Below are 115,343 nucleotides of genomic sequence, written 5' to 3'. Positions count from 1 at the left end.
TGGATCCCAGTCGTTTCCTGCGGTTGGTTAGGGCGCAGCTGCAAGATGGCTGTCTGACTGGTCCGATTGATCCCGATAGTCCGAAAGGCCCGTCTGCTATGGTGGTCTCCCTCTGCTCCATAAGGATCATAAGGCGAATCCTGATAGTGACTGCTCAAGACATACTTGACATCTTCGATCGTGATCTTGCGGTAAGGCTTGCGGCACCAAGGAATGAAGAAACTCCTTGGATCTTGCTCCACCTCTGGATTGAGAAAACGCTGGATATCCCAAGCACGCGGTGTATTGTAATGGCGATCCTTGTCCTTCTGGCTGCCAAAAGCATAACGTGGATTGAAGCCCTCATCTGAGTAATTCAGATTGAGGTGGTTTTCCTCGATAAAACTTTTAAGATTTGGATGACAGAGGAAGTGCTCTGGATTGTCAAATTCAAAATAATCACTGCCCAGCTGATTTGGATTGGTCACATAGGCATCGTCCGGCACGCGCCGCGCCATCCAATGGTGACCGCCAATGGTTTCCAGCCACCAGATTTCGTTGACATCTGAGATTGCAATTCCATTGGACTCATAAGTGCCGTATTCCTCTAAGATTTTCCCTAAGCGTAGAACCCCTTCACGAGCCGTTTTGATATAAGGAAGAACCAGCGTAAGGATATCTTCCTCGCTGATACCTGACTCTACCAAAGGATCAGCCCCCAGCACGCGGCTGTTGGTCGTAATTGTTTCCGTCGCGCTGACAGCAACATTGTAGCTGTTAATTCCAGCTGCTCCCCAAATCCCATCTTTGGGAACTGCGTCTGGCACTGCCGTATAGCGGACTGGATTGTCCGGCAAATCCATCTCAAAAGATGTCAAAACTGACTGATAATGACGGGGCTGGTCTTGTGGCTCCACTACGACAAATTTCTTGGGCGTAAAGACCCCATTTTGTGAATCCTCTGTACGAGCCACAATGGTTGAACCGTCGTAACTGGCCTTCTTGCCTACCAAAATAGTCGTGCAGGAATCTGATGCATGCTTTATTCTCATTATTTTCCCTCCGGTACTCTTTATGCTACTTACATTATAGCAAAAAGCAGGCCCTCATAAAAGAACCTGCTGTTATCTCTACGCTGAAACTTCCAATGCCCTATTCGATTTTCAAGACATAGGTATGCTCTTTGTAAAGCTCATCAATCTCAAAATGCTCTAAATCTTCTTTCCTTGAGACAATATAATGCCCTTCTCTTTGATAATAGCCTAAAGAATTTCCTGACTTGTCTGTCAGGCAGATTGTCTGCTGCTTAGTATCAACACTGAAAGAAAACGGTGTTTGATCTTTGGGGCGCCCGACCACTAAATAATCTTGACAAATCAGCTTGCCGCCCCACTTCTGATAGAGGTGATTTGCCTGCTCTCCGTCTCTGGTAAAGATGATCAAGGCCTCAACTTTCTTTTCATGCAGCTGCTCCCAAGCAGTTTGAAAGAGTTGACTGGCTATCCCTTGATTCTGAAAATCAGGATGGACAGCCAGATTAGCGAAATAAGCTATCTTTTTTCCTGGATAATATGGATAAGAATGACTTGCTTCTTCGGTGTAAATCCCAATATCTAGAAGCCCCACAACCTGATCATCTTCCACTGCTATGAGCTCAACCGAATCTTGGTAAGGTTCTTCAGTAAACTCATCCTTGCTGCGGCTCATATCATCAAAGAAAGGCGAAAAGAGATAACTCAAAGCCTTTGTATAAACCCAACTTTTCTCATAAGTCGAGTCATAGGTTTGTATTTTCATTTCTGGCCTCTTACTTAAAGATTACAATCGTCGCACCGCTACCACCGGCATTTTGCGGAGCATAGCCAAAGGACTTGACGTGCTTGTTGCGGCGGAGGTATTTAGTCACTCCTTCACGGATGACACCGGTCCCGATACCGTGGATAATATCCACCTGAGCCATGTTATTGAGGAGGGCCTGATCGATAAATTCATCTAGCTCTTTCATAGCTTCTTCATAACGCTTACCTCGTAAATCCAGTCTAGCTCTTGGTCCAGCAGTATTAGCTCGCTTGACCACATTGACCTGCTTGCGCTTAGGTTGCTGTTCCTTTTCAGCCTTGAGGAGATTAAATTCCTGCTCCTCTAGAGTCATCTTGATGAGACCTACCTGAGCTTCCCAGCGGCCATCTTTGAGCTGCTTGACCAAGGTTCCCCGCTGACCATAGCTGGTGACTAGGATATCATCTCCCACCTTGGGCGCCCGATTTTTCTTGGCCTGTTTGAGTACCTTATTCTTTGATAAATCAACTGTTTCTGGTGCCAACTTTTTGAGTTGAGCCTTGGCTTCAATAATCTCATGCGGTTTGAGACTGGACTTAGCATGAAGATTTTTAAGAATGCTCTCACTCTCTGACAAGGCCAAATCAACGATTTCCTGAGCTTCCAATCGTGCCTTATTGAGTTCGGTTTCTTTTTCTCGGTTAAACTCATTGTAAAGTTTTTTGAGGGCTCGATTAAATTTGAGATTTTCCTGCTCCACCTCGCGGATATTATCCAAGCGCTTGCGACTTTCCAGCGTCTGCTCTTCCAAGCGCTCAATAATCCGATTGACATCGCTGTCTGTGTTGGTCTGCTCTTGGGCATGGCTAACGATAACCTCCGACAAGCCTAACCGGCGAGCAATTTCAAAGGCATTGGAGCGGCCAGGCACTCCCTGCATAAAGCGATAAGTCGGTCGCAAACTATCAGTATCAAATTCCATGCTAGCATTTTCCACCCAGTCCGTCTCAATCCCATAGGCTTTGAGCTCAGGATAGTGGGTCGTCGCCATGGTTTTAATCTGCCTTAGCCGCAAATCTTCCAAGATAGCAATAGCCAGAGCTGCACCCTCCTGCGGGTCAGTCCCAGCTCCCAGCTCATCTAGCAGAACCAGACTCTCGCTATTAACTTGCTCCAAAATAGAGACGATATTGGTCATGTGACTGGAGAAAGTCGACAGGCTCTGCTCAATGGACTGCTCATCCCCAATGTCTGCAAAAATCTGACTGAAAATCCCGACGCGACTCCCCTTGTCCGCCAAAATTGGCAGACCTGATTGGGCCATGATCTGAGCCAGACCCAAGGTCTTCAACATGATGGTCTTACCACCAGTATTTGGTCCAGTAATGACAATCTCTGTCAAATCAGGTCCGAAATGCAGGTCATTAGCTACTGCATTTTCAATCAGGGGATGACGAACCTGTAGTAACTGAATGGCTTGTGTATCGGATATGGCTGGTACTACCGCTCCTCGTTCTCGCATAAAGGCTAACTTGGCCATCACCAAGTCAAGATGGCCGATGATCCAAGCATTGTTGGCGATTTCAGCTGCATGAGGGCGAATCATAGCAGATAGTTCTTGCAAAATTCGCAAGAGTTCGTAGCGCTCGTCCGCCTTGTAGTTGGAAATTTCCTCATTGAGATTGACCACTGCCCTTGGCTCGATATAAATTGTCGTTCCACTGGCAGAAATGTCATGCACCACTCCTGGAATCCGATTCCGATAGGTGTTTTTAACCGGCAGCACATTGCGACCATTCCGGCTGGCTACCACCTGGTCTGCTAGCATATCTCCCTTGTTCTTGAGAATTTCTTGCAAGAGATCTCGTACCTTGCTTTCATTCTCTTGGATCTTGCGACGAATTCTCCCCAGTTCTTCACTAGCAAAACTTTCAATAAAGCCCCCGTCGTTGACAGCTAACAGGCTCTCTTGAATAGCAGGGAAATCGACTAGATTTTCAAAAACACGGTTCAATTCTTGAAGTCGAACATTTTCTAAATCATTATAAAAAGTAACCAAGTCATGCGAAACGCGCAAAACCTTTTTTAAAACAAGCAATTCCTCGATATTCAGATCACCATCAAGCTCCAAACGCTTGCTAATAGCAGTGATATCCTTGGTTGCTGCCAAATGAAAATGCGGATCTTCTACTAAAATCTGCTCCATATCTGCAACTTCTAAAAAGGCTCTCTCAATTGCCTCTTTTTTTGTGGTCGGCTGTAAAACTTGTAATTCCAACTTTCCCTGCTCCGTTTGCAAAAAGCCTTGGAACAAGTCTTTTATTTTATTAAATTCTAAGGTTTCTAATATTTTTGTATTCATGATCTTATCTTTTTCTAGTGAAAAAGAACCCAGCTAGTAGGCCAACTGAGTCCTTTTATCCAATCATCTTGGTAACCCAAAAATACTTCAGGAGGCTAGATGTGATTGGGGTATGGTTAATAATAAAGCTTGCTAAACCACTGTGATTTAAGCGATCTTGAATAAAAGCTAGTGGTACAGTAGCGAAAATCGTTAGGAACATTTCAATGGCAAATAAGGAAATGAGAACAGCAATTACACCGCTTGCAACATTATACCAACGAGAATCCGTATTCCCTTTAGGTACTAAATGGATAAAAATCCCGATGAAGCGACCAATCGCATAAACAAAGGTGTAAATGATGAAAAAAGCTAGGCCAGCGTAGAAGACTTTATCTAAATGAAAGAGCTGATTGTTAGGAAAATAATACGTTGTAGCTCCTTCTATCGCACTTGAATAAGGGACCCACAAACTTAAAAAGCGGGCTAAACCTTGGTAAGATTGACTAGCGATAAAAAAGGCTACAATAGCTGATAGTAAATAATAAGCCTGAAGAACAATCCCTCTAGAGTAGCCAATATAGAAACTCCATGCCAAAATCAGTAAAATTAGTAGTGAAATAATCATAAAGGCCCCTCTGTTTGTAAAGATTTTTCTTTTATTTCAGTTAGGGCTTTTCGACGCAAGCTTTCTAATTCTCTTTCCTTGTCATCAAATTCAATTTCACGATTTAACTGAGTTGACAGACTATTAATAGCAAGCAAAATAGCCAAGGTTTCATCATCCGCTTGGGGCATTCTTTCCTTGATTGCTTGGTATTTTTCTGTCGCGACCTTTTCGACTTCCTCCATAAACAGATTATCAAACCCTGTTGTTAAAGTCATGGTCTTCTTTCCAAAAGTAAACTTATATCGATTCAAATTTGCCATAAAATCACCTCGTTATATTATACCAAATATCAAGCTTTTTGTCAGGTCGGGGCTTACCCCTCTATCCTGCTTTTCTAAAATATGCTTGAAGATAAAAAGTCCGTCAATCTTTTTTTCAACTTTACTCTTTTTTATGTTAAAATAGAAGGCATGGGACAATTCACCTTAACACCGAGTGAGCGGGAGATTCAAGCATTTCTTAAGCAATATAAAAAATATCTCAGCTCTAGTAAAAATCCTTATATCCGTTATTTTTTCCGTTTGGAGCAAGCAACAGCCAGCGTCTATACTTCTGGTAAATTACTCCTTCAGGGAGAAGAGGCAGATAAATATGCTCTTTTTTTCAAAGAGACAGCAGATCTCACTCAACCTCCTCAGAAAATCACCTACCAAGCTATGATAGGAACGGATGAGGTTGGTAATGGTTCCTATTTTGGTGGTTTAGCTGTTGTGGCTTCATTTGTCACTAAAGAACAGGAGGATTTCCTCAGAAAATTAGGAGTTGGAGATTCTAAAACCCTGACGGATCAAAAAATTCGCCAGTTAGCCCCTATCTTAAAAGAAAAAATTAACCACCAAGCCCTGCTCTTGTCACCCAAGAAGTACAACCAAGTCATCGCTTCGGGTTACAATGCTGTCTCAGTCAAGGTTGCTCTTCACAATCAAGCCATCTATCTCTTGCTAGAAAAAGGAATAAAACCTGATCAAATCGTAATTGATGCCTTCACTAGCAGCACCAATTACCAGCGTTATGTCAAGCAAGAGCGAAATCAGGTTGGTCAGGCGATTCATTTAGAAGAAAAAGCTGAAGGAAAATACTTAGCTGTGGCTGTCAGTTCCATTATAGCCCGCGACCTTTTCTTGGAGAATCTAGAGATTCTGAGCCAGGAATTAGGCTACCAATTACCAAGCGGAGCAGGAGCTAAAAGTGATCAAGTGGCCAGTCAGATTTTGAAGGCTTATGGTATGGCCGGTCTTGAAACAAGTGCTAAACTACATTTTAAAAATACTCAAAAAGCAAAACAATTACTAGAAAGGTAAGTTATGTCTGGTTTTAGAAAATTTATGAAAGAATGGGGATTTTTCATCCTCTTCATGGCTACTTTGCTCCTCTCCCGCCTCTTCCTCTGGTCCCCATTTTTGGTAAGTGGCCACTCAATGGACCCGACCCTTGCAGATGGAGAGTATCTACTCGAAGTCCGCTATCTACCCATCGACCGTTTTGATATCGTTGTTGCTAAAGAAACCGATGAAAATGGGAACGAGAAACGGATTGTCAAACGAGTGATTGGTATGCCTGGTGATACCATCAAATATGAAAACGACCAACTCTATATCAATGGTAAGAAAACTGATGAGCCTTACTTAAAGGAATACGTTTCTAAATTTAAAAAAGACAAATTACAGTCGACTTATTCTTACCGAAAGATGTTCCAGCAAATCGCTGAACAAGCCAACTCTTTCACTCAGGACTCTCTAGGTAACTCAACATTCACTGTCGAAGTTCCTAAGGGACACTATTTCCTTCTAGGAGACGACCGACTCGTATCACGAGATAGCCGGGAAGTTGGAAACTTCAAGGCCAGTCAAATTGAAGGAGAAGCGAAATTACGCTTCTGGCCACTCAATAAGATTGGTATCTTCTAAGCACCATTTGTTAAACAAATAAGAAGCAAGAAATAAAAAAGGCAGGACAGCAGATTTCATTGGCTTGTCTGCCTTTTTTTCTAGGATGAGATATATGGAATTCTATTTTTCAGGAACCGTCGAACGCATTATATTTGAAAATCCCAACAATTTCTTTCGAATTTTGTTACTGGATATCGAGGACACAGATGCAGAATTTGATGATTTTGAGATTATCGTGACCGGAACCATGGCCGATATCATGGAAGGACAAGATTACACTTTTTGGGGAACTCTTGTCCAGCATCCCAAATACGGGGAACAGCTAAAAGTAACTCGCTACGAAAGAGCAAAGCCAACTAGTAAGGGCCTGGTCAAGTATTTTGCTAGCGATCATTTTAAAGGGATCGGTGTTAAGACCGCCCAAAAGATAGTAGACCTCTATGGCGATAATACGATTGATCAGATCTTGGCCGATCCTGGCCGGCTCGTAACTATTAATGGCCTTTCTTCAGCCAATCGGGAAGCCTTCGTCAGCAAACTGAGACAAAATTACGGCACAGAGATGTTGCTCTCTAAACTCGCTGAATATGGCATTCCTAATAAATTAGCCTTGCAGATTCAAGATACCTATAAAGAAGAAACGCTGGAAATTGTCCAAAAATATCCTTATCAACTGGTTGAAGACATTCAAGGTATTGGTTTCAAAATAGCTGACCAGTTGGCCCAGCAACTTGGTATTGAAAGCGATGCTCCAGAGCGTTTCCGGGCTGGTCTTGTTCATACCCTTTTCAGCCAATCTATGGAGACAGGTGATACTTATATAGAAGCACGTGACTTGCTATCCCACACCATTGATTTGCTGGAGAATGCCCGTCAGGTTGAACTTGATCCTTCCTTGGTAGCGGATGAATTGGCCCACCTTATCGAAGAAGATAAGATCCAAAACGTTGAGACAAAAATCTTTGAAAACAGTCTTTATTTCGCCGAGGAAGGTATCCGTAGCAATCTGATTCGGATTCTAGAAAAAGGCAAACAAGAAACCTTTGATGCCCCAAAACTCGAAAGTATCATCGAACAAGTCGAGCAAGATTTAGGAATCTGCTATGACCATATTCAAAAGAAGGCCATCTGCGATGCCATTAATCATAAGGTGTTTATTCTGACGGGTGGGCCAGGAACTGGTAAAACAACTGTTATCAACGGCATCATTGCTACTTATGCTGCTCTTCACAAACTAGATTTAGCTAAGAAACAGGAATTACCTATTCTGCTTGCTGCTCCGACTGGACGAGCTGCCCGACGAATGAATGAATTGACTGGACTGCCCAGCGCTACTATTCACCGGCATTTGGGCATGACTGGAGATGACGATACCAGTCATTTAGATGACTATTTGGATGCTGATTTCATCATTGTAGACGAGTTCTCTATGGTCGATACTTGGCTGGCCAATCAACTGCTCAGCAATATTTCTTCCAACAGTAAAATCCTCATTGTGGGGGATGCTGACCAGCTTCCGTCTGTCAGTCCCGGTCAGGTTCTGGCCGATCTTTTAAAAATACCTCTCCTACCTCAAACTAAACTAACAAAAATCTACCGGCAAGGAGAAGATTCAACAATCGTTACCCTGGCCAGTCAAATCCAGCAAGGACTTCTGCCGGCTGATTTTACTGAAAAAAAGGCAGATCGATCCTATTTTGAAGCAACTAGTGAATATATCCCTGATATGATTAAGAAAATCGTAGCCGCTGCCATTCGTAGTGGCATCCCTGCCCAGGACGTCCAAGTCCTGGCTCCTATGTACCGAGGACCCGCAGGAATCGACCAGATCAACCAACTCATGCAAGATTTAATAAATCCATCAGAAAAAGACCAACTGGTCTTTGAAGCGCCAGACTGCCAATACCGGCAAGGGGACAAGGTCATTCATCTGGTCAACGATGCTGAAAGCAATGTCTTTAACGGCGATCTGGGCTATATCACCGACCTCTTGCCTGGCAAATACACCGACTCTAAGCAAGATGAACTTACCATCAACTTCGATGGAAATGAAATCGTCTATCAACGTAGCGAGTGGTACAAGATCCGCCTAGCCTATGCCATGAGTATCCACAAATCTCAGGGCAGCGAGTTTCCCGTGGTCATCCTACCTATCACCCGTAGTAGCCACCGCATGCTCCAGCGCAATCTGGTCTACACAGCCATTACCCGGGCCAAGAGCAAGCTGATCCTGCTTGGGGAAAAAGCAGCCTTTGACTATGCTGCAAAAAACACCGGTACCGCCCGCAAAACCTATCTGGTCGAGCGTTTTGCTGACCTAGAAGCCCCACAGGAACTTAGCTACACTCCTGTGGATAGGTTGGAAAAAGCTGTGGAAAACTATGTCTTGACAGAAGAAAATTTCCTGAAAATTGACCCCCTAATCGGCCTGACCGAGGAAGATATCCACAGTATATTCAGCACATAAATAAAAAGGCTGGGACAGAATTAAATTTTTTAGTTCTGTCCTATCGCCTTTTTTTATGTCTTATTTTTCCGGCTAAAGAGCTGCAGGAGCTCGTCAGTAAAGATATCCAGACCGACCGAGGTCATCATAAACTGCAGAAAATGGAAACGTTCTGGCAGTTTTTCGGGCTCACTTTCAAAAGCGGTCCCATGCATCCAGAAGTTCACCAGCAGCAGAAAAACTTCTGCAGCCTCTTCCGGATACTGGGTCTGAAGGGAGCCATCTGCCATCCCTTTTTTGATAATGTCACTGACCACAGGGGCGCCTATCCGCAGATTGTCCCGCATCATGGTCAAAATAAAGCCCGCGTCCTTCTCATACTCACCCACAATGCCGTCCGTAGCCCGGGCTGTCTGACTTTCCAGATTAGACTTGAGGATGGTCTGCAGCTGCTCTCTGCCAGTCAGATTTTCCGTAGCCTTGAGCCACTGCTTCATCTCTTCTTCCATCAACTCCTGCCGGCTCCTCATCACCGCCACGACAATCTCATTTTTTGACTTGAAATGATGGTAGATAGCCCCCTTGGAGATGCCCGCCGTCTGGGCGATGTCCTGCATACTGGTCTTTTCGGACCCCTTTTGGATAAAGAGCTGGGTTGCTGTATTTAAAATTTTTTCTCTCATGGCCTGGGATTTGTCTTTTCGCTGCGCCATTCTGTTCCCCTTTGTTTCTAATATAGCTTTATTCTACCAAAAAAGCCGGAGAAATACAAAATCATAAAAATATCTTTAAGCCTTGTCTTGCTGATCCCTTTGATACCAAAGATAGATACTGTAAGCCGCCATCAAGATATAGCCTAGGAAAAAGAGGGGATTTTCCGTTCCCTTGCCTACAAAGATGGCTTCGCCAATAGTATTAATGAGCCCATGAAAGAGGACACAATAGAGGACAGACTGACTGACCTTGTAAAGAGCTGCCAGCCAGAAACGGCTGAGCAGGCAACCGGCTGTAAAGAGCAGAAGAGAGGTCCCCGCCTGACTGGTGCCGGGCATAAAGAAGAGGGGCAGATGCCAGACAGCCCAGATTAACCCAGTTGCTACAGTTGCCAAAGGGAAGGGCAGGATCTTCTCCAGACTTGGCTGCAGGAAGCCCTGCCAGCCAATCTCTTCATTGCCGCCTATCAGAAAAGTCGTCATGAGAAAAAGCAGAGCAATCCTGAGGGGGCTAAAACCAGGCAGGAGCGGGCTCCAAAAGACTATGGAAAGGGTATAAAGAATTGTCAAAATCAAGAGATGGACCCAAGTCCTTTTTCGGGCCAATCCGATAGAAGCCAAGAGCTCCTTGAACGATTTTCCTAAGACCAGTTTGGCTCCAATGGCCGGGCCAAAAACACCAGCGATGGTTAGGAGCTGGGAAATAATAGGAATCCTCAGGAAAGCCGAAGCCAGCCAGGCAGACCAGCTGATACCAAAGGTCCAGGCCAGAAAGGGCAGGATATGCCTTGTCTCTGGCTCTACATGTGTTTGTGTGTTCATATGATTACTCCTTTTTCTTTGACAGAAGAGCGATTGCCAAGATTTTTAGCTTGCATCTTTCTGAACTCCTTTCCGATTGCCCTTCCAATACCACCAGCCGACCAGCAGGGCGGTCATGACCAGATTAGCAACCTGGAAGCTGAGATACCTTCCGCCATTTGTAGCACTGCCGACAATCGTCGCCTGAGCAAAGTTAATGCAGCCGTGAAAGACCATGCAGGCAAAGACAGAGGCCGTCTGCTTGTAGAGAGCCGCCTGACAGAAACAGAGCAAGATACCAAAGGAGAGATAGAAGGGCAAAGAAATCTGACTTTGACTCGTTCCCGGAATCAGCCAGAGGGGCAGATGCCAGGCCACCCAGACCAGAGCCGTGATGACAGTTGCCAGAGGGAAGGAGAATTTTTTCTCCAGAGCCGGCTGCAGGAGGCCCCTCCAGCCCAGCTCTTCGTTCCCGCCTCCAGCAAACGTGACAAAGGTCCAGCCCAAAGGAAACATCAGAACGGCATTGAGCGGCGGTAATACAGGATTGGCGATAAAAAGGGTCAAAACCCGAACCAGACAGAAGGCCAGCATATAAATCCACCAGCCCTTAGCATGAGAAAAGATAAAGTCCAGCATCTTCTTTGGATGAGAAATTTTGAGGCTGATAAAAGTTCCCAAGGCCGGTCCGAAGCCCCCGATGAAATTGAGAGCAAGGCCCAAAGGCTCAGCCCCGCTGGTCAGCTTCAGGGCGGTTAAAATATACTGAAGCAGCCAGGCTCCCCAGGTAATGCCAAAAGTCCAGGCCAGAAAGGGCAGGATATGCCTTGTCTCTGGCTCTACATGTGTTTGTTTGTTCATACGATAACTCCTTATCAAATGTAGAATAGTGAAAAGTCATCCGAAAACTGGACAAAGGCATCCTTTACTCTCAGTCTTTCAAATGATTGCCTGTTTTGAAACGCAGATTTTTTAAATCCGACCATTCGGTTTGTTTTGTTATAAAAAATAAAGACCTGCGCCAAATAGAAAACGTAGTCTTTTAGTCCTTGCCTAAAATAAAAAGCAAAGATAGACTAAATAATGCTAAAAGTTATGTCAGCACCGTTTAGCTACTGCCTGCTGCTTTTAGTTTCTAAGTTGTCCTGACTCTGATGCTTAAAACAGGTCATCTCTCTGCTACTTGCTCCTTTCTTTATTTTGCAATCGCCGGATATGCCAGAGATTGGAGGCAAGGCTCAGACCGCCTACTGCCATAATACCCAGTCCTCGCCATGGGCTAAAGACAGAAGTCAGCAAGCCACCAGCAAGGACAGCATATCCAGCTTTGACTCCCCACTTAGAATAGCGTATGCCATTCTCACCCTGTGACATCTTTTTCAGCTTTTCTGCATGCTGCTGCAAAAACTCTTTCTGACCTTCCAGCTGCCGATCCATCTCCTGATTCAACTTGAGGATGTGCTCGCTTGTTTTTTCTACTACAGATTTCTTCATTTCTGCTCCTTTCTTTTTAAAAACCGACCAGGCGGTTTTTTATTTTATAGACTCAGTATAACAGACACAGAAAACTTTGTCCAGTATTTTTTCAAAAAAGATTATTTTTAGTTAATGAAAATTATCAGCCAACTTAGAAACTCGTCACAAGCAACTCTCTCATGCTAAAAACTATATCTAAAAAAGCCCGGTAACGAACCAAGCCTTTATCTTTATTCAAACCCCGTCACTGTCAGCCCTAGCAGACGAATACCTCGTGGTTGTTCTTCCAAGCTATCGTAAATCTCATGAGCCGTTCGCTCGATTTGCTCCTTGTCTTGAGTAGCTAGATTCAAACTTTTCCTTTTAGTCAAGGTGGAGAAATCGGCATAACGGATTTTCAGAACGATGGTTCGTCCTTTCTTATCATGCTTAGTCAGGCTATTTTCTACCTTCTGTGTCAGCAGGGTCAGCTCTTTCTTGATATCCTCCTCACTATAGAGCAGTTTGGCATAGGTCCGCTCCTTCCCAATCGACTTACGGATGCGATTGGACTTGACTGGACTATTACTGATGCCACGCGCTTTACGATAGAGATCAAAACCAAAGCGGCCAAACTTATCAATCAAGGTCATTTCTGGTATCTTGAGCAGATCTCCACCAGTATAAACTCCCATTTCATGTAGTTTCTCAACACTCTTCTTACCAACCCCATGAAACTTAGCAATATCCATTGGCGCTAGAAAGGCCTCTGCTTCCTCAGGCAGAATAACAGTCAGACCATGAGGCTTCTCATAGTCACTGGCAATCTTGGCCAGAAACTTATTATAAGAAACGCCTGCCGAAGCCGTCAGTTGCAGCTCATTCCAGATATCGTGCTGAATCAACTTGGCTATTTTGACTGCGGATTTAATCCCCAGCTTGTTTTCCGTTACATCCAGATAAGCCTCGTCGATACTCATTGGCTCAATCAAGTCCGTATAGCGTTTGAAAATCTCTCGGATCTGCAAGCCGACCGCCTGATATTTTTCGTAATTCCCAGAGATAAAAATCCCCTGCGGGCAACGCTCATAGGCTTCCTTGGAGCTCATAGCCGAATGAACTCCGAACTTTCTGGCCTCATAATTACAGGTGGAGACGACACCACGACCGCCAGTCAAGCGTGGGTCGCTGCCGATGATGACCGGATGCCCCTTGAGCTTAGGATTATCCCTGACTTCGACAGCAGCAAAAAAGGCATCCATGTCAATATGGATGATTTTTCTTGATGTGTCGTTAATTAAGGGGAATATCAACATTCTGGTCGCCTCTTATTCTTGTCTTCCAATTCTAGTATAACCTTTTTCTCATTTTTGCCCAACTATTTGCTAAGAAATTTCTCTCATCCGTCTATATAGTACACTTTTCGGATTTTCAGACAACTGTATTATAAAAGAAAAGGCTTACAAATCCCGAAAACACTTTGTGTAAACGATTACTATGTGTTATACTTTAACTATACAAATGTAACAGATACTTGTTACTAGAAAGAAAAAGAGGAATTTAACATGGTTGTTAAAACTGTTGTCGAAGCACAAGATATTTTTGACAAGGCTTGGGAAGGCTTCAAAGGTGAAGATTGGAAAGAAAAAGCAAGTATTTCACGCTTTGTTCAAGCTAACTACACTCCTTACGATGGAGATGAAAGCTTCTTAGCAGGTCCAACTGAACGCTCTCTTCATATTAAAAAGATTATTGAAGAAACAAAGGCTCACTATGAAGCAACTCGTTTCCCAATGGACACTCGCCCAGCATCTATTGCAGGTATCCCAGCTGGCTACATCGACAAAGATAACGAGCTAATCTATGGTATCCAAAACGACGAACTCTTCAAATTGAACTTCATGCCAAAAGGTGGTATCCGTATGGCTGAAACAACTTTGAAGGAAAATGGTTATGAGCCAGATCCAGCTGTTCACGAAATCTTTACTAAGTACGTGACAACAGTTAACGATGGTATCTTCCGTGCTTACACTTCAAACATTCGTCGTGCTCGCCACGCTCACACAGTTACTGGTCTTCCAGATGCTTACTCTCGTGGACGTATCATCGGGGTTTATGCCCGTCTTGCTCTTTACGGTGCTGACTACTTGATGGCTGAAAAAGTAAACGACTGGAATGCTTTGACAGAAATCGATGAAGAAACTATTCGCCTTCGCGAAGAAGTCAACATGCAATACCAAGCACTTGCTGAAGTTGTTAAATTAGGTGACCTTTACGGAGTTGATGTTCGTCGTCCTGCCTTCGATACTAAAGAAGCTATCCAATGGACAAACATTGCCTTCATGGCAGTCTGTCGTGTCATCAACGGTGCTGCAACTTCTCTTGGACGTGTGCCAATCGTTCTTGATGTCTTTGCAGAACGCGACCTTGCTCGTGGTACTTACACTGAAAGCGAAATCCAAGAATTTATCGATGACTTCGTTTTGAAACTTCGTACTGTTAAATTTGCTCGTACAAAAGCTTACGACCAACTTTATTCTGGTGACCCAACCTTCATCACAACTTCTATGGCAGGTATGGGTAACGATGGTCGTCACCGTGTTACTAAGATGGACTACCGTTTCTTGAACACTCTTGACAACATCGGTAACTCTCCAGAGCCAAATTTGACAGTTCTTTGGACTGACAAATTACCTTACAACTTCCGTCGCTACTGTATGCATATGAGCCACAAACACTCTTCAATCCAATACGAAGGTGTGACAACAATGGCGAAAGATGGATATGGCGAAATGAGCTGTATTTCATGTTGTGTATCTCCACTTGACCCAGAAAATGAAGAACAACGCCACAACATCCAGTACTTCGGTGCTCGTGTAAACGTTCTGAAAGCTCTTCTTACTGGTCTCAACGGTGGTTACGACGACGTGCATAAAGACTACAAAGTATTTGACATCGATCCTATCCGTGACGAAGTTCTTGAATTCGAATCAGTTAAAGCAAACTTTGAAAAATCACTTGACTGGTTGACTGACACTTACGTAGATGCTTTGAACATCATCCACTACATGACTGATAAGTATAACTACGAAGCTGTTCAAATGGCCTTCTTGCCTACTCACCAACGTGCGAACATGGGATTCGGTATCTGTGGATTTGCTAACACTGTTGATACATTGTCAGCTATCAAGTACGCTACAGTTAAACCAATCCGTGACGAAAATGGATACATCTACGATTACGAAACAATCGGTGAATATCCACGTTGGGGTGAAGATGATCCTCGTTCAAATGAATTGGCTGAATGGTTGGTTGAAGCTTACACAACTCGTTTGCGTAGCCACAAACTTTACAAGAACGCTGAAGCAACAGTATCACTCTTGACAATCACATCTAACGTTGCTTACTCTAAACAAACTGGTAACTCACCAGTCCATAAAGGAGTATACCTCAACGAAGACGGTACTGTGAACTTGTCTAAACTCGAGTTCTTCTCACCAGGTGCTAACCCATCTAACAAAGCAAAAGGTGGTTGGTTGCAAAACTTGAACTCACTTGCTAGCTTGGACTTCAGTTACGCAGCTGACGGTATCTCATTGACAACTCAAGTATCACCTCGTGCGCTTGGTAAAACTCATGACGAACAAGTAGACAACTTGGTAACAATCCTTGATGGTTACTTTGAAAATGGTGGACAACACGTTAACTTGAACGTTATGGACTTGAAGGACGTTTACGACAAGATTATGTCTGGTGAAGACGTTATCGTTCGTATTTCTGGTTACTGTGTAAATACTAAGTACCTCACTCCAGAGCAAAAAACTGAATTGACTCAACGTGTATTCCACGAAGTTCTTTCAATGGATGATGCTTTGAGCTAATAAGTCATTAAATTAAACTATAAAGGAAGATTGGTTTATTTCCAGTCTTCTTTTTTGATTTTACATGGAATTTTTATGAAGAAGCTTCTGAATTTTGCTATAATAGAAGAAAGTTTAGAAACACTTGGAAAGAGATTATGGAAGAGTCAAAAGAATTTAATCTAGCTGTAGATGTCATCATGCTAGCCGGCACCCTCTTATTGCAAAGCGGATCCGAAATCTACCGAGTTGAAGATACCATGATTCGGATCGCTCATTCGCAGGGGATTATTGATTGCAATGCTCTAGCTATGCCAGTTGCGATTTTCTTCTCAGTCGAGAATACGAATTTCTCTCGTATGAAACGTATCGTGCATTCAAATTACAATATTGAGAAGGTATGTGATGTCAACCAAGTATCCCGTCAGTTGACCAGTGGTCAGTTAACCTTGCAAGAGGCTTACGATAAACTCTTGCTGCTCAAAAACAAACGTCTGCCTTACAACAAGAAACAATTGACCATTGCAGCTACGCTCAGTGCCCCATTTTTTTCCATCATGTTTGGAGGAAATTTTTACGATGCACTTGGCGCTGCTGTGGCAACATTCTTTGGCTTTACCTTTTCACTGTACGCTGAGAAGTATGTACGAATTCCTTTTGTTACAGCCTTTGCAGGTGCCTTTGTTTTTGGTTTGTTAGCACAGGCCTGGGCCCGCTACTCTGGTTTTAACTCAACTGCAGACTTGATTATAGCAGGCTCTGTCATGCCTTTTGTCCCTGGGATTGCCCTGACTAATGCGGTCCGTGACATCATGACCAATCACATTAACTCGGGAATGAGTAAACTTTTTGAATCTCTTCTCATTACCCTAGCTCTTGGTGCGGGTACTTCCGTTGCCCTTGTATTAATGAAATAAAACTATGACAATACTAACTTTTTTCCTCCAAGCTCTTGCAAGTTTGTTGGCTATTATCACTTTTCTTATCGTTTTAAATGTCCAGCGCAGAATGCTAATTCCAGCTGGTCTACTAGGGATGTCTATCTGGCTTCTTTATTTGCTTTTAAAAGGCCCGACCAATGTTATCGTAGCCACCTTTGTAGCTGCTATCGTCGGATCTTGCTGTAGCCAAATTATGAGTGTTATTTATAAAACTCCTGCAGTTGTATTCATCCTGTCAATTCTGGCCCCCTTAGTCCCTGGCTACCTCTCCTATCGAACAACCGCATTCTTTGTAACTGGCGATTATAGTAAGGCCATGGTTAATGCCACCTTAGTAGTCATCTTGGCCCTCGTTATTTCGATTGGGATGGCCAGTGGTACAGTTGCGTTAAAACTTTTTAAGTATATTCAAAAAAGAAAGCACGTCCACTATTGAGTTGACTATAAAGTCTAAACAATTTTGATGCTTCTGATTAAATCTTAGTAAAAATAGGTTTTTCACTAAGATGTTTTAAGTTCCCTGTCTTTGTTCGACGGGGCTTTTTTATCAGTTTTATTTTGAATTATGGTAAAATAGATGTTGAAATACTCTTGATAATCATATCAAGATATGAGGTTTTAATATGAAAATAGGAATCGATAAAATTGGTTTTGCAACCTCCAATTATGTCTTGAAATTAAACGATTTAGCAGCTGCCCGTGCTACCGATCCAGAAAAACTAAGCAAGGGACTCCTGCTTAAAGAACTCAGCATTGCTCCTCTGACTGAAGATATTATCACCTTAGGAGCTGCAGCTGCAGATCCCATTTTGACAAGTGAAGACAAAGAGAAGATTGACATGGTCATTGTTGCTACGGAGTCAAGCATTGATCAGAGCAAGGCAGCGGCCGTTTTTATTCATGGCCTTTTGGCGATCCAGCCCTTTGCCCGGAGTTTTGAGATTAAAGAAGCCTGTTATGGTGCTACTGCTGCACTTGACTACGCCAAACTCCATATTGAAAAATATCCAGATAGCAAGGTCCTCGTTATTGCCAGTGATATTGCCAAATATGGTATTAATACTCCTGGTGAACCAACTCAGGGAGCGGGAGCTATTGCAATGTTGATAAGCAAGGATCCTCGTATCTTAATTTTTAATGAAGATAATGTCGCTCAAACTCGTGACGTTATGGATTTTTGGCGCCCAAATTACTCGACAACTCCTTATGTAAATGGACTTTACTCTACCCAACAATACTTGGATTGTTTGAAAACAACCTGGTATGAGTACCAAAAGCGCCACAAGCTTTCTCTCAAAGATTTTGCTGCCTACTGCTTCCATCTTCCTTATCCAAAACTGGCTCTTAAGGGTCTCAATAAAATCATGGATAAAAGCCTTCCTCAAGAGCAGCAAGATCAGCTTAAGGAAAATTTTGAAAAGTCAATCCTCTACAGCCAAAAAGTCGGAAATATTTACACAGGTTCTCTTTTCCTAGGCCTTTTGTCCCTCTTAGAAAACTCAGATAAACTTAAGGCCGGTGACAAGATTGCTCTCTTTAGTTATGGTAGTGGTGCTGTAGCAGAAATTTTCAGCGCTTCCTTAGTTCCAGGCTATGAAAAACAGCTGTCACGGACACGTCTGGAGGAATTAGACCAGCGTCAAGCTCTTTCTGTTGAAGAATACGAGCATATCTTTTTTGCAGAAGCCGAGCTGGATGCGGAGGGCAATGCCAGCTTCTCTGGCTATGAGGAACAAAGCTTTGCTCTGGCGGAAATTGCAGAGCATCAGCGTAAGTACATTAAAGTTGAGAAATCATCATGAAAATAAACTGGACTGGATTTTCCAAAAAAACTCCTGCTGAACGGCTACAGATGCTGAAAGAAAAGGAACTTTTACAAGATGAACATTGGCAGCTGCTAAACAGTCAGCAGACTTTGCCTTTGGAAACAGCCAACCAGATGAGTGAAAATGTGCTGGCAACTCTAGCCCTACCCTACTCTCTGGTGCCAGACTTTCTGGTGGATGGTAAGACCTATCAAGTTCCATTTGTGACAGAAGAGCCATCTGTGGTAGCAGCGGCTAGCTTTGCCGCTAAGATTATCAAACGTTCAGGCGGATTTGAAACTGAAGTTCACAAACGCCAGATGATTGGGCAAATCGCCCTCTATCAGGTTGATAATGCAGACCAAGCCATCAAAGGTGTTCTCAGGAAAAAGAAAGAGTTGCTGGAGCAGGCCAACCAAGCCTATCCATCGATTGTGGCTCGTGGTGGTGGTGCTAGAGATCTTTGGCTGGAACAAAAGGAAGACTTCCTCATTTTTTATCTATCTGTGGATACGCAGGAAGCTATGGGAGCCAATATGCTCAACACCATGCTAGAGGCTCTCACTCTCCCTCTGGAAGAGCTGACTGGTGGTAAAAGTCTGATGGCTATCCTGTCAAACTATGCAACAGATAGCCTCGTAACAGTCCGCTGTGTCATCGACTATCGCTTTCTCAGCCGGGATAAGGCTGAGGCGGAACTTCTTGCGGATAAGATGCAGCTGGCTAGCAAGCTAGCCCAGGTCGACCCTTACCGAGCAGCTACCCACAATAAAGGCATCTTTAATGGTATTGATGCTTTGGTGATAGCTACTGGAAATGACTGGAGGGCTATAGAAGCTGGCGTTCATGCCTATGCCAGCCGAGAAGGAAGCTACCGCGGTCTCTCTACTTGGACTGCGGACCCAGACAAACGCCAGCTTCATGGCCAGATGACCCTGCCCATGCCCATTGCAACTAAGGGAGGCTCCATCGGCCTCAATCCCGCAGTGGCAGCTAGCTTTGACTTGCTGGGGCAGCCTCAGGCTAAGGAATTGGCATCCCTCATCGTATCGGTTGGATTGGCGCAAAATTTCGCTGCCCTCAAAGCCCTGGTCAGCACTGGCATCCAAGCCGGACACATGAAATTGCAAGCCAAATCTTTAGCATTGCAAGCTGGAGCCCAGGACGAAGAAATTGCTGCTGTAGTCCGTCGCTTAACAGCCAAGAAGACTTTCAACTTAGCTGCTGCTCAGGAAATCCTAGCTGACTTACGAAAACAGGACAAGTAAAAAGGCCATTGATGGCCTTTTTTGTATGTCTTTATGCTATTTAATCTGTTCCTGAGCTTCTTTCAGTCGCCCATAGAGTAGATAGGGTACATTCTTTAGTTCTTGCAAGTTTCGGCAGGACAGGGCACACATGATGAGGCGCAAATCCGATTTCCAGCCTTCTACAATATCAATAACCTCTTCCACTGAGTGATTCTCTACCAAGTCCAGCATGGTACGAGAGAGGCCAACCGCCTTGGCTCCTAAGACAAGGGCTTTGATCATATCCAAAGGATGGCGGACACCTCCACTAGCCAAAAGTTCGACCTCATAGCGAAGTGGCTGAAGAGCTAGCAGGCTCTGCAGAGTAGATTGCCCCCAATCATTAAGGTAGTCACGATTACCACCCCGCTGATTTTCAATATAGGCAAAGCTAGTACCGCCACGGCCAGAAATATCAAAAGTCTGAATCCCCAAGGAGCGCGCTTCTTCAACAGTAGAGCGATCCATGCCAAAGCCAACTTCTTTAAGAATTAGGGGAAGATCCAGCCGCTGACTATAATCTGTCAAGTGCTGGCGCCAAGAACGAAACTCCCGCTCGCCCTCCGGCATCAGCAATTCCTGCATGAGATTGACATGAACCTGCAAAAATAGGGGCTGCAAATCAGCTACTGCTTGCTGGGCAGCTTGATAAGGCTTGTCCAAGCCGATATTAGTTGCTAGTAATAAATTAGGCCGACCAGCTGCCACCCGATAGGAAGGATCAGAAGGTTTTTTCAAGGCTGCGCTGTAAGAGCCAGTTACAAAAAGAAGGCCGCAACTTTCAGCTACTTGAGCCAGTTTCTCATTGATTTGACCGCCCTTTTGGCTGCCGCCAGTCATGGCATTAATGTAAAAGGGAAACTCCCAGTCACGGCCAGCAAAGTGAGTAGATAGGTCAATCTCCGCCAAATCGTACTTGGGCAAAGAGCGGTGAACCAGTTCCATTTCATCAAAACTGTTGTAACTCGGACGCTGCTCTAAAGCATATTTGATATGGTCATCCTTACGATTCTGGCTCATCATGGTCCATCCTTTCTCTATATAATAGCTCAATGCCAGCTGCTTGCCAGGCTTGAATCAGTTGGTTGCTAGATGCGGCATCAAAGCTGAGAGCAATCCCGCAGTCGCCACCACCGGCACCGCTGCTCTTAGCCACACAGTTCAGTCCCTCTGCCGCTTCTTTTAAGACTTTCAGCCTGTCTGTATAAATAGCCGGGCTGAGCCTTTCTAATAGCTGGCTAGCCTTTTCCATACTAGACTTAATAGCAAGCTTATCTCCTGCTAGTAAAGCCCTCTCCAAAGCATCAACCTGTGTCCTACTGCCTGTCAAAAAGGACTCTGAAATAGCTGACTTAACCTGATTGACCAAGTCCTTAGAAATTGCCGGCTGCTTGGTCCAGCCAACTAGAAAATCCATGGCTAAGCAAGGCTTAATACTGCGAATTTCAAAACCCCAATCCTCTGCTAGTAATTGCTGTAAATCAACTTTGTCCATGCGCTTGCGGACCAGCTCTCTATTAAAAGACCGGTAGTAAATCAAATCTTCATAAGCAATGCAGGCTAGATCTCCCATGGAGCCATTGTCTCCGTGCTTGAGGAGAACGTAAGAAGCCAGCTTAAAGAGTAGCTCTGGCTCTAAGTTCAGCTCATAAAGGGCTGCCATGGCCTTGAGAGTCAGAATAACCACACTACCACTGGAGCCAATCCCGAACTTCTTGCCGTCTCTTTCCATCTTGCCACTAATCTTCAGTGAAAAAGGCTGAAGTTGGTAGCCTAAGGTCAGCAAATAAGTGTTCATAGCCCCTACCGTCTCCTGAATCAAGGCATAATCAGGGTCTGGCTCTAGGCTAGCGCTGTGTTCAAACATATCTGATGTCAAATGATAGTCAGGCGCTACCTGGATTTCTCCAGTCATATAGATAGGGATGTCCTTGATAATGGCCGGCTGACCAGCCGTCAGCACTGCATATTCACCTGCCAGATAGAGCTTGCCGCAGGTTTGGACTCTTGCATTAGCTTTCATCTGACAGGTCCTTTGTTTTGGAGACGATAAGCCGGTAGTCCTTCTCAAGTATAGCAGCCAGATGGTCTAGGTCTTCCTCCAAGCAGAGGACCTTGACATTTGGCCCCGCGTCCATGGTAAAGTAGCAACGCTCGCCCTGCTCCCGCAGCTTTCTAACAGCATCCATAGCCTGATAAGACTCCTCTGTCAGATAAGAAAACGGCGGATAAGCTTTTTCTGTCGTAGCATGCATCCGAAGAGCATTTTCTTCTGTCAGCTGACCAACCTTAGCAAACTCATTGTCCCGTAAATAAGCTAGCATAGCCTGATAATCCAAGGCAGACTGGGCAATCCAATCTGGGAAAATGGTGGAAGTTTTAGCACAGAGCTCCATACCGTCACGGCTGGAAATGGGCTTTTTCTCATCGTGCAGAACCAACATAATCATGGCTAGCTTCAAATCCGTCTTGACTGGATAGATGGCTCCACTGTCCTTATCCCAGGCCGCTAGCGGACCAAAGAAAGACCGAGCTGACGACCCAGAAGCAAACTTGGCCAATTGAGCCAGCTCCTGTATCTGATAGCCTGTCTGAAAATAAACATTGCAGGCCTTGACTAGGGCTGACAAACCACTAGAGCTGGAAGACAGACCCGCCGCTGTTGGCATATTATTGCTGGTATCAACACGGACAAAACCATCTTCTGGAGAGCGGAAACGATCAATTATCTTACTGATTTTGGCATGTTCTGCCGGACTTTGCAGCTGACCGTCAATATAAAACTCATCTCCAGTCGCTGAATCTGGCAAAGGAGTCAGCTGAGTCTCGGTATACATATTTTCCAGTGTCAGGGAAATACTACTGGTAGACGGAATCATCTTTTCTGCATCTTTCTTGCCCCAATATTTAACAATTGCAATATTGGCATAGGATTTGACACTTACAGGCTTTCGATCCATGTGTTAATGGCCCCTTTCTCTCTCAATACGGTGGCTAAGACATCCGCCTGATTTCTTTCTCCTACAAGAGCAATGACACAGCCACCCAGACCGCCACCGCTCATCTTAGCTCCCAAAGCTCCATTTTCAAGAGCTGTTTCAACTAGTTCATCAGCTTTCTGGCAAGACACTCCTATCTTGGCTAACTTCTCATGAGCCTTGGTCATAGCTTGTCCCATCGTCATCAGGTCCTTGATAGAAATGGCCTTCTCAAGGATTTTTGTTAAATTCCCCAATTCCTGCAACAAAGGCAGAGCCTTTTGACCCTGACTTTCTACAGCACGGATGGCTTCGCGAGTATGACCGTGAATACCTGTATCTGCAATTACTAAAAAGGCATCTAGATCCAGCTTAATTTCACTGAAACCGAAATTGCGGATGAATTTGATAGCTACATCACTGAGGCAGGTCTTAGCATCAAGGCCGCTGGGATTCATATGGGCAATCATCTCTGCCCGATTGGCTAGAATCTCTAGGGTTTGGTCATCCAGCTCTTCTTCAAAGTAGTCAAAAACAGCCCGAATAGCTGCAATACTAACCGCAGCCGATGAACCCATCCCTCTCTTTTCAGGAACCATAGACTCCACCTGACAGCGTATCTTAGCACCTTGCTGGCCTAAATGTTCTAGACAGGCAAAAACAGCCATAGACAGCGTATCCTCAGCATAAAGAGTCCAGGGACGTTCAGACGAAAAGACCCGGCAGGTTACTTCGATATGGTTGAGTGGCAAGGAAATAGCTGGATATCCATAGACTACCGAATGCTCCCCCATCAAAATAATTTTACTGTGTGCCTTTCCGACACCAATTTCTTTTGTCATGATCTTTCCCTATATTTATTTCTTTAACTATTATTTTAATATACTTTGAAAAAAAAAGCGATTTTTACGAGAAAAATCTTTAGGATTCAAGGAACATGAGAAAACTCCGAGCATAGAAGTCGGAGTATCTTATAGTTCCGTTTTTATCAGATTCATCAGCTGGTTGCGATCTAAGATCCACTGAGCCCGCTCGTCTTTTTCATAGGTCCGGTTGGACAAGAAAATGACTGCCTTTTGCTCCTTGCGATTATACATGATAAAGGTTCCCGTGTAGCCAGTGTGATCCAGCCAGTCGTCCTCCAGATTCCAGGCTAGGCTACGTCTTTTGCCAGGCTCCTTGGAAAAATTCTGGGTCAGATTGGCCGCAAAGTCATCCTGCAGATAATGCTCTAGAAATATTTCCAAATCCCTGAGAGTTGAAAATAAGCCAGCACTACCAGCATGGATGCCTAGAACACGCGCCTTGGGATCATGAACCTGACCATCCTTGACACCGCGAACGGTCGGCACAGCTCCTGGAACTGGCCCAAAACCTGTCTCAGCCAAGCCCCAAGGCTGGAAAATCTGATCTTGAAAAATCTGGTCCAAGGCTTGACCATAGATTTCTTCCAACATGAAGCCCAAGAGCAAAAAATTCACATCCGTATAGCGAAAGGTCTTATCTTCAAGCACTGTCAAATGATTGAGTGCTTCTTTCAACTCGAGAGCTGTCAATTGGTCACGATTGGGAATAAAGGGATCAAGCCCTGACGTGTGAGTCAAGAGTTGGCGCACAGTCACATCTTCTCGATGAAAGTCCGGATAATAGTGTTGCAAGGGCAAATCCAGATCCAGCTTTTCCTGCTCATATAAAAAGGCTGCTAGAGTCCCCACTCCGACCACCTTGCTGACGCTAGCCAGATCATAGACCAAGCCCGCTTGAGTGACTTTTCTTTCTTGCGGATCAGCCAAACCAAAGTAGAATTCCTGCCACTGGCCAGCTTGATATAGGGCTAGGCTAGCCCCAGGATAGATTTCCTGATGAATCTGCTCTTGAATTTTCTCAAAAATTTTTTGCTTTGTCATGCTTGTTCAAACCACAAGTCAATCTGACTATCATCTGTCGCTAAAAGAAACTTTTTAGACTTAGGAACGAACAAATCACGTCCTTCAAGAAGCTCAGCCAATTGATCTACATCAAAACGTTCCAGAGAAAACTTAATCATAGACAAGTCCCAAGTTGCTGCATTTGCAGCCAATAAATCTTGGCCTTCTTCCTCTTTAAACTCAATTGGTAGCGTATCGCCAAAAGGTTGATAATAAGTTTGAGCTACTGATTTATTTGGAACATTGAGAATCACTTTTTCAATATAAAATTGTGTTAAGCCAGTGAACTCAGCCTGTGTCTCAAATACTGGAGTCTTTTCTAGAGCACGGAGTGTTTGAGAATCATCCTCAGCATGAACTAAGAAAGTATCTCCCTCTGGGGAAACAGCCTTGAAAGCATAGCCTTTCTCACCTTGGTAGACCTGTAAAACAGGATGTGCTTGTCCTAACAAAGCTTCAATTTCTTTTGGCTCTTCGACCTTTATAGTGATCTGAGCTAGTTTTTTAGGGCCAACAACCTTACGAGAACGTGCACCTGGCGATTCTTCAATCACTAATCTTTCGCTCTTTGTCTGATCTCCCAAACTGACACCTGGGCCTTCTTCCAACAGATTTTTCATCCCTAATGTCTGACAATAAAATTCTAAGTTTAAACGACGATTGTTCGTTTTTAGTACTGGTACAGCCTTAATCGTTTGATGATTTCGTGTCATAAATTCCTCCAAGTCTCTTCTATTTTAGAGGATTTTCTCCTATTTGACAAATAATTATATAAAAATTTTCAAAAAACAAACACAAGCTGAAACAAAAAGTAGCAGGTCATTCCCTGCTACTTGTAAATCAACAATAAACATTGTGGGCGACAACCAAACCATTGGCAGACTCAAATTCATACTGCAGGTAATTTTGGTAAGTTCCAGGCGCTATGATCCCTCTTACATTCAAAATAGCAGTCCCAGCCTGACCAACAATCGAGTCCGCCAGCAAACAACAATTGGTCGAAAGAATAAAATAGCTTTTAAAACGGCTACTCTTGAATTTATAAAGCTCCGCCCCTAGCTCATGCTTTAATTTATAAGCATAGGTGGGACTACCATTAAGCTCCTGATCACTTGGTTCCCATGGATCTAGCAAGTCATCGATTTCCCTCAGACGCTTTTCAACGGCCTCTCTTTCCTGATCAGTTAAGGCCAGAGAATAGCCAAATAAGGTCTTTTTACTCTCTTTTTTACACAAATCGATATAAGCATCTTTATCCACTTTAAATAGTACCCCGTCACCAATAGTACCAAATAATTTCTGGGAAAAAGGATCATAACTGCCGTAGGAAATTACCTTCCCCTTATAGCAAATATCAACATGACCAATCGCTCCAAATAGGTTTTCCTTAGAAGTATGAACAAGAACCTCTAAATCAGCCTGCTGCTCTCCTTTGAGGACCCGATAAACGCTTGATAATTCCTGCTCCTTCGTCCCGCGTAGAAAATGGTTGAAGCGTTCTAGTTGTTCAAAGGGAATAAAGGCCGCTATGATGACAGGCAGGTTGACCCGAAAATGTCTGCGTAAATCTTTTCTTTCCTTATCAAGGTCAAAGAAAAGTCCATCTCTCATATTGGAAATTCCCAACAAAATCAAATAAATACCTAAAAATAAAAATTGTAGACGGCCATCTGTAGCTGGCGAAAAAATGGTTGTTAGAGCAATCAAACCTTGAAGAATCGCATCAAATAAATAACGAAAACCTCCTTTAGCCCGATCACAACGGTAGAGGTAATAAGTAATGGCATAAACCACAGCTGTCGCCAACTGATAAAGTCCTAAAATAATAATGACAACATTTACTGAAAGGTTACCAAGTTCATTCAAGCCTGCTAAAAACAAGCCAAAGATGATTCGTAGAATCTCAGATGTCAGTGGAATATCTTTCTTACCAGCAAAAAAGTAGAGGATACTATTAAACAAGCCTACTAGAAAAAAATAGAGGCTGAGCAAGTCCAAAGCCAGCTTTGTAAACCCTGCTCCATTTATGATAACAATCATTCCCAGTAGAATGGCTAAGAGACCGAAAAGCAAGGTACGCCGTCCACTTAATCGATCCATTTTAAATGGGACAATCTTCATTCTCTTCCCTCCAGACTATACCTGTATTCTTCCTTACTATGAAAAGATAAGAAGGCAAAAATATATACCAAAATCACTTCTTTCCCTCTGTCTTCAAGTCAGCTAAGTCTTCTAAAAAAAAGGGCTTGCGCCCTTTTAATTATCCATAGATAAATTTGTACAACATAACAGCGGTGATACCTGCAAGGATTGGTGCCACGACTGGTACCCAAGAATACCACCATTTTGAATCACCCTTGTGCTCTCCAAGAACAGACTTAGGCAAGATTTCATGAAGAATACGAGGTCCCAAGTCACGAGCTGGGTTCAATCCAGGACCAGTAGGTCCACCAAGTGAAGTAACCAAAGCCATCACAAGGAAACCAAGTGCCAAGTGTGAAACAGCCAAACCACTAAAAATGTAGTGACCAACTTGTGCTTTACCTTGGATAGAAGAAGTATCTATACCCTGAGTAGCTGCATATTTAATAATCTCAGCTCCAAAGAAGTTCTTTGTCATTGCAATAGCAGCAAAGAAAAGAACAAAGGAACCAACAAACTCATTTACAAAACCATTGATAGTTGCTACTTTGCGAGACTCAGGTGTTCCATGATCGATGCTTGAAATCGTTGAGAAACTTCCCAATATTGCATTTGGATTTGTTGTTTGCAAGTAGTAAGGACGGTGAGTCGCAACCACAAGGGCTTGACCGAAGATAGCTCCCAAAATCTGAGCTGCAATGTAAGGAGCAACATGTCCCCATTCAAAGTAGCCGCTGACAGCCAACCCCAAAGTAAAGGCCGGATTAATATGGTTTCCTGACACATTTCCAAACATCAAAGCAGGAATCATAACACCCATTCCGTAACCAACTGCGATTACCAACCAACCGCTTTGATGACCTTTAGTGCCTTTCAATTCAACGTTAGCTACAGCACCGTTTCCTAAAATAATCAAAATGGCCGTACCCAGAAATTCTGTGACGTATTTCGCCATCCATGTAACATCCATGTGTTCAATCTCCTTATAAAATTTTTAGACAAACTTTATTGTATCAGTTATAATGGAGAATGTAAAGGTCAATTTTATATAAATACAAAAAAGGAGTAGTCTCATGCGTTACAACCAGTATAGTTACACAAAAGCAAGTGAAGAAGTTATGCTGGACGAATTGGCTCGTTTAGGATTCACTATCCAAACAACTAATTCTCCTAAGGAAAACCTTCATCACTTTCTTCAAAAAATTCTCTTTCGCTATCAGGACGTCAACTATGTCCTCTCTAGCTGGGTAGCCGACCGACAAACAGATCTGTTAACCTTCTTCCAATCCGACCAGCAACTGACTGAAGAGATCTTCTATACCGTAGCCCTACAGGTCTTAGGTTTTGTTCCCTTCGTGGACTTTGACGATGTAACAGCCTTCTGCAAGGATATTCATTTCCCAATCACTTATGGAAATATCCTCGAAAATCTTTATCAACTGCTCAATACTAGAACCAAGTTAGGGAATATTCTAATTGACCAGCTTGTCAGTGAGGGATTCATTCCAGAAAGCAATGACTACCACTTCTTCAACGGCAAAAGTCTAGCAACCTTCAGTAGCCATGAGGCCATTCGCGAAGTCGTTTATGTTGAATCCCGTGTGGACACAGATGGAAATGGCAAGCCGGATTTAGTCAAGGTTAGTATCATCCGCCCTTCTTATGAAGGACAAATTCCTGCAGTCATGACTGCCAGTCCCTACCATCAAGGTACCAACGATAAAGCTAGTGATAAGGCTCTGCACAACATGAATGTAGACTTAGCCTGCAAGAACCCTAGAACAATTACTGTTCAAGAATCTAGCATTCAAACAGTAGAACCCCAAGGACAGGCAACTTTAGTTGAGACAGCTGAAGAAAAGCTGGGCCATATTGGCAGTTACACCCTCAATGATTACCTACTTCCTCGTGGCTTTGCCAATCTCTACGTATCTGGTGTTGGAACCAAGGATTCAGAAGGGATGATGACCAGTGGAGATTATCAGCAGATTGAAGCCTACAAAAATGTCATCGACTGGCTCAACGGTCGCTGTCGCGCCTTCACAGATCACAGTCGCCAAAGAGAAATCAAGGCAACTTGGTCTAATGGAAAAGTTGCCACAACTGGAATTTCTTACCTAGGAACCATGTCAAATGGTTTAGCAACAACGGGGGTAGACGGGTTAGAAGTCATCATTGCTGAGGCTGGTATTTCTTCCTGGTATAACTACTACCGTGAAAACGGACTTGTCACTAGCCCTGGTGGTTATCCAGGCGAAGATTTTGAATCACTAACTGAGCTGACCTATTCACGCAATCTCCTAGCTGGCGAATACCTACGTCACAATCAAGCTTACCAAGCCTACCTTGACCAGCAAAGAAAGGACTTGGAACGAGAAACTGGTGACTACAATCAATTTTGGCACGACCGCAACTACTTGATCCATGCAGATAAGGTCAAGACTGAAGTTGTCTTCACTCATGGCTCTCAAGACTGGAATGTCAAACCTCTCCACGTCTATAATATGTTCCATGCTCTGCCAGCTCATATCAAAAAGCACCTCTTCTTCCATAACGGTGCTCATGTTTATATCAACAACTGGCAGTCCATTGACTTTCGTGAAAGCATGAACGCTCTTTTATCCAAAAAATTACTAGGGCATTCATCCGACTTTGACTTGCCACCCGTCATCTGGCAGGACAACAGCCAGGCGCAAAACTGGATGAGCCTAGATGATTTTGGAAATCAAGAAGACTACTCTCATTTCCATCTTGGTAAAGGCTCTCAAGAAATCCAAAATCGTTATTCAGACGAAGACTACAATCGCTTTGCCAAGAGTTATCAAGTTTTCAAAAATGAGCTATTTGAAGGCAAAACCCAGCAGATCACCCTTGATTGGACGCTGGAACAAGATCTCTTTATCAATGGACCTGCCAAGCTCAATCTCCACCTCAAATCTAGCACCAACAAAGGTCTCATCTCCGCCCAGCTTTTGGACTATGGACCTGCCAAACGCCTAACCCCAATCCCAAGCCCCTTGGAACCAAGAGTGATGGATAACGGGCGCTACTATATGCTGGACAATCTGATGGAGCTTCCTTTTACGGACACTCCACACCGCGTCATCACAAAGGGCTTCCTCAACCTGCAAAATAGGACTGATCTCTTAACTGTTGAAGAAGTAGTCCCTAATCAATGGATGGAACTATCCTTTGAACTGCAACCAACAATCTACAAACTGAAAAAGGGTGACCAACTGCGTCTCGTCCTCTACACTACTGATTTTGAGCACACTGTCCGCGATAAGACAGACTACCATCTAAGTGTTGATATGGAGCATTCTAGCTTAAGTCTGCCTCACAAGAAATCTTGATAAATAAAAAAATAAAAGCACATTTTGTGCTTTTATTTTTCTCGGATATAATTTTTTGCGTACTTGTCGTAGTTTGGTTTTTCCTTACGATTCATTGCCAAAATCATGGTTCCTTCGAGATAGTTATCCTCTGAAGTTGGCTGTAAGAGAACAGCGATATTTTTGTCTGCATCAGGGAAAATAATTGAATATTTCTTCCCTTCCATTTCAATCACGATATATTGAACATTATTTTTAAATCCAACCTCTACCTGCTTATACTCTGCTTCTTGTCCATTCACACTGACCTTCTTGTCAGTAAAGGTTACAGTAGTATACTCATGGTTAGAATCCTGAACATTCCACTTGCCTTTAAGGTTTTGTTTGCTGTTGCATCCAGCTAAAATAAAGAGAGGAATCAAAAGACTAAGCAACAAAAGGCTCCATTTGTGTTTTTTCATTAAGAGATTTCTCCTATATCTAAATTTTTAAATATTCTATCATAATCTCAACTTTTTCGTCAACATTGCTTTGAAATGATTCTCTAAATGTTGAAGCAGATTCTTGCCACTTTTTTAAAAAATGATATAATTTGAAGAGTGTAGATTACCAAATGTTAATCCTCAAATAGGAAAGGAATTATAAAAATCTTATGATGAACATGCAATCAATGATGAAGCAAGCGCAAAAGCTTCAAAAGCAAATGGAACAAAGCCAAGCAGAATTGGCAGCTACTGAGTTTGTAGGCAAATCTGCTCAAGACTTAGTGACAGCAACTTTGACTGGCGATAAGAAAGTTGTAAAAATCGACTTCCAAACTGCTGTTGTTGATCCAGAGGATCTTGAAACCTTGTCTGATATGACTGTCCAAGCGCTTAACCATGCACTAGAGCAAATCGACGAAGCAACCAAAAAGAAAATGGGTGCCTTTGCAGGTAAACTGCCGTTTTAATCACAAAACCCTCACTCTGATTAGAGAGTGAGGGTTTTCTCTTAGCTTCCTGGAAAGTTTAAAAGGTCAGCTGCTTTATTTTCTAATAAGGTCGAATATTTAGGATTGTCCTTCAGCTCTTTAATCGAGCTTTGAATGTATTCAACATCGTCTGTGATAATCCCATCCACCCCTAGTCTAAAGGACTTGGCTACGGCATCTTCTGTATTAATGGTCCAAGTATAGAGTAGTTTATCTGAACTCCATAGCTTATTGACAAAGTTTTCATCTAGGGTCGAATATTCCATGGTATAGCCAGATGCCTTGGTTCGAGGGAAAATGGTGTTATAAGGTAAAATGAAGAAGGCCGGTATATCCTTATCATAATCCAGCACCTTATCAATCACTTGATAATCTAGCGACTGCATTTGATGCCCATATATTTTGATGTTAGCTGCATATTTCTTCAAGAATCGCTCCATCATATCTGAAGAGTCAAGTTTGCTTGTTTTAATTTCAATCAAAAGGCGCTGTCCCAGCTGATTGGCTCTTTTTAAATAAGCATCAAAACTTGAAATCTTAGTTCGATGGCCATTTTCCGAAATATCTAGAGCTGTTAACTCTGCTAGCGTCAATTCCTGAGGATGTTTATCTACTCCTGCTAGCTCTTTTTTAAGGTGGCATCATGCATCATGACGAACTGGTCGTCTTTTGTCTCTTGTACATCCATTTCGATATAGTCTGGCTTGAGTAAGGCTGTTTTTTCTAAAGACTCAATTGTATTTTGTACCCCATTTCCATTTGAAACTCCCCGGTGAGAGATGGTCAGAGGAATGGTTTCCAAAGGAAATTGCAGATAAACATAGCCTTCCAATCCAAAAATTAAGCACGACGCTAGAAGTATCAAAGCCCGTAACCAAGGATTCCCCTTTTTTCGAGGATAGTCTGCCAGTGACTTATCAGTCAAGAAAGATAGAAACTTGATTAAAAAGTAGCTCAGCATGAAATAATAAGCCAGCTTCATGACTACAAAATTGAAGACTCCGACACCAAGACTAATTGCATTAGACTGGGTATCCGCATATTTTTGAAGAAAGACAATACCAATGACAAAGAAGGCGTAGATAAACAAACTTTTGAAAACAATCCAAGATAAGTGCCATGAATAGAAAATGAGCCGTTTTCTGGTCTTAGCCAGGCTAAATCGGATGGCTTCTCTGACAGAGATTCTTTCTAAAAAGATTTTGGGGATGGCAAACATAAAGCGCACTGCCAACAAAAACAGGATTATTGCTAGAATCCCTATCGCCCAGCCCAAGTAGTATTGATTGCTCAGATATTCCTGTATAAACTCCGGAATTAAAATCTTATTGAGGTAGTATATTTTTAAAATCTGTCGGAAAAATGGAAAGAGAATCCCCATATAACACACAATAAAGAGAACCTTTCCTGGTCTAGCTCTCAGTAGCATGATCCAACTGTCTCTCAAAGTCGCTTTAATAAAGCCCCAATGGGAACGTTCTTCCTTATCTAACAAGTTGCGTACGCCCATGAAGATAATGCCTGCCTGGAAATAAGCGACTAATAAATTGATCAAAAATAGGCCTAGAAACTGGGCAGTCACAAGCCAATTTGCTGTGAAAATACTTACAGCGTTGTTATAAGATAAGAATTCGTAGCCCGTCTGCTTGAGCAATGATTCAGCCGCCCAAGACGTAAAAGGAATCCAGGCAAATTCCATGGCCATAAAAACCATGAAAAAGAGTAGCAAGATCTTATCTAAATTTCGATAGAGACGTTTGAAGCCTAACTTTTGCGGTTTCATCTTCATTCCTTCTTTTTTAAAACAATAAATCTCAGTTTTTCAACTGAGATTTTTCTTACTTCCCAAATAAACGCGCCCAGAATCCTTTGTTTTCCTGCTGTTGGACTTGCTCTTTTGCTTCGTCCAACTCTAACAGTAACGTTTCGCGCTCACTCATAGCCTTGGCTGTCAGCTGTTGTTGCTGATCCAGTTGCTTGTCCTTCTCCGCAATCTGAACGTCCTTAATCCGAAGTTGTTCGTCTTTGCGTTTTAATTGCTCATCTTTTGACTTGAGTTGGTCGTATAGACGGAGAATCTCTGCATTTTTCTCGTCTACCAAAATTTCCATCAGTTCGCGCTGTTTGACGTCTTCGCTGACTGGTTCATCCTCAAAAATGGTCTTCTTGTATATCTCTTCCAGTTTAATTAATCCGCTGCGAGTAACAACCGTTACTCCTTTTTCATTTTTTGTTGTATCTTCTTCTGGGAGAGCTTTGACACGATTGTTAATCGCTTGGCGACTAACTCCGAGAATCTCAGCTAACTCGCTGACTGTCTTTTCAATTGCCATAATTTCCTCAAATACTTTTTCTAGATATAGATACCTAAATCTTATCATATCAAGGCTTCCCTGTCAAATTTCCCAATATTTTCTAAGCTTAACTCCTATCCATTTTTCTCCCTTTTATGATACAATGAGACAGATTAGATTACTTTGAAAATGAATGACTACACCAAGCTTAAAACGATCATTTAACTGCTCATTAGTGGACAATATTTCCTAAGAAACATTCACAATTAAACCTTAGCCAAATTTATCTCAGAAAGGACGATAGGAATGAACCATTTCGACACAATCATCATTGGAGGAGGACCGGCTGGCATGATGGCTGCCATTTCCAGTTCTTTCTACGGACAGAAGACCTTGCTTATCGAGAAAAATAAACGCCTAGGCAAGAAACTAGCCGGTACAGGCGGTGGTCGCTGCAATGTGACCAATAATGGAAACTTGGATGACCTCATGGCCGGTATTCCGGGCAACGGGCGCTTTCTTTATAGTGTCTTTTCCCAATTTGACAACCATGATATCATCAACTTCTTTACAGAGAACGGCGTCAAACTCAAGGTTGAAGACCACGGACGTGTTTTCCCAGCGACAGACAAGTCCCGCACCATTATCGAAGCTTTGGAAAAGAAAATTGCAGAGCTGGGCGGCACTGTCATCACCAATACTGAAATCGTCTCCGTTAAAAAATCCGACGATCTTTTCACTGTCAGATCCAGCAACCAGACTTGGACCTGCCAGAAATTGATTGTGACGACTGGCGGCAAGTCCTATCCTTCAACAGGCTCGACAGGCTTCGGTCATGATATTGCCCGACACTTCAAGCACACAGTGACTGACCTAGAAGCTGCTGAAAGTCCTCTTCTGACTGGCTTTCCCCATAAAGTGCTTCAGGGGATTTCGCTGGACGATGTGACCCTCAGCTATGGCAAGCATGTCATTACCCACGACCTGCTCTTTACTCACTTTGGCCTATCAGGCCCGGCAGCCCTGCGCTTGTCTAGCTTTGTCAAGGGTGGAGAAACCATCTTTCTGGATGTCCTTCCTCAGATGAGTCAGCAGGATCTGGCGGACTTTTTAGAAGAAAACCGGGAAAAATCGCTGAAGAACTGCCTGAAAATCCTCCTACCCGAGCGAATGGCAGACTTTTTTGCCCAACCCTTTCCCGATAAAGTCAAACAACTCAATCTCAGTGAAAAAGAGGCCCTCATCAAGCAAATCAAGGAACTGCCCATCCCTGTCACTGGCAAAATGTCCCTGGCCAAGTCCTTTGTAACCAAAGGAGGCGTCAGCCTCAAAGAAATCAATCCCAAAACTCTAGAAAGCAAACTGGTTCCCGGCCTCCACTTTGCTGGAGAGGTCCTAGACATCAATGCCCACACGGGTGGCTTCAACATCACCTCTGCCCTCTGCACTGGCTGGGTGGCAGGAAGCTTGCATTATGAGTGATAGGTAAAATAGTAGAATCATAAAAAACTGGTCGAGGAAAATCCTCGCCAGTTTTTATTCTTCGTTTGTCCGCACATAAGCGGCAATCACATCTGACGTATACTGAGCTGTGCCAATTCCAAATTTGTCGATGTTTTCCTTAAACTCTGGATTATAGACATAGCCTTTACCGATATGACCAAAGACTTGTAGCGAGCAGTCAAAGCCATAAGTACGAATGGCTTGTAAAAGACGCCCTGCCTGCTCTTGATTTTCTGACGCTTCAACTGGCAAGCCTTGTCTCATATTCTCTGCCAGACTTTGAAAAACTTGATTGAAGGCTTCGGTTGATTCTTCTTCCCGTCCATTTTGACGAGTCAATGCTTCTGCCATAACTTCTTGACCGTATTCTTCAACAGCTTCTTGATGATATTTGTGATTGTCTTCGTAGGTAAAACCTGCGAATTTTTCTTTCATTGTCATTTTTCTTTCTCCTTTTTGAGCTTGAATTGTTTTTTGCAAGGTCGAAATCAAAGTATCCAAGCGGTCTCTTTCTTGCTCAAGACAATCCAACTGCCTTACCAGATGTGGCAATAGGGCCTGATCGTCCTGACTCAAGAGCTCTGCTATTTTCTCCAAAGAAAAGCCCAGATACTTGTAGTAAAGAATGACTTGCAACCTCTCTAAATCGGCTTGACTGTATGTTCGGTAGCCATTTTCTGATTTAGCAGGCACCAAAAGTCCGATTTTGTCGTAGTGATGTAGAGTTTTGACTGAAACGCCTGAAAGCTGTGCAGCTTCTTTAACATGATACATGAAAGACCTCCTTTCTACTATAGTATAATCCCTAACCTTAGGGTAGGGTCAAGTGTTGTTAAAAAAACTCCCCACTTAGATTACAAGGGAGTTTCATAGCTTAGTTTTTGGTTAAAGAAAATTCAAAAGCATAGTAATTTGAATAATCAAGAGGTTGATCAGCAGGACCAGTAAACATGACAGGTGTGAATTTACCATTTTCTAAAGTAAAGCCTGGCTCAGCTTTCCCTATACCACCAAGACCTGTTATACCAGGAGTCAATGCACTATATTCTCCTGAAACCAACTCCCACCGATAGAGGTTTTGACTGATTTTAATGGCTCTTGCAACAGCCTTTACATCGCTCTTCTCCCCATAACTGCTAAAGTTAGCTTGAGTCCAAATAGATCCATCTGCGCCAACAGTCATTGTAATCTCCTCAGCTTGAGGACTTCTTCCTTTCCAGACACCAACCAATTCTGATGGAACAAGGGAGTCTGCTGTAGGAGCTTCCTTAGCGCTAGAACTGGATGAACTAGTTTGGCTTGATTTTGAAGCATCCTCACTAGAAGAAACTGAAGTTTGGCTGGATGAAGTCGATGACTCCTTGAAACTGCTCTTACTAGACTCACTCGATTTACTCTGACTAGACTTACTCGATTTACTGACCTTATCGCTGGATGAACTCTTTGTTACGCTATCTTTTGGCGAACTGCAGGCTACTAAAATAAATGACAAAGCTAGAAATAAAGATGCATAAAGGAGTTTTGACAATGATTTCACCATCATGGTTACCTCTTTTCTACTTTTCTACACTCTGAAATTATTATAGTTCTTTTTATTCAAAAAAATCAAGTTATTTTTGGAATTGGCTTAAAATCTTTACTTATATAAAACCTTTTGTAAAAATGGCCAAACTAGGTAAAATCTATAAACACTTTATCAACAGCGAATGAGTTCAAGTGTCCTATTCCATAGGCTATGTAAAAGCAAGGGAAGATAAAGTGATTGAACCTACTTAAAAAGGAGAAAACAAAATCATCACTAAAGTATTTTGTCAAATCTTCCCTAAATCAATAAAACAAGAGGATTGATTTCCTATTTGTGAGAAACCATAGCAATAAAGCCCAGTTTTTCTTGATTCTTTTGGAACATCTTAAACATCTTCATAAATTGGCCGTAGTTTTCTTTCTTGAGGGCATTGAAGCAAATTTTCAGAGTGCCGCCTAGTCCTTCGTCATATATCATCCCTCGAAGGCTCATCAAGGTCATTTCGCCGACAAAGGTGTCTACACGGTCAAAAGCATGAGAACGTGCCAGCTGAATCCAAGAGCCTTCTGTCAATGGGCCAACATTGACGTTAATCGCACGTGACAGCTCTTCCCGGACATTCTCATCTCTTTGCTTAAGCATGACATCATGAGTCAGAAGCACACCGCCGGGCTTCAGCACCCGGTAGTACTCTTCCATACATTTAGCTTTCCCCTTCTCTGTCTGCATGGTCAGCATGGCTTCATTGATAACGATATCAAACGAATTGTCATCATAAGGTAGCTTCATAGCGTTGGCTTGTTTAAATGTGACGAGTTCACCAACGCCAGCCTTGTCTCCATTAAGTCGCGCCTGAGCCAGCGCAGCCTTATCTAAATCAACTGCAGTAATTTGGCAACCATATTTTTTTGCTAATTCAATCGTTGTAGTTCCCATATTGCAGGCTACCTCTAGAACCTTTTTATCACTGGAAAATTTCCCTTGCTCTATCAACCAGTCGGTTGCAAGCTTACCTCCAGGACGAAGACGTTTCTTTCCTAATTTTGCTAAAAATTTATGACCTGCTTCTGCCATGGTCCACCTCCTTAGTCTAACAAGACTATTATACCACGATTATGAAATATTCTGACATTTCTAATAATAAAAAAATCTCTCTACCTGAGATAGAAAGATTTATAAATTACTAGATCACTTGAATCACTAAACGTAACAAGGCCACTAAAATTACGCCACAAACCACTGTCAAAATTAAGTTTTTATACTTAAATGCTATGTAAGTTGTTGGAAAAATCGCTAGCAAATCCAGCCATTTAAAACTTGGCAGCTGACCTGTTTTAGCATTGGTGACACTGGACAGGATAAGGGCAAAGATAATGGAAACTGGCAGATATTTGAGGAAGCGCTCTACCATAGGTGGAAGCCCCTTGTACTTGACTAGGATAAAGGGCAAAACCCGCGGAATCCAAGTGACCAGGGCTGACAAAAGAATGACCAACAAGATATATTTACTTATCATCCAAGATCACCCCCACCGTACAGCCTAGCAAGGTTGCAAAAAGCACCGCCAGCGAATTTTGAAGCAGCATGGTTAGGAGCAAGTAGCTAAGGCCCACCACACCTAAGACTAAAAAGAGCTTCTTTATCTTGACCCGTCGCAGCATGATTGTAAACTGAGAAGAGAAGATTCCGATAAACATGGCGACTAGGGCAAAGTCCAGGCCAAAGCTCTCAGGATTGGGCAGAAGGCCACCTAGAGCTGTTCCCAAAATTGTACCCAAAATCCAAGCAGTATAGCCCATAAAATTATTGCCCATCATCCAACTCGCAGCGATTTCCTCTGTATGTGCCCGCTCCCCCATCAAGACTCCATAAGATTCATCCGTCAAAAAAGAGCCGATGACAATATTCTGAGTCAAGCTAGACTTACGAAAAAGAGTTGATGCATGTAAACCGAGCAGAAGATTCCGGATATTAATAAGAAAAACGGTCAGTGCGATGGCCAAGACTGGCGCCTGCTGGGCGAATAAACCAATCATGGCAAACTGGGCACTGCCTGCATAAACCAGAATACTCATCACCCCCATCTCCAAGGGATTCATATGAGGTGCCGCCATGATGCCGCAAGCTAGACCAATTCCAATATAGCCCAGAGCCGTTGGCACTGCCGCCTGCGCCCCCTGTTTAAATGTCTGTCCGCGCATTCTTCTCCTTTACTCCATGGTTTCAAAAGCCAGACTCGGCTTAGCATTCAGGTCCAAACTGGCAAAATTCTTCTTATTCCACTCGCTGACACTAGCATAAGCAATCATACCAGCATTGTCACCGCAAAGGCGCAGAGGTGGAATAATCACCTTAACATCCTGAATCTCAGCTGCCAAGCGCTCTCTCAGACCTTGATTGGCCGCAACACCGCCCGCCACGACCAGAGTCTTGACTGGATATTTTTCCAACGCTTTCTTAGTCTTGGCCATAAGAATATCCATGACCGCCGCCTGAAAGCTTGCTGACAAGTCTTGGTTAGACAAAGATTCTCCTTTTTGCTGTGCATTGTGGTGCAGGTTGATAAAGGCCGATTTGAGACCAGAAAAAGAAAATTCCAGATTATCTTCCTTGATCATGGCCCGCGGAAAATCATAAATATCTTTGCCTTGATGAGCCAGCTGATCAATCTCCCTGCCTGCCGGATAGGTCAGCCCCATGACTCGACCGACCTTATCATAGGCTTCACCGACTGCATCATCTCGAGTTTCCCCCACAATCTTATAGTCACCAGCCTGACTGACATAGACCAGCTCAGTATGACCACCGCTGACTAAGAGGGCCAGCAAGGGAAATTCCAAGGGCTCCACGCTCTGGGCTGCCATCAGGTGCCCGGCCATATGATTGACCGGAATCAAGAGAATATCATGAGCCCAAGCAAAGGACTTGGCCGCTGCCAAGCCGACCAGAAGCGCCCCAACCAGGCCAGGACCGTAGGTGACGGCCACAGCTGTGACTTGCTCCTCACTAATCCCTGCTTCTGCCAAGGCCTCCTCAATACAAACCGTAATAACTTCCACATGGTGGCGGCTGGCAACTTCCGGTACCACTCCGCCAAAACGCTTGTGGCTCTCAATCTGGCTGGCAATGACATTGCTCAAAAGCTCAGTTTCATTCTTCAGAACCGCCACACTGGTCTCGTCACAAGACGTCTCAAAGGCTAAAATATATCTATCTTTCATGGATCTCTCTTTTCATGACAATCGCATCTTCCACCGGAGCATAATAGTAGGCCTTCCGCCGCGCGATTGCTTCAAATTTTTCTTTTTTGTAAAATAGCAGAGCTGGCTTGTTGGACTCCCTCACTTCAAGAAAAATTTCTTTGTCTGCTGGTAAAAAGTCAAACAAGGCTGTCGCGATTTTCCGCCCCTGATAGCTAGGCAATACAGCAATCTGCAGAACTTCTACTTCAAAGTCTGTTTCCTGCCAGACTAAGAAGCCGACAAGCTGACTCCCATCTTCTGCTAGCGCACAACTGTTCACATCCGAGCGCAGAACCTCTTCCATTTGCCCCATCGTCCAAGGGCTGACATCATAAACTGCAAGTAAAAGCTGTTCCAGCTCTTCTGCGAGAGTTGCCGCGTCCATATCTGAGCTATCGCTCCATTTTTTTATCTCAATCATAGGCGCTGAATGTAAGAATCGCTGGATTCCTGGTGGGTCTTTAGCCAATTTTCCTCGGCCTCTACCCGCTTGAGATAATTAGGAACAAAGTCATGAATAGACTGGGCTGGCAGTTCTAAGCCTAGACGACCAATAGTTGCTGCGTCTGGTAAGGTCGGCTGAATGGCAGCCTGAGGAAGAGTTGCCTCAATCTGCTCCGCAAAAGCTGCTGTCTCTCCGACAAAAGTGACTGGCTGGTCAGCAGCGCCAGCTATTTCCAAAACCTCTGCCAAAGGTAGATGAGCTTCCGACCGTACAGCCTGACCAGACTGGTAAAAGCCAGCGTAGACATTATTGCGGCGGGCATCCATGACAGGAATGACCAAGCCTTCCACCTGCTCTGGGACTAAAGCTAGCAAACTAGATACACCAACCAGCTCAATCTTGAGGGTATGCGCCAGAGTCTTAGCTGTCGCCACCGCAATTCTCAGACCTGTATAGCTACCTGGTCCCTGAGCTGCTACGATACGATCCAAATCCGTCGGTTTCATGTCCAGACTATTCATGAGAAAATCAATAGCCGGCATAAGGGTAATGCTATGATTTTTCTTAATATTGAGCGTAGTCTGAGCCAATAGATGCTCATCTTCTAAAATAGCTAGAGACAGTGCTTGATTAGAAGTATCAAAAGCCAATAATTTCATTCTTATCTTTTCCTTACTCGATTGTCTGCCTTATATTATACTACGAAGAGTGCGATTTTCCAACTTCTTTTCCCTTTAGACAGAAGAGAAAAATGAAAACGGCTTCCTCTTCTTTTTGGATTTCTAACTTTTACTAATAACGCATTTTATGATATAATTGTTATAATTGTAACGAACCAAGATTAATCTATTACCCAGAAAACTAAATATAAAAAAACAGCTGATAACTTGGCTGCATGTTTGTTGTAGATTAATCGTGAAATGAAAGGAAATAGAATGATTTATAAAGTTTTTTATCAAGAAACAAAAGACCGTAGCCCACGTCGTGAAAACACTCGCTCTCTTTACTTGGAAATTGAAGGGGATAACGAACTCGAGGGACGTATTAAGGCCCGTAAACTGGTTGAAGAAAATACTGATTACAACATTGAGTTTATCGAACTCTTGTCTGACAAACACTTAGAATACGAAAAAGAGTCAGGCACTTTTCAAGTAACGGAGTTTTAAACCATGTCCTATACTTTAAAACCAAAAGAAGTTGGCGTTTTTGCCATTGGTGGTCTAGGAGAAATTGGTAAAAACACCTACGGAATCGAATATCAAGACGAGATTATTATCGTTGATGCAGGTATCAAATTTCCAGAAGACGATCTTCTAGGGATTGACTATGTCATCCCCGATTACTCCTATATTGTAGAGAATATCGACCGTGTCAAAGGTGTTCTTATTACTCACGGTCACGAAGACCACATCGGTGGTATCCCATTCTTGCTTAAACAGGCTAATGTACCTATTTATGCTGGACCTCTGGCACTAGCCCTTATTCGTGGCAAATTGGAAGAGCACGGACTTTTACGCGATGCCAAACTCTACGAAATCAACCAAAACACTGAACTGAAATTTAAAAACCTTAAAGCAACTTTCTTCCGTACGACCCACTCTATCCCAGAGCCTTTAGGAATTGTGATCCATACTCCTCAAGGTAAGATTGTCTGTACCGGTGACTTTAAGTTTGACTTTACTCCAGTCGGTGAACCAGCTGACCTGCACCGTATGGCAGCTCTAGGCGAGGAAGGCGTTCTCTGCCTACTATCTGACTCGACCAATGCTGAAGTTCCTACTTTTACTAATTCTGAAAAAGTGGTCGGACAATCGATTATGAAGATTATCGAAGGTATTCATGGACGCATCATCTTTGCTTCCTTTGCCTCAAACATCTTCCGTCTTCAACAAGCTGCAGAAGCTGCGGTAAAGGCTGGACGCAAGATTGCGGTCTTCGGTCGATCTATGGAAAAGGCGATTGTTAACGGGATTGAATTAGGCTATATCAAGGTTCCTAAAGATACCTTCATTGAGCCAAATGCTATCAAAGACTACCCTGCTAGTGAAGTCCTGATTATGTGTACCGGAAGTCAGGGTGAGCCTATGGCAGCCCTGTCACGTATTGCTAACGGTACTCACCGTCAGGTTCAGCTACAGCCTGGAGATACAGTCATCTTCTCATCTAGTCCTATCCCTGGTAATACGACTAGCGTTAACAAGCTGATTAATATTATCTCTGAAGCTGGTGTAGAGGTTATTCATGGTAAGATTAACAACATCCACACCTCTGGACACGGTGGCCAGCAAGAGCAGAAACTTATGCTCCGCTTGATCAAGCCTAAATATTTCATGCCAGTCCACGGTGAATACCGCATGCAGAAAGTCCATGCTGGGCTAGCCGTTGATACTGGAGTTCCAAAAGACAATATCTTCATCATGAGCAACGGCGATGTACTAGCTCTGACAGCTAATTCTGCCCGCATAGCTGGTAGTTTCAATGCTCAAGATATTTATGTCGATGGAAACCGTATTGGTGAAATCGGTGCTGCTGTCCTGCGCGACCGTAAAGACCTATCAGAAGACGGGGTGGTACTTGCTGTCGCAACAGTCGACTTTGAATCACAAATGATTCTAGCAGGCCCAGATATTCTCAGCCGTGGCTTCATCTACATGCGTGAGTCTGGTGATTTGATTCGCCAAAGTCAGCGTCTTCTTTTCAATGCTATCCGCATTGCCCTCAAAAATAAAGATGCCAATATCCAGTCTGTCAACGGTGCTATCGTCAACGCCCTTCGTCCTTTCCTTTATGAAAATACTGAGCGCGAACCAATTATTATTCCGATGGTGCTTACACCAGACGAAGACAACTAAAAAATAGCTTTGCCACTTGGGCAAAGCTCAGATTGAAGACAAACATCGTTTGAGTGTTTGTCTTTTTATATCTTCAGCGCTACTATTCTCAAAATAGGCTGGAATCTTTATCAAAATAGTTTTCAGCGAAAAATAAAAAGGCTTCCCCGCCATCATTTTTACCAATTTTTTGATATTCAGGCATGCCAAAGTAAGTCCAACTTTTGCCTTCATTTTGGACTTACCTACTTCTCTCGTATAACGTAGATTGTGGTATTCTTTGGCCGTGCCAAAAAGCCGCTCCACCGTTTCTTTACGTTTCTGGTAAAGTTCCTTGCTTCCCTTTTGATGCCGAATCTCCTCACAAATCTCTAAATACTCCCTCCAAATATGGCGAGTAACGACTTTCTGTTTCTTTTTACTTTCTGTGCAACTGGATAACAGAGGACAAATTGCGCAAATCTTAGGATCACTTTTATACTCACGATAGCCATCGCGATTTGTTGTAGAGTAAGCTAACACTTGATTTTCAGGGCAAAGATAACAGTCATAGTAGTCATCATAGATAAAGTCCTTAGGGCGAAGCTTCCCTTTCTTTCCACGAGGGCGAGTATAAGGGAATACAGGTGTAATATTTTGGTCAAGGAGGAATTTTGCAATACTTGGAGTCTTGTAGCCAGAGTCGGCGATAAGGTAGTCAGATTGGAGCCTTTCCAACTGTTCAAAAAGTGCAAGAAAAGCCTGACTGTCATGCACATTGCCAGCATCGATACTATAAGCTAGTGCCCATCCATGCTTATCGCATCCTACTTGGGCATTGTAGGCGAACACTTCCTTATGCTCCCCTTGTGAAACCAACCACTTTCAGGGTCTGTAGTAGAATTCTTCTTCGGTTCAGCCTCGCTTTCTTTTGCGGGCCCGAGAGACTTTTTTCAGTACTTTTTCCGATCTAAGCCAATCTCAACTTCCAGTTGCTCACTCATAAACCTAGCTTGCTTGTCTAGAACTTGATGAGTATATTTATGGTTATTGGCTGTGGCCTTGATATGAGTCCCATCAATAAAAATCTCAGTCGGGTCAATCAAACCTTGCCCCCATACAATGGATAGGACATAATGAAAAAATTCCTCGATTACTTCCTTATCTTGAAAACGACGATTGTAATTTTTGCCATAAGTGGTAAAATGAGAAACCTTATCGTTTAAACTCAAACCCAAAAACCAGCGATAGGAGGGATTGACCTCAATGTCCCTGATAGTTTGGCGCATGGAACGTATACCGTAGAAACATTGGATGAGAGGGATTTTAACTAGCATAACAGGGTCTAAACTAGGACGACCTTTATCTTCAGAATAAGTATCTGCGACTAAGTCATAGATGAAGGAAAAATCGATCACTTGCTCAACCTGACGAAGAAAATGGGCTTGCGGAACGAGTTCATCTAGCGTGTAAAAACCAACTTGATTGCGGTTGTAGTCTAGATTTTCTTTGTGAAACATAGGGAACACCTCACAACTTTTCTTACCTCTATTATACGACTTTACACAAAGAAAAGCCCTTAGAAATTTGTAGTTCTAAGGATTTTGTCTTCAATCTGAAAGAACAATTTCAACTGTTCTTTTTTTGTACTTATTTTTATGAACCAACCACTACTCTTTCTCTTTATTAAACTTCACGCCGCTTCCGATACTTGACTTCAAAACCACTCTAAAAAATATCGAAAAGAAGTTTGATATTGAGAATGGTTAAGATAATGGAAACTGCGTAACCTAGGATTGTGTTCCACTTGGCATTAGTAAATTCTCCCATCAGTGACTTCTTAGAGGTTAGATAAATCAAGGGGAAAATTGAAAACGGAAGAGCGATTGAAAGAAAGACCTGTGAATAGACCAATAACTGATCCAAGGTTTTTTCTTGATGCCCAAACAAAACGGCGACTATAATCACAGGTAGCAAGGCAAAAATACGTGTACCGATACGGATAAGCCACTGAGGCAATCTTAGATGTAAGAAACCTTCCATGACAATCTGTCCTGTCAAGGTACCTGTAATGGTCGAATTCTGGCCACTTGCTAAGAGGGCTAAAGCAAACAAAGTTGACAGAATTGAGCTAGCTATCGCTCCTGCTATCGTCGAATCCTGTAAAGCATTGTACATTTGGGAGAAAGCTGAAATTTCAGATGCATGACCAAAAAAGAGGGAGGCACCTAAAATGAGAAGCAAGGAATTTACAATAAAGGCTAGAGACAACTGAAGATTTGAATCCCAGGTCATAAAGCGCACTGCTTTTCGAACATCCTTCTTATCTTTGTGATTTATTTTCCTTGTCTGGGATAGAGAGGAATGAAGATAGAGATTATGGGGCATGACTGTCGCACCTACAATCCCTAGAGCCAAGGTCAATTGACTTTCATGACCTGGTAACGGTGTTTCAAATAAAGTTGAAGTTGGTAAATAACCACCAATAATCCCTTGGATACTTGGATTGGATAAGGCCACAAGATAGGTAAAGATGGCTAATATGGTTAAAATAAGGGTCGTAACAATAGCTTCAATTTTTTTGAAACCAAATTTCATCAATAAAAGTAATAAAAATACATCTAAAACGGTTAGAAGGATAGCAATCATAATCGGTATTTTAAACAAAAGATTTAAGGCAATCGCTGAACCTAGAACCTCAGCCAAGTCTGTCGCCATTAAAGCCAATTCTAAAATCACCCACAAACTATAGCGAAGCCACTTGGGAGCATGATGAGCTGTTGCCTGCGCTAGGTCCATCCTAGTCACGATACCGAGCTTTCCAGCCATCTGTTGTAACTGCATAGCAATGATGGATGAAATCAAAATAACAAATAAAAGACTGTACTTGTAGGAGGCACCACCAACCACGCTGGTGATCCAGTTTCCTGGATCCATGTAGCCAACTGCCACAAGTGCACCAGGTCCTAAGAATGCTTTTAGATTTTGCCAAAAATGATTGTTATTTGGAGTCTCAATAGATTGATTGATCTCAGAAAGAGAGACTTTTTCATAAGAGGACATAGGGATTTCCCACTTTCTAATCTGTCTTTACATATTTCTTAATATAATATTTTTTGAAAGAATGATGAAAATAGTTTACCTATTTCCAATTCACCCTTATTATATCACATTTTGTAATGATTCCTAAGAAAAGAAATGATAGTTGAAATAGGCAATATCAGTATTGTAAAAGCCAGCGTTTTTTGTAAACTTTAATGGTGTTTGGCAATTGACTTCCATCTATTTGAAACAAGCTCAGCCTAATCTCTTAATCAAATGATATTTGGTAATGCCCTTTTGTGGGACATCTGCTAGACTGGCGTAGATTTCATAACCTTGTTTGAGGTAAAAATCCTTGGCCTGATAGGATTTGGTGGATAAGGTAATACTAGTTGCTCCTGCTTCTGCAGCCTTTTCTTCTAGTTCTGTCAATAGAGATGCTCCCAAGCCTTTTTTTGGTTCGCTTTATCCACTACCAAAGCTTTTATATGAATATTTTCCAGCACCTGTTGGGCATGGAGCAAGGCAATTAATCGATCATCCTCCTTCCGCGTCAGATAATAATCTCTGGGCTCTAGTTTTTCAAGCATATCTGAACCAAAGCAGACTTCATATTGCTCATCAAAAACCCGCTTAATAAAATCATCAAATTTTTCCATCTTACTTCTCCTCCACGAAAAAGCAGGAGACTTTCAGGCCACCTGCTCTATCATTAGTATAGATCTAAATAGTTATCAATTTCCCATTGCGAAACAAAGGTTGCGTAGCTAGCCCACTCGATACGTTTAGCCTCTACAAAGCTAGTATAGATGTGGTTTCCAAGGGCATCCTTGACGACTTCATCCTCAGTTAGAGCCTTGATAGCATTGTGTAAAGTTGAAGGAAGGTCTGTAATACCAGCTTCCTTTCGTTCTTCTGCTGACATAACATAAATGTTCTCTTCAACAGGAGCTGGTGCCTGAATCTTATTTTCAATTCCGTGAAGACCCACTTCAAGAAGAACAGCCATAGCAATATAAGGGTTAGCCATAGGGTCTACAGAACGCAATTCCAAGCGAGTTCCCATACCGCGAGATGCTGGCACACGAACCAAAGGAGAACGATTTTGCCCTGCCCAAGCGATATAAACTGGTGCTTCGTAGCCAGGAACCAAACGCTTATAAGAGTTGACGGTTGGATTCATAATAGCTGTATAGTTGTAGGCGTGTTTGATCAAGCCACCCAAGAAATAGTAGGCTGTATCCGACAATTGCATACCTCTTGGATCCTCAGGATCAAAAAAGGCATTTGTCCCATCTTGATTAAATAGAGACATATTACAGTGCATACCTGAACCAGCAATACCAAACTTAGGTTTGGCCATAAAAGTAGCATACAAGCCATGCTTACGAGCTATGGTCTTAACAACTAGTTTAAAGAGCTGGATTTTATCACATGCACGTAGAACTTCATCATATTTAAAATCAATTTCGTGTTGACCAACAGCTACTTCATGGTGACTAGCCTCAACTTCAAATCCCATACTTGTCAAAATATTGACAATCTCTCGGCGAGTATTATCAGCTAAGTCTGTCGGAGCTAAATCAAAATAACCTCCTTTATCATTCACCTCTAAAGTAGGATCTCCATTTTCATCCAACTTAAAGAGGAAGAATTCTGGCTCTGGTCCAAGATTAAAGGATTTAAAGCCCAGCTCCTCCATGTGCTTGAGGGCGCGTTTTAAGTTGCTACGCGGATCTCCCTGGAAAGGAAGACCTTCTGTCGTATAGACATCACAAATTAATCCTGCAACGCTACCATTTTCATCTCCCCAAGGGAAAACAGTCCAAGTGTCCAAATCTGGATATAGATACATATCCGATTCGTTAATCCGAACAAAACCTTCAATAGAAGAACCGTCAAACATAGCTTTGTTAGATAATACTTTGTCTAACTGTTCATCTGTTGCAGGGATTTCCACATTTTTCATTGTTCCCAAAATATCTGAAAACATAAGACGGATAAAGGTAACATTTTTTTCTTTAACTTCGCGCTTGATATCAGCAACTGTAATAGGCATGGTGATCTCCTTATGGAATAAAACAATAGTTATGGTCGTTTTAATTGACCAAATGTCGGCACAGAGGATGCAAATCTACTCTGTTGCACAATGTCGTTGTGTAGTGCACGTCGAACGTCTTTTGCGCTCACTGGTTTTTTGGCCATTGCTTCACGTTCAGCATACTTACGCTTGATTGCAGCAATATTATAGCCTTCAGAAATATAGTCTTTTATTTCCAGCAAGCGATCCATGTCATTTAGGGAATACATACGACGATTCCCTTCTGTTCGCTCAGGTGTAATCAGCTGCTGATCCTCATAATAGCGAATCTGCCGAGCCGTTAAGTCTGTTAATTTCATAACGCTGCCGATTGGGAAAACTGCTAAATTACGACGCAGTTCTTTTTCTTTCATTACATCCTCCTTTCGTAAGATATGAAAATTCTAAAAACTAAAAGAAAAACAAACTAGCAAGCCTGCTTTAGTGCGAGCATGTGATAGTAGAAAAAATCACTCTTCTTTTCGGATAAAAAGAAATTCTAATCATTCTTTCTAAGTTTTTAGTTGGAATTCAACTCCTTACTTGTATGACCAATATCAGCAAATGAAGCAAAAACTTCACTCTCCACTAGCCAAGATTACCACTATTATATTCCTAAAGATTTATCCTGTCAAGAAGGAATGTTACTTTTTCTGACATATTTATTTGCTTTTCTCTTTTCTAAAAAAAGAACGCAGGCGATTAATGTCATAATTTACTAACATGGCAACGAATACACCAAGAAATGTCTCAAAAATCCGGGCAAATACGTAAACAATCGTATCCCCTTCAGAAACCGACAGTGTAATAATCAAGAGAGCTGATACACCACCAATTACCCCTGCTTTATTGTTCATGGCAACATTGGTCATAATCGTTAGCATGGTACAAATCGGAACAAAAAGCAAGGTGACCCAGAGCTGATCTTGAAAAACCTTATTGATGAGGAAAAAAATCAAGGCATAAAAGCCACCGATGCTATTTCCTAAGATACGAGAAGTACCAAAATGCACGCTCTTATCAAAATCTTCCCGCAAGCTAAAAACGGCTGTCAAAGCTCCTATCTGCAGGCCACCCCAGCCAAATAGACTAAACATCAAGAGAATGATAAAAACCGCCAACCCTGTCTTAAAAGTCCGCATTCCTAATTTGAATTTCGATTTATCAAACTTGTACTTGCTAAAATAGTTCATTCCTGACCCTCTTTCAAATCAAATTACTTTCATTCTAACATATTTTCCAACAAAAAGCCTTCTTATTTGCAACGTCCTCTCATTCTCACCCTCTATATCAAAATAAAAAAGATCTAGAGCAAGCTCTAAATCTTCAATCAAATTAGTTTGGATAGATATACGTTACATTTCCCAAAAATTCATTGGGGTTAAAATAACCGCGATAATTATCAATTTGCTTTTGACGATTGTAATTAGCTTCTAGCACTTGGATTGTACCGTCGCTCTGAACGTCTGTAACATAAGCAACGTGACCATACTCTCCTCCGTCCCAAACAGCGATTGCGCCTACTGTCGGAACTGTACCAGTAACATAACCTTGATTGCTGGCATTGATAGCCCAAGTATTGGCATTCCCCCACCAGTTGCTTGCCCAAGGAGCTAATTCCTTAACGCCCCAAGTACATTGTCCGATTGGATAAGAGTTACCATAGTCAGTCGGGGTATTTAAAACAACATCATCTACATCAGATACCAAATCCGCATTACTGCTCACACCATAACCTGAATTTGCATAAGTAGAAGTAGCGCCGTCCACTTCCAAAACATCACCTGGGTTGATTGTATCAAAAATAGATTTGCCATTTTTCGCAGCTAGATCATAAGGGCTCATTCCGTGAGCACTAGCAATTCCAAAGAAAGAATCACCTTGTTGTACAACATAAGAATCTGCATGTGCAACTTGAAGACCAGCTATAGCTGAAAGAGCTGTAGAAGCAACCACAAGAGCTGTTTTAATAAATATTTTTTTCATAAAATGATTTTCTCCGCAAAATTTGATGTTAGCATAATCATACCTTATTTAGATGTCAGTTATCTTATCCCAATATTTTGAAATGATTACAAATTCTATATATTTCTGATACATAAATTATATAGAAAAGTAAAAAAGAAATAAGGCCGGAACACTGGGTTCCAGCCTTAAAATCTATAGAGTCCTAAATTACCAACTCAGAATAGCTGACAGAAACAGCAAAGATGAAATAAGTTCAAGCTATTTGATTAATCTTCTTTGCGCTTTGCTAGACCTAATCCTAAGAAACCAACAAGGGCAGCCAAGCCTAAGTAAGGCATATAAGTCGCATCATTTGTTCCTGTTTTTGGAAGTGTAGTTAATTCTTTACCAACAGAAACAGGAATTGGTGCTGAAGGATCTTCAACTTTTGGACTAGGAACTTTTGGTTCTTTTGGTGTCTCAGGTTTGTCAGGATCCTTTGGTTTTGGCGTTGGAATTGGTGTCGGTTTGTCTGGTGTTCTTGGTATTGGAGTTGTTGTACGTACTGTGTTAGATGCATAAGCAACCTTATTAACAGTATTTACATAAGTATTTTCAAATGTTCCAATAGCAATTCTGCGCATTTGAAGGTAGGTTTCAGCTTGGAATGGTGAATCCAAACTAATCTTTTGTAAGAAGTCTTCCTTGAAACGAACAGTTACAATACCATTTGTAGCATCTGTTTCAGCAGTTGTTTGAGACGTTAGATCTGTACCTGCCTTAATCACTGAACCATCTTTCATTGTCAAGTTCAGAGAGCTGAATGTCTTGTAATTACCAGTATACTGATCACCAGCTTGGTCATAATCATCCACAAAGCTGTAATCTTCTAATTCCTCTGAATGATTTTGTGGAATGAGGCCACCAATCAGACGATAGTTAAATGTTTGATACAATTGAATTGTTTGACCATCCAGATTTTCACTAGTTGGATCTAGACTCACTGTTACGTCTTTTTTCGGTGTGATTTTCGGTACGTTGTTAACCACTACTTCTGTAGCATAGCCATTTCCAAAATCAATTTGATAGGCCTTGTTTTCATACTTACCACCTGTCTTACCAAATTCAGACTTAACAGTCATCGGATCTGTAATGACTAGTGATGTTCCAGTTGCTACGTATTGCTTGTAAAATTCTTCTGGATTATCAGCAGAGAAGAGTTGGAAAGCACCCTTAACAGTAATGTTAGCTTTCTTCAACAAGTCTTGAACTTTCTTAGGAGCAGCTTCTAGACTGTCATATTGTTGAACGCTGACACCTGATACTTGATTTCCTTTTTCATCTGCAACCTTAACCAAATCAGGGCGAACATCTAAAGCTTCCTCTGGATAATCATCTACGTAGTAGAAGCCGTTTTGGATTGCTTCCTTAGAAGATTTATCACCTTTATATTGATCCAAATCCCATGTTAATTCGTAGTAGTTGGTTGAACCAGCTAAAACTTCTTTTCCATCGATATTAAGGCCTTCTTTATTCTTATTTACTTTCGTTGGCTTAATATAGTTGTTATTTGGATTATCAGGATCATTTGGTTTACCAGGAGTCGTTACACGAACAACATTTGACTTAATACCATAAGCATCATTGACTGTCAAAGTGAAGTTATTCGTATAAGTTGCCCCATCGTTCAATACTCGACCAACAACCGTTGGATGAAGAGTCTCAACAGGTTTAGTTAAGTCAGCATTGTATGTTGCCAATGTCTCATCAGTCGCCTTAAAGGTTACAGTATGACTGGCTTCATCATAAGTTGTATCAAAGCCTGTACTTGCAGCCTTAGTTGCATCCAAGTCAAACTTATAACCAGTTGGTAGCGGATCTACCAATACAAATGAAGTAGTTTTTGGACGTCCAGCTGTCAACGCTTCAGTTTTCAATTCAAACTTAACAATTGACTGTTTAGCAACCAATGTCCGATCAATATCTACACCATCCTCATTCTTAATTTCTTTATTAATCTGAGGCTGAGCTAATAAACTGCTATAGTGGAAATGAACTGTCGGTACAACTGGTGGAGTCGGCAACTGCTTAGGAGTTGGTGCTAGCGGTGGAGTTGGCAATGGATCATATGTTGGCTCTTCCGGTTTTGACGGCTCCGGTTGATCTGGAGTCTTAACTGGCGGAGTTGGCTCATTTTCATATGTTGGTACTACTGGTGCTGGCTCCAATGGTTTCTCTGTCTCATATGTTGGCTCTTCCGGTTTTGACGGTTCCGGTTGATCTGGAGTCTTAACCGGTGGAGTTGGCTCATTTTCATATGTTGGTGCTACTGGTGCTGGCTCCAATGGCTTCTCTGTCTCATATGTTGGCTCTTCCGGTTTTGACGGCTCCGGTTGGTCTGGAGTCTTAACTGGTGGAGTTGGCTCATTTTCATATGTCGGTGCTACCGGTGCTGGCTCCAATGGTTTTTCCACTTCATAAGTAGGAGCTTGTGGTTCAGTTGGCGCTACTGGTGGAGTTGGTTTTTCCTTGGTAACCCTAGGCACATTGACCGCACGAATCTTACCGTTTAGTGAATACCAAATATTTGGTCTTTTAGCTTCCGTATTATCTTTTCCAGAAACAACTGGCATTTGAGATTCAGGCATTACTAGAGTAGCAGAGATAGCCCCTACTGTTACGCTATTGTTTGGACCAGACATACGGATGGCACCAGCTCCATACCAAGAGTTAGGTGCATCAGAACTGTCCCAACCTGATCCTTCTTCGCCGCCCCGTTTATACATAGTCCAGCGGGCACCACCCTGATCTTTCCTAAAATTGAGAGTATCAGTTGCGTAAATCTTGCCATCTTTTTCTCCAATAGAAGAACCTGAAATCTTAACGAAAGTTCCAGTATAGTCTTTAGCCATCTCAATGGAGTTATGTTCTCGGTTGAGGGAAGCAACAGATAGAAGAGCATTGTCAAAATCAATCGGTTTCCCATCTTCATCATAGAAGGTAAATTCATTTTTAATAAAAATGGACGTGTTCTTTTCAGGTACACCATTATAAGCAGAGGCAAAGACACCTAGAGTTGGATCGGTAAAGATACCTAACCAAGCCTTGTCAACATTTTTGAATTTTGAATCGGAATCAAGTGTATACTTGAAGACGACCTTAGAAATCTTTTTACCATTATAGTAAGATTTTTCAAGATTTGTATAGGTAGCTGTCACGCTTTGACCGCGTTCCAAGAGGACAGATGCAAATTTTACCACTGTGTCATTGCCGACAGTGGTTGTCCAACCAGCCTTATCCCCGAAATTGCCGTAAAGTTCCATGGAAGAAGTCACATCATCGGCTTGTTGAAGGTAACTAACATTAAGGTTATCAGGCTGAAGAATCTTTTTAGAATATTGAGCTGTATCATGACTAAAGGCCTCATCAACTGCAGAAGCTTTCAGCATTTTTCCATTAGTTGTCAATGATAACTGTGCATTTGGCTCTGAATCATAAACTAAATTTTGAGCAGACGGCTCTGACAAGTTACCATCTTCGTTTTTATGATTTTCAAGTTCTGCAAGGGCAGCTTTAATTTTGGCCTGTTCATCTTCATAAGCCTTCAACTTAGCCGGATACTCAGCCAACTCTTTCTTATATTTGGCAAGATCAGCTTCATATTTAGCTAATTTTGCTTCATAGTCAGTTTTAGCTGCGGCATTACGTTGCTTGATTTCTTCGTTTTCAGCTTGGAGCGCTGCATTTTTTGCCTTGTTGTCTTCAACGGCCTTCTCATAAGCTGCTTTAGCATCCGCATTTGCCTTTTGAACACGAGCCAATTCCGTCTGATATTCGGCTAGCTTAGCTTGATAGTCTGCTTCACTGTCTTCGTTGGCTTTCTTTACTGCTGCCAAATCTGCTTCATATTGCTTCAATGCTGCTTCATAAGTCGCTTTAGCTGCGGCATTCCGTTGCTTAATGGCTTCATTTTCAGCTTGAATGGCTGTATTTTTAGCTGTGTTTTCTTCAACAGCTTTTTCATAGGCTGCTTTAGCATCAGCATTTGCCTTTTGAACACGTGCCAACTCCGCTTGGTAAGCTGCTAATTTTGCTTGGTAGTCAGCATCATTATCTTCCTTAGCTTTTTTAATAGCTGCAAGATCTGCTTCATACTGCTTCATCGCTGCGTCATAGTTTGCTTTGGCAGTTTCATTGCGTTGCTTAATCGCTTCATTTTCAGCTTGGAGTGCAGCATTTTTAGCAGTATTTTCCTTTACTGCTTTTTCATAAGCTTCTTTAGCTTCAGCATTCGCTTTTTGAACACGAGCCAATTCTGCTTGGTAAGCTGAAAGCTTATTTTGATAATCAAGCTGACTGTCTTCATTAGCTTTTTGAACAGCGGCTAAATCTTTTTGATATTGAGCTAGCTTCGCTTCATATTCTGCCTTTGCTGTCGCATTAGCATTGTTGATTTTTTCAACTTCAGCTTGATGAGCTTTCAAATCTTCTTGATACTTATCTTCAGCAGCTTTGTTTTCAGCATTGATTTTATCTGTTTCAGCCTGATGAGCCTCTACTTCTTTTTTATAAGCTTCAGTTGTTTTCTTTATTTCTTCTGCTTGTTTAGCGTAATCACTCTTGATTTCAGCTTGCTTTTGCGCATTTTCTGCGGCAGTTGTGGCTGTACCTTTATCGCTTGTTTGATCTTGTACAACATTGACACCTGCTGCTTTGGCATCCGTCACTGCTTTATTTAAATCATCAGCAGATACTTCTACTGGCAGAGCACCATCTTTAGAACCAGCCTGTGCTTGACTTTGGCTTGCTGCTTCAGTTGCTTCTCCCTGTGCTTCAGGCAGATTAGTAGCTGGATTCCCAGTTGTAGTGACTGCTACATTTGCTGTACTATTTGTTTCTGTAACTTCATCAGCCAAAACTTGCTGATCTGCAATAGCAATCAAAGCTGCCCCTAAGACAGCTCCACATAAAGTCTTAGCGACTTTACTTTTACGAAAACCAAAAACTTCTTTTCTTTTGTTCATTTCAAACCTTTCCTTTAAGCATAATTAGTTTTATACATCAGTCTAATAATAGCAGTTTTACAGACTGTATGCAACTAATTTACCTACTTTTTTTCTAAAGAATAGATGAAAGCCTTTTATCCACAAAATCAGGTCAGAATATTAGATAAAAAGATGGCTAAAAGCCATCTTTTTATGATATCTTATTTCTCTGTAAGTGCTGCAAGACCTGGTAGAACCTTACCTTCAAGAAGTTCCATTGAAGCACCACCACCAGTAGAGATCCAAGAGAATTTGTCTGCACGGCCAAGGTTGATAGCTGCAGCAGCTGAGTCACCACCACCGATGATTGATTTAACGCCTGGTTGTTTCACGATAGCGTCCATGACACCGATTGTACCAGCTTGGAAGTCAGGATTTTCAAATACACCCATAGGTCCGTTCCAAACAACAGTCTTCGCACCAGTCAAAGCTTCATCAAATTTAGCGATAGATTTAGGACCGATATCCAAACCAAGGAAACCTGGATCCACTGCTTCACCTTCAGTATCTTTCACTTCAGTGTAGTCAGCAAATGCGTTTGCTTCTTTTGAGTCAACTGGCAAGATCAATTTACCGTTTGCTTTTTCAAGAAGAGCTTTAGCGACATCCAATTTGTCTTCTTCTACAAGTGAGTTACCGATTTCGATACCTTGAGCTTTGTAGAATGTGTAAGTCATCCCACCACCGATAAGAACTTTATCAGCTTTTTCAAGCAAGTTTTCGATAACACCGATCTTGTCAGATACTTTTGAACCACCAAGGATAGCCACGAATGGACGTTCTGGAGCTTCAACTGCTTCTTGGATGTAGGCAATTTCATTTTCAAGAAGGAAACCAGCAACAGCTTTTTCAACGTTTGCTGAGATACCTACGTTAGATGCGTGTGCACGGTGTGCTGTACCAAATGCATCGTTTACGAAGATACCATCTCCAAGTGATGCCCAGTATTTACCAAGTTCAGGATCGTTTTTAGATTCTTTCTTGCCGTCAACATCTTCAAAACGAGTGTTTTCAACCAAGAGAACTTGTCCATCTTCAAGAGCATTGATTGCTGCTTCCAATTCAGCACCACGAGTTACACCTGGGATAAACTTAACGTCTTGACCCAATTTAGCAGCCAAGTCAGCAGCTACAGGAGCAAGTGATTTACCTTCTTTGTCTGCTTCTTCTTTTACACGTCCAAGGTGAGAGAAGAGGATTGCACGTCCACCTTGTTCAAGGATGTACTTGATAGTTGGAAGAGCTGCAGTGATACGGTTGTCATTTGTGATCACGCCATCTTTTACAGGAACGTTAAAGTCAACACGAACGAGAACTTTTTTCCCTTTCAAGTCAACGTCTTTTACAGTCAATTTTGCCATTGGATATGACTCCTTCTATTTTTAATACATGATAATTATATCACAAAAGATGTAAAAGAGGTAGCAAAATCCAATCATTTCCCCTGCTTAATTATATCCGTTTCATCAGCAAAGTAGTCAATTCATTCACACTTAAACCGTAATAAGTTGTTTTTATACCTTAAAAGCTCCTCATCTAAAACAACCAAACCTCCCATATGCAGTTTACGGGAGGTTCGATAATTTAGTCAGGTTAGCAGTCTTTTTACAAACGCCTTTTTCCTTTACATCTAATTACATTGATTTCTTAATCTTCTTTTTTCTTACCTGCTAGGAGAAGGCCACCGAGAGCCGCCAAAAGGATTGACTCTGCTACAAATGATGCTTCTTGGCTAGCTGTATTAGGTAAGTTGCTTGCAGACGTTACAGTATTTTCTTTTTTAACATCCAGAGAATTAACTTCTTCCTTGGCTGATTGAGAAGATGAATTTGCTAAGTTCTGACTTTGATAATTTGCAGATCCTCTATCCATTTCCTGATAGTTTAGATGCTCAACAGTTGAATTTGCATTCGGTTGAACTGGACTCAAACGACCATCACCTGGTAACTGAGGATGAAGCGGTTTAGAATTATCATTACTTGGAACAGTAGGCTTATCAGGTTCAGATGGTTGATCAGGCTTGAGTGGCTGGTCAGGCTCACTTGCTTTTGGTGTCTTGTAGACAAGAGCATAGTGAGTAAAGTGAGGCGCCGTGAAGATAACCTCATTGCCTACTTGCTCAAAGGCTAAAGATTGGACTGGTTGATTATCTGGGAAGAAGAGAACTTGTTCAACTTCCTTGCCAGCTTCTACTGGTATTTTAACGAGAGAAGCATGCTGGGTATCAATATCTCGTCCCTCTTTATCTACTCCCTCTATGTCATATACCTTACCAAGTCTACCTGCAAAGGCTTCTTTTTCCGCAGCATTAGCCTCAACAACTCCGACTTTCAAGCCTTTAACTGGAGTGGTTTCCTTATTTGAAAATTGAACTTCAACTCCTGTAGCTGAATCTACAAAGACAGTCGGTTTGTCTTCTTTAAGTAGAGCAATCAACGCTTGAAGAGAAGTTTTGGCTGTTTCAAGCGCTTCTGGGGTTACTTCTGAAGAGGCCAATAGATCTTTATTTTTATTCAATAAATTGAGTAAAGCATCTCCAGAAGGATGATTTGGCTTTTGTGCAAGCAAGTCTTGAGCTTCTGTTGCCAAAGTATCCAATTCAGAAGTTTTGGTTGCAAAATTCTTTCGGCCATCCAAAGCCTTAAATGCTTGAGTCAGTTTAGACAGACTTTCGTCAACCTGTCCTTGTGTACTTGTATCATGGTCTTTCAGGATTTGCTCTGCACTTGCGATTTCCTTGAGCAAGGCATCTTTGTTTTCCTGACTTGCAAAGCTGAAATCAACCTTATTTTGCACAGCAGTGGCTTCTGCCAATTTTTGCTTCAAATATTCATCATTTAGAGCTGGTTTTGGCGATACAAACACATCATAAGTTGTCGTCACACCACGATAACTAATCGAAATTGTTTGGCGTCCTTCTTTGTGAGCATCATATCCTATAACTTGGACACCTGCTTCATCTAAAGCATGTTCTTCAGTTGTTTCATCATCAAAAACTAGACGGAAACGTCCCCCTTGGGTCTCAAGACTTTCACCAACAATGTAGTCTGTTTTAGGTTTTTCAATCAATTCAAGTCCCACAGGTGTCTTCTCTCCTGCTTCGCTATGACTGACAACATAAACTGTCAGTGATTGATCCAGTTTTTGGCCCAGATAAGATACTTGTAAATGCTGCTCTCCTAATTTAGAAGGATCATAGCCAGTTACTTCAACCCCGCTATTTGATAGCTGAATCAACTGATCCGCTTCTCCCCCTTTAAAGCTGACACGAATGGTACCACCCTTCAGAGATAGAGCATCTCCTTGACGATAAACCTTTCTTTCAGGTGCTGTTTCAAGTTCGACTTTAGATATTTCTTTATCTTCTTTAGGTACTTCAATAGCTAGCACATTACTAATATCCTTACCTGCAACTTGTGAGCGATAATATAGTAAGCTAGGCAGTTTAGCAAAAGCAAGAGGTTTAAAGATGAGATTACCGTCCTTATCAGCTGTCATAGTTGCAATCGGTTTTGTCGCATCGCTGCTATCATAGAGGGATACTGTCGTCTTAGCTGGCACATCTTTGAAGCCTACTTGGACATGTCCATTTCCAAGAACACGTGCAGCAGCATTTTTCATCGGAATATTAACTGTCTCAGTATCTAGGCTTTCATACATCTTCCAGTTATAAATCCGAATTGCCCGCCATGGAGTCCCGTTATCAGCTGTAATGACATCTAAGCGCCAGTCTTGTGCTCGAATTGGCTTATCTAATACAATATCTGACACATGGTCCTTATTGCCCCGGACAGCCTTGGCTAATTTCCATTCGCCAGCTTCATCCTTGTAATATAGATCAAAGTCTCGCGTATTCATCTTACCATCATCAACAGACTCTCCGCCAGCTCCAGCATGTTCCATAACCCAGCGGGTTACCGTGCGTGGCTGAGTCAAGCGAATGTCTACCGTTCCGCTTAGTTGGGCAGAGGACCATTTATCTGACAGACTGGTAATAGTACCATTCAGCATGCCTTCAATACCTTCGCTTCCATCTGCATCAGGGAAGCTTGAAGCGGTCACTTTGGCTCCTAAAACTACATTCGGCGCTAAAGGTTTTGGTAAAGAAGTATCGGAAACTTGCATGCCCCAATCAAAGTCAACCGTCCCTGCATCTGAACGAAGACCGTTCTTTCCTACCGCAACGACTTTTAGCTCTTGCTTACTACCCTTGGCACTAGCTGAACGAGTCACTTTAGCCAAATAAGCTGATGTGCCAGAAGTTCCAGTTACTAGACGCCATTGATCACCATCCTTTTCATAGATTTCATAATAATCTGCATCTGCACTTCCCTTAAACTGTAGCAAGGCTTCGGCTTCCTGAGCATTTTGAAGACGTTTAGCTTTTACAACGACATCCTTTGGCGCAGCTGGTTTCTCTTGGTTAGCATAGATGGATAATTGTCCTAGATTAAACTTATAATCTTTGACATCACTGTCGTGGTCAAAGAACATTTTAACCCCATAAATCGTTTTACCAGCTAGAGAAGATAAGTCAAAGGTCTCTGTCTTCCAGTCTTTGCTAGTTTTGAGTTCTTTCCATTCGTACTCAGAATAATCTGGTTTGGTCGCAAGAGCAACCCAAGCACTCGTTCCTTGACCACCTTTATGCGTTAGGCTAAGTTTGGTCTTATCACTAACTGGAATCTTAGTTGAATAAAGCATAACATTCTGGCTGCTATTTGCATCCAAGTTTCCCTCAAAAGCTAGTGAATTTCCACCGTTATAGGCTTCATCAAAATCATAGCGCCCCTTCAGAGGTGCACTACCTTCCGAGTGCTGAATCCACCAACGCCAAGTCGGCAAGAAGCCGGATACCGAACGATAGTTCCATTCTCCATCTTTAGAAACTTTTCCATCTACAAACCAACGTTTCCCGTGACCAGTATTAAAGGAAGTATTAAAATCAGGTTTAGTGATAGCTGTTTTATCAACTACCAAGTTTGACATACCATACCAAGATTGGTCAGCTGGTTTCCCCTTACTAGGATCACCTTGGAAACCTGTCCAGAAATAATTTTCATGAGTATGGTAGCCCTCACCTGTTTTACCAAGACCAGTGATAGTATCAGGTGCATACAGACCTAGAGAAAGACGGAGTTTCCCATTTTCATCTAGAATGGCATCCCAGTCCACATTGGTCTTGTAAGAACCGCCCTTTTGTAACTCTATCCCAGCCAAAACATCGTAAGGATTGCGTTTAATCCATTTTGCAGTACTGATTGAATAATCTGTCTCTGCTTTACCCCAGTTAAAGTTAGCAAAGAAAGTATCGACTGGATTTTCACCATCTTTAGGCTGCATAAACTGATAATTATATTCTCCAAGGGCATTTTCATGATAACGACCATATTCGTAGGTCATGGCATCATACCAAGAATATTTAATCGGGTAATTCAAAGAACGTGCATACTCTTTTGTATAGAGCAAGAAGTCACGCATTTTAGGTCCTAAAGGCTCTACCTGACTACCAGTTGTTTCTTGGTTAATAAAATAGCCATCATAACCATAATACTTGGCAAGCTCAACTAATTTACGAGCAATAGGAAAGGTCTTTGAACCTTCAGAATCTTCTTTTAAGGCTTCTGCAAATCGTTCCTGATCCTTAGCGCTGGAAGACCAATTAAAAAAGAGGGTACCATAGATAGGAACGCCATTTCTATGCGCAGCATCAATGACATCTGAAGTAGGAACTAACCCATCCCAGAAAACCATCGAGTGTAAATATTGCCAATAATCGAAGGCATAGGCCTTAAATTCCTCACCGCCAACAGAAGCATGGTCAAGTGCTTTAGAGTTCATATTAGACAAGGCCTGAACCTTAGCCTCTGGATTTGCTTGCTGATTGATTTGATGCCCTTGATAACGTTCAGCCAAAGGCACGCTAGCACGGTTAATCTCATCATCTTCTCGAGCCCCAGGTTTCCAATTTAGCAAATCTTGCCAAGTATCAAACTTAACTTCTTTTGGCTTTAGTTTTTTCTCTTCTTGACTTGGTAGATCCTCTACGACTTTTGCTTCCTTAGTTGCAGGTTTTTCCTCTTTCTCTGCGACAGTTGCTATATCTTGACTCTCTACTACTGGTTTTTTATCTTCAACAACTGCTTGATTTTCTGTATCTGGCTGTGCTGCTTGACTTGCCTCCTCTGAAGCAGCTTTCCCTTGTGCTTCCTCTGACGCCTCTTCCTTCGGGGCATCTGCATTGACTAAAGCCACATCACTAGCTTGGGACAAGTCTGTAAGCTTCTCTTCTGCCGAAACATTTGCCACTCCAAAAAGAGCTATCCCTACTAAAACAGAACAAACTCCCAAGCTTAACTTTCTGATGCTAAATTTTTGCTTTTTATAAAATTCCATGTTTACCTTGACTCCTTCTCTTCTTTTCTTAGTTTTGCGACTATCCAATTCTAAATACTAACACCACTCCCTTTTAAAGTAATCGCTTACATTTCTCTTTAAAAAAGAAAACTTCATTCAAAACCATTCTACCCTTTGCTTACTTTCATTGTCAATCCTTTCTATCCCATCCTATAAATAGGGCTTAAATCTCTAAAAAAAGTACAAAAAAAGAGAGCTAAGCTCTCTTTTTCTATACTATGAATTATTTAGCGATTTTCGCGAAGTATTCAAGAGTACGTACAAGTTGTGCAGTGTAAGACATTTCGTTGTCATACCATGAAACAACTTTAACCAATTGTTTACCGTCAACGTCAAGAACTTTAGTTTGAGTTGCGTCAAACAATGAACCGTAAGACATACCTACAACGTCTGAAGAAACGATTGGATCTTCAGTGTAACCGTATGATTCGTTAGCAACAGCTTTCATAGCTGCATTTACTTCATCAACAGTAACGTTCTTTTCAAGAACAACTACCAATTCAGTTACTGATCCAGTTGGAGTAGGAACGCGTTGTGCAGCTCCGTCCAATTTACCGTTCAATTCAGGGATAACCAAACCGATTGCTTTAGCAGCACCAGTTGAGTTAGGAACGATGTTAGCAGCACCAGCGCGTGCACGACGAAGGTCACCTTTACGGTGTGGACCGTCAAGGATCATTTGGTCACCAGTGTAAGCGTGGATAGTAGTCATCAATCCTTCAACAACACCGAAGTTATCTTGAAGAGCTTTAGCCATTGGAGCCAAGCAGTTTGTAGTACATGAAGCACCTGAGATAACTGTTTCAGTACCATCAAGAATATCGTGGTTAGTGTTAAATACGACTGTTTTAACATCTGATCCACCAGGAGCAGTGATAACAACTTTCTTAGCACCACCAGCATGCAAGTGTTTTTCAGCAGCTGCTTTAGTAGCAAAGAAACCAGTTGCTTCAAGAACGATTTCTACACCGTCGTTAGCCCAGTCAATGTTTTCTGGGTCACGTTCAGCAGAAACTTTAACGAATTTACCGTTAACTTCGAATCCACCTTCTTTTACTTCAACAGTACCGTCGAAACGACCTTGAGTTGTGTCATATTTCAACAGATGTGCAAGCATTACAGGATCTGTAAGGTCGTTGATGCGAGTAACTTCAACACCTTCTACGTTTTGGATACGACGGAATGCAAGACGACCGATACGACCGAAACCGTTAATACCAACTTTAACTACCATTCGTGATTTCCTCCTTATGAAAATCAATAAATATTTTATGTGAAAAGAGTAACTTGAGTTGCTACAAATCACTTTTCAACATTATTATTATATACCTATTTGATATAAAATGCAACTGATTTCATCATTGTAAGAGAAACTTGTTCATTCTTTCAAATCTTTTTCAAGGATATTTTCAGATAGCTTTTTTGGAAAGAAAAAAGCACCCTCAAGGGGTGCTCAGGCAGAGCTATTATGCTTCACCTTTATGTTTTTTGATAATTTCTTCTTGTACTGACTTAGGTACATCTTCGTAGTGGTCAAATACCATCATGAAAGTACCACGTCCTTGTGATGCAGAACGAAGAACTGTTGCATAACCGAACATTTCAGCAAGTGGTACATAGGCACGAACGATTTGGCTGTTACCATGAGCCTCCATACCATCAACACGTCCACGACGAGCTGTTACGTGACCCATAACGTCACCAAGGTTTTCTTCAGGAACAGTGATTGTTACCAACATCATTGGTTCAAGGATAGCTGGTTGTGCAGTCTTGGCAGCTTCTTTCAATGCAAGTGAAGCCGCAACCTTGAAGGCTGTTTCAGATGAGTCGACATCGTGATATGAACCATCGTAAAGTTTAGCTTTCACGTCAACGATTGGGTAACCAGCAAGGACACCATTAGCCATTGACTCAATCAAACCTTTTTCTACCGCGGGGATGAATTCACGTGGAACCACACCACCGACGATAGCATTTTCAAACTCGAATCCTTTACCTTCTTCATTTGGAGTAAATTCGATCCAAACGTCACCGAATTGACCTTTACCACCAGATTGGCGTTTGAAGAATCCACGAGCTTGAGTAGGAGCGCGGAAAGTTTCACGGTAAGATACTTGAGGAGCACCTACGTTTGCTTCAACCTTGAACTCACGACGCATACGGTCAACAAGGACATCCAAGTGAAGCTCACCCATACCAGAGATAACTGTTTCACCAGTTTCAACGTTTGTTTCAACACGGAAAGTTGGATCTTCTTCAGCCAATTTTTGAAGGGCAATACCCATCTTGTCTTGGTCAGCCTTAGACTTAGGCTCAACCATCAATTGGATAACTGGTTCTGGAACGTTGATAGACTCAAGGATGATTTTAGCTTTTTCATCTGTCAATGAGTCACCAGTAGTAGTATCTTTCAAACCTACGGCAGCAGCGATATCACCAGAATATACTGTTTCAATTTCTTGACGACTGTTAGCGTGCATTTGAAGGATACGTCCGATACGTTCACGTTTACCTTTAGAAGTGTTCAATACGTAAGAACCAGATTGAAGGACACCTGAGTACACACGGAAGAATGTCAAACGACCTACGAATGGGTCAGTCATGATCTTGAAGGCAAGAGCTGCAAATGGCTCTTCATCAGATGCTGGACGAGTTTCTTCTTCATCTGTATCTGGGTTGATACCTTTGATTGCTGGGATATCAAGTGGGCTTGGCAAGTAATCGATAACTGCATCAAGCATCAATTGAACACCCTTGTTCTTGAAGGCTGAACCACACAATACTGGGAAGAACTCAACATTGATAGTTGCTTTACGGATACCAGCTTTCAATTCTTCGTTAGTGATTTCTTCACCTTCAAGGTATTTCATCATCAAGTCTTCATCAGTTTCCGCAACTGCTTCCACCAATTTTTCACGGTATTCTTGTGCTTGTTCAAGGTATTCAGCAGGAATATCTTCTTCCAAAATATCTGTACCAAGGTCGTTAGTATAGATTTCAGCTTTCATCTTGATCAAGTCAATGATACCACGGAAGTCATCCTCAGCACCGATTGGCAATTGAATTGGGTGAGCGTTTGCTTGAAGACGGTCATGAAGAGTGCTTACTGAGTAAAGGAAGTCAGCACCGATTTTGTCCATTTTGTTAGCAAATACAATACGAGGAACTCCGTATTCAGTAGCTTGGCGCCAAACTGTTTCTGTTTGAGGCTCAACACCTGATTGTGAGTCAAGAACGGTAACCGCACCATCCAATACACGAAGAGAACGTTGTACTTCGATTGTGAAGTCCACGTGTCCTGGTGTGTCGATGATGTTTACGCGGTGGTTGTTCCATTGAGCTGTTGTCGCAGCAGATGTGATTGTGATACCACGTTCTTGCTCTTGCTCCATCCAGTCCATTTGTGACGCACCTTCGTGAGTTTCACCGATTTTGTGAATTTTACCAGTGTAGTAAAGGATACGCTCAGTTGTAGTTGTTTTACCAGCATCGACGTGAGCCATGATACCGATATTACGTGTTTTTTCAAGTGAAAATTCGCGTGCCATGAGGTTATTTTCTCCTATTAATTTATTTTACAGTTTATTATAACATTATTTAGCAAAAACGGATAGGCAGGACCTACCCGTTCTCAATGTTTATCTGATTTTGTTGGTTTCAACTTGTAGATAAGTTGAATTATAGCTAAGAGCTGACCTAGCTCAATTGAACTCGGGCTAAAAGCTCAAGTTAGCCTATTTGAGCTGGAACGGGATGCTGTGTGAAAAAGATAAACTTCCTTGTATCCATCGAATACTGCGTCAATTGCCTATTCTCACTTTGCATCCTTACCGTTCCTAGTATCATGATCTAGTTGAACTCAAGCTAAAAGTCTAGAGAAAAAGATGAATCTCATTGGTTGCAATCGCAACCTGCTTCGATTCCCTATTTTCTCTGGGACTTTATTGACGCTTTCGCATCCTATCTTACCAACGGAAGTGTGCGAAGGCACGGTTGGCTTCAGCCATACGGTGAGTATCTTCGCGTTTCTTAACAGCTGCACCAGTGTTGTTAGCAGCATCCATGATTTCTTTTGCAAGACGGTCTTGCATTGTGTGTTCACCACGAAGGCGAGCGATTGTTACCAACCAACGAAGTCCCAATGTTGTACGACGTTCTGGACGAACTTCAACCGGTACTTGGTAGTTAGATCCACCAACACGGCGAGCACGTACTTCAAGAACAGGCATGATGTTTTCCATCGCTGTTTCAAATACTTCAAGTGCATCAGTTCCAGTCGCTTCTTTGATTTGCTCGAATGCTCCATAAACGATTGAAGCTGCTGTACCACGTTTTCCATCAAGCATAACGCGGTTGATAAGACGAGTAACTAATTTTGAATTGTAAAGCGGATCTGGCAATACTTCGCGCTTAGGCGCACGGTTTTTACGACTCATTTCTCTTTATCCCCTTTCCTTATGCTTTTGGTTTTTTAGTACCGTATTTAGAACGGCCTTGTTTACGATCAGTAACACCTGCTGTATCAAGTGCACCACGAACGATGTGGTAACGTACCCCTGGAAGGTCTTTTACACGTCCACCACGAAGAAGCACAACACTGTGCTCTTGCAAGTTGTGTCCGATACCTGGGATATAAGCAGTTACTTCGATCAAGTTACTCAAACGTACACGAGCAAATTTACGAAGGGCAGAGTTAGGTTTTTTAGGCGTCATAGTTCCGACACGAGTCGCTACACCACGTTTTTGAGGTGCACTTTCGTTAGTTGGAACACGTTTCAAACTATTGTAACCAACGTTCAATGCTGGTGATTTAGATTTTTCTACTTTTGATTTACGCGGTTTGCGAACCAATTGGTTAATTGTAGGCATCTACATTCTCCTGTATTTTTTTAATTTTGGTGATGGTACACTTGGTGACAGCTACCATCTGTGTGTACTTTTGCAACATTTGTCAGCACGTCTCTGTACACTTTTGAGAGACCAAAAGTAAAAAGTACCGTCTATCATTATAACACGGGCCAGTTGGCGAGTCAATAGATTTCTTCATTTTTTGCTCTTTTTACTTTGTGAATCTTGAACTAATACAAATAAGAGAAGCTCTTAGGAACTTCTCTTATTGTGTAGTTGTGTTAGCAGAAGGGGCTTCTTCATTTTGTGTTTGAGTATCAACTGTTGAAGATACTGCTGGAGTTTGGATTGTCGGTGCTTGATAGACTGGTTGCTGTTGAATTTGTGGTTGCGTAGCATTTGCAGCTCGGTTTGCAGCTATGGTATCTTTAACTGCCTGAATCCTATCCTGTAACTTAGCCTTAGCATCTAGATTCTTCACCTTGTCAACTGCAGCCTGTGCAAGTGCCACGTTTTCTTCGGTCTGCTCAGCTTCTAATTCCTTCACAAGAGTTTCTGCATTAGCAAGACTTTGTGTATCCAAAGCTTTCGCTTTATCTGGATTTGAAGAAGATTTTTCATTAGACGAATCAACTTTGGAACTAGACGTACGGCTGTATGAAGCAACTGTTGAGGACTGGTGACTTGTTTTGTAGTTTGGCTTTATAAAAAACAAGCCAGTAATCAAAATCACTATTAATAGTAATAAAACTCCTATACGAACCCAAATTGGAATTCGGTCAAATTTCTCAAATATACTTCTCATAATCCTTTTCCTGCTTATTTATCAAAAATATTTCCGACTTCAACATCGATTTTATTTTCTTTTACATCGATATTGGTCACTTTCAATAAAGATTTATAAGACAGATGTTCTCTCTTTTCCTGGGCGTTATCCGCAAAAACAGCTACACCTGCTAACTCCGATTCGAATTCAGCAAGCAAGCTAATCATCCCATTGATTGTACCGCCTCCCTTAAGGAAGTCGTCCACTATCAAAACTCGGCTACCTGCTTTCAAGCTACGCTTTGATAAAAACATCTTTTCGATCCGATCGCTGGAACCAGAAACATAGTTAACGCTAACAGTTGAACCTTCTGTAATTTTTAAATCACGACGGACAATCACAAAAGGAACATTTAATGTATTGGCCACGGCATTAGCAAGAGGAACTCCCTTAGTAGCTACTGTCATGACAGCATCGATTTTTTGATCGCGAAAAGCTTTGGCGATAATCCGCCCAATACTATTTAAAATAGATGGCGTGCTCAAGAGATCTGATAGGTAGATATAGCCACCTGGTAAAATGCGGCTACTTTCTGACAATTGATCTCGCAGTCCTTCCACAATTTCTCTAGACTCTCTATCAGAAATAGAAGGGGTAAAGATGACTCCTCCTCCCGCTCCAGTAATTGTTTCAATAGATCCAATCTCGATCTCTTCAAAAGCGCGTTTGATGATGACAATATCTTCTGAAATAGAGGATTTAGCTGATTCATACTTTTCAGCAAAAGTATTCAGACTAGTCAGTTCATAAGGGTGGTTTAAAAGATAGTTTGAAATTACCACCATTCTGTCACTTCTTCTTAGTTTCATATTTTCACCGTTCTTGTTATTTTTCTTCATTATAACATACTCTATCAAAAAAAACGAACATTATTTCAAATATAATGCTCATTTTTCGTTTTTTCTTTAGTCTAAATTGGGTTTATAGAAGGAACGATTGTCCATAGCAAAAATACGACTGGTCATTTCTCCTTCCCCTACCTTGGCCAGAGCTCCTGTCATCATCATCATTTCCGCATCCAAGTTATCAATCATATGAAGAATCTCCGCCTCCATAATCCTTGGACGAACTGGACTTCCATATTCAAGCAAACCATGGTGACTCAATATGACATGACGTAAGACAATCACATCTTCCTTACTGTCGTCAATCTTCAATTCTAGAAGAACTTTTGTAATTTCTTCGTCAATTAAAGCAATGTGGCCAATTAAGTTGCCACGAACTGTGTACTCGGTGTCATCAGGACCACTTAGTTCGATTACTTTTGCTAAATCGTGCAACATAATTCCAGCAAAGAGCAAACTTTTGTTGAGCTGAGGGTAGATATCACCAATCGCATCAGCCAAGCGAACCATAGTTGCCGTGTGAAAGGCTAAGCCAGATTCAAAAGCGTGATGATTGGTCTTGGCCGCAGGATAAGAATAGAATTCCTTGTCATACTTGCTATATAAAGCTCGGACAACACGTTGCCAAACCGGATTTTCAATCTTGAAAATCATCTGAGCCAAATAATCTCGTAAATCCTTCGGATCCACTGGAGGTTTTTCTTTAAAGTCAGCTGGATCGTTAGGCTCACCTGCTCTAGGAAGACGTAGAACTAACTGATTAACCTGAGGAGTATTATTGTAGACTTCTCGGCGACCTTGCATATGGACAACTTTTCCAGCTGTATATTCAGCTACGTTATGGGGCTGGGCATCCCAGAGTTTCCCTTCGATCTCTCCACTATCATCTTGAAAAGTAAAGGCGATATAATCCTTCCCTGCCCTCGTCTGTCGAACTTCAGCGGATTTAATCAAGTAAAACCCTTCAAAAAATTCATCTTTTTTCATTTGGTTAATTTTCATGATCTTCCCTTTCTTCTGGCACATCAAGCAGGTCTATATGCAAATCTTCATCTGACAATTCAATCTGGCGTAAGGTTCGCTCAATGGCATTTGTTCTGCGCGTCAGCAAATCATCAATATTCCCCGAAGCGTGCTGCAAATGCTTCTGCGCCTTAACCAAAATACCTGCGAATTTATTAAATTCTAGTTTGACGCTTCCCAAAACCTTGCTGATGTCATCCGCACTCTTTTGAATGTTCAGAGTTTTGAATCCAACGGATAGTGAGTTGAGTAGGGCTGATAAAGTCGATGGTCCAGCAACTACAATCTGCTCTTCTCTACGAAGGTTGTCAAAAAATTCTGGATTGCGAACAACTTCTGAATAGAGACCCTCTGTCGGTAAAAACATAATCCCAAAGTTGGTTGTAGCAGGAGGTGCTAAATACTTGCTGCGAATGTCTTTTGCAAAGCGTTTAACACTATTTAGCAGGGCCTTGCGATAGAGTTCAATCTCTTCTTTATTACCAGATTCATAAGCGTCTTCCAAGCGATAGTAATCAGCCAAAGGAAATTTCGAATCAATCGGTAGATAAACATAGTCTTGATCAGTTTGCCCAGGCAACTTGACTGCATACTCAACTCTTTCACTAGAGCCTGAAACAGTAGCAAACTCCCGCTCGTACTGACTTGGAGTCAAAATATCTTCGATAATCTGACCCAGCTGCAACTCGCCCATAATACCACGAGTTTTAGTATTTGAAAGGACCTTATTAAGGGTTCCAACATCGCGCGCAATATGCTGCATTTCACCTAGACCGCGGTTGACTGATTCCAATTGCTTAGAAACAGACTCGAAAGAGGTTTGAAGCCGAGTCTGAAGAGTCTTTTCCAATTTTTCTTCTACTGTCTGTCTCATTTGCTCTAGACGTAATTCATTAGACTCTTGAATCTGTTTCATGCGTTCATCTGTCTTATCGCGATTCTTTGTCAAATTATCACTGATTTCTGCCCGTAAATCTGTCAAATCCCGATGCAAACTTGTGTGTAGAGAACTAAAACGATCTCCCAAGCCTATCTCTAGATTTTTTTGTTGAAGCAAGGAATTTTGTCTTTCCTGCTCCAAACGATAATCAAGCTGATCTGATAAATGGTCAGCTTGCGCTTCCAAGATTTCTTGAACATCCTTCTTTTGCTGTGTTTGGCTTTGACAAAGCAAGAAAGTCAAAAGAAGATTGGCTACCAGCAAAATGATGATAAGTATCTCCATCTTATTTCCTATCTTTACTATACATAATCACCACATACCCAGAATCAAAAGACAGGGAAATGGGCTCACCTATAAATTCGTTAGAAGCATAGACTTTTTTAAAGAAAAAATTTTTTTCATTTAAAGGATACTTGGCTCCTTCAATGGTCAAGGCAATATCCTGTGTTGGCATAAAGGCAACATAGGCCATTCCTTCTATAGGATCGATTAAATGTTTGCCTGCCGGTCGATAGGTAAGCAGGTTTTGTTCATCTTGCAAAGCAAGTCGCTCCATATAAGGAGCAATCTTTGGGTTGCTAGGAAGAAAAACATTGGCTAGAGTATGATCCATACGGCCTCCAAAAGCAGCAAAAATAGTAACATTTGCGTCTGGATAGCGCTCAAAAGTAGCCGTGACAGCCAACTCAAGATCTGTATCATCTTTTTCTGGCTGGGCACATAGGACCTCTTTAGTTTGCTTTTGAATTAGCTCAAATTCCTGCGGGGATACAGAGTCGAAATCTCCTACCGCCAAATCGGGAACTATACCTTGCTCTATCAAGTGGAGACTGCCTCGATCCACACCGACCCAGGCATCAACATCTGAGGGTAATTCTTCTAATTGACCTCCAGCAACTAGAACAACCTTAGTCATGTAAGGCTTCCTTCAAGGTTTGAACTTGATGGTCGACATCGCCTTTAAAGACATAGCTACCTGCTACAAAGACGTTAGCGCCAGCTGCTTTTGCTTGCTTGATGGTTTGATTGTCAATACCACCATCAACCTCGATATCAAATTGTAATTGTTCTTGTTCCCGAAGGCTCGCTAACTCACTCACTTTAACCAAGGTCTCAGGCAAAAAGGCTTGTCCGCCAAAGCCAGGGTTCACAGTCATCACCAAGACTTGGTCTACCAAGCCTAACACATGCTGAATCGCTTGAACTGGGGTACCCGGATTGATTACGACACCTGCTTTTACTCCTGCGGCACGGATTTGTTGGAGCGCTCCATGGATATGGGGAGTCGCTTCTACATGGATTGTAATAATATCTGCCCCAGCACGAACGAATTCCTCGATATGCTTTTCAGGATTTGTAACCATCAGATGACAGTCAAACACCAATTTGCTATGTGGACGCATGCTAGCTACAACACCCGCTCCAAAGGTGATATTAGGAACAAAGTGGCCGTCCATTACGTCAATATGAGCATAGTCAGCTCCAGCCGCTTCTAGTCTTTTCAATTCACTTTCAAAATTAGCGTAATCAGCGCTTAAGATAGATGGTGCAATTTTAAATTGTGTCATAGTTTTTCTCCTGTTTCCTATTTAGGTATTTTCTTAGCTGTTTTTTTATAGGTTTCTCTTCGATTTTCAATCTCACTGAGAAATTGCAGATAGTTGTCAAAGCGAAAAGTTGCTATCCGACCACTTTCGACCGCTGGCTTGACTGCACAATTTGGCTCATGGGTATGGGTACAAGTACGAAACTTACAGAATTTGCTAAACTCAGCAATCTCGGGAAAAGCTTGATTGAGATCTTCAGCCGTACTCACCTCGTAATCCAATGACGAAAATCCTGGCGTATCAGCGATCTTCCCGCCGTTCAGATTGTAAAAGCTGACAGCCCGTGTCGTATGACGACCTCGGCCCAGACTTTCAGAAATCTCGCCTGTCTCTAATTGTAAATCTGGGGCAATCTTATTGAGAAGAGTTGATTTCCCAACTCCTGTTTGTCCCATAAAAACAGTTATTTTATCCGCTAGAAGAGGTAATAATTCCTCAACGCTTTGGACCACATCATAGCCAATTGTTCGATAGACTTGTAAGAATTCATCTAGCTCATCTTCACAATCCAGCAAATCCAGTTTACTAATATAGAGAATCGGATGAATCCCTTTATGTTCCAAGAGAACCAAGAAACGATCCAAGAGATTTGGATTAAAATCCGGTTCCTTGGCGCTCATGATAACAACCGCCTGGTCAATATTCACAATCGGAGGGCGTACAAGACTGTTTTTACGCTCTGCTATTTTTAAAATATAACCTTCTGAGTCCTTTTCTGCTGAAAATTCAACCTCATCACCAACATAAGGTGTCTGTCCTTTTTTTCGAAAATTTCCTCTAGCTCTGGTTTGATAAATTTGCCCAGCCGACTCTACATAATAGAAACCAGCTAAGGCTTTAATGATTTTACCTTGCAAGATTACTCCTTAAAAGTTAGTACACCCATTATAACAAAAAATGTTTGATTTAGCTTACAAGTTTACTAAGAAAGCCACAAATTCTTTAGTTGTAAGATTTTCTATATAAACAAGGACAGAATGTTGTAAACGCTTTCTAAAAGTTTTATAATAGAGAGGTAAATAACAAACATCTATATGCCTCGTGTGAGGAATGGGACAAGTACAATTAGAAGGGAAGGTGACAATCACAAGGCACTTGTCCATCTGGTTACTACTGGAATTCCAGTGAAGCAGAAGCTTCTTCATCAAGAAGCAAGTCTCTGACTTCGTTAATGGTTCATGCTAGCTATAAGGAGGTTATTTATGAGCCTTTCATTTCTCTCAAAGAGCAACCCGCTCATTTCCAATGTCAAAAAAGGGAAATTTTTGACTCCTTGGTTTTTAGCTCCCTTCATCCTTTACTATATTACCCAATATATGTCTCCGATCAGTAGGGCTTCGACTAACTTTTTCTTGGACAAGCAAAGTTGGATTCCTGACTGGTGGAATATTTTGGACCTTTGGTCCTTCCTCTACACCATTATCGCCTTCTTCCTTTGGGTCAAATTCATTGAAAAACGACCGATACGAACCATGGGATTCTCTAGAGGAAATGGCCTTCCCGAATTCGCTAAAGGTGTGTTGGTGGGTGCCATCATGATTACGACCGTCTTAATCGTCTTCTTCATTACAGGAGATGCTAAGTTTGACCGGATCCAATTTAGTTTGCCTTTCCTCGTTTCTTGGATTTTAGTTCTCATCGGCTATATTTTCCAAACAGCTGCAGAAGAGATTTACATTCGCGGATGGTTGATTCCCATTATTTCCTATCATAAAAACACCTACATAGCCATTTTGATTGCTTCTACCATGTTCTCTTATTTCCATTTGGATAATAATGGTGCTTCTTGGCTCTCAACTGTCCACCTATTCGTTTTTGGCCTTTTCACAGCCGTTTACGCTCTGAAGCGCGGAAATATCTGGGGACCTTGTGGCTTCCACTTCGCTTGGAACTTCATCATGGGTAACGTTTATGGTTTCCATGTCAGTGGATTTGACAGCGAGTCTTCCTTGATGTACTTTACAACTTCCAATCGTACACTTATCACAGGTGGACAATTCGGACCTGAGGGAGGAGTTCCTGGCTTGGTTGTCTTCATTTTAGCTCTCTTATGGGCTATCTTCATCTTGAAAGATACATCCAAAGAACAAGAAAACCTCTATCCTCAAATTGTAGAATAAATAATACAAAAGTAGCAAGAAGAGGTTAGAGAAAAATTCTTCAACTTTTATTTGCAATTCATCATGACTAGAGGCTGGAATAAATCTTCCAGCCTCATCTGATTTTATGGATGGCACTGTCTAATCTGGCCATTTTTTCTTGGATTTTTTAAAAAATATGTTATAATAGAGAACAAGCGGAGGTGGTGGAACGGCAGACACGCATGCTTCAGGCGCATGTGCCCGTACGGGTGTGAGGGTTCAAATCCCTTCCTCCGCATCAAAAGCAACCCTATCAATCATGATAGGATTTTTTCTTATTATGGAGAAGAAGGCTACTGCTTAGAAAAACTAGGAAGGTCAGGCTTCCTGTTAAATATTTCTCTAATGGACTCGCACTGATAAAGAAATTGAAAAACGTAGCCAAAAATAGAAACACAGTTCCAACTAAAATGACTTTCCTCAAAACTGAAGACCTCAAGCCACTTTTCAACCAACCACCAAAAGCTAGATAACTAAAACTAAAGAAAGCCCACAATGAGAACAGCAGGAAGTTAACCGGCCGCAACCATAAAGGAAATACTACAAAAGCACCACCAAAGACCAAACGTCCCAGAGGCAGGCCTAGCATCAGCAAAAAATGGAGCAAAGACTGCGACATCCAGAGTAGCCCAGAAAACAAAGATAGATATTTCGCTCTCATATGAACCTCATGAATAAAATAGAAGACCAGCTACCAGAGAGCAAGTCTTCTTTTTTTATAGTCCCTCAGACTTTAAAGCGTCACTCAAGCGGGCAAAAGCTGCCAAGTCTAGCGCTTCTCCTCGAACATTGGCCGCAAGATCGGCTTTTTCTAAAGCTCTTTCAAGCTTGGTCTTGACTTCTTCAGACTTACCGAAATAACTAGTCAGATTATTCCAGAGAGTTTTCCTGCGATGGACAAAACTGGCTTTGGTGACCTTGAAAAAGAATTTCTCGTCCTGGACCTCAACTGCTGGTCGCTCTCTTCGCACCATCTTGAGAATAGCCGAATCCACATTTGGAGCAGGCACAAAGACTGTCCGAGGTACGATAAAGGCTACCTTGGCCGTCATGTAATACTGGACCGCGATTGACAAACTGCCGTAGGCCTTGGTATTCGGCTGAGCCGAAATCCGATCCGCCACTTCTTTTTGCATCATTACGACAAACTCACTAAAAGGAATTCCGCTCTCAATCAAATGCATGAGGATCGGCGTCGTGATGTAGTAGGGAAGATTTGCCACCACCTTGATAGGCAGGTCTGGATTTTTAAACTCTGCTATGTACTGGGCTAAATCAACCTTGAGAATATCCTGATTAACCACTGTCACATTGTCAAAATCGCGCAAAGTATCCGCTAAAATCGGCACCAACCGATCATCTATCTCAAAGGCCATGACTTCCGCAGCATTTTCTGCCAAAAACTCCGTCAAAGCCCCAATACCAGGACCAATTTCAATGACATTGACCTTTTTGTCAATCTCAGCAGTATCCACAATCTTCTGGAGGATGTTGGTATCAGTCAGGAAATTCTGACCGAAAGATTTTTTAAAGGTGAAACCGTGACGCTCCAGAATGGCACGGGTCACACTATGGTCTGCAATTCTCATCTATTCTCTTTTCTTTTTAAATAATTTTCAGGTGTAGAATGGTAAATCAGCTCAAATTGGTTATCACCATTTGCCTCTTCAATCATTGTCTTTAACAAGGCATCTGATTGAAGCGTCTCTTTTGTTTTTGTAAAGTAGGCCCCCTGTTCCCCATTGATATTGCGAAGTTCCCATGCAACATCATTTCCTTGAACAAGAGGGAGATAACTATCTTCTTCAAGAAAAGCAAAGAAAGCTCCTACCGTCATTTCTTCAGACACTTCATATTCTGTCTTATGTGGAACAGTATCATCTCCTGCACTAACCGAGACTCTGTCAACTATAATCTTCATATTTACCTCTTCTACTGCTTTGGAGCATCATTTAACTCGGCACTTAGTTTTTCCATTTCTTTGAAAGAATCTTGGCTTATGTAACATCCCGCTTTTAGATACTCTGTTCCATTGACAATATAGTCAAACATAGCAATCATATTCCCTGCCGGCTCGATCATACCGTTCCACTCTTCATCAAAAACCATCCGCAGACGTTTCCAGTCTGTAAAGAGAGAGATAGCTTGTCGGCCGTCTTTTCCTTCTCGAACTGGTAAATCTAGACTAGCCCCTCTTTCTAACATTACTTCCTTGGCTTCATCGCTCGCTTCAGGGAAGTTCTCCCCTCTTCGCACCGGAATGAGGAATTTAGCCTTAGGCACTGCCTTTGATAGGAAGCCATAATAAAGCCTGTCTACCAGCTGTTTGTCTTCAGTGTCAGGCTTGCCTAGCTGTCCAAGTAAAAGTAACCATCTCACTACATCAGGATTCATGACAGGCACCTGGATCTCAGGTAGATTTGAAAAATCAGGTTTTTCTACCAAGTTTTGAGCCTTGATGCACACATCATCTGAATTCATGATAATTCCTAGCGCACCATTAAGGTAAAAAGCGGAACCCAAGAAGTTTTTAATAGCTTCCTTGTCCTCTGTATTTTCAATCCGTCTCACTTGGGTATTCGGCTGACTGTCAAACGTTTCTTTGTAATGATGGTACCAACGAGAAGTTGAGAGGTGAATCAAAGGATCTGTACACAGGTAGCCATCATCCCCTCTGTCATATGTCTTTGAAAACATATAGGGCTCTCCTGTTAATTGCGAATAAATCACATAGACCTCATCTGCTTCAAGTAGCTTGTCTCTTACAACTTCCTCAAGGTGGGCAATTTTAGCCAGATTTTTTTGATATTCTTCTTCGCTTCCATTTTGTCGATTCTCTCTACAATCCCATAAGAACAAACGCAAAATTTCTACACTATCTTCTAAACTAGCTCGCAGATAGTCTTCATTGCTCATATCTCCATTCTGCATTTCCACAAAAGATGTATAAAGGGCATCTGTATAACTAGATAAAAGCTGGCGCTCATCTATATTGGACGTATAGAGAACACTCCCCTTTTTAAGTCGACCTGCGACCTCAGATGCAGCTACAACAATATGGGCAAGGGGCTCATCTGTCAAGAAGTTAGAATCTTCTTTTCCATTGCTTAATTTTTCAACCGTCAGCTCGCCAAAAGACTCAAAGCTTTCGCCAGGATTGCATACTTGCAGACGGTCGCCTAACTTTAAGTTTCCTTTCAATCTGCCCAAGATCAACAGCTGATCGGACTTCCCAAGTGCAAAGAAGTCAAACACTCCCAAGCAAGCACTTGTCTCAATTTTCTCTTTTACAACTTCTGTTGCAGATTCTATTTTTTCTTTTTTCTTCCCCAAATTAAACCAAGCCAATGCTATTTCTCCTTATGGACTTTATTTTTTAATTCTTTATACGTTATCCTTTACGCAGGTCATTTGCTCAAGCAAAGTGCAAAGTTTTTTCTGCTCTTCTTCCTTGTAAGCAAATGCGTTAGCCTTTACTTCTCTGCATTTCTCGTCATACAAAAAGCCCTCATAACCATCTTCTGTAGATAAGGCTGTATAGACTTTCGCCATTTCTTCAGGACTAATCGAAAATTTTGACTTAATTTTATACAGATTTTTCATAAAAGCGCTGAGGTGATCATAGCGGTTCATATCTACTTTGACATTGGTCACACGGATTGCCTGCACCTTGATGTCTTTCCAATGTTTCCGCATATAAAGCGACAGCATCAATAAGGCCAACTTATTCTGATAATAGGTCTTAGCAGGGCTGTAATGTTTTTGACCAGATAAATTTTCAAAATCAAGCTTTATGAAAGGATACAGCACCAACCCTTGAGAAGAAATATTAATAATCCGACCACTCTCAGACTTTTCTAGTAAGCCTCTCAACAAGACAGAAAGTAAAAAGGGAGCAACCACATTGGTCGCAAATTGCTTTTCCAATCCCTCCCTAGTCAGGATTGGCTTTTTGACTGACAAATCAAAGTCAGCTGCATTGTTAATCAGGACGTCTAGAGCGTCTTTCTTTTGGATATACTGTTCTACTGCTTTCCTGACGCTCTTCACATCAGATAGATCAACCAAGATATAATCTACACGTGGATTTCCTGTTTGTTGGCGGATTTTCTCACAGGCTTGCTCAGCAGCTTCTTTTCGCCGGCAAAATAAGGTCACTGACCAGCCCTTTTCAGCTAACTGTTTAGCAGCCTGATAACCAATACCACTATTGCCACCCGTAATAATTACTTTTTTCATTCCTTACTCCGTTAGACTGAATACTTACGCATGGTTTCTTCCACTTCCGCCAAGGTCACCCCAAACAACTCCAAGCGTTTGAGGAGCTGTTTACCATTGGAGTAGCCGATACGGAGCTCTTCACCCAGATACTCTCGACGCTGACGGCTGTCACTCCCCATAAGTAGTCCCAGTCGCACAAGGTCACTTTTGGTGATGTCAAAGTCGTCCTCATCATCGAAATGTCCAACCAGACCAGCCAATGCCTGCTGTAAATCCTCAAATGAAGCGTGCTCTACTCCGAGCGACCGACCTTTGTTCTTAGACTTGGGAGTTGCCTCATCTCGTCGGAGAAAGGCATGTTGAGCAGTTGGCACAGCCTCCATAATTATTCGACGAATGCGCTCACCATTGTAGTCTGGATCGGTAAAGACAATAACCCCACGTAGCTGGTGCAGTTTCTCAATCCGCTCTAGATCTTCTTCATTGATCGCAGATCCTCTCGTCTCGTAAGTATCAACTTGATAAAACCGCTGCAAATTGGCTGTGTCATCCTTGCCCTCAACGACGATTACTTGAGGGATTTTTATCTTCTCAGTCAAGCCCAAACACCTTCTTTGCATTGGCATAGGTCGCCTGCGCTACTTCTTCGACAGTAAGCCCACGCAGCTCAGCAATTTTCTCTACCACATAGCGGGTATAGGCTGTTTTATTTTCTCGGCCACGTTTGGGAACAGGCGCCAAGTAAGGCGCATCCGTCTCGACGAGGATTTTGTCCAAAGGCAGGTTCTGCGCAGCCTCCTGAATATCTGTCGCTTTTTTAAAGGTGACGACTCCAGAAAAGGAAATCATCATTCCTAGCTCGATAAAGCGCTCTGCCATTTCCAAAGAACCTGAATAAGAGTGCATGATACCACCTCTAGGTCCGACACCTTCACTCTTGATAATCTCATAGGTGTCATCCAATGCGTCACGTGTGTGAACGACAAAGGGCAGGTTCAGCTCTTTGGAGAGCTGGATTTGGCGTCGAAAAACCCGCTCCTGAACATCCTTAGGCGCAATCATCCAGTGATAGTCCAGACCAATCTCGCCCAGAGCTACAACCTTGGGGTGACGAAGCTTATCCAGCAGATAAGCTTCCACCGCCTCATCATAAGTCCCCGCCTCAGTCGGATGCCAGCCAATCGTAGCATAAAGCTGATCATAGCTGTCCGCCAACTCCAAAGCGCGCTCAATGGTCGGTCGGTCAAAACCGACAATATTGTGTGCAACAACACTCATTTCTTTGGCTAATTGAAGCTCCTCTGCCTCTCGACCAGCAAATTCTTCCACATTTAAATGCGTGTGTGTGTCAAAAATTTCCATCTTTTTTACCCTTGCCTTTTCTTCTAACCATTATACCAAAAAAGTCTGACAAAAAAAGAACTGGCTCCTCGTCTTGCTTTACTAGTAGAAGCAATCATTTGACTTCAAAACTTTTAAACTTGCAGTTTCTGATCTTTAATCGATAACTATTTGTTATTTTTCGATAGAATCTTATTGATTATCGATAATTTTTGTGTTATAGTTACTAAGAACTAAAATATTTGTCGGAGGATATTATGACCAACAAAACAAAAAAGACTGCTGAAGATTGGAGCATCAGTCTTACAAAAATCAGCATTAGCCTTTTATTTATTGCTTCTACTATCTTAATCTTCCTAGGTCCTTGGATTGTAAATCTTATTATCGTCTTTCCTTCCCCTCTCGTTCAAGGCGAGGCCCGATTCTGGATTTTGCTCTTGCTAGGTTACGCCTTAGGAGGACTGGCTTTGACCTGCATTGTCCATCTTTACCGGCTCCTTCATCATATCGGGCAGGACCAAGTTTTCATTCAACAAAATGTTCAATATCTCCGATATTTGGGCTGGGAAGTTGGAATTGTTGCTCTTATCTCACTTTTCATGGGACTGACAGTCTATCTACCTATGCTCCTGGTAACAGTTTCTTGTAGTATTTTAACTTTAATTATCCGTGTCATTCGCAATGCTTTTGGCAAGGCTATTGAACTGCAAGATCAAGTAGACTACACAATTTAGGAGGGCATATGATTCAGATAAATTTAGACCTTGTCATGGCACAAAAGCGTATCAGTGCCGGTCGCTTGGCTGAGCTGATTGATCTAACACCAGCCAATCTATCCATTTTGAAAAATAATCGAGCCAAAGCAGTTCGCTTTTCAACTCTCAATGCACTTTGCCGAGAATTGGAATGCCAACCCGGCGATATATTAGAATATATTCCAGATGAAAAAGAGGAGGCATAAAATGGAAAGAATTTTACAAGAACAGATAGAAGAGCAAGACTATCAGCTAGACGATCTAGATGATCTAGAAGAACAGACGATCTTTAGCCCTTTAGATGACGCCCAAATAAAAATCTTTAAAATTGGAACTATTGTTTTCTACCTGGTAGCTTATTTTTACACTGCAATCCTAGTGCAGCTTAAAACTATTTACTCTCTCCCAGTCACAATCGGTCTTTTACTTTCGACTGAGTTTCTAATCAAAAAATTACATACAACCTCTATCCCATTAAAAGAAGGCGCCAAAAAATTAGAGACGAGAGTTTTTTTCACTCTAACCATTGCTCAAGCCATGGCTTTAAGTATTTGGGGTGCACATCAGCAGTTAGATTTTTTCCAATTTTTAGCTATCCACCTCTCTTTTGCCTTCTACGTCCTGTCCCGTACAGGTTGGCTAAGCCAGGGACGCTTAGGGATTATGGTTTGGTTTGATCTGATGCAAGCTTTCTATTCTCTACCCTTTAAAAACTTTATGGCTTCTTGCATCGTATTTCTCCATGAGGAGGAAAGCTCTGAAAAGACAAATGACAGCTATTCAAAGAACTTCCAACATTTTGTTATCCTAATAGGCAGCCTCTTGGCTTCAGGAATCCTGGTTTACTTTGTTTGGACTCAGCTAAGTCAGGTATCAGGTAATTTTGCAAATCTCTTCATACAATTGTCCGATTTTAGTCAGACCTTCTTTGACTCACTTTTTTCCAAGATTGATATAGCTACTATACTAGCACAGCTATTTCTTGCTATTCCAGTCAGTCTCTACTTATATGGACTCATTGTGGGTAGCTTGCTCAGCGAAAGAACGTCTACTTTTAACTACCAAGTATTCCAAGAAAAAGTTCAGCCACTAAGGGCTATCCCTAACTTTGCAGCATATATTGTCATTGGAAGCTTACTTTTAACCTATATCCTTTTTTTCACAACTGGTCTAAGCGAGCTAGGAAATCTTCTGAGCGCTGGAACTGTTACAGAAGCCATTTCTCCCCAAAGTGCGTCTTCCATTGCGGTCACTGGGTTCTGGCAACTTGTTAGAGTTTCTCTTCTTAATTTTGCTGTTTTAGGAGCTTTTTATCTCATCTCTAAAAAACCGCTCTGGGATCAGATAGGTACACGGTTAGCAACCACTCTGCTCTTTATATTTGCCACCTTGCTGACCTTACTTGCAGGATGGAAATTATTTGGTGTCTATATTTACCTTTATGGACCAACTCCTCTACGGTTACTTTCCGGCTGGTTTGTCCTCGTCTTATTGGTTTGGTGTTTGCTCATCTTGATTCGACTGTATAAACCTATCCAAGCTATTCGCATCGGTATCCTTTATGCTATGATTAGTTTCACCATACTTTGCTATCTATATCCTTTTTTACTGAAGTGATAAGCTAATTTGAATATAAAAGACCAGAACGATTTTATCTTCGATCTGGTCTTATTTTTATTTATAATCTCTTTATCAGCATAATAGAAAAAACCAGTGGTCTCGAGTTTCCACTGATTTTTCTTGTTATAATCGTTTTGATTAAGCAGCCAAAACTTTGCGTCCTTTACGACGACGAGCTGCAAGTACGCGACGACCGTTTTTAGTAGACATACGATTACGGAAACCGTGTTTACGCGCGCGACGGATTTTACTTGGTTGATAAGTACGTTTCACGATGAATACCTCCTCTTAGATTCTTGTATTCGTTTAGCCGGCTAGTTGTGATCAGTTACTAAACATACTTTACTATTCTATATGATTCTAAGCCTTTTGTCAATAGTTCCAGAAAATAAGTTTCCTTTTGAGAACGGAATCATAGAGGCCTTGTTGCTTCATAAAATGGAATCAGGGCAGTCATTGCTTCTTGTAAATTAGACAAGACTTCTTCTCTAGAATTAGCCCCAGATAGATTAACATCGTATTTGGCTAAAACCTTGCGAACCTGACCTTCTTGGACCTGTTTCATAAGTAACCTGCGATTATCTTCTGTGCCTTCAAAGCGCTGACTCACACCATCTATCTGAGCAAAATAATAAACTGGTCTATCAATAGGTACTTGCAAGATTCGATTTTGCTTTGAGAGACTATCTTCGTCTTTCTTACGCTCCATGAAGCTAACTTCGAGCGATACCCCAAAATCATCTGCACTTCCATACAAACGCAGAGCGAACATAGGCTCAGTAATTTCTCCATAGCCTTTTAGATAATTCCAAAAATGAGGACGCAGAACTTGAGCTTGGTTCATCCATTGACTCGCTCTTTCCAAACTTAACTTCGGATAAAGGGCCTGAAAATCTTTGACTAGATCTATGAACTCTTTACGAGCCGCTTGGCCCTTAGCTCTCAGATCCAGCATGACCTCACGAAGGTCTCCTGCTTTTTCTGGAGCAATATACTTAGTACCTTGATAAGGAAGATAAGCTTTTATAGCTGGGAAAAGTGACATAAAATTTCCTTTCTTTACTCTCTATAATAGAAAACCTCAGGGTTATTAACAACAACACTCTGTGTTATAAGAATTCGATCTTGTTTTTTATCAGAAGCATCTGCTATCGTTTGATTATCCGCAGTCACAGACATATCAACACCTGCTGGAATGAACAAGATGGCTGCACCCGGACCTCCAGAGGATACTCCACCTTGTAAATAAGAATCAATCATTCTAAAATTATTTCCCAATTTTAGGTCGTTATTAACCAAGCCATTTTTATCAAATACTAATTCACTCCCCTTCCCATTTCTCCATCTGCCTTCAATACTAGAATAATCTCCTTTTTGGATGGCTTCCAAATCCAATTGAGACGAACGACTTTGTTCTTTCTGATTTCCAACACTTGTCGTTGCTTGATAGTTTTCTATGTCTTTCCACTTTAACGAAGATAGATCAAGCTCTTTTTTAGATCCTGTCCCAAATACTGTATGTTGCCCGCTTTCAGAATTTGGATCCACACCTGCAATTTGAAAATCTGCTTCTTTTAGCACATCTACACCACTATTATCAGATCTCAGTTGATAAAGATAACCCTTAGCATCAGGGCTTAGAGAATGCCATTGGGCATAAAAGACTGTTCCATCAGTATAAATAGTTGTGACCTCTCTGCTTCCGCCTGCCGAAGCAACTCTAGATTGTGCTAAATAAGTAGAAACACCTTGCTTCAAGTAATAGATTGCTGCCAAATAATATTGACCTTTGAAATGGTGCCCAGTTAGCAATTCTTTAGTGCCGTTTCCATCAATATCATAAAATGCGTATAAATTTGCTCGCCCCTCTGATGTATCATTTTTTAGACTATCCAAAGTACTTGCATATGCTTTTTCATCTTGCTCAATAGAATTCGAAGAAGTCTGAGATGGCTTTGATGGTTTTGGAGTACTTGAAGGAGATGAATGATCTCCCTTCGGACTACATGCACATAAAAAAATTGCGCCTGAAAGTAATAAAACAAGTATTTTTTTCATATTCTTTCCCTCTTTGATTTTCTACATTCAAACTTATTATCTATAAAAGAAAGGAGACGGAGACAATGGCGTCTCAGTCTCACTTTGTTGTATAAAAAATTCTGACATAGTTAATAATTGAAGCTTTTACTCACTATCAATATCAACTACGACGTAACGGTTTGGCTCGTCGCCTTCTGAATAGCTAGTAACGCCATCCATTTTAGAAATGATTCGGTGGATAATTTTGCGTTCGTTGTTAGACATTGGATCTGTCGGCTGGCTACGGCGCTCTTCCAAAGCTTTGTTAGCCAATTTTTGAGCGTAACTTTGCAAGACTTCAGCCCGATGTTCCACATAGTCATTGACATTAATAGAGATATAAAAACTCTTTTCATAACGAATATAGAGATAGTTCTGAGCCAATAGTTGCAGAGCTTTGAGAACCTTTCCGTGGTATCCAATCACACGGCCAGGTTCATTGGTGTCAATCTGCATATTGACCGTACGACGGTTGTAACTAGATGATAAACTTGCTTCAACGTCCATTTCATTGATGATTTCTTGGACATAGGCTGTCACATCTGAGACAACTTCTTCAATGTCATAGTTTTCTTCAACTTCGATACCTAAATCTGAAAACTCTTGATTAGCTGGTTGGCTCTTTTCTTCTGATTCACCTTGTCTTACTTGGTTTTTAATAAGGTCAATTGTTCCAGTTTCCTCTAAAATAGTATTGGCTTGTTTATCATGTTTGAGGATTTCTGCCTTAACTTCGTCTGAAACTTTCTCACCTTCGCCTTCAACCTTCTTGATTGCAGCGACAACCCGACCCAAGTCAACTGTTTCTTCACTAACACTTTTGACCGGTTCGTTTTTAGCATTAACTTCCTCTGGAACACCTTTTACAGCTTTTTGATTAGCCTTGACCATTGTTGTTTCGCTGATTGGCTCCACATCAACTTGGGCGGGCTTTTTACCAAATAAACCTAGAAAACCTTTTTTCTCACGTGAAATAACAGTAATATGTGCTTTCATACGAGGAATATCTAACTCACGCAATCCTTCTTGAATTGCTTCTTCTACACTTGCTCCTGTAAATACAACCATTTGCAAGAGACCTCCTTATTTTTTCTTTTTCTGTGCTTTTCGGAAGGCACGTTTTTTCTTTTCTTCTTGTTCACGCGCAGCATTAAGCTTAGCTTCGCGCTCTGCGATCATTTTGAACGGATTGCTCAAAACTAAAGTCTGTCCTACTTGGTAGGCATTTGACACTGTCCAGTAGAGGGCTACCCCACTGGAAAAACTCAGGGCAAACCAGAAAATCAAGAGTGGCATGAGATAGGTCATAACTGTCATCGCTCCATTTTTCTCTGCCAAGCCCTTGTTATTGAGCCAACTACTCAAGAAAGTAAAGAGAGCAGCAAGTACGGGGAGAATAAAGTAAGGATCTTTCTCTGCCAAGTTAAGCCAGAGGAAATGACCTGTTTTCATAAATTCAACTCGGGTAAGAGCTTGAAAAAGGGCCAAGAGTACGGGCATTTGAATAAAGAGTGGTATGAAAGATGCAAGCGGATTGACACCTAATTCCTTGTAGAGTTTCTGTGTCTCTGTCGCTAATAAATTTCTGCTCTCCATATCTTTGCCTGGATATTTTGCCTGCAAGGCTTTGATATGTGGCTGAGCTTCCTGCATCTTGCGCGATGAATTCATCTGGATTTGGAAGACTGGCAAAAGAACTGTTCGAATAACAATGGTAAACAGGATTATTCCAATTCCCAAACTACTATTAAAGGATAAGAAACGAATCGTTTCCGCAAAGAAAAAAACAAATTTCTCCCATAAATCAGTTGATTGTGACGTGACTTCGCTCGTTCCGCAAGCGGTCAATACAAGCGAGGACAAAAGCAGGAGACCTGCTAACTTACTCTTCTTTTTCACTGAGAATCCCTTCCTGATAGATTTTAGCTAGTTTCAGCACATGTAGCAAATTCCGCTCAATTTCTTTGTAATTCAACTCTTCCACTCCCTTACGAGCAATGATGACAAAGTCAACCGGTTGCAGCTCTTGTCTATGCTCTATCAAGACATGGCGAATCTTCCTCTTAATCCCATTTCTGACAACTGCATTCCCAAGTTTTTTACTGACAGAAAGCCCCACTCGAAAGTGTTTTTGATCTTTATCCAATTTATAGATGACAAATCGTTTATTAGCCACACTTTGTTTATCATTAAAAATCGCATTGAAATCTTTTTCACTCTTGACGCGATAGCTTTTTTTCAAAATTTAACTCCATCTACCAAAATTATATCTATTATACCATATTTTTCCAAAAAGCCAATGCCAGCAACCTTTAGCGCTATTTCCACCTTCATTTATAGCTTTTTATAAAGCAAAAACATCGCTCTTTTTCACGATGTTTTCTAAATATTATTTATTGTTCAGATCTTTTTTAGCTCTTTCCAACTCCTGACGAATCTGTGCAAATCCTGTCCCGCCAAGGGAATTACGCTTTTGCACAGCCGTCTGCGACTCAAGAACTTGATAAATATCTTCTTCAATCAGAGACGATACTTCTTGATAACGGCTCAGCGGGATATCCTGTAGATAATAGCCTGCCTTGCTACATTCCAGCACCAACCTCCCGACAATCTCATGGGCTTCCCGGAAAGGCAATCCTTTCTTAGCCAGATAGTCAGCCAACTCTGTCGCATTGGAGAAATCCTGCTGGGTTGAAACCAGCATTTTTTCCTTATTGACCGTCATACTAGACAGCATACCCGCCATAATATCTAGTGACTTTTTGATGGTATCTACTGTATCGAACATACCTTCCTTGTCTTCCTGTAGGTCCTTATTATAGGCCAAGGGCAGGGATTTCATAACCGTCAGAAGGCTGAAGAGATGACCATAGACCCGACCACTCTTGCCCCGAATCAGCTCCGCCATGTCCGGATTTTTCTTTTGCGGCATAATGGATGATCCAGTACTAAAGGTATCTGATAAGCTGACAAAGCCATATTCATAGCTGCACCAGTTAATCAGCTCCTCGCAGAGACGAGACAGATGCATGATGAGAATGCTGCTGTTAGATAGAAACTCCAAGATAAAATCTCGGTCACTTACCGCATCCAAGGAATTGTGATAAATGCCTTTGAAGTCCAATAAATCAGCTGTCAACTCTCGGTCAATCGGAAACGTTGTCCCCGCTAGAGCCGCTGCTCCCAAAGGAGACAAATCCGTATGCTCCAGATTAAAGGCAAAGCGCTGACTATCCCGGCTGAACATCTGATAATAGGCCAGCAGATGATGAGCAAAGCTAATCGGCTGGGCATGCTGCAGATGGGTATAGCCTGGCATGATGGTCTCTACATGCTCCTCTGCCAAGTCCAGCAACACCTGACGCAGATTCAAGAGTTTATCCGCAATCTGACCGAGCTGATCCTTGAGATAAAGGTGCATATCTGTCGCTACCTGGTCATTACGGGAGCGAGCCGTATGAAGCTTACCGGCTACTGGACCAATCTCCTCGGTCAGAAGAGCCTCCATATTCATATGAATATCTTCATTGCGCACATCAAACTCAAGCTCTCCAGCCTCATAACGTGCCAACAGCTTTTCTAGGCCTGCCTGAATAGCAGCTGCTTCCTCTGGAGCAATAATTCCTGTCTGCCCCAGCATTTTGACATGGGCTAGGCTACCCTGCAAGTCATAAGGAGCCAGACGATAGTCAAATCCGATGCTGGCGCCAAATTCCTCTACCCAGCCTTCCAGTGAGGCTTCAAAACGTCCGCCCCACAGTTTATGATTCGCCATAGGAAAGCCCCTTTCTATTTGTCTTTGTGAGCCTGAACCTCTGCGTGAACCTTAGACGGAAGACCCCATAGCTTGATAAAGCCAATCGCGGCATCCTGGTCAAAGGTATCTGCACTGGTATAGGTAGCCAGATTTTCGTCGTAGAGAGAATTGTCAGACTTACGCGCTACAACTGTCACAGATCCCTTATAAAGCTTCACTTTAGCTGTTCCATTGACCACTTGCTGAGTGGACTTAAGGTAGGCAATCAAAGCTTCTGTCGCCGGATTAAACCAGAGACCATTGTAGATGAGATTGGACAGCTCATTTTCGATAATCGGTTTGAAATGAGCCAGTTCTCTAACTAGAGTCAGATCCTCGATTTCCTTGTGAGCAGCCAAGAGAGTCACTGCACCAGGGCATTCATAGATTTCCCGAGACTTAATCCCCACCAGACGATTTTCCACATGGTCAATCCGTCCAACACCGTGTTGTCCTGCCAAGTCATTCAGCTCAAGGATCAAATCCGCAAGCTTCATCTTTTTGCCATCTAAAGCAACCGGCACACCCGCTTCAAAGTCAATATTTACATAGGCTGGGCTGTCTGGCGCTGCTTCTGGCGCAACCGTCAAATCATAGGCATCTTCCGGTGCTTCATTCCAAGGATTTTCCAAGACTCCGCACTCGTTAGCCCGACCCCAAAGATTTTGATCGACTGAGTAAGGACTATCCAGATCTGCAGGAATTGGCACACCATTAGCTTTGGCATAATTGATTTCTTCTTCCCGAGACCATTTCCACTCCCGGACTGGAGCAATCACCTTGAGCTTTGGATCCAAGGAGGCTATAGCCACTTCAAAACGGACCTGATCGTTTCCTTTTCCCGTACAGCCATGTGCAATGGTCGTCGCCCCCGTCTTGTGGGCAATTTCAACTAATTTCTTGGAAATCAGAGGTCGGCTCAGAGCGGACACCAGAGGATATTTTTGTTCATAGAAGGTGTGTCCTTGCAGAGCAACCAGGACGTAGTCTTCCGCGAACTCGTCTTTAACATCAATGACGTGAGATTCAATAGCGCCAACTTTCAGCGCCTTATCATGAATGAAATCCAAATCATTTCCCTCACCCACGTCCATGCAGACTGCGATCACATCATAATCCTTGTTCAGCCAAGTAATAGCCACCGATGTGTCCAAACCTCCTGAATAGGCCAAAATAACTTTCTCTTTAACCATGCGATTACTCCTACCCTTCTATATTTTGTATTTTTAAACATTCTACGGTATGAAAATGCAAATGTCAAGAGAAAGTCGATATTTATTAAAATAAAAACGTTTTATCAATTTTTATTCAAATACAATATATTATATACTGGATTAAAATAAAAACCAGCCCAAAAGCTGGTTCATCTTATTGAATTTGATTTAGCATGTTCTCGATATGCTGGATAGATTTTTCACGACCTAATAGGTAAATCGTATCTGGAAGTTCTGGTCCATGCATTTCCCCTGAAACGGCAATTCGAATCGGCATAAAGAGGTTTTTACCCTTGATACCTGTTTCTTTTTGGACTGCTTTGATTTGAGGGAAGATGTTTTCTGTCACAAATTCTTCATCTGTCATAGCTTCCAGCTTCGCTTTGAAGGCTTCTAGAACAACCGGAACGGTTTCTCCTGCCATAACTTCGCGCTCAGCCTCTGTCAACTCTGGGAAATCTGAGAAGAAAAGATCTGTCAGAGGTACAATTTCATCGACTGACTTCATTTGTGGCTTGTAAAGCTCTACTAATTTTTCAGCTTTATCTGTCAAACGTCCTGCTTCTTCCAAGTATGGCTTCGCCAGAGCAAAGATTCTTTCGAAATCTGCATTTTTAATGTATTCATTGCTCATCCAGTCTAGTTTCTTCTGGTCGAAGGCTGCTGGAGACTTGCTGAGGCGGTTCTCATCGAAGAGTTTAATGAGCTCTTCGCGAGAGAAAATCTCATCTTCACCACCAGGATTCCAACCTAGCAGTGCAATAAAGTTAAAGACTGCTTCTGGCAGATACCCCTTCTTACGATAATCCTCGATAAATTGAAGAGTGTTGGTATCGCGTTTAGATAGCTTTTTACCAGTTTCGCTATTGATAATCAAGGTCATATGACCGAACTCTGGAGCTTCCCAGCCCAGCGCCTCATAAACCATAAGCTGCTTAGGAGTGTTGGCAATGTGGTCGTCTCCACGGATAACGTGAGAGATCTGCATGTCGTGGTCATCAATGACGACAGCAAAGTTGTAAGTTGGATATCCGTCTTTCTTTTGAATAACCCAGTCACCACCGATATTGCCACCTTCGAACTCAATGTCACCTTTGACTATGTCGTGCCATTTGTAGATACCTGACTCATTAACAGACAGACGAACAGTTGGTATGATTCCAGCTGCTTCACGTTCAGCAATATAAGCAGCTTTTTCTTCTTCGCTCATGCCAAGGTATTCGTTGATGTAGCGAGGTGTTTCACCTGCTGCTTCCTGGCGTTCGCGCTCGGCTGCCAATTCTTCTTCTGTGACATAAGATTTGTAGGCTTTTCCTTCAGCTAGCAATTGGTCAATGTATTTTTGGTAGAGTTCCAAACGCTCAGACTGACGGTAGTTTTCATGTGTTTCTGGACTTTCATCCCAATCCATGCCTAGCCAACGCAAATTTTCAAGCTGTGAACGTTCCCCATCTTCTACATGGCGCTTGCGGTCAGTATCCTCGATACGGATAATGAAGGTCCCGCCATGATGACGAGCATAGAGGTAATTAAAGAGCGCAGTCCGCGCATTTCCGATGTGTAAAAGTCCAGTCGGACTTGGTGCATAACGCACCCGAATAGCTTTTGCCAAAGCAGATCTCCTTTATATCATTCTTTTTATCATCGAGGACCAAAGGGCCTCTTTTCAATCGTTTCTATTATAGCACAAGTAAGAAAAAAAGATTACCCGCAAGCAATCTTTTTTTCATTCCCAAACTAATTGGAAACTAGAACATTTATTTATAGAACTTCATGGATTCGCCCGGTATCCACATCATAGACGCCACCGGAAATTTCTACATCATCAGGAATCAAGGGAGACTTACGAAGTAATTCCATGTCCTCCCGTACACTTTCTTCCACATCTGTGAAGGGCAGAAAATCTTGCCCCTTAACATCCACGCCTAGTACATTTTCAAGGTGACAGGCAAATTCTGGATTGGTAAAGGTCTGAGCCCCACAGTCGGTATGGTGCAAAACCACTACTTCTCTGGTCCCCATCTGTTGCTGAGAAATCACTAAGGATCGAATCATATCCTCCGTTACACGCCCACCAGCGTTCCGCAAAATATGGGCATCTCCAAGGGCCAAACCTAAGGCCGGAGCCACATGAAGTCGTGAATCCATGCAGGTTACAATAGCAACCTTGGTTTTTGGTTTTATTGGTAAATGAGCTGTTCCATGCAAGTCGACATACGCTCTGTTGGCCTTCATAAAATTTTTAAAGTAAGACATATTCACCTCTGCTTCATCTCTGAAAAAATTATTTGATTATCAAATAAATTAATCTTATCTTACCAGCTTTTTTAAGATTTGTCAGAGATAAAGCTTCTTACTCATGAAAAATTTATATGCCCAGGAATAGTCAAGCCTACTCTTTTGTAGGAATATATCCACCCAAAATTTTAGCGAAAGTTTCAACATTTAGACTTTGGACATAGATTTCTCCTGTACCTCGGAAGGTATTAACAACACCTTCTCCTGTACCGACAGATTGTAAAAAACCATTTTCCAAGTGAATGTCATAATGCAAGTCTTTGCTCCAGGCAACAACATGGGCATTATCAATTGTCATTTCTTGGTCTTTCAGTTCAATTTTCTTGATAGCTCCAAAGGCATTGACTAAGAGTGTTCCTTCTCCTTGAGTAGTCATGACAAAGAACCCCCCTTGACCACCAAACAAGGCACGGCCAATAGACTGGCGTTCCATCGTGTAAAATGCTGAACCATCCAAAGCAAGGAAAGCTCCATCGTTCAATCGATATTGATGCTCTCCCAAATACAAGGGCATTACCTGACCCGGAACATTAGGAGCTAGAGCTAAGAGGCCACCATCTGCATCAGATAAAGCTTCTGTAATAAAGGTGCTTTCACCAGACACCATCGAACGTCCAACTGCTTTAACTAATTTACCAAGACCAGATCCTTTTGCATTCAGTTTGGTTCTTAAGTTAACACTAGAAGAATGATAGACCATGCTTCCGCGCTGAATATAAGCTTTTTCTCCTTTATCTAGTACAATTTCTACAAAAGGAAATTGGCTATTGTTTTCAATAGTAAAATTCATGCGATTATCTGACATCAGATTTCTCCTTTTATCTTGTTTTGAGCAAAGAGAACTAATCCTTGCACCTGTTTTATTTATCTACCAAGGTCGTTACATTGACAGTTTTATTTACCTATAAAGCAAGTTTCTAAGAAAATACTTTCTTTAAGACTTCCCCAATCGTTGTCACACCAATGACTTGGATATTGTCTGGAACTTTGAGGCCGTTCAGAGAGTTTTTAGGAGCGTAGACTTTGGTGAAGCCCAGCTTTGCTGCTTCGTTGATGCGCTGCTCGATACGGTTAACCCGACGGATTTCACCAGTCAGACCAATTTCACCGATAAAGCACTCTTGAGGATTGGTAGGTAGATCTTTGTAGCTGGAAGCAATGGCTACCGCTACTGCCAAATCAATGGCTGGCTCATCTAGCTTAACTCCACCAGCTGACTTGAGGTAGGCATCTTGATTTTGCAGAAGGAGCCCCGCCCGTTTTTCTAGAACCGCCATGATGAGGCTAGCTCGGTTAAAGTCCAGTCCAGTCGTGGTCCGTTTGGCATTGCCGAACATGGTCGGAGTAACCAAAGCCTGCACCTCTGCCAAAATTGGCCGCGTTCCTTCCATGGTCACGACAATGGAAGAGCCTGTCGCACCATCCAGGCGCTCTTCTAAAAATACTTCACTGGGATTGACAACCTCAACTAGCCCGCCAGATTGCATCTCAAAAATGCCAATCTCATTGGTCGAGCCAAAGCGGTTCTTGACTGCTCTCAATATACGGAAAGTATGCTGGCGTTCGCCCTCAAAATAAAGCACGGTATCCACCATGTGCTCTAGCGTCCGAGGACCAGCTAAGGTGCCTTCCTTGGTCATGTGACCAACAATAAAGGTCGCGATATTATTGGTCTTGGCCAGCTGCATGAGCTCAGCTGTCACCTCGCGAACCTGAGAAACAGAGCCTTGGACACTGGAAATTTCCGGCGACATAACTGTCTGAATGGAGTCAATAATCAGAAAATCTGGCTTGATTTTCTCAATCTCTGTGCGGATATTTTGCATATTGGTCTCAGCGTAGAGGTAAAATTCACTGTCAATATCACCGAGGCGTTCCGCCCGCAACTTAATCTGCTCAGCTGATTCCTCCCCGCTGACATAAAGGACGGTGCCCTGATGAGAAAGCTGAGTGGACACCTGCAATAGCAGGGTGGACTTCCCGATACCAGGATCTCCACCAATCAGAACCAGACTGCCAGGCACGACGCCACCACCCAGCACACGATTAAACTCGTCCATTTCCGTCTTGGTCCGATTGACATCAATCGAAGTGACCTCAGCCAGCTTCATTGGCCGAGTCTTTTCACCTGTCAAGGAAACACGGGCATGCTTAACTTCTGCAGCCTCTACTTCCTCAACAAAAGAAGACCACGCTCCACAATTAGGACAGCGACCCAGATACTTGGGCGAATGGTATTCACAATTTTGACAGACAAAGGTCGTTTTTTTCTTAGCGATGGTAATTCTCCTTATTTTCTAATAATCCAAACAAAAGTAGATAAGACCTGACACACCTGCTCTATATTAGTAAAGCCAGCCTCTTCCAAAAGAGAATAATCTGGCTCTCCGTGACGGATAAAAATGATTTTCATACTAATGTCCTCATAAAGCTATCCAATCTTGATTCCGCAATCTTGCCATTGCTTCAGTGTTTTAGAGAATTTCTTCTGATTTGCAACTCCGACAGCGGACAAATCGATGGAAACCTGATAATTCTCCTTGACTGCTGCCAAAACGGAAGCCTTGACACAGCCATTGCCATCGACCCCAATACACTCTATGCTTTTAGCACCATTTCCCTCTAAAAACTCTTTTAAATCCGGATTAGTAAAGCAAGAAGCCCGACGCTTCTCAAAGATGCGAGAAGATACAACCTGCAAACCAGTCGCAAATTTCTTCTTCCTATCTTTTCTCTCCCAGAAAAAACGGTTGAGAATATAGATAACCTGGTCGCTGGGATAGCTGGCTATTTTGTCATTGACAGCCCCAGTCAGTGCTTCATTATCATATGCTTTTCCTGCAGCAACATAATCTGACTGCATGTCTACAACTAATAAATAGTCTCCCATTTTCTCACTCTATTTCCCTGTTGATCCAAACCCGCCAGTCCGCACGCCATCTGCTTCATCTCCATCCGCAATTAAAAAAGGTGCAAAGACAGCCTGCACGATACGGTCTCCAACTTCAAGGACGACTTCCTGATCTGTGATGTTTTTCATCTGAGCAAAGATATGCCCTTCGTTTCCAGGATTGCCATAATAGTCGCCATCAATAACTCCAACGGAGTTAATCAAAACCAGGCCTTTTTTACGAGGATTGGACGAACGGTCGTAAAGATAAAGCACCTCGCCCGGCTGCATATAGGCCTTGACACCAGTCGGAACCAGCTTAATCTCCCCTGGTGCAATAATGGTGCGTTCTGCTACTTTTAAATCATAGCCAGCTGCGTGAGCCGTCTCTCTCTTGGGCAGCAAATCTTCATTTGTAAAGCTAGAAACCAGCTCGAATCCGCGAATTTTCATGTATTTCTCTTTTCTATTTTTTCTGCTCCTATTATACTAAATTCGCTAAAAACAAGCAAAAGAACCGCCGATTGGCGATTCTCCCTAGTATAGATCTCTGATGGTCTCTCCATTATCCATATAGGTAAACTGCTCCGTCAAATCTGATGTGAAAACTTGATACATTTCCTTAAAGCTCACAGCCAGTGAGTAGCTATCAAAATCTTCACGTCTAATCCAGAACACCTCACCTTCGTCGGATGAAACCAGCTCGCCTTCAAAACGATTGGTCTTGTAAAGAAAAACGATGTAGCGCTCATCTTTTTCAGTATAAAACTGCTTGACACCACACAAGCGAGGCTCATAGATAGTCAAACCCGTTTCTTCCTTGATTTCTCGTATCACTGATTTGACAAAGGATTCACGATTTTCAACATGGCCACCTGGAAAGCAAAGGCCGGTCCAATCATCATTTACTTTATTTTGCACTAAAATGCGGTCTCCATCGTAAACCATACACATATTTGTTAAAATAACTCGCTCCGCTCTTGACATCCCTGTTCCTCCATCTACTGACCGATTCGCTTGGCCTACTTGTGACTCATTATAACATAAAAGACATCAAGTTGTTGAAAATCCAGATTTCCCAGCCTTTCCAGCAAAAAAACCGCCGATTGGGCGGTTCTTATAGGGAGATTATTATGAAAAAGAAAAGTTTTAGGATTTCTAAACAAAGTTAGGAGGTCTTTGTTTATGGTCTTAGTATAAATCTCTTACCTTAAACTTTCCTAAAAGCAAACTGAACGGTTTAAAATTTTTTATAATTCCTGCAAAAGATAGTGAAATAGCTCTAAATTTCCCTTTTCTTCGCCGATCAAAAACTCCGGATGCCATTGAAGACCAATAATCCGATGGTTATCAATGGACTCGATAGCTTCAATTGTGTTATCTCTGGGATCAAAGGCTGTCGCGCGAAAATTAGGAGCCAAATCCTTGATGCTTTGGCGGTGAACGGAATTAATCCGGCTAGCTTGACCAAATAAACGCTCTACAACACTCCCCTTTTCAGTACGAATCGAATGCGAAGTCCCAAAAGGCTGACCCTGCCAATGATTATCAATCTGCTGGTTTAAAGTACCACCAAAAGCAACATTTACCAGTTGCAAACCGCGACAAATTGCCATAACAGGTTTGTTCTGGCGTAAGGCTTCTTTTAAAAGTGCTAATTCAAATTCATCACGGGCGATATTATAATCGTCACTGTCAATAGTTTTTTCTTCCCCATAGAATTTGGGATGGACATTCTGTCCACCTGATAAAATCAGCTTGTCTATGGTTTCTACATAATCCTCGACCAGGCTTCTATCGCCAAGAGGAATCACCATTGGCAGACCACCAGCCATTCGTACGCCGTCCACAAACTTTCGTGAAACAGAGGTGTGAATATTTTTTCCGTCTTCATCAACTGGGCAAAGATTGGCCGAAATTCCAACAATTGTTCTGCACATAGGAGACTCCTTTCTCAAGATATACTATATCTTACCACGACTGCCATTTCAAGTCCAATAAATTTTTTTAAAGCTACTTATAAAAATTTTTTATCAAGTACTTGCTAGAGAATTTTAAGAAAAAACTCCCGAATGAAATTGAAATTCAAACGAGAGTTGAAAGATGTGAATTGACTCTTTACTCAAAAACAAACTGATTATGATAGAGTTCTGAATAGAATCCTCCGAGTTGAAGAAGTTGATGGTGGTCCCCTTGCTCAATTACCTCTCCGTCTTTAAGGACGATAATCTGGTCAGCATTGAGGATTGTCTTGAGGCGATGGGCAATGACAAAGCTAGTTCGGCCAGCCACGATGGCTTCCATAGCCTGCTGAATCTTGCTTTCTGTTACCGTATCGACATTAGACGTCGCCTCGTCCAAAATCAAGACTTGCGGGTCCGTCAGCAAAGTTCTAGCAATGGAAATCAACTGTTTCTGCCCAGTTGAAAAGATATTCTGATCATCATCCACCAAGGTATCATATTTGTCTGGCAGACTTTCGATATAGTCATGAATATGAGTCGCACGCGCAGCCGTTTCGACCATCTCCTGACTAGCATCCGGCACACCGAAGCGGATATTGTCCCGAATCGTGCCACTAAAAAGCACCGAATCCTGCAGAACAATCCCCACATGGCTCCGCAGACTGTCCAAGTCATAATCTCGAATGTCGCGACCGTCAAACTCAATACTGCCACTATCCACATCGTAAAAGCGATTGAGCAGGTTCATAATGGTCGTCTTACCTGATCCAGTCGGGCCAACAACAGCCGTCATCTTACCCTTAGGAGCAGAGATAGACACATCTTTGAGGATGGGCTTGCCTTCTACATATGAGAAATCCACATGCTTGATCACCACAGAGTCTGTGAGCTCTGTGAAAGCAGGTGCATTCTCTGGCCGGACTTCCTCAGGCGCATCAAACATCTCCTGAATCCGGTCAGCCCCTGTAAAGGCCAACTGCAAACTGCCCCAGCTGGCTGCAATCTGGATGATAGGCTGATAATATTGCTGAGAAAACTGGGCATAAGTCGTAATCAAGCCAACTGCAACAGCCGTTTCAATATTAGGATCGCTAAGCAATACAGCCGATCCAGCAAAAATAACGATGGCTGTATTGATCAGACTCATTCCGTTCATGATGGGGAAGAGAAGCCCTGAAAAAGCCCTGCCCTTAAAAGTAGCTGAACGGACTCGGTCATTTTGCTCAAGGAAGCCTTTGATAACTTCTTCTTGCATGCCCTGAACAATAACAGCCTTCTGACCGGAAATGGTTTCATCCATATAGGCATTAAGTTGACCAACTTCTTTTTGCTGTAGGTTAGTATATTTTCTAGCTAGTCTAACAATCACGACTAAAACCACAATAGCTAGGGGAGTGCTGGCAACAGTAATCCAAGCCAAGCGAGCATTCTGCCGGAACATGATGATCACAAGGACAAGGTAGAGAAGAATATTGCTTAAAACTTGAATCATACTTTCGTTCAAGGCCTGAAGAATATTGTCCAAGTCACTGGTAAAGCGTGACAAGATATCCCCGTCCTGATGACGATCAAAAAAGGATACGGTTAATTTAGCTAGTTTTCCAAAGAGACCCTTGCGCATCTCATTGGTCGAATGCGAAATAACTCGGCTCATCAAAACCATATAAATTAAGCTAGAAATTGATAGACAGAGAAAGGTTAGAAACAGCTTGGTCATAAGGGACGTAAAAGCAACTAAAAGCTGATTTTTTTCTCCGCCATTAGCCAAGGCGTTGCCTAATTCAACTAGATGTTGAACAGCCTGACCAACATAAATCGGAAAGAGCACTTGTAAAATAGTGGAAACTATCATCATTACGATCACAATGATAAAAGATAATGTATAGTCTTTAAAATATTGCCAGAAAAATTTTACAGTCCGCATCTTACTCCTCCTTTCCTTTCTGTGTCTCGTAGATCTCACGGTAAACTTCATTTGTTGCGACTAGCTCTTTATGCGTTCCTTGTCCGATTAAACAGCCTTGGTCTAAGACCAAAATCTTATCTGCATGGACAACCGAGCTAATCTTTTGGGCAATGACAATGGTGGTTGTACCCTTCAAATCTTTGTTTAAGGCTTCTTGAACCAATTTTTCTGATTTGGCATCTAAAGCTGAAGTCGAATCGTCTAAAATTAGAATTTTGGGATGGTTGACGACTCCACGCGCAATGGACATCCTTTGCTTCTGGCCACCGGAGAAGTTATTCCCACGTTCTTCTACCTGACTATCAAAACTATCCGCCATACGGCCGATAAACTCACTGGCTTGGGCAATTCCTGCTGCCCATTCCATCTCAGGCAGGGATGCATCGAGTTTGCCTTGGCGAAGATTGTCCGCAATGGTCCCGCTAAAAAGAATAGCCCGTTGCAAGACAATAGAAACATTTTTACGAAGACTTCCCTGACTGACTTCTCGTAGATCCTTACCGCCAATTGAAATAGAACCTTCCTGAGGATCAAAAAGACGGGGAATCAACTGAGCCAAGGTAGACTTACCAGCACCCGTTGCACCGACAACGCCAACCATTTGCCCCGGAGCAACTTCAAAACTAATATCTTTTAGAATTGGGCTTTCATCTGTTGGATAGGTAAAGGTCACATGATCAAAACGAATACTACCTTCTAAGTCTTCATCTGCTATATCTGGGAAGGTCATTGCAGGCTCTGTATCTAAAACCTCATTGAGACGTCTCATTGATATAATAGCCCGCGTCACACCATTTCCTAAAAAGCCAACCATGATAATGGTAAAGATAATTTGATTCAAGTAGCCAATGAAAGAAGCAATCGAACTGACCACTCCCGCGTCTGTAGCAACCATGCCTGATAAGGTCCAAATTGCCAGATAAATAGCCCCGTAACCGACAAACATCATCATTGGTTCAACAATTGAAAAAGCGTAACCGATAAATAGATTTTGATCCAAGAGCTCATCAGAAACCTGACTGAACTTATCAAATTGTGCCCTTTCTTGCACAAAGGACTTCACCACCCGAACTCCTCGAAGATTTTCTTTGGCGATGGCGTTCATGCGCTCTAATAAGATTTGAAATTTTTGAAAGCGCGGCCCCATAAGCCCCATCATCATAGCTGTCAGTCCAGCTACAAGTAAAATTAGAAGGGCAATAATCCACCAAAGAGACGGTACCGTTACAATCGCTAAAACAACTGATCCGACAAATAGAATCGGCAGGCGAAGCAGGATTTGAAACATCATCATGACCAAATTCTGTATTTGATTGATATCATTGGTCATCCGAACAACCAGATTTCCAGCATTGAACTGCTCAATATTGGCATAAGAGAAAGTCTGGATCTTTCGAAAAGTCTTCTCCCGCAAATCAGATGACACCGCTTGGGCGATATAAGCTGCTGTCGTTACATTAATACCACCAGCAAGCAAGCCAACAATCCCCATACCAACCAGCCAAGCCCCCGCTTGATAAATGGCTTTACTATCACTCATCTGCAAAGCATCCAGGACCTGCTTAAGGAGCCAAGGTTGCAACAGTGAACTAGCAATCATCAAGCCAGTCATTACAATCGAACACACAACAAACCATTTGTACTTTAATAAGGTTTTTACAAACATCATCTTCCCTCTACTAGTTTTCTCTTTTTCCTTTGTTTTCTTACTATATCACAGAAAAAATCAATGTCAAGCTTATTAAACTTAGCTTTAAAATGACTATAAGAAAATGAGAACATTTAAGCTTGAAAACGATTTTTTTCTTTTAATATGATAGAATAGAGTAGAATACTCTAGTTAGAAATGGAAATAAGAAAGATGGATAAACAACGAGTTGCTGTAATCGGTCCTGGCTCTTGGGGTACAGCTTTGTCACAAGTGCTAAATGATAATGGTCACGAAGTACGTATTTGGGGTAACATTGCTGAACAGATCGATGAAATCAACCAAGCGCATACAAATACACGTTATTTTAAAGATACTGTCCTCGATGAAAAAATCAAAGCCTACCATAGTCTAGCAGAAGCCTTGGATGGTGCTGATGCGGTTCTATTTGTGGTGCCAACCAAGGTCACAAGACTGGTCGCAAAACAAGTCGCTCAAATCCTAGATCATAAAGTTAAGGTTATGCACGCTTCTAAAGGTTTGGAACCAGATAGCCATGAACGTATTTCTACAATCTTAGAAGAAGAAATTCCGGGTGAATTGCGTAGTGAAATTGTCGTTGTTTCAGGTCCTAGCCATGCTGAGGAAACCATTGTTCGCGATATCACTCTCATTACGGCAGCTTCTAAGGACCTAGAAACTGCCAAATATGTACAGAAACTTTTCAGCAACCACTATTTTCGCCTCTATACCAATACAGATGTGGTTGGAGTCGAGACTGCAGGTGCCCTTAAAAATATTATCGCCGTCGGAGCTGGGGCTCTACACGGCCTAGGCTATGGCGACAATGCCAAGGCTGCCATTATCACGCGTGGACTGGCTGAAATCACTCGCTTAGGAGTGAAACTTGGCGCTAGTCCTTTGACCTATAGCGGTTTATCTGGAGTTGGTGACCTTATTGTTACCGGAACTTCTATCCACTCTCGCAACTGGCGGGCTGGGGATGCTCTGGGACGTGGAGAAAAATTAGCGGATATTGAAGCTAACATGGGCATGGTGATTGAAGGAATTTCCACCACCAAGGCTGCTTATGAACTTGCTCAGGAATTGGATGTCTATATGCCTATTACCCAAGCCATTTATAAAGTCATTTATCAAGACCATGACATAAAAGAGGCTATCTTCGAAATCATGAACAATGAATTCAAGGCCGAGAACGAATGGTCATAACCAAATCTGCATCTAGAAGGGATTTACTAATGTCAAAAGTTAAGAAAGCTGTCATTCCAGCAGCTGGCCTTGGAACTCGTTTCCTACCTGCTACTAAGGCGCTTGCTAAAGAAATGTTACCTATCGTAGACAAGCCAACCATTCAATTTATCGTTGAAGAAGCCCTCAAGTCTGGAATTGAAGATATTTTAGTCGTAACTGGTAAGTCAAAACGTTCGATTGAAGACCACTTCGACTCCAACTTTGAGCTTGAATACAACCTCAAAGAAAAAGGCAAAGATGACCTTTTGAAATTAGTTGATGAAACAACCGGTATTGGCCTGCACTTCATTCGACAAAGTCATCCGCGTGGGCTGGGAGATGCTGTGCTTCAAGCTAAGGCTTTTGTCGGCAACGAACCTTTTGTTGTCATGTTAGGAGATGACCTTATGGATATCACTAATGATAAAGCTATGCCACTTACCAAACAGCTGATGAACGACTATGAAGCAACTCATGCTTCTACAATTGCTGTTATGCAGGTCCCTCATGAAGAAGTTTCTTCATATGGTGTCATCGCTCCGCAAGGCGAAGGTCTTAATGGACTTTATAGTGTCGAAAAATTTGTTGAAAAACCAAGTCCGGAGGAAGCTCCAAGTGATTTGGCAATCATTGGTCGCTATCTGCTGACTCCAGAAATTTTTAAAATCTTGGAAAATCAAGCTCCTGGTGCTGGAAATGAAATCCAACTGACAGATGCCATTGATACTCTTAACAAGACCCAGCGCGTATTTGCCCGTGAATTCAAGGGTGACCGCTACGATGTTGGTGACAAGTTTGGCTTCATGAAAACATCTATCGATTACGCTCTCAAACATCCGCAGGTCAAAGATGATTTGGAACAATATATTATTGAACTTGGTAAAAAGCTAGAAGAGAAAACTAAAAAATTAAACTAAGGATGAAATACGACCGATTGGTCTATTACTCAAAACACAAAGACACCTAGATTTAACTAGGTGTTTTCTTATATCCAATGACTGGCTTTCTCAACAGAAAAATTAGTTTCCGTTAGAGAATGTCCCAATATTCTTGAAATCTTTTCCGCCTTCATAATTTCCTGCAAAACCAAAGCGGTTGTTTGGATTCCCTTCTGCATTGGCAACTGTTGTTTGTGGAGCTTGACTTGGCTCTTGAGAAGCTTGGCTTTGTACCTGAGGAGCTTCAGCGCGAGTAGATGTTTGTCCGAATACTTGCACATTTGCTGTAGCTGCATAGCCAAAACGATTGTTTGGATTCCCTTCTGCATTAGCAGGAATATCATGAGTCGGAGGTGCTGCAACATAGTATTCAGCAGGAAGTACGTTTTTATTTACTTCTTCAGTTGCTTTTGGTTTTTCTGGAGTTTTTGGAGTATCTGGTTTTTCAGGTGTTGATGGGTCTTGTTTATCATCTGGTTGTGAAGCGCGATAAGGATCAGACTTACGTCCAGCAGCTTCTAATTGTTTTTCCATCAACTTTTCATAGTCCTTGAAGTGTTGGAAAAGACGATCTGATAAATCAAGTGCATCTTTTGTAACTTTGTGTTCAGCAGCTTTAGCAGCTTCTGGTTGGTCTTTCAGTGAATAATACTCAATATCCTTCTTCTCTTGATCAATGATAAATTGTTTTTCAAGCATCTTCCAATGATCTTGAACAGTCTTGCCGAAAATATCTTGGTTCTTAATAGCCATTTGGTCAATATGCCATACTGTCCAGTACCATGAGTTTGGATCATAAGTAGCAGTTTGAGGTTTAAAGGCTTGATAAGTATCTTTAACGTTACCATAGAAAGGTACATATGGTGTGTTACGTGATGGTCCTAAACCGAGCCATACTTTACCACCAAAAGATTTTGGCAACTTCGGATCAATTTGATAAACATGGGCATCGATAACATTTTCATTACCAAGAGCATATTTGTATTGATCTTTCCGAACAGCATCATTTGCCCCATTGTCGCCTTGCTTCTTGACCCCAATTTGATCATCAGGTATAAAACGACCATTCAAGTGTTCAAAGCGGTTCCGTTGCAAAGCAAAGGCATCTTCAAGAGTAAATTTCTTGTTTGGATCAGTTGGAGAGCGGAAGAGTTCATACTCATCATCTTCATAAGTAATTTTAGATTTAGGATCAAGAAGTGTAATTCCTGCATATGTACGAGAACGATCCCCTTCTGCGTATTTTTCAGGTCCATATGATTTAGCAATGTGGAAATTACCATCTTTATCTGTCTTGTAGTTTCCTGCTTCTTGGGCTACTTTTTCTACATCTTTAGAAGCAATAACATTTTCTTTGTCATTCAAATCGACATGGCCAAGGTAATAGGTGTTAGCAAAAACAGCGTATTTATCTTCTGGCACCTTCACTGCTACATATTGGTGACCAGATAAGATTTCCATGTACCAAGTTTCTTTTTGGTCTGCAACAACAACAGTATTTCCTTCAGCAGATCCCTTTTCTTCGATGACTTTTGCAAGCAACTCAATTGCTTCACGAGCTGTTTTTGCACGAGGCAAAATAACATCCAACATCGCAGCCTCTGGAAGGCCATCTGCTTTAAGAGGGTCTTTTGCAAGTACTTTTTTATTTGGAATTGCTGTAACTGTAGATGTCATTGAAACACCTGCTTCATTAAAGCCATGTTCCCCGAAAGCACCGTTACTACCATCGCCACGAGCAGAATCATAAGTTGCAGTATACTTCATTTCGTTGGCTGCGTGTGGATAAGTGAAACCATTAGATTCATCTACAATCTGGTCACCCTCCTTATAGTTTTTTCCTTCCACAACAACATAGTTTTTATTGTGTTTCCCACCATTGGGATAGTAAGGATAGTCTTCCGTACGGCCAAACATGGTTGAACCGTCAGCTGTCAACTGGCGACCAAAAATAAAACCACAACAAGCTTGAACCGCTTGGATAGGCAACATGAGGATTGCCATCACAGCAATGACAACTTTGAATGTTAACTTCTTCATCGCTAACTCCTTTTTATTTTTTTGGAAGTCCTAGACTCCCTATATTTACAACCATAGTATACTCCTTTGACCCTGTATTTGCAAGCGCTTTCAAAATTGTTTATTTATACGTTTTACAGATGTAAAATAGGGAAAACATACACCTAGAAATATAAACATTTTAGAAGTTTACTAATTTATTTCTGCTAAAACTAATTAAGAGTCCATTTTATAAAATATTGATACATCAAATTATTGAAATTCCTTGTTTCATCAAAAGTTATAATTATAAAAAAGTACCGCTATTCAAAGCGGTACTTAGCTTGATTTTCTTAAAAAATTGGTCTTTGAAAAGTCATAAAAATCAAAATGGCTGCTAATCCCAGATAGACTATTAGGGCTAAAAATCTTTGTGGCTTACTAAATGCATTGCGTTCGCCTGAAACTGGTAGAATCACCGCACCTAAAGCTCCACCAACAAGACCACCTAAGTGACCAGAAAGACTGATTCCTGGTAAGAAACTCATGATTAGATTGACAGCCAGTAGGCTCATATAGGATTGCCCCAACTGCTGAAGATAGTAGTTTCGTGTGGCATAGCGCAGAACGACGACTGACGCAAAGAGACCAAAAAGCGATGTAGAGGCTCCTGCAGCCAGACTGTTTGGTGAAAAATATACGACGAATAGATTCCCCATCACCCCAGACATGAGATAGAGCAATAAGAATTTCCATGGTCCGAAAATATCTTCTATCTGACGGCCAAGGAAATACAGAGTGAGCATATTGACCACAAAATGCTCTAAACCAATATGGACAAAAATAGCAGCAAAAACTCGCCAAAACTCTATAGGTATCTCTTGGATTGTATAGCCATGTACTGCCCCAAAGCGATACAAGGCTTCCGTACTACTATATTGGAAACCGTAGAAAAGAAACATTAAAGCAAAGACAAGGCTCGTTATGATCAATAAAATACTTGTCACTGGGTAGTTTCTATCGTAGATTTGTTTCATATATGATTAACTCCTTTACCGAGACATCATGCAGATCCGGTTTAAAATTCGCTAGCTGAATTTGATAAAGCGTACTGACACTAGCACCAGAAAAATCAGCCAGATAACGGTCATAGTAGCCACCGCCGTAACCGATCCGAAATCCTTGAGAATTGAAGACCACACCTGGCACATGAATCAGATCAATTTCTGTCTTATCCACAGCCTCTTCACTTATCGGCTCCATAAGACCAAAGGAGCTTTTTTGTAGGCGACTTTCATCATAATCAACAAATATCATCCGCCCCTGGCCATAGGTTTTGGGCACTAAAACCCGCTTGCCGTCCAACTGAGCCTGCTTGATAAAGGCTGCGGTAGAGACCTCATGTGGCATAGAAAGATAAGTTGCGATGACTTTAGCTTCTTGATAAGCTCTTGACTGGAGCATGTGTTGGGTCAGCCAGCCATCTGCTTGCTCTTTTTCTTTACCCGACAGTTTCTTCATCTGGTTCAGTACAGTTTGTCTCAGCTCTTTTTTCATGCAACCCGTCCCTCTTTTCTTATCTGTCATTGACTTTATAATCTAGGAATTTCCCAATCTTTTCAATAGCAAAGGGCAGTGCCGCCTCATCCGGTGTCATCTTTGGATGATGAAGGGCATAGGGACTGTCCACTCCCAGCCAGAACATGACGCCCTTGACCTTGCTGAGTAGATAGCCAAAATCCTCACCTGTCATCGCCGGAGCAATATCAATCAGCTCCACTCCGTCTTCCTTCTGGAAAAAGTCCATCAGTTCACCTGCCAGATCAGGATGATTTTCTACAGGCAGATAACCGCCTTGCTTGAGTTCCAAGTCCAATTCCAGACCGAAACTTTGGGCTATCCCCTCTGCTATTTCCCGTAAACGTTTCTGGGTCAAGAGGTTCATCTCCTGAGTCAGAGTCCGAATGGTACCATGCAAAAAGGCTGTTTCTGCGATGACATTGTTGGTCGTGCCAGCATGGAGTGAACCAAAGGTTATAACCGCTCCCTCGATAGGATCGACATTGCGGCTGACGATGGTCTGCACTTGGGTGATGAAGTAGCTAGCCGCCACCAAAGCATCATTGGCTTCATGAGGAAAAGCCGCATGGCCGCCCTTCCCTCTAAAGGTCAACTTGACTTCACAGGTACCAGCAAAGAGGGTTCCTCTGTTAGTGGCAATATCACCAACTTTGAGATCCGGCCGCACATGAAGTCCGTAAAATTCATCTGGCAGCCAATCGCCAAAAGCACCGTCTTCATACATGAGCATGCCACCAGCCTCATTTTCCTCAGCAGGCTGAAAGAGAAAGAGCAGATTGTGGGTAGGCTGAGAGCTCACAGCTTGCTCTAGCAGGCCTAGAGCGACCGTCATGTGCATATCGTGTCCGCAGGCATGCATTCGGCCTTCATGGGTACTAGCAAAGTCCAGACCTGTCTCCTCGACAATCGGAAGACCATCAATATCTGTCCGCCAGCCAATCGTCTTATCCGGTGAACTGCCCTTGATAAAGACCAAAATACCAGTTCGCCAAGTTCGGATTTCCACAAAGTCTAGATCAGCAGTTATGCCTTCAATGACCTGCATCAGGTAAGCATGAGTCTTGTATTCTTCCAGACCGATTTCTGGTATTTGGTGTAAATCTCGGCGAATTTTTAGATAATCAAGCATCATTTATTTCCTTTATTGTCTTATCAAACCAGATAAAAGTCTGACCGCACCCAATCAACTTCAGGCGCGGCACTGTTATTTATGCAATATTAAAGTGTGCGAAGAGCGTCTTCTAGAGCTGTCTTCTGCTGGGTCTTCTCATCAATGGTCTTGATAATTCGAGCTGGAACACCAGCAACCACTACATTTTCAGGAACATCCTGAGTCACAATCGCACCAGCCGCAACAACGGAGCCACTGCCAATTTGTACACCTTCAATCACAACCGCATTGGCACCAATCAGCACATTGTCTCCAACCCGAACTGGCTCAGCGCTAGCTGGCTCAATGACTCCCGCTAGAACTGCACCTGCACCGACGTGGCTATTTTTTCCGACAATAGCTCGGCCACCCAGGATAGCACCCATATCAATCATGGTCCCAGCGCCAATCTCTGCACCAATATTGATGACTGCCCCCATCATGATAACAGCATTGTCACCAATTTCGACTTGATCACGGATAATAGCACCTGGCTCGATACGGGCATTGATGTCGCGCTTGTCCAAAAGTGGCACAGCCGAGTTACGAGCATCTTGCTCAACGACATAGGTCTTATTTTCCTCTAAGTTCACTAGGAGGGGCTTGATTTCTTCCCAGTCTCCAAAAAGAACATTGCCTAATTTCACAACAGACCAAGGAATGGTACCGTGCAATTCTCCGTTAAAAGTTACCTTGACAGGAGTCTTTTTCTTGGCGTCAGCGATAAATTTGATGATTTCTTGAGCATTCATTTTAGTAGCAGACATAATAGCACCTCTTTGTTCTTTCTATTTTTTGAACTAGGAAAGAGGCAAGTCTCTCCTAGCTATCTAATGTTTTCTATTATAACACAATTCGGTCAGTCAGTTTGAACTTTACTAGACATCGAAATCGTTTTTGGATTCTTGGACCTTTTTCAAATGAAACTTTCCATCCTTGTCCCTTGCAAATTCCAAAAGGACGAAGGTTTTATCCTTTGTTTGGTAGGCCATGTTCAAAATAGAGTAGCCTTCAATGTTTGATTTATAATACCTTTTGGGAACTCCCACTTGATCAACTATCTCTATATCCGTGATGCCTTTTTCTTCATCTGGGCTAATCCCTCTAAGAAAGGCAAGCCTCTCATCCGTCAGATATTCTTTTTGAGTAGTATCATAAGAAACACTGACAAGATGTGGACCAGAACCTCTGTTCCAGAATTGAATAACAGCCACGCCTCCGCCTTTTAAATTATAAGTCAGTGACAGCAATTTGTCCTTTTTGCCCACTTTCATTTCGTTGCTAGTTTGGGCTAAACCATATTGACGAACAAAATCAGAGACGTGAAGGTTTCTAGTCCCATCCTTTTCAATCTTATACTTTACAAAGTCAATCCTCTCCCAATCCAAAGCCTTAGCATTTGGAGAACTATACTTTGACTCTGCTCCCATTGCCTGATCATCTTTATGAGAATTGAGTCCCTTCCCAATTAAGATAAAGAGTCCTATAACAAGCGTTAATACTGCTACAGCAATTAACTTTGAAGAGAAACGAGAAGTCGGTTTTAGCCTTTGCGTTCTTGCTTCTTTAGCCTTTGATTGATGATCTGATCTACTAGAACCTAAATTTTGTTTCAGTCTCGGTTTTTTTACGTCCTTGGAATTCAATTCCGATATTGGTGTAGCTGGCTTCTCCGAAATGGCTTCATTTGTTGGTTTGGCTTCCTCATTGCGCTTTGATGCAGGTGCCGAGTCAGGCATTTCATTAGAATTTCTTCTCGAAGATTCTTTTGTCTTGCCAAATCGTTCCTTATGTTCTTTTCGTAGTTTGTCTAAGTCTCTTTTTTCCATTCTCTTATCCTTTTTCTCCCTTAAACGAAATCAATATCCTTCTATCTAGTTCCCTATCTCCATATATATTCTAGTCCTTCTCGGATACTCCAAGTAAATGCCACTTCATTATCAATATATATAAAAATCTATCTCAATATTGCTACATCTCCCCTGATTGTAACATATAATCAGTGAAAGGAAAACCGCAGAATCTAGAAATGAGTCCCTTAGGGATACCCTAAAAAATGAGAAATACAAACATTCCCCTATTAGATTTTCTGAGTAGTTAGGTTAGTGAATCCATTTCGACTAAACAGATAAAGACCTGGAATTTCCATTCCAGATCTTTCAAAAAATTTTATTCAAACTTTAAGCTACTCGCTCTTCATACCTTATCAGGAACCTCCAAGTAAACGAGACTAAGTTGCTTCTCAATCGGCTCCTTTTTTAGCTAAAAGGAAATCTCCATCTGCCTGTTTAACAAAGGTCAACTTGTACTCATCCGAACCCGATGAGTTGAATTGAATCCTCATTTTGGTAATTACTTCATCTGTTTCAATATCTTCCCCTGCAGACATCGTCAGATATAAGACTGCATTATCCCCGATGACTTCCTTATAGGAGACCCCACCTTTACCTGTTTTTGGATCTCCCACTTTCAGCTTATCATAATAATCAGAGGGCATATAAGCGGCTTTAGCCTTTCTGTAATCACCTGAATAAGAAATATTTTGTAAGTAGTAGCGATCACCTTCCTTCTTAAAGGCAAGCTCCATTTCACGAATTGAGCGATAGTAGAAACTATCTTCATCCTGGTCATAATCATCTAATTCGCCCCACTCTAAATCAATTCTATCTCCTCGAAACGAACCTTTTATAGCCTTACCATACTCATCAAGAATATCTTCTATGGGAGTTCCTAAATCTGGCTTATCGTAATAACCAAACTTAAGAGTAGTGAGATTATTGATATCCCAACTAAAGTCTGACTTTTTGGGGTTGATGTATTCAGCTGCCACATCTCTTTTTGATTTACCCGTATCAGCTTTTAAATTGATGATTGGATAGAGGCGTTTGGTCAGATTCATATCCCCTGTAGAATAACCAAAAATTAGACCAACTATCAGCCCCAAAACCGCAAAACCTGTGATACAAATAAGCATTCGCCTTTTTCCTGCTTTCTCTTGATCACGATTTTCAGGCACGTCAAATGGTATCTGTGATTGATTTATATTCATCTTTCATCTATCTCCTCTATCTTAATCTCGTTCTGTGCCAATGTATAAGAATTCCCCATCCGGTTGTGCTAGGAATCGTAATGTCTTATAATCATCATCAACTTCATAGAATACCTTTGCAATCACTCGATTAGAGATATACTTTTCTCCATTAGCAGTAATATCGTTTTCCGTTTCAATTTGGATAGATTGTCCATGTTTTTTCAATAATTCTGATAAAGGAGTCCCTCCCTTGCCTGTTTTTGAATCTCCTTTTTTCAGACTTTTAAACTCTTCATTTGTCAATTTATAATCTTTTGAATTGTCAGTATCCTTTTCATCTTCATCTTCGTCTTCATCTTCTAGTTTCTGCTTATCATGGAATTCGCCTAGCGCATAAGCTTGTACATGCTTTAAATAATAATTGTCACCTGATTTTTCAAAATACATAGTGACGCTTTGACTTTTTGAAGACTTCGATCTATCCCAAGAAAGTTTAATCCCCTTCTTTTCATAATCCACACCAGAAGCTAATCCATAGGTATTAACAATTTGATCTGCAGTTAATCCATGACCATCCTTATTGTTATACTTCAACAAGCCAAGATCTTTAAGAGAAAAAGTAAAGACAACCCTGTCTTTCTCTGTGATAAAGCCAGTTTCTGTATCTTTAGCTTCAGCCTTGGCTCGTTCTATACGTTTATATCGCCTAGTATCAGCTTCGGACTTGAATGATTGTCCCCAAAGATAGCCAACACCTCCACCAATCAGTCCAGCAATAAAAGCAGCAAGGACTGAGAAAGTGATCAACTTAATCCAACCGCGTTTAGCTTCCGATTGACGTTCTTGATGATTTTCCTCTTGAGAAACTAAATTGTTTTCTTTCTGATCAGGTTGTTGATCAGTTTGTCCTTCTTGCGATTTAAAAGGCTTTTTGTCCTCTGTTGTCATAACATCTCCTTTACTAGCCATTTTCACCCACCACTCTCCTCACTTTCGTGAATAAAGTCTGACGTGCAAAATTTAAATGTAATAGTTCTAATATATCATAAAATCACAAGATTGGCCAACGCCCCAATAGATAAAGTGGACTATACAAAAAAGACCTCTTTCGAGGTCCTTTCATTTGTCTATTAAAGGCGAGCGTTCAATTCTTTGCTCAATTCTTCAAATCCCGGTTTTCCAAGAAGGGCAAACATGTTGCGTTTGTAGGCTTCAACACCTGGTTGGTCAAATGGGTTGATGGCATTCAAGTAACCTGAAAGGGCGATGGCCAATTCGAAGAAGTAGATAGTGTAGCCAAGAGTGAAGGCATCTTGCTCTGGAAGAGTCACGTACATGTTTGGTACATCACCGTCAGTGTGGGCAAGAAGAACACCGTCAGTCGCTTTTTTGTTTACAAAGTCAACGTCTTTACCTTGAAGGTAACCAAGTCCGTCAAGGTCTTCTTCCAAAGTAGGTATGATCACGTTCTTACGTGGTTTGTCAACACGGACAACTGTTTCAAACATGATACGAGTTCCTTCTTGGATAAATTGACCCAATGAGTGCAAGTCAGTTGAGAAGTTAGCTGAAGTTGGGTAAATACCTTTTTGGTCTTTTCCTTCTGTTCAGGCACACCTTATGGATGCATCTGCTGGAAATTCCCTTGCACTGGCTGGCTAGTTTGATTGACTTCAAGCTCTTTGCGCTTGACCTTGACCGTCTTTTTCTGGCATGCTTTTATCCTTATAAATTTTGTTGATTTGTCATATTGCGAAAACATTGAAAAACAATGACAAATTTTACAATATTAAAACATAAATTATTTTCCCTATCAAAAAGGGAGTGGGAAAGAACTTCAAACAAGTTAAAAAGTTCATCTTCCCACCCCCCACAGTTGATCAGGCAATCTTTGGGGCTTAAAAAGCGAAGGAAGATGCCAATCAACCACCGCGTCATCTATTTTTTCTAATTTAGACCCAGAAGCCTGGACTTTTTGTCCAAGCTCTGAATCAATTTTTTAGACTTTTATTTTTCTAAATTGCTTGATTTTAAATTTTGTTATGGTCAAGCAGTTTCGAAAATCTGAATGGTAGAGTCCTTTTCAATTACTACTGCTTGGTCTGCTGCAACATGGAGAGTGCCCGGCAGGCTGCCCTCTTTTGAACCATCAAAAGAAATCGTGATATGGCCCAGTCCAGTTAAATTTTTTTCTACTACATTTCCTACGGCAGTAATCGAATATTCCTGACTATCTACCACCAGCTTTCCACCTTCTAGTATTGCACCTAGAAGATTTTTGTTATCGATTTTAAAACAATACTCTGCTAAGTCTTCCGGAGCTTCTTCTCCAAACAAAATGAGCATATTGGCATCTTGAATCATATTCTGAGCTTCAGGCCCCACTTGAATTACTTTAGCTTCAAAAATTTTCTTCATCTAATTCCTATTCATCCTTTCTCAAATCTGTCATAAACTTATGCTTATAGATAAGTTTAACATAATAGTTGCTATGTTTACGTGCATCTATCAAAGGTTTACTGATAAAGGCCAATACTAGCTATCCAAGCTACTAGCACCCGCGGAACACCATTGAGAAAGCGTGAATAAAGCACAGAAGGGACACCAACCTCAACTGTTTCAGCCTTGGCTTCAGATAGACCGAGTGCTACAGGAATGAAATCACAACCGTTTTGAGTGTTGATAGCAAATATAGCTGGCAGAGCCATTTGGGGCGGAATATTCCCTTTGCCGATTTCAACTCCAATTAAGGTTCCAATAATCTGACTGATAACAGCTCCGGGGCCTAACAAAGGAGATAGGAATGGCAAGGAACAGATAAAGCCAATCAAAATGAGTCCCCAGATGTTCCCAGCTAGGGGAACCATTAATTTTGCCAGCCAATTTCCAACACCTGAACCTTGAATAACCCCAATCAGCAAGGAAACAAAGGCCATGAAAGGAATGATCGTGTTGAGCATTGTTTGGATGGCTTCACGAGCAGCCTGGTTGAAAGTCGCAACGACCTTCCCAGCGCCCATCCCAATTCTTGCTACAATACTTGTTTCAGCTTTTTGCTCTGTAATTTTTTTACTAGTATCGTAAGTTGGCTTTTCTGTTACCACAGTTGTCGCTTTTTCGTCTTCATTAGCAGCAGAAATTTGATTAAGGCCAACTGCTGACACATAGATTTCCTCGGTTATATATTGAGCTAGAGGCCCACTTTTCCCTGTAGCGACAATATTTATTGTAGGGATCCCCTTTTTAGGATAAATACCACAGCGAAGAGTACCGCCACAATCCACGATTGCTAAAGCAATTTCCTCATCTGGGATAGAAGTTTTAAACCCATTAACAGCTTCCATACCGGTCAAATCAGCAATTTTATCCACAATATCTGGCTTTTCTCCTCCGCCAGTGATATAGATGAATTTATGCTTAGCTTCACTAGGTGTAATGACCAAAGGTCCTCCGAAACCGCCATTTCCTTTAACAACTTTTATACTCTTATATGACATAATTTCACTCTTTCTATAAATCAAATGTTTTACTCAAGGTAACACCTTGCTGTTTTGCTACATAAGCAGTTGTAAAATCGGTCACCCAACCGCCTACAAAGTTCATGACAAGCCCAACAAGCATGTAACGAATGGCTAAGTCCATTTGACTTAAACCTAAAGTTTGAATTCCTGTTGCAATTCCCATCCATACAAACAATTCCCCAGGATTGATATGCGGAAATACACCATTTGAAGTATGGCAGAACTGCATCTGAGCTGCTACAAAACTAGGTTTATAATATTCTGGTAAGAAACGTCCCATACTGATTGCCATCGGATTCCCCAGCATAAAGGCTGAAATGAAAGGTAAAATCATATACCGGCTAACAGGATTTTTAGCAGAAATCTTAGCCAGGGAATTGACCTTCTCTTCTCCCAAGAAAGCGATAAGGGTATTCATTGCAATCAATAGCATTAAGACAAGTGGTACAATATTTGTCATCCAGCTAATAAAGGTTTCTCCACCTAATTGGAAGAGTTTCATAAAACTCTCTGCAAAATTTGTAATGTGATTCATAAGGAACTCCCTTTCTTATTTTTTTTAAATAACTGTTTAATAGATAATTGTAAGTAATTCGCATAAAAGCCGAATCCCAGAAAAGAATCAGATGAACTTGTCTCTTTCTCAATACCTGCCTCATGCCAAAGATAGACTTTTCTAGCATCTTCTATGGCTGATTGCATCAACTTATTTTCTTTTCTCACAAGAGGATTATACTTGTCAAAATAATGGATGTCTTCTCCAACATAATCGTCCATATTTTGAAAACGTGCTAAGATTGTGACTCCTTGCATTTTGCTAGCTTTAAGAACCCGACCGTTTTCATCAACCGCGAACATGACAATCGTACCGGATTTGATTCTTCCGGACTTCCTGCCAATCGCTACGCGCCCCAGTCTTCGGAGCATCGTATAGGTCTTATTGAAGTCTTTGAGTTGCTGCCAGCCGAGGAACATTTGAAATATATAAGCTGCCATGACAAATACAGCGAAAATTATTAGCGAATTCATTAAAATACTCCTTTGCTCTTAGAAAATGATAGAAACTCTGTCTCTGTTTCTACAGCCCTCAATGCTTCTTTTAGAGAAGGCTCTCCTGCAATTCGAAAAATGTCGTCATACAATTCCAGCAATTCACTCTCCATTTTGCTTTCAATTTCTGAGGGAATGGCGACTAGAAAGATAAATTCAATCCAATCATCTCCTTTTTGATAAGGCTCTTCTAGCTTTCCAAACATTAAAATAGTCTTTGCATAACCCTGGTTAATTGTATGGGGGAAGGCAATTCCTCCACCAAAAATGGTTGATTGTTTTTTCTCCCTATCAATTATCCGATTTCTAAAACCTTCATCAATCATCTGAAGTTTCTCTAACTCTGCAACCATATTTAGCAAGTATTGCTGATAGGTTTTTTGGGGACTCAACCGAAGAAAACGTAAGCTGACTGTTTCTAGATTTTTTTGATGAAAAGCATTGACCCTCTGCCATTCTTCCTGCAGCCATTGATCATCAAAAAGATGATTAACTTGAATGACTGGAGATTTAGAATCTTTATATTTTAGAGGAACTGTCGTAAAAATCGCGAAATAGTCCTGATTCAAATCCAGATTAAAATCTTCTTCAGAATACTGAGTAATGTCTACATCATTTCCAAGGATTCGTCTGAGTTGCTGAATAATCATCGCAGCAGTTCCTCTTCCTGTTGTGCAAACTACAGCTATCTGCTTGCGAGAACCATTTACAACAGAGTTTTGCTTTCTTAAAATCATTTCAAAATACAAAGCCAGATATCCGATTTCAGATAATTCCAATTCAGAACCAAAAATTGCAGATAGTTCTTCTCCAGCAATTTTCGCCATTTCAAAAGCAAAAGGATATTGAGTTTGAACCTCGCCATGGAATATATCATTAGCTTGCACATGGAAAATCAGTCGATTGATTAAGGGGCCTAGATGAGACTTGATTTCTTCAAATAATTCTTCATCATCAAAGTTAACCAACATTGTTTCTTTGACTTTCTTGACAATCCCTTGAAAAATGTTTGCAAGCTGTTCAGATTGATAAGACGGCTTGCTTAAAGTGTCAATAAAACGGATATTAAACGGAAAACACAAAAAGTCTATTTCAAACTGACTGAGGGAAATCTTATAAGTCATCTC

At 41.9% G+C, this 115,343-nt stretch carries 104 protein-coding genes, 1 tRNA gene and 5 pseudogenes (2 of these 110 only partly in view); 20 read left to right on the top strand and 90 right to left on the bottom strand.

The annotated features are described in order from the left end of the window. The 5 genes from PCY09_RS05260 to PCY09_RS05240 all read right to left on the bottom strand — a co-directional run. Positions 1 to 1,031 carry the 5' portion of a C69 family dipeptidase gene (locus tag PCY09_RS05260; protein WP_125396815.1) on the bottom strand. 388 nt of this gene lie to the left of the window's left edge, so 1,031 of the gene's 1,419 nt are visible here — the first part of the coding sequence; the start codon lies at positions 1,029 to 1,031; its stop codon lies off the left edge, out of view. 100 nt (positions 1,032 to 1,131) lie between these two features. After that, positions 1,132 to 1,776, bottom strand: a complete 645-nt coding sequence (locus PCY09_RS05255; protein ID WP_125396814.1) for a GNAT family N-acetyltransferase — start codon at positions 1,774 to 1,776, stop codon at positions 1,132 to 1,134. A gap of 10 nt (positions 1,777 to 1,786) precedes the next feature. Then, positions 1,787 to 4,120, bottom strand: coding sequence for an endonuclease MutS2 (locus tag PCY09_RS05250; protein ID WP_125396813.1), 2,334 nt, complete (start codon positions 4,118 to 4,120; stop codon positions 1,787 to 1,789). Between the two features lie 55 nt (positions 4,121 to 4,175). After that, positions 4,176 to 4,724, bottom strand: coding sequence for a CvpA family protein (locus tag PCY09_RS05245; RefSeq protein ID WP_185760612.1), 549 nt, complete (start codon positions 4,722 to 4,724; stop codon positions 4,176 to 4,178). Further along, the gene (locus tag PCY09_RS05240; RefSeq protein ID WP_008808274.1) at positions 4,724 to 5,029 is read right to left on the bottom strand and encodes a hypothetical protein; all 306 of its coding nucleotides are present in this window, start codon (positions 5,027 to 5,029) and stop codon (positions 4,724 to 4,726) included. Before PCY09_RS05240 ends, PCY09_RS05245 begins: the two co-directional genes overlap by 1 nt. 150 nt (positions 5,030 to 5,179) lie before the next feature. Here PCY09_RS05240 and rnhC point away from each other — a divergent pair, with 150 nt between their 5' ends. From rnhC to PCY09_RS05225, 3 genes are all read left to right on the top strand, one after another. Beyond that, entirely contained in the window at positions 5,180 to 6,070 is an 891-nt protein-coding gene (gene rnhC, locus PCY09_RS05235) for a ribonuclease HIII (protein WP_125392597.1), read from the top strand. Positions 6,071 to 6,073: 3 nt separating this feature from the next. Then, a complete protein-coding gene (gene lepB, locus PCY09_RS05230; RefSeq protein ID WP_125396811.1) occupies positions 6,074 to 6,676 on the top strand; it encodes a signal peptidase I in 603 nt (200 codons plus the stop codon). A 94-nt stretch (positions 6,677 to 6,770) separates the two neighbouring features. Beyond that, positions 6,771 to 9,125, top strand: a complete 2,355-nt coding sequence (locus PCY09_RS05225) for an ATP-dependent RecD-like DNA helicase (protein ID WP_125396810.1) — start codon at positions 6,771 to 6,773, stop codon at positions 9,123 to 9,125. Positions 9,126 to 9,178: 53 nt separating this feature from the next. On the opposite strand, the gene PCY09_RS05220 is transcribed toward PCY09_RS05225, so the two are convergent. The 5 genes from PCY09_RS05220 to dinB form a co-directional block, all read right to left on the bottom strand. After that, a complete protein-coding gene (locus PCY09_RS05220) occupies positions 9,179 to 9,817 on the bottom strand; it encodes a TetR/AcrR family transcriptional regulator (RefSeq protein WP_227250307.1) in 639 nt (212 codons plus the stop codon). A 75-nt stretch (positions 9,818 to 9,892) separates the two neighbouring features. After that, positions 9,893 to 10,639: a CPBP family intramembrane glutamic endopeptidase gene (locus PCY09_RS05215; protein ID WP_125396808.1), complete on the bottom strand. Its 747-nt coding sequence runs from the start codon at positions 10,637 to 10,639 to the stop codon at positions 9,893 to 9,895. A gap of 45 nt (positions 10,640 to 10,684) precedes the next feature. Continuing rightward, the gene (locus PCY09_RS05210; RefSeq protein ID WP_061599791.1) at positions 10,685 to 11,479 is read right to left on the bottom strand and encodes a CPBP family intramembrane glutamic endopeptidase; all 795 of its coding nucleotides are present in this window, start codon (positions 11,477 to 11,479) and stop codon (positions 10,685 to 10,687) included. A 318-nt stretch (positions 11,480 to 11,797) separates the two neighbouring features. Continuing rightward, positions 11,798 to 12,112 carry a hypothetical protein gene (locus PCY09_RS05205; RefSeq protein WP_061594398.1) on the bottom strand — a complete coding sequence of 105 codons (315 nt, stop codon included), beginning with the start codon at positions 12,110 to 12,112 and terminating at the stop codon, positions 11,798 to 11,800. A gap of 212 nt (positions 12,113 to 12,324) precedes the next feature. Beyond that, entirely contained in the window at positions 12,325 to 13,389 is a 1,065-nt protein-coding gene (gene dinB, locus PCY09_RS05200) for a DNA polymerase IV (protein WP_125396807.1), read from the bottom strand. A 249-nt stretch (positions 13,390 to 13,638) separates the two neighbouring features. Between dinB and pflB the strand changes: the two genes are divergently transcribed. The 5 genes from pflB to PCY09_RS05175 all read left to right on the top strand — a co-directional run bounded on the left by pflB (position 13,639) and on the right by PCY09_RS05175 (position 19,947). After that, positions 13,639 to 15,954, top strand: coding sequence for a formate C-acetyltransferase (gene pflB, locus PCY09_RS05195; RefSeq protein WP_011999778.1), 2,316 nt, complete (start codon positions 13,639 to 13,641; stop codon positions 15,952 to 15,954). Positions 15,955 to 16,091: 137 nt separating this feature from the next. Beyond that, complete coding sequence (locus tag PCY09_RS05190) at positions 16,092 to 16,850, top strand: threonine/serine exporter family protein (RefSeq protein ID WP_045772738.1); 759 nt, start codon at positions 16,092 to 16,094, stop codon at positions 16,848 to 16,850. 4 nt (positions 16,851 to 16,854) lie between these two features. Further along, positions 16,855 to 17,310, top strand: a complete 456-nt coding sequence (locus PCY09_RS05185; protein ID WP_045505394.1) for a threonine/serine exporter family protein — start codon at positions 16,855 to 16,857, stop codon at positions 17,308 to 17,310. A 187-nt stretch (positions 17,311 to 17,497) separates the two neighbouring features. Next, positions 17,498 to 18,676, top strand: a complete 1,179-nt coding sequence (locus tag PCY09_RS05180; protein ID WP_125396806.1) for a hydroxymethylglutaryl-CoA synthase — start codon at positions 17,498 to 17,500, stop codon at positions 18,674 to 18,676. After that, positions 18,673 to 19,947, top strand: a complete 1,275-nt coding sequence (locus PCY09_RS05175) for a hydroxymethylglutaryl-CoA reductase, degradative (RefSeq protein WP_195321590.1) — start codon at positions 18,673 to 18,675, stop codon at positions 19,945 to 19,947. The genes PCY09_RS05180 and PCY09_RS05175 overlap by 4 nt, the downstream gene beginning before the upstream one ends. A 36-nt stretch (positions 19,948 to 19,983) precedes the next feature. Here PCY09_RS05175 and fni read toward each other — a convergent pair whose 3' ends face one another. The 8 genes from fni to gla form a co-directional block, all read right to left on the bottom strand. Further along, on the bottom strand, positions 19,984 to 20,991 hold the full coding sequence (gene fni, locus PCY09_RS05170; protein ID WP_125396805.1) for a type 2 isopentenyl-diphosphate Delta-isomerase: 1,008 nt from the start codon (positions 20,989 to 20,991) through the stop codon (positions 19,984 to 19,986). Beyond that, positions 20,972 to 21,991: a phosphomevalonate kinase gene (locus PCY09_RS05165; protein ID WP_061583215.1), complete on the bottom strand. Its 1,020-nt coding sequence runs from the start codon at positions 21,989 to 21,991 to the stop codon at positions 20,972 to 20,974. The genes fni and PCY09_RS05165 overlap by 20 nt, the downstream gene beginning before the upstream one ends. Beyond that, positions 21,981 to 22,928 (bottom strand): diphosphomevalonate decarboxylase, encoded by a 948-nt coding sequence (gene mvaD, locus PCY09_RS05160; RefSeq protein WP_061583214.1) that lies wholly within the window; start codon positions 22,926 to 22,928, stop codon positions 21,981 to 21,983. The genes PCY09_RS05165 and mvaD overlap by 11 nt, the downstream gene beginning before the upstream one ends. Next, positions 22,910 to 23,788, bottom strand: coding sequence for a mevalonate kinase (gene mvk, locus PCY09_RS05155; protein ID WP_061583213.1), 879 nt, complete (start codon positions 23,786 to 23,788; stop codon positions 22,910 to 22,912). The genes mvaD and mvk overlap by 19 nt, the downstream gene beginning before the upstream one ends. 129 nt (positions 23,789 to 23,917) lie before the next feature. Beyond that, a complete protein-coding gene (locus PCY09_RS05150; RefSeq protein ID WP_061583212.1) occupies positions 23,918 to 24,853 on the bottom strand; it encodes a serine hydrolase domain-containing protein in 936 nt (311 codons plus the stop codon). Next, entirely contained in the window at positions 24,850 to 25,587 is a 738-nt protein-coding gene (locus tag PCY09_RS05145; RefSeq protein WP_125396804.1) for a CppA N-terminal domain-containing protein, read from the bottom strand. The genes PCY09_RS05150 and PCY09_RS05145 overlap by 4 nt, the downstream gene beginning before the upstream one ends. Positions 25,588 to 25,714: 127 nt before the next feature. Further along, positions 25,715 to 26,995, bottom strand: coding sequence for a DUF308 domain-containing protein (locus PCY09_RS05140; protein WP_125396803.1), 1,281 nt, complete (start codon positions 26,993 to 26,995; stop codon positions 25,715 to 25,717). Positions 26,996 to 27,134: 139 nt separating this feature from the next. Beyond that, positions 27,135 to 27,986 carry an aquaglyceroporin Gla gene (gene gla / locus PCY09_RS05135; RefSeq protein WP_227250308.1) on the bottom strand — a complete coding sequence of 284 codons (852 nt, stop codon included), beginning with the start codon at positions 27,984 to 27,986 and terminating at the stop codon, positions 27,135 to 27,137. A 103-nt stretch (positions 27,987 to 28,089) separates the two neighbouring features. Here gla and PCY09_RS05130 point away from each other — a divergent pair, with 103 nt between their 5' ends. Beyond that, entirely contained in the window at positions 28,090 to 30,369 is a 2,280-nt protein-coding gene (locus PCY09_RS05130; RefSeq protein WP_125396801.1) for a Xaa-Pro dipeptidyl-peptidase, read from the top strand. A gap of 32 nt (positions 30,370 to 30,401) precedes the next feature. Here the strand turns inward: PCY09_RS05130 and PCY09_RS05125 are convergent, their stop codons facing one another. Next, positions 30,402 to 30,809, bottom strand: coding sequence for a glycosyl transferase (locus PCY09_RS05125; RefSeq protein WP_008808251.1), 408 nt, complete (start codon positions 30,807 to 30,809; stop codon positions 30,402 to 30,404). A gap of 191 nt (positions 30,810 to 31,000) precedes the next feature. Between PCY09_RS05125 and PCY09_RS05120 the strand changes: the two genes are divergently transcribed. Beyond that, positions 31,001 to 31,300, top strand: a complete 300-nt coding sequence (locus PCY09_RS05120; protein WP_048777428.1) for a YbaB/EbfC family nucleoid-associated protein — start codon at positions 31,001 to 31,003, stop codon at positions 31,298 to 31,300. A gap of 41 nt (positions 31,301 to 31,341) precedes the next feature. Here PCY09_RS05120 and PCY09_RS05115 read toward each other — a convergent pair. Beyond that, positions 31,342 to 33,104: pseudogene (locus tag PCY09_RS05115) on the bottom strand (glycerophosphoryl diester phosphodiesterase membrane domain-containing protein). A gap of 55 nt (positions 33,105 to 33,159) precedes the next feature. After that, a complete protein-coding gene (locus PCY09_RS05110) occupies positions 33,160 to 33,654 on the bottom strand; it encodes a DUF536 domain-containing protein (RefSeq protein ID WP_008808248.1) in 495 nt (164 codons plus the stop codon). Positions 33,655 to 33,921: 267 nt separating this feature from the next. Here PCY09_RS05110 and PCY09_RS05105 point away from each other — a divergent pair, with 267 nt between their 5' ends. Then, positions 33,922 to 35,097, top strand: a complete 1,176-nt coding sequence (locus PCY09_RS05105) for an NAD(P)/FAD-dependent oxidoreductase (RefSeq protein WP_060971083.1) — start codon at positions 33,922 to 33,924, stop codon at positions 35,095 to 35,097. Between the two features lie 54 nt (positions 35,098 to 35,151). Here PCY09_RS05105 and PCY09_RS05100 read toward each other — a convergent pair whose 3' ends face one another. The 8 genes from PCY09_RS05100 to tsaB form a co-directional block, all read right to left on the bottom strand. After that, on the bottom strand, positions 35,152 to 35,892 hold the full coding sequence (locus tag PCY09_RS05100; protein ID WP_060971082.1) for a MerR family transcriptional regulator: 741 nt from the start codon (positions 35,890 to 35,892) through the stop codon (positions 35,152 to 35,154). 100 nt (positions 35,893 to 35,992) lie between these two features. Next, positions 35,993 to 36,661 carry a hypothetical protein gene (locus tag PCY09_RS05095; protein ID WP_061596207.1) on the bottom strand — a complete coding sequence of 223 codons (669 nt, stop codon included), beginning with the start codon at positions 36,659 to 36,661 and terminating at the stop codon, positions 35,993 to 35,995. 309 nt (positions 36,662 to 36,970) lie between these two features. Beyond that, complete coding sequence (locus PCY09_RS05090; protein WP_008808244.1) at positions 36,971 to 37,717, bottom strand: class I SAM-dependent methyltransferase; 747 nt, start codon at positions 37,715 to 37,717, stop codon at positions 36,971 to 36,973. A 109-nt stretch (positions 37,718 to 37,826) separates the two neighbouring features. Next, complete coding sequence (locus tag PCY09_RS05085; RefSeq protein ID WP_061596209.1) at positions 37,827 to 38,159, bottom strand: AzlD domain-containing protein; 333 nt, start codon at positions 38,157 to 38,159, stop codon at positions 37,827 to 37,829. Then, positions 38,149 to 38,844: an AzlC family ABC transporter permease gene (locus PCY09_RS05080; RefSeq protein ID WP_125396800.1), complete on the bottom strand. Its 696-nt coding sequence runs from the start codon at positions 38,842 to 38,844 to the stop codon at positions 38,149 to 38,151. The genes PCY09_RS05085 and PCY09_RS05080 overlap by 11 nt, the downstream gene beginning before the upstream one ends. A 9-nt stretch (positions 38,845 to 38,853) precedes the next feature. Further along, entirely contained in the window at positions 38,854 to 39,864 is a 1,011-nt protein-coding gene (gene tsaD, locus PCY09_RS05075) for a tRNA (adenosine(37)-N6)-threonylcarbamoyltransferase complex transferase subunit TsaD (RefSeq protein WP_125396799.1), read from the bottom strand. Further along, positions 39,854 to 40,306: a ribosomal protein S18-alanine N-acetyltransferase gene (gene rimI / locus PCY09_RS05070; protein WP_061596215.1), complete on the bottom strand. Its 453-nt coding sequence runs from the start codon at positions 40,304 to 40,306 to the stop codon at positions 39,854 to 39,856. Before rimI ends, tsaD begins: the two co-directional genes overlap by 11 nt. Further along, complete coding sequence (gene tsaB / locus PCY09_RS05065; RefSeq protein ID WP_061596217.1) at positions 40,303 to 40,989, bottom strand: tRNA (adenosine(37)-N6)-threonylcarbamoyltransferase complex dimerization subunit type 1 TsaB; 687 nt, start codon at positions 40,987 to 40,989, stop codon at positions 40,303 to 40,305. The genes rimI and tsaB overlap by 4 nt, the downstream gene beginning before the upstream one ends. Before the next feature lie 276 nt (positions 40,990 to 41,265). Here tsaB and PCY09_RS05060 point away from each other — a divergent pair, with 276 nt between their 5' ends. Next, entirely contained in the window at positions 41,266 to 41,496 is a 231-nt protein-coding gene (locus PCY09_RS05060; protein WP_061411731.1) for a DNA-dependent RNA polymerase subunit epsilon, read from the top strand. A 3-nt stretch (positions 41,497 to 41,499) separates the two neighbouring features. After that, positions 41,500 to 43,182: a ribonuclease J gene (locus tag PCY09_RS05055; protein ID WP_011999752.1), complete on the top strand. Its 1,683-nt coding sequence runs from the start codon at positions 41,500 to 41,502 to the stop codon at positions 43,180 to 43,182. Between the two features lie 65 nt (positions 43,183 to 43,247). Here the strand turns inward: PCY09_RS05055 and PCY09_RS05050 are convergent. From PCY09_RS05050 to rsgA, 21 genes and pseudogenes are all read right to left on the bottom strand, one after another. Beyond that, positions 43,248 to 44,660: pseudogene (locus PCY09_RS05050) on the bottom strand (IS1182 family transposase). Positions 44,661 to 44,868: 208 nt separating this feature from the next. Beyond that, positions 44,869 to 46,203 carry an Nramp family divalent metal transporter gene (locus PCY09_RS05045; protein ID WP_002896638.1) on the bottom strand — a complete coding sequence of 445 codons (1,335 nt, stop codon included), beginning with the start codon at positions 46,201 to 46,203 and terminating at the stop codon, positions 44,869 to 44,871. A gap of 234 nt (positions 46,204 to 46,437) precedes the next feature. Beyond that, a pseudogene (locus PCY09_RS05040) lies at positions 46,438 to 46,841 on the bottom strand (GNAT family N-acetyltransferase). A gap of 53 nt (positions 46,842 to 46,894) precedes the next feature. Then, positions 46,895 to 48,241 carry a type I glutamate--ammonia ligase gene (gene glnA / locus PCY09_RS05035; RefSeq protein ID WP_060553174.1) on the bottom strand — a complete coding sequence of 449 codons (1,347 nt, stop codon included), beginning with the start codon at positions 48,239 to 48,241 and terminating at the stop codon, positions 46,895 to 46,897. 29 nt (positions 48,242 to 48,270) lie between these two features. Next, positions 48,271 to 48,636, bottom strand: coding sequence for a MerR family transcriptional regulator (locus PCY09_RS05030; protein ID WP_008808234.1), 366 nt, complete (start codon positions 48,634 to 48,636; stop codon positions 48,271 to 48,273). A 288-nt stretch (positions 48,637 to 48,924) separates the two neighbouring features. Continuing rightward, on the bottom strand, positions 48,925 to 49,455 hold the full coding sequence (locus tag PCY09_RS05025; RefSeq protein ID WP_008808233.1) for an aromatic acid exporter family protein: 531 nt from the start codon (positions 49,453 to 49,455) through the stop codon (positions 48,925 to 48,927). A gap of 142 nt (positions 49,456 to 49,597) precedes the next feature. After that, entirely contained in the window at positions 49,598 to 50,248 is a 651-nt protein-coding gene (locus PCY09_RS05020; protein WP_008808232.1) for a CHAP domain-containing protein, read from the bottom strand. Positions 50,249 to 50,496: 248 nt separating this feature from the next. Then, entirely contained in the window at positions 50,497 to 55,233 is a 4,737-nt protein-coding gene (locus PCY09_RS05015; RefSeq protein ID WP_125413796.1) for an antigen I/II family LPXTG-anchored adhesin, read from the bottom strand. A gap of 182 nt (positions 55,234 to 55,415) precedes the next feature. Continuing rightward, a complete protein-coding gene (gene pgk, locus PCY09_RS05010; RefSeq protein ID WP_011999746.1) occupies positions 55,416 to 56,615 on the bottom strand; it encodes a phosphoglycerate kinase in 1,200 nt (399 codons plus the stop codon). Between the two features lie 286 nt (positions 56,616 to 56,901). Continuing rightward, positions 56,902 to 61,650 (bottom strand): bacterial Ig-like domain-containing protein, encoded by a 4,749-nt coding sequence (locus tag PCY09_RS05005; RefSeq protein WP_125396796.1) that lies wholly within the window; start codon positions 61,648 to 61,650, stop codon positions 56,902 to 56,904. Between the two features lie 244 nt (positions 61,651 to 61,894). Then, complete coding sequence (gene gap, locus PCY09_RS05000; RefSeq protein ID WP_045505322.1) at positions 61,895 to 62,905, bottom strand: type I glyceraldehyde-3-phosphate dehydrogenase; 1,011 nt, start codon at positions 62,903 to 62,905, stop codon at positions 61,895 to 61,897. A 232-nt stretch (positions 62,906 to 63,137) separates the two neighbouring features. Beyond that, positions 63,138 to 65,219 carry an elongation factor G gene (fusA, locus tag PCY09_RS04995; protein ID WP_045634430.1) on the bottom strand — a complete coding sequence of 694 codons (2,082 nt, stop codon included), beginning with the start codon at positions 65,217 to 65,219 and terminating at the stop codon, positions 63,138 to 63,140. A gap of 417 nt (positions 65,220 to 65,636) precedes the next feature. Continuing rightward, entirely contained in the window at positions 65,637 to 66,107 is a 471-nt protein-coding gene (rpsG, locus tag PCY09_RS04990; RefSeq protein WP_008808226.1) for a 30S ribosomal protein S7, read from the bottom strand. A gap of 19 nt (positions 66,108 to 66,126) precedes the next feature. Continuing rightward, a complete protein-coding gene (gene rpsL / locus PCY09_RS04985; protein WP_008808225.1) occupies positions 66,127 to 66,540 on the bottom strand; it encodes a 30S ribosomal protein S12 in 414 nt (137 codons plus the stop codon). 244 nt (positions 66,541 to 66,784) lie between these two features. Next, on the bottom strand, positions 66,785 to 67,324 hold the full coding sequence (locus PCY09_RS04980; RefSeq protein WP_061601632.1) for a hypothetical protein: 540 nt from the start codon (positions 67,322 to 67,324) through the stop codon (positions 66,785 to 66,787). Positions 67,325 to 67,338: 14 nt separating this feature from the next. Next, positions 67,339 to 68,154 carry a pur operon repressor gene (purR, locus tag PCY09_RS04975; protein ID WP_045634573.1) on the bottom strand — a complete coding sequence of 272 codons (816 nt, stop codon included), beginning with the start codon at positions 68,152 to 68,154 and terminating at the stop codon, positions 67,339 to 67,341. A gap of 96 nt (positions 68,155 to 68,250) precedes the next feature. Further along, positions 68,251 to 69,192 carry a 3'-5' exoribonuclease YhaM family protein gene (locus tag PCY09_RS04970; RefSeq protein ID WP_008808222.1) on the bottom strand — a complete coding sequence of 314 codons (942 nt, stop codon included), beginning with the start codon at positions 69,190 to 69,192 and terminating at the stop codon, positions 68,251 to 68,253. Beyond that, a complete protein-coding gene (locus tag PCY09_RS04965; protein ID WP_061601633.1) occupies positions 69,182 to 70,438 on the bottom strand; it encodes a DNA recombination protein RmuC in 1,257 nt (418 codons plus the stop codon). Before PCY09_RS04965 ends, PCY09_RS04970 begins: the two co-directional genes overlap by 11 nt. 1 nt (position 70,439) lies before the next feature. After that, positions 70,440 to 71,072, bottom strand: coding sequence for a thiamine diphosphokinase (locus tag PCY09_RS04960; protein ID WP_061601634.1), 633 nt, complete (start codon positions 71,070 to 71,072; stop codon positions 70,440 to 70,442). After that, positions 71,065 to 71,724 carry a ribulose-phosphate 3-epimerase gene (gene rpe / locus PCY09_RS04955; protein ID WP_061601635.1) on the bottom strand — a complete coding sequence of 220 codons (660 nt, stop codon included), beginning with the start codon at positions 71,722 to 71,724 and terminating at the stop codon, positions 71,065 to 71,067. Before rpe ends, PCY09_RS04960 begins: the two co-directional genes overlap by 8 nt. A 17-nt stretch (positions 71,725 to 71,741) precedes the next feature. After that, on the bottom strand, positions 71,742 to 72,620 hold the full coding sequence (gene rsgA, locus PCY09_RS04950; protein WP_061601636.1) for a ribosome small subunit-dependent GTPase A: 879 nt from the start codon (positions 72,618 to 72,620) through the stop codon (positions 71,742 to 71,744). 345 nt (positions 72,621 to 72,965) lie between these two features. On the opposite strand from rsgA, the gene PCY09_RS04945 reads away from it, so the two are divergent. Both PCY09_RS04945 and PCY09_RS04940 read left to right on the top strand, forming a co-directional pair. Then, positions 72,966 to 73,883 carry a CPBP family intramembrane glutamic endopeptidase gene (locus PCY09_RS04945; protein WP_061601637.1) on the top strand — a complete coding sequence of 306 codons (918 nt, stop codon included), beginning with the start codon at positions 72,966 to 72,968 and terminating at the stop codon, positions 73,881 to 73,883. A gap of 176 nt (positions 73,884 to 74,059) precedes the next feature. Next, positions 74,060 to 74,142, top strand: a tRNA-Leu gene (locus tag PCY09_RS04940). Between the two features lie 15 nt (positions 74,143 to 74,157). On the opposite strand, the gene PCY09_RS04935 is transcribed toward PCY09_RS04940, so the two are convergent. The 7 genes from PCY09_RS04935 to PCY09_RS04905 are packed head-to-tail and all read right to left on the bottom strand — an operon-like array spanning position 74,158 to position 79,487. Continuing rightward, positions 74,158 to 74,565, bottom strand: a complete 408-nt coding sequence (locus PCY09_RS04935; RefSeq protein WP_061601638.1) for a hypothetical protein — start codon at positions 74,563 to 74,565, stop codon at positions 74,158 to 74,160. Between the two features lie 55 nt (positions 74,566 to 74,620). Next, positions 74,621 to 75,493: a 16S rRNA (adenine(1518)-N(6)/adenine(1519)-N(6))-dimethyltransferase RsmA gene (gene rsmA, locus PCY09_RS04930; RefSeq protein WP_061583192.1), complete on the bottom strand. Its 873-nt coding sequence runs from the start codon at positions 75,491 to 75,493 to the stop codon at positions 74,621 to 74,623. Further along, a complete protein-coding gene (locus PCY09_RS04925; RefSeq protein WP_061601639.1) occupies positions 75,490 to 75,825 on the bottom strand; it encodes a hypothetical protein in 336 nt (111 codons plus the stop codon). The genes rsmA and PCY09_RS04925 overlap by 4 nt, the downstream gene beginning before the upstream one ends. Before the next feature lie 11 nt (positions 75,826 to 75,836). Then, positions 75,837 to 77,252, bottom strand: a complete 1,416-nt coding sequence (locus tag PCY09_RS04920) for an SseB family protein (RefSeq protein WP_125396795.1) — start codon at positions 77,250 to 77,252, stop codon at positions 75,837 to 75,839. 36 nt (positions 77,253 to 77,288) lie between these two features. After that, the gene (locus tag PCY09_RS04915; RefSeq protein ID WP_125396794.1) at positions 77,289 to 78,143 is read right to left on the bottom strand and encodes an SDR family NAD(P)-dependent oxidoreductase; all 855 of its coding nucleotides are present in this window, start codon (positions 78,141 to 78,143) and stop codon (positions 77,289 to 77,291) included. 11 nt (positions 78,144 to 78,154) lie between these two features. Further along, a complete protein-coding gene (gene rnmV / locus PCY09_RS04910; protein ID WP_061601642.1) occupies positions 78,155 to 78,745 on the bottom strand; it encodes a ribonuclease M5 in 591 nt (196 codons plus the stop codon). Next, positions 78,717 to 79,487, bottom strand: coding sequence for a TatD family hydrolase (locus tag PCY09_RS04905; protein WP_125396792.1), 771 nt, complete (start codon positions 79,485 to 79,487; stop codon positions 78,717 to 78,719). The genes rnmV and PCY09_RS04905 overlap by 29 nt, the downstream gene beginning before the upstream one ends. Before the next feature lie 236 nt (positions 79,488 to 79,723). Here PCY09_RS04905 and PCY09_RS04900 point away from each other — a divergent pair, with 236 nt between their 5' ends. From PCY09_RS04900 to PCY09_RS04890, 3 genes are read left to right on the top strand one after another with little or no spacing between them, the layout of a single operon-like run. Then, positions 79,724 to 80,200, top strand: a complete 477-nt coding sequence (locus PCY09_RS04900) for a DUF2975 domain-containing protein (protein ID WP_011999726.1) — start codon at positions 79,724 to 79,726, stop codon at positions 80,198 to 80,200. Positions 80,201 to 80,208: 8 nt separating this feature from the next. After that, the gene (locus PCY09_RS04895) at positions 80,209 to 80,427 is read left to right on the top strand and encodes a helix-turn-helix transcriptional regulator (protein WP_045634443.1); all 219 of its coding nucleotides are present in this window, start codon (positions 80,209 to 80,211) and stop codon (positions 80,425 to 80,427) included. A gap of 1 nt (position 80,428) precedes the next feature. Beyond that, on the top strand, positions 80,429 to 81,838 hold the full coding sequence (locus PCY09_RS04890; protein WP_125396791.1) for a DUF4153 domain-containing protein: 1,410 nt from the start codon (positions 80,429 to 80,431) through the stop codon (positions 81,836 to 81,838). Between the two features lie 141 nt (positions 81,839 to 81,979). Here PCY09_RS04890 and rpmH read toward each other — a convergent pair whose 3' ends face one another. From rpmH to PCY09_RS04795, 19 genes and pseudogenes are all read right to left on the bottom strand, one after another. After that, entirely contained in the window at positions 81,980 to 82,114 is a 135-nt protein-coding gene (gene rpmH, locus PCY09_RS04885; RefSeq protein ID WP_000831902.1) for a 50S ribosomal protein L34, read from the bottom strand. A gap of 139 nt (positions 82,115 to 82,253) precedes the next feature. After that, positions 82,254 to 82,886, bottom strand: a complete 633-nt coding sequence (locus tag PCY09_RS04880) for a ribonuclease P (RefSeq protein WP_070494370.1) — start codon at positions 82,884 to 82,886, stop codon at positions 82,254 to 82,256. 14 nt (positions 82,887 to 82,900) lie between these two features. After that, the gene (locus PCY09_RS04875) at positions 82,901 to 83,899 is read right to left on the bottom strand and encodes a DUF6287 domain-containing protein (protein WP_008808205.1); all 999 of its coding nucleotides are present in this window, start codon (positions 83,897 to 83,899) and stop codon (positions 82,901 to 82,903) included. Between the two features lie 126 nt (positions 83,900 to 84,025). Then, positions 84,026 to 84,988 (bottom strand): RNA-binding cell elongation regulator Jag/EloR, encoded by a 963-nt coding sequence (gene jag, locus PCY09_RS04870; RefSeq protein ID WP_008808204.1) that lies wholly within the window; start codon positions 84,986 to 84,988, stop codon positions 84,026 to 84,028. 15 nt (positions 84,989 to 85,003) lie between these two features. Beyond that, positions 85,004 to 85,819 carry a YidC/Oxa1 family membrane protein insertase gene (locus tag PCY09_RS04865; protein ID WP_008808203.1) on the bottom strand — a complete coding sequence of 272 codons (816 nt, stop codon included), beginning with the start codon at positions 85,817 to 85,819 and terminating at the stop codon, positions 85,004 to 85,006. Beyond that, positions 85,803 to 86,162 carry a ribonuclease P protein component gene (rnpA, locus tag PCY09_RS04860; RefSeq protein ID WP_008808202.1) on the bottom strand — a complete coding sequence of 120 codons (360 nt, stop codon included), beginning with the start codon at positions 86,160 to 86,162 and terminating at the stop codon, positions 85,803 to 85,805. Before rnpA ends, PCY09_RS04865 begins: the two co-directional genes overlap by 17 nt. Positions 86,163 to 86,309: 147 nt before the next feature. Next, the gene (gene argH / locus PCY09_RS04855) at positions 86,310 to 87,695 is read right to left on the bottom strand and encodes an argininosuccinate lyase (protein WP_061601650.1); all 1,386 of its coding nucleotides are present in this window, start codon (positions 87,693 to 87,695) and stop codon (positions 86,310 to 86,312) included. Between the two features lie 14 nt (positions 87,696 to 87,709). After that, positions 87,710 to 88,909, bottom strand: a complete 1,200-nt coding sequence (locus tag PCY09_RS04850) for an argininosuccinate synthase (protein ID WP_061601651.1) — start codon at positions 88,907 to 88,909, stop codon at positions 87,710 to 87,712. Between the two features lie 175 nt (positions 88,910 to 89,084). Further along, entirely contained in the window at positions 89,085 to 90,542 is a 1,458-nt protein-coding gene (gene gltX, locus PCY09_RS04845) for a glutamate--tRNA ligase (RefSeq protein ID WP_011999715.1), read from the bottom strand. 149 nt (positions 90,543 to 90,691) lie between these two features. Next, complete coding sequence (locus tag PCY09_RS04840; protein WP_008808198.1) at positions 90,692 to 91,186, bottom strand: carbonic anhydrase; 495 nt, start codon at positions 91,184 to 91,186, stop codon at positions 90,692 to 90,694. A gap of 136 nt (positions 91,187 to 91,322) precedes the next feature. Continuing rightward, positions 91,323 to 92,033 (bottom strand): TIGR00266 family protein, encoded by a 711-nt coding sequence (locus tag PCY09_RS04835; protein ID WP_046164881.1) that lies wholly within the window; start codon positions 92,031 to 92,033, stop codon positions 91,323 to 91,325. Between the two features lie 112 nt (positions 92,034 to 92,145). Further along, entirely contained in the window at positions 92,146 to 93,513 is a 1,368-nt protein-coding gene (gene radA, locus PCY09_RS04830; protein WP_081105896.1) for a DNA repair protein RadA, read from the bottom strand. Between the two features lie 5 nt (positions 93,514 to 93,518). Further along, positions 93,519 to 93,599, bottom strand: a pseudogene (locus PCY09_RS04825) (SAM-dependent methyltransferase); the annotation flags it as partial. Between the two features lie 60 nt (positions 93,600 to 93,659). Beyond that, the gene (locus PCY09_RS04820) at positions 93,660 to 94,118 is read right to left on the bottom strand and encodes an isochorismatase family protein (protein ID WP_061601652.1); all 459 of its coding nucleotides are present in this window, start codon (positions 94,116 to 94,118) and stop codon (positions 93,660 to 93,662) included. Positions 94,119 to 94,127: 9 nt separating this feature from the next. Further along, positions 94,128 to 94,571, bottom strand: a complete 444-nt coding sequence (locus PCY09_RS04815) for a dUTP diphosphatase (RefSeq protein WP_061601653.1) — start codon at positions 94,569 to 94,571, stop codon at positions 94,128 to 94,130. A gap of 84 nt (positions 94,572 to 94,655) precedes the next feature. After that, on the bottom strand, positions 94,656 to 95,105 hold the full coding sequence (locus PCY09_RS04810) for an 8-oxo-dGTP diphosphatase (RefSeq protein ID WP_061601654.1): 450 nt from the start codon (positions 95,103 to 95,105) through the stop codon (positions 94,656 to 94,658). Positions 95,106 to 95,368: 263 nt separating this feature from the next. Further along, positions 95,369 to 96,058 (bottom strand): gamma-glutamyl-gamma-aminobutyrate hydrolase family protein, encoded by a 690-nt coding sequence (locus PCY09_RS04805; RefSeq protein WP_008808191.1) that lies wholly within the window; start codon positions 96,056 to 96,058, stop codon positions 95,369 to 95,371. Between the two features lie 178 nt (positions 96,059 to 96,236). Continuing rightward, positions 96,237 to 98,006, bottom strand: a complete 1,770-nt coding sequence (locus tag PCY09_RS04800) for an ABC transporter ATP-binding protein (RefSeq protein ID WP_061601655.1) — start codon at positions 98,004 to 98,006, stop codon at positions 96,237 to 96,239. 1 nt (position 98,007) lies between these two features. Continuing rightward, the gene (locus tag PCY09_RS04795) at positions 98,008 to 99,714 is read right to left on the bottom strand and encodes an ABC transporter ATP-binding protein (protein ID WP_125396934.1); all 1,707 of its coding nucleotides are present in this window, start codon (positions 99,712 to 99,714) and stop codon (positions 98,008 to 98,010) included. Positions 99,715 to 99,909: 195 nt separating this feature from the next. On the opposite strand from PCY09_RS04795, the gene PCY09_RS04790 reads away from it, so the two are divergent. Beyond that, positions 99,910 to 100,926: an NAD(P)H-dependent glycerol-3-phosphate dehydrogenase gene (locus PCY09_RS04790; protein ID WP_125396789.1), complete on the top strand. Its 1,017-nt coding sequence runs from the start codon at positions 99,910 to 99,912 to the stop codon at positions 100,924 to 100,926. Positions 100,927 to 100,955: 29 nt separating this feature from the next. Continuing rightward, on the top strand, positions 100,956 to 101,864 hold the full coding sequence (galU, locus tag PCY09_RS04785) for a UTP--glucose-1-phosphate uridylyltransferase GalU (RefSeq protein ID WP_045634461.1): 909 nt from the start codon (positions 100,956 to 100,958) through the stop codon (positions 101,862 to 101,864). 102 nt (positions 101,865 to 101,966) lie between these two features. Here the strand turns inward: galU and abpB are convergent, their stop codons facing one another. The 14 genes and pseudogenes from abpB to PCY09_RS04715 form a co-directional block, all read right to left on the bottom strand. After that, positions 101,967 to 103,925: a C69 family dipeptidase AbpB gene (gene abpB, locus PCY09_RS04780; RefSeq protein ID WP_045634462.1), complete on the bottom strand. Its 1,959-nt coding sequence runs from the start codon at positions 103,923 to 103,925 to the stop codon at positions 101,967 to 101,969. 311 nt (positions 103,926 to 104,236) lie between these two features. Further along, on the bottom strand, positions 104,237 to 104,920 hold the full coding sequence (locus PCY09_RS04775; protein WP_125396788.1) for a rhomboid family intramembrane serine protease: 684 nt from the start codon (positions 104,918 to 104,920) through the stop codon (positions 104,237 to 104,239). Continuing rightward, positions 104,901 to 105,440 carry a 5-formyltetrahydrofolate cyclo-ligase gene (locus PCY09_RS04770; RefSeq protein WP_045634464.1) on the bottom strand — a complete coding sequence of 180 codons (540 nt, stop codon included), beginning with the start codon at positions 105,438 to 105,440 and terminating at the stop codon, positions 104,901 to 104,903. Before PCY09_RS04770 ends, PCY09_RS04775 begins: the two co-directional genes overlap by 20 nt. Before the next feature lie 19 nt (positions 105,441 to 105,459). Further along, on the bottom strand, positions 105,460 to 106,593 hold the full coding sequence (locus PCY09_RS04765; RefSeq protein ID WP_045634465.1) for an N-acetyldiaminopimelate deacetylase: 1,134 nt from the start codon (positions 106,591 to 106,593) through the stop codon (positions 105,460 to 105,462). An 89-nt stretch (positions 106,594 to 106,682) separates the two neighbouring features. Beyond that, positions 106,683 to 107,381, bottom strand: a complete 699-nt coding sequence (dapD, locus tag PCY09_RS04760; RefSeq protein ID WP_011999700.1) for a 2,3,4,5-tetrahydropyridine-2,6-dicarboxylate N-acetyltransferase — start codon at positions 107,379 to 107,381, stop codon at positions 106,683 to 106,685. Positions 107,382 to 107,492: 111 nt separating this feature from the next. After that, positions 107,493 to 108,443, bottom strand: coding sequence for a hypothetical protein (locus PCY09_RS04755; protein WP_045634466.1), 951 nt, complete (start codon positions 108,441 to 108,443; stop codon positions 107,493 to 107,495). 413 nt (positions 108,444 to 108,856) lie between these two features. Then, positions 108,857 to 109,663: a hypothetical protein gene (locus tag PCY09_RS04750; RefSeq protein ID WP_061601658.1), complete on the bottom strand. Its 807-nt coding sequence runs from the start codon at positions 109,661 to 109,663 to the stop codon at positions 108,857 to 108,859. 21 nt (positions 109,664 to 109,684) lie between these two features. Further along, entirely contained in the window at positions 109,685 to 110,593 is a 909-nt protein-coding gene (locus PCY09_RS04745; protein ID WP_125396787.1) for a hypothetical protein, read from the bottom strand. 182 nt (positions 110,594 to 110,775) lie between these two features. Then, positions 110,776 to 111,252: pseudogene (gene pgi / locus PCY09_RS04740) on the bottom strand (glucose-6-phosphate isomerase); the annotation flags it as partial. Positions 111,253 to 111,691: 439 nt separating this feature from the next. Then, on the bottom strand, positions 111,692 to 112,063 hold the full coding sequence (locus PCY09_RS04735) for a PTS glucitol/sorbitol transporter subunit IIA (protein ID WP_008808177.1): 372 nt from the start codon (positions 112,061 to 112,063) through the stop codon (positions 111,692 to 111,694). A 98-nt stretch (positions 112,064 to 112,161) separates the two neighbouring features. Then, positions 112,162 to 113,142, bottom strand: coding sequence for a PTS glucitol/sorbitol transporter subunit IIB (locus PCY09_RS04730; protein WP_020992831.1), 981 nt, complete (start codon positions 113,140 to 113,142; stop codon positions 112,162 to 112,164). Between the two features lie 13 nt (positions 113,143 to 113,155). Then, positions 113,156 to 113,701 carry a PTS glucitol/sorbitol transporter subunit IIC gene (locus PCY09_RS04725; RefSeq protein ID WP_001015684.1) on the bottom strand — a complete coding sequence of 182 codons (546 nt, stop codon included), beginning with the start codon at positions 113,699 to 113,701 and terminating at the stop codon, positions 113,156 to 113,158. Beyond that, positions 113,698 to 114,195 (bottom strand): transcriptional regulator GutM, encoded by a 498-nt coding sequence (locus tag PCY09_RS04720; RefSeq protein WP_001086645.1) that lies wholly within the window; start codon positions 114,193 to 114,195, stop codon positions 113,698 to 113,700. The genes PCY09_RS04725 and PCY09_RS04720 overlap by 4 nt, the downstream gene beginning before the upstream one ends. Then, on the bottom strand, positions 114,195 to 115,343 hold the 3' portion of the coding sequence (locus tag PCY09_RS04715) for a PRD domain-containing protein (protein ID WP_080713450.1). 678 nt of this gene lie beyond the right edge of the window; the window shows 1,149 of its 1,827 coding nt (coding positions 679-1,827); its start codon lies off the right edge, out of view; its stop codon occupies positions 114,195 to 114,197. The genes PCY09_RS04720 and PCY09_RS04715 overlap by 1 nt, the downstream gene beginning before the upstream one ends.

The sequence above is a fragment of the Streptococcus sp. SG2 genome (genome assembly GCF_030439925.1).
GTDB lineage: Bacteria > Bacillota > Bacilli > Lactobacillales > Streptococcaceae > Streptococcus > Streptococcus gordonii.
The sequence above is the reverse complement of the archived record's forward strand: the minus strand, read 5'-3'. Positions and strand labels throughout refer to the sequence as shown.

Bases quoted from the DNA above. Each gene is read 5' to 3' on its own strand.
- rnhC (WP_125392597.1), top strand. From the start codon at position 5,180: ATGGGACAATTCACCTTAACACCGAGTGAGCGGGAGATTCAAGCATTT.
- PCY09_RS04840 (WP_008808198.1), bottom strand. From the start codon at position 91,186: ATGTCTTACTTTAAAAATTTTATGAAGGCCAACAGAGCGTATGTCGAC.
- PCY09_RS05120 (WP_048777428.1), top strand. From the start codon at position 31,001: ATGATGAACATGCAATCAATGATGAAGCAAGCGCAAAAGCTTCAAAAG.
- mvk (WP_061583213.1), bottom strand. From the start codon at position 23,788: ATGACAAAAGAAATTGGTGTCGGAAAGGCACACAGTAAAATTATTTTG.
- PCY09_RS05100 (WP_060971082.1), bottom strand. From the start codon at position 35,892: ATGTATCATGTTAAAGAAGCTGCACAGCTTTCAGGCGTTTCAGTCAAA.
- PCY09_RS04790 (WP_125396789.1), top strand. From the start codon at position 99,910: ATGGATAAACAACGAGTTGCTGTAATCGGTCCTGGCTCTTGGGGTACA.
- PCY09_RS05180 (WP_125396806.1), top strand. From the start codon at position 17,498: ATGAAAATAGGAATCGATAAAATTGGTTTTGCAACCTCCAATTATGTC.
- PCY09_RS04835 (WP_046164881.1), bottom strand. From the start codon at position 92,033: ATGTCAGATAATCGCATGAATTTTACTATTGAAAACAATAGCCAATTT.
- PCY09_RS05055 (WP_011999752.1), top strand. From the start codon at position 41,500: ATGTCCTATACTTTAAAACCAAAAGAAGTTGGCGTTTTTGCCATTGGT.
- PCY09_RS05020 (WP_008808232.1), bottom strand. From the start codon at position 50,248: ATGAAAAAAATATTTATTAAAACAGCTCTTGTGGTTGCTTCTACAGCT.
- PCY09_RS05110 (WP_008808248.1), bottom strand. From the start codon at position 33,654: ATGGCAATTGAAAAGACAGTCAGCGAGTTAGCTGAGATTCTCGGAGTT.
- PCY09_RS04815 (WP_061601653.1), bottom strand. From the start codon at position 94,571: ATGAAAATTCGCGGATTCGAGCTGGTTTCTAGCTTTACAAATGAAGAT.
- PCY09_RS04900 (WP_011999726.1), top strand. From the start codon at position 79,724: ATGACCAACAAAACAAAAAAGACTGCTGAAGATTGGAGCATCAGTCTT.
- purR (WP_045634573.1), bottom strand. From the start codon at position 68,154: ATGAAACTAAGAAGAAGTGACAGAATGGTGGTAATTTCAAACTATCTT.
- PCY09_RS04795 (WP_125396934.1), bottom strand. From the start codon at position 99,714: ATGTTTGTAAAAACCTTATTAAAGTACAAATGGTTTGTTGTGTGTTCG.
- PCY09_RS04805 (WP_008808191.1), bottom strand. From the start codon at position 96,058: ATGTGCAGAACAATTGTTGGAATTTCGGCCAATCTTTGCCCAGTTGAT.
- PCY09_RS05060 (WP_061411731.1), top strand. From the start codon at position 41,266: ATGATTTATAAAGTTTTTTATCAAGAAACAAAAGACCGTAGCCCACGT.
- PCY09_RS04970 (WP_008808222.1), bottom strand. From the start codon at position 69,192: ATGAAAATTAACCAAATGAAAAAAGATGAATTTTTTGAAGGGTTTTAC.
- PCY09_RS05165 (WP_061583215.1), bottom strand. From the start codon at position 21,991: ATGAAAGCTAATGCAAGAGTCCAAACCTGCGGCAAGCTCTATCTGGCA.
- PCY09_RS04800 (WP_061601655.1), bottom strand. From the start codon at position 98,006: ATGCGGACTGTAAAATTTTTCTGGCAATATTTTAAAGACTATACATTA.
- PCY09_RS04810 (WP_061601654.1), bottom strand. From the start codon at position 95,105: ATGTCAAGAGCGGAGCGAGTTATTTTAACAAATATGTGTATGGTTTAC.
- PCY09_RS04880 (WP_070494370.1), bottom strand. From the start codon at position 82,886: ATGTCACTTTTCCCAGCTATAAAAGCTTATCTTCCTTATCAAGGTACT.
- PCY09_RS04875 (WP_008808205.1), bottom strand. From the start codon at position 83,899: ATGAAAAAAATACTTGTTTTATTACTTTCAGGCGCAATTTTTTTATGT.
- PCY09_RS05085 (WP_061596209.1), bottom strand. From the start codon at position 38,159: ATGATAAGTAAATATATCTTGTTGGTCATTCTTTTGTCAGCCCTGGTC.
- PCY09_RS05015 (WP_125413796.1), bottom strand. From the start codon at position 55,233: ATGAACAAAAGAAAAGAAGTTTTTGGTTTTCGTAAAAGTAAAGTCGCT.
- PCY09_RS05215 (WP_125396808.1), bottom strand. From the start codon at position 10,639: ATGAACACACAAACACATGTAGAGCCAGAGACAAGGCATATCCTGCCC.
- PCY09_RS04720 (WP_001086645.1), bottom strand. From the start codon at position 114,195: ATGAATTCGCTAATAATTTTCGCTGTATTTGTCATGGCAGCTTATATA.
- PCY09_RS04770 (WP_045634464.1), bottom strand. From the start codon at position 105,440: ATGAAAAAAGAGCTGAGACAAACTGTACTGAACCAGATGAAGAAACTG.
- rnmV (WP_061601642.1), bottom strand. From the start codon at position 78,745: ATGCAAAGAAGGTGTTTGGGCTTGACTGAGAAGATAAAAATCCCTCAA.
- PCY09_RS05190 (WP_045772738.1), top strand. From the start codon at position 16,092: ATGGAAGAGTCAAAAGAATTTAATCTAGCTGTAGATGTCATCATGCTA.
- PCY09_RS05240 (WP_008808274.1), bottom strand. From the start codon at position 5,029: ATGGCAAATTTGAATCGATATAAGTTTACTTTTGGAAAGAAGACCATG.
- PCY09_RS05255 (WP_125396814.1), bottom strand. From the start codon at position 1,776: ATGAAAATACAAACCTATGACTCGACTTATGAGAAAAGTTGGGTTTAT.
- PCY09_RS04765 (WP_045634465.1), bottom strand. From the start codon at position 106,593: ATGCTTGATTATCTAAAAATTCGCCGAGATTTACACCAAATACCAGAA.
- gap (WP_045505322.1), bottom strand. From the start codon at position 62,905: ATGGTAGTTAAAGTTGGTATTAACGGTTTCGGTCGTATCGGTCGTCTT.
- rimI (WP_061596215.1), bottom strand. From the start codon at position 40,306: ATGATTGAGATAAAAAAATGGAGCGATAGCTCAGATATGGACGCGGCA.
- PCY09_RS05045 (WP_002896638.1), bottom strand. From the start codon at position 46,203: ATGTCCTCTTATGAAAAAGTCTCTCTTTCTGAGATCAATCAATCTATT.
- tsaD (WP_125396799.1), bottom strand. From the start codon at position 39,864: ATGAAAGATAGATATATTTTAGCCTTTGAGACGTCTTGTGACGAGACC.
- PCY09_RS04820 (WP_061601652.1), bottom strand. From the start codon at position 94,118: ATGGGAGACTATTTATTAGTTGTAGACATGCAGTCAGATTATGTTGCT.
- PCY09_RS05025 (WP_008808233.1), bottom strand. From the start codon at position 49,455: ATGAACTATTTTAGCAAGTACAAGTTTGATAAATCGAAATTCAAATTA.
- PCY09_RS04750 (WP_061601658.1), bottom strand. From the start codon at position 109,663: ATGAATATAAATCAATCACAGATACCATTTGACGTGCCTGAAAATCGT.
- PCY09_RS04960 (WP_061601634.1), bottom strand. From the start codon at position 71,072: ATGACTAAGGTTGTTCTAGTTGCTGGAGGTCAATTAGAAGAATTACCC.
- lepB (WP_125396811.1), top strand. From the start codon at position 6,074: ATGTCTGGTTTTAGAAAATTTATGAAAGAATGGGGATTTTTCATCCTC.
- galU (WP_045634461.1), top strand. From the start codon at position 100,956: ATGTCAAAAGTTAAGAAAGCTGTCATTCCAGCAGCTGGCCTTGGAACT.
- PCY09_RS05130 (WP_125396801.1), top strand. From the start codon at position 28,090: ATGCGTTACAACCAGTATAGTTACACAAAAGCAAGTGAAGAAGTTATG.
- PCY09_RS05220 (WP_227250307.1), bottom strand. From the start codon at position 9,817: ATGGCGCAGCGAAAAGACAAATCCCAGGCCATGAGAGAAAAAATTTTA.
- PCY09_RS05125 (WP_008808251.1), bottom strand. From the start codon at position 30,809: ATGAAAAAACACAAATGGAGCCTTTTGTTGCTTAGTCTTTTGATTCCT.
- PCY09_RS05105 (WP_060971083.1), top strand. From the start codon at position 33,922: ATGAACCATTTCGACACAATCATCATTGGAGGAGGACCGGCTGGCATG.
- PCY09_RS05030 (WP_008808234.1), bottom strand. From the start codon at position 48,636: ATGAAAGAAAAAGAACTGCGTCGTAATTTAGCAGTTTTCCCAATCGGC.
- glnA (WP_060553174.1), bottom strand. From the start codon at position 48,241: ATGCCTATTACAGTTGCTGATATCAAGCGCGAAGTTAAAGAAAAAAAT.
- PCY09_RS04980 (WP_061601632.1), bottom strand. From the start codon at position 67,324: ATGAGAAGTATATTTGAGAAATTTGACCGAATTCCAATTTGGGTTCGT.
- argH (WP_061601650.1), bottom strand. From the start codon at position 87,695: ATGGCGAATCATAAACTGTGGGGCGGACGTTTTGAAGCCTCACTGGAA.
- mvaD (WP_061583214.1), bottom strand. From the start codon at position 22,928: ATGGATCGAAAGCCTGTAAGTGTCAAATCCTATGCCAATATTGCAATT.
- PCY09_RS05250 (WP_125396813.1), bottom strand. From the start codon at position 4,120: ATGAATACAAAAATATTAGAAACCTTAGAATTTAATAAAATAAAAGAC.
- PCY09_RS05210 (WP_061599791.1), bottom strand. From the start codon at position 11,479: ATGAACAAACAAACACATGTAGAGCCAGAGACAAGGCATATCCTGCCC.
- rsmA (WP_061583192.1), bottom strand. From the start codon at position 75,493: ATGAGAATTGCAGACCATAGTGTGACCCGTGCCATTCTGGAGCGTCAC.
- PCY09_RS05005 (WP_125396796.1), bottom strand. From the start codon at position 61,650: ATGGAATTTTATAAAAAGCAAAAATTTAGCATCAGAAAGTTAAGCTTG.
- pflB (WP_011999778.1), top strand. From the start codon at position 13,639: ATGGTTGTTAAAACTGTTGTCGAAGCACAAGATATTTTTGACAAGGCT.
- tsaB (WP_061596217.1), bottom strand. From the start codon at position 40,989: ATGAAATTATTGGCTTTTGATACTTCTAATCAAGCACTGTCTCTAGCT.
- PCY09_RS05095 (WP_061596207.1), bottom strand. From the start codon at position 36,661: ATGATGGTGAAATCATTGTCAAAACTCCTTTATGCATCTTTATTTCTA.
- dinB (WP_125396807.1), bottom strand. From the start codon at position 13,389: ATGTTGATATTCCCCTTAATTAACGACACATCAAGAAAAATCATCCAT.
- PCY09_RS05140 (WP_125396803.1), bottom strand. From the start codon at position 26,995: ATGAAGATTGTCCCATTTAAAATGGATCGATTAAGTGGACGGCGTACC.
- PCY09_RS04735 (WP_008808177.1), bottom strand. From the start codon at position 112,063: ATGAAGAAAATTTTTGAAGCTAAAGTAATTCAAGTGGGGCCTGAAGCT.
- PCY09_RS05175 (WP_195321590.1), top strand. From the start codon at position 18,673: ATGAAAATAAACTGGACTGGATTTTCCAAAAAAACTCCTGCTGAACGG.
- PCY09_RS04730 (WP_020992831.1), bottom strand. From the start codon at position 113,142: ATGTCATATAAGAGTATAAAAGTTGTTAAAGGAAATGGCGGTTTCGGA.
- PCY09_RS04745 (WP_125396787.1), bottom strand. From the start codon at position 110,593: ATGACAACAGAGGACAAAAAGCCTTTTAAATCGCAAGAAGGACAAACT.
- rpsL (WP_008808225.1), bottom strand. From the start codon at position 66,540: ATGCCTACAATTAACCAATTGGTTCGCAAACCGCGTAAATCAAAAGTA.
- PCY09_RS05090 (WP_008808244.1), bottom strand. From the start codon at position 37,717: ATGGCAGAAGCAGGTCATAAATTTTTAGCAAAATTAGGAAAGAAACGT.
- PCY09_RS04755 (WP_045634466.1), bottom strand. From the start codon at position 108,443: ATGGAAAAAAGAGACTTAGACAAACTACGAAAAGAACATAAGGAACGA.
- abpB (WP_045634462.1), bottom strand. From the start codon at position 103,925: ATGAAGAAGTTAACATTCAAAGTTGTCATTGCTGTGATGGCAATCCTC.
- PCY09_RS04850 (WP_061601651.1), bottom strand. From the start codon at position 88,909: ATGGTTAAAGAGAAAGTTATTTTGGCCTATTCAGGAGGTTTGGACACA.
- rpe (WP_061601635.1), bottom strand. From the start codon at position 71,724: ATGACACAATTTAAAATTGCACCATCTATCTTAAGCGCTGATTACGCT.
- PCY09_RS04945 (WP_061601637.1), top strand. From the start codon at position 72,966: ATGAGCCTTTCATTTCTCTCAAAGAGCAACCCGCTCATTTCCAATGTC.
- PCY09_RS04925 (WP_061601639.1), bottom strand. From the start codon at position 75,825: ATGAAGATTATAGTTGACAGAGTCTCGGTTAGTGCAGGAGATGATACT.
- jag (WP_008808204.1), bottom strand. From the start codon at position 84,988: ATGGTTGTATTTACAGGAGCAAGTGTAGAAGAAGCAATTCAAGAAGGA.
- PCY09_RS04965 (WP_061601633.1), bottom strand. From the start codon at position 70,438: ATGGAGATACTTATCATCATTTTGCTGGTAGCCAATCTTCTTTTGACT.
- PCY09_RS05145 (WP_125396804.1), bottom strand. From the start codon at position 25,587: ATGACACGAAATCATCAAACGATTAAGGCTGTACCAGTACTAAAAACG.
- PCY09_RS05150 (WP_061583212.1), bottom strand. From the start codon at position 24,853: ATGACAAAGCAAAAAATTTTTGAGAAAATTCAAGAGCAGATTCATCAG.
- PCY09_RS04935 (WP_061601638.1), bottom strand. From the start codon at position 74,565: ATGAGAGCGAAATATCTATCTTTGTTTTCTGGGCTACTCTGGATGTCG.
- PCY09_RS04905 (WP_125396792.1), bottom strand. From the start codon at position 79,487: ATGGAAATTTTTGACACACACACGCATTTAAATGTGGAAGAATTTGCT.
- rpsG (WP_008808226.1), bottom strand. From the start codon at position 66,107: ATGAGTCGTAAAAACCGTGCGCCTAAGCGCGAAGTATTGCCAGATCCG.
- fusA (WP_045634430.1), bottom strand. From the start codon at position 65,219: ATGGCACGCGAATTTTCACTTGAAAAAACACGTAATATCGGTATCATG.
- PCY09_RS04775 (WP_125396788.1), bottom strand. From the start codon at position 104,920: ATGAAACAAATCTACGATAGAAACTACCCAGTGACAAGTATTTTATTG.
- PCY09_RS04890 (WP_125396791.1), top strand. From the start codon at position 80,429: ATGGAAAGAATTTTACAAGAACAGATAGAAGAGCAAGACTATCAGCTA.
- gla (WP_227250308.1), bottom strand. From the start codon at position 27,986: ATGGATGTTACATGGATGGCGAAATACGTCACAGAATTTCTGGGTACG.
- PCY09_RS04895 (WP_045634443.1), top strand. From the start codon at position 80,209: ATGATTCAGATAAATTTAGACCTTGTCATGGCACAAAAGCGTATCAGT.
- PCY09_RS05185 (WP_045505394.1), top strand. From the start codon at position 16,855: ATGACAATACTAACTTTTTTCCTCCAAGCTCTTGCAAGTTTGTTGGCT.
- PCY09_RS05205 (WP_061594398.1), bottom strand. From the start codon at position 12,112: ATGAAGAAATCTGTAGTAGAAAAAACAAGCGAGCACATCCTCAAGTTG.
- dapD (WP_011999700.1), bottom strand. From the start codon at position 107,381: ATGTCTGCTACTAAAATGAATGCTCAAGAAATCATCAAATTTATCGCT.
- fni (WP_125396805.1), bottom strand. From the start codon at position 20,991: ATGATGAGCCAGAATCGTAAGGATGACCATATCAAATATGCTTTAGAG.
- PCY09_RS05080 (WP_125396800.1), bottom strand. From the start codon at position 38,844: ATGCGCGGACAGACATTTAAACAGGGGGCGCAGGCGGCAGTGCCAACG.
- PCY09_RS04915 (WP_125396794.1), bottom strand. From the start codon at position 78,143: ATGAAAAAAGTAATTATTACGGGTGGCAATAGTGGTATTGGTTATCAG.
- PCY09_RS04725 (WP_001015684.1), bottom strand. From the start codon at position 113,701: ATGAATCACATTACAAATTTTGCAGAGAGTTTTATGAAACTCTTCCAA.
- pgk (WP_011999746.1), bottom strand. From the start codon at position 56,615: ATGGCAAAATTGACTGTAAAAGACGTTGACTTGAAAGGGAAAAAAGTT.
- PCY09_RS05225 (WP_125396810.1), top strand. From the start codon at position 6,771: ATGGAATTCTATTTTTCAGGAACCGTCGAACGCATTATATTTGAAAAT.